At 64.9% G+C, this 115343-nt stretch carries 106 protein-coding genes, 1 other RNA gene and 1 pseudogene (2 of these 108 cut by a window edge); 38 read left to right on the top strand and 70 right to left on the bottom strand.

Going from position 1 to position 115343, the window contains the following annotated elements; all coding sequences use genetic code 11:
* From ACAW63_RS10440 to ACAW63_RS10425, 4 genes and pseudogenes are all read left to right on the top strand, one after another.
* A pseudogene (locus ACAW63_RS10440) lies at positions 1-765 on the top strand (response regulator) (its annotated part extends 216 nt beyond the left edge of the window); the annotation flags it as partial.
* 39 nt (positions 766-804) lie between these two features.
* Positions 805-1716 carry a putative 2-dehydropantoate 2-reductase gene (locus tag ACAW63_RS10435; protein WP_371233474.1) on the top strand — a complete coding sequence of 304 codons (912 nt, stop codon included), beginning with the start codon at positions 805-807 and terminating at the stop codon, positions 1714-1716.
* Between the two features lie 58 nt (positions 1717-1774).
* On the top strand, positions 1775-3826 hold the full coding sequence (locus ACAW63_RS10430) for an ATP-binding protein (RefSeq protein WP_371234639.1): 2052 nt from the start codon (positions 1775-1777) through the stop codon (positions 3824-3826).
* Between the two features lie 3 nt (positions 3827-3829).
* A complete protein-coding gene (locus ACAW63_RS10425; RefSeq protein WP_371233473.1) occupies positions 3830-4402 on the top strand; it encodes a cob(I)yrinic acid a,c-diamide adenosyltransferase in 573 nt (190 codons plus the stop codon).
* A gap of 64 nt (positions 4403-4466) precedes the next feature.
* On the opposite strand, the gene ACAW63_RS10420 is transcribed toward ACAW63_RS10425, so the two are convergent.
* The 4 genes from ACAW63_RS10420 to secA all read right to left on the bottom strand — a co-directional run bounded on the left by ACAW63_RS10420 (position 4467) and on the right by secA (position 10320).
* On the bottom strand, positions 4467-5417 hold the full coding sequence (locus tag ACAW63_RS10420; protein WP_371233471.1) for a Nudix family hydrolase: 951 nt from the start codon (positions 5415-5417) through the stop codon (positions 4467-4469).
* A 61-nt stretch (positions 5418-5478) separates the two neighbouring features.
* The gene (locus ACAW63_RS10415) at positions 5479-6108 is read right to left on the bottom strand and encodes a glutathione S-transferase family protein (RefSeq protein ID WP_371233470.1); all 630 of its coding nucleotides are present in this window, start codon (positions 6106-6108) and stop codon (positions 5479-5481) included.
* A 148-nt stretch (positions 6109-6256) separates the two neighbouring features.
* Entirely contained in the window at positions 6257-7474 is a 1218-nt protein-coding gene (gene argJ, locus ACAW63_RS10410) for a bifunctional glutamate N-acetyltransferase/amino-acid acetyltransferase ArgJ (RefSeq protein WP_371233469.1), read from the bottom strand.
* Positions 7475-7566: 92 nt separating this feature from the next.
* A complete protein-coding gene (gene secA, locus ACAW63_RS10405) occupies positions 7567-10320 on the bottom strand; it encodes a preprotein translocase subunit SecA (protein WP_331318001.1) in 2754 nt (917 codons plus the stop codon).
* 302 nt (positions 10321-10622) lie between these two features.
* Between secA and ACAW63_RS10400 the strand changes: the two genes are divergently transcribed.
* Positions 10623-11078: a DUF721 domain-containing protein gene (locus tag ACAW63_RS10400; RefSeq protein ID WP_371233468.1), complete on the top strand. Its 456-nt coding sequence runs from the start codon at positions 10623-10625 to the stop codon at positions 11076-11078.
* A 69-nt stretch (positions 11079-11147) separates the two neighbouring features.
* Here ACAW63_RS10400 and lpxC read toward each other — a convergent pair whose 3' ends face one another.
* The 18 genes from lpxC to rsmI all read right to left on the bottom strand — a co-directional run bounded on the left by lpxC (position 11148) and on the right by rsmI (position 30459).
* Positions 11148-12059: a UDP-3-O-acyl-N-acetylglucosamine deacetylase gene (lpxC, locus tag ACAW63_RS10395; RefSeq protein ID WP_152220772.1), complete on the bottom strand. Its 912-nt coding sequence runs from the start codon at positions 12057-12059 to the stop codon at positions 11148-11150.
* A gap of 112 nt (positions 12060-12171) precedes the next feature.
* Entirely contained in the window at positions 12172-13356 is a 1185-nt protein-coding gene (ftsZ, locus tag ACAW63_RS10390; protein ID WP_371233467.1) for a cell division protein FtsZ, read from the bottom strand.
* 53 nt (positions 13357-13409) lie between these two features.
* A complete protein-coding gene (gene ftsA / locus ACAW63_RS10385) occupies positions 13410-14657 on the bottom strand; it encodes a cell division protein FtsA (protein ID WP_275610397.1) in 1248 nt (415 codons plus the stop codon).
* A gap of 21 nt (positions 14658-14678) precedes the next feature.
* Positions 14679-15542: a cell division protein FtsQ/DivIB gene (locus tag ACAW63_RS10380; RefSeq protein ID WP_275610396.1), complete on the bottom strand. Its 864-nt coding sequence runs from the start codon at positions 15540-15542 to the stop codon at positions 14679-14681.
* A gap of 3 nt (positions 15543-15545) precedes the next feature.
* On the bottom strand, positions 15546-16493 hold the full coding sequence (locus ACAW63_RS10375) for a D-alanine--D-alanine ligase (RefSeq protein ID WP_371233464.1): 948 nt from the start codon (positions 16491-16493) through the stop codon (positions 15546-15548).
* The gene (gene murC / locus ACAW63_RS10370; RefSeq protein ID WP_371233462.1) at positions 16490-17944 is read right to left on the bottom strand and encodes a UDP-N-acetylmuramate--L-alanine ligase; all 1455 of its coding nucleotides are present in this window, start codon (positions 17942-17944) and stop codon (positions 16490-16492) included. Before murC ends, ACAW63_RS10375 begins: the two co-directional genes overlap by 4 nt.
* Positions 17937-19010 (bottom strand): undecaprenyldiphospho-muramoylpentapeptide beta-N-acetylglucosaminyltransferase, encoded by a 1074-nt coding sequence (gene murG / locus ACAW63_RS10365; protein WP_371233460.1) that lies wholly within the window; start codon positions 19008-19010, stop codon positions 17937-17939. Before murG ends, murC begins: the two co-directional genes overlap by 8 nt.
* A complete protein-coding gene (gene ftsW, locus ACAW63_RS10360) occupies positions 19000-20199 on the bottom strand; it encodes a putative lipid II flippase FtsW (protein ID WP_207883773.1) in 1200 nt (399 codons plus the stop codon). The genes murG and ftsW overlap by 11 nt, the downstream gene beginning before the upstream one ends.
* Positions 20199-21545 carry a UDP-N-acetylmuramoyl-L-alanine--D-glutamate ligase gene (gene murD, locus ACAW63_RS10355; RefSeq protein WP_371233457.1) on the bottom strand — a complete coding sequence of 449 codons (1347 nt, stop codon included), beginning with the start codon at positions 21543-21545 and terminating at the stop codon, positions 20199-20201. The genes ftsW and murD overlap by 1 nt, the downstream gene beginning before the upstream one ends.
* 13 nt (positions 21546-21558) lie before the next feature.
* On the bottom strand, positions 21559-22641 hold the full coding sequence (gene mraY / locus ACAW63_RS10350; protein ID WP_275610391.1) for a phospho-N-acetylmuramoyl-pentapeptide-transferase: 1083 nt from the start codon (positions 22639-22641) through the stop codon (positions 21559-21561).
* Positions 22642-24006: a UDP-N-acetylmuramoyl-tripeptide--D-alanyl-D-alanine ligase gene (gene murF, locus ACAW63_RS10345; RefSeq protein ID WP_371233454.1), complete on the bottom strand. Its 1365-nt coding sequence runs from the start codon at positions 24004-24006 to the stop codon at positions 22642-22644.
* Entirely contained in the window at positions 23999-25462 is a 1464-nt protein-coding gene (locus ACAW63_RS10340) for a UDP-N-acetylmuramoyl-L-alanyl-D-glutamate--2,6-diaminopimelate ligase (protein ID WP_371233452.1), read from the bottom strand. The genes murF and ACAW63_RS10340 overlap by 8 nt, the downstream gene beginning before the upstream one ends.
* Positions 25462-27213, bottom strand: a complete 1752-nt coding sequence (locus ACAW63_RS10335) for a peptidoglycan D,D-transpeptidase FtsI family protein (RefSeq protein WP_371233450.1) — start codon at positions 27211-27213, stop codon at positions 25462-25464. The genes ACAW63_RS10340 and ACAW63_RS10335 overlap by 1 nt, the downstream gene beginning before the upstream one ends.
* Positions 27210-27503 carry a cell division protein FtsL gene (ftsL, locus tag ACAW63_RS10330; RefSeq protein WP_275610387.1) on the bottom strand — a complete coding sequence of 98 codons (294 nt, stop codon included), beginning with the start codon at positions 27501-27503 and terminating at the stop codon, positions 27210-27212. Before ftsL ends, ACAW63_RS10335 begins: the two co-directional genes overlap by 4 nt.
* On the bottom strand, positions 27500-28441 hold the full coding sequence (gene rsmH, locus ACAW63_RS10325; protein WP_371233448.1) for a 16S rRNA (cytosine(1402)-N(4))-methyltransferase RsmH: 942 nt from the start codon (positions 28439-28441) through the stop codon (positions 27500-27502). Before rsmH ends, ftsL begins: the two co-directional genes overlap by 4 nt.
* Positions 28442-28449: 8 nt before the next feature.
* Positions 28450-28905, bottom strand: a complete 456-nt coding sequence (gene mraZ / locus ACAW63_RS10320; protein ID WP_371233446.1) for a division/cell wall cluster transcriptional repressor MraZ — start codon at positions 28903-28905, stop codon at positions 28450-28452.
* Positions 28906-29213: 308 nt separating this feature from the next.
* An RNA gene (gene rnpB / locus ACAW63_RS10315) (RNase P RNA component class A) lies at positions 29214-29570 on the bottom strand.
* Between the two features lie 40 nt (positions 29571-29610).
* Complete coding sequence (gene rsmI, locus ACAW63_RS10310; protein WP_371233445.1) at positions 29611-30459, bottom strand: 16S rRNA (cytidine(1402)-2'-O)-methyltransferase; 849 nt, start codon at positions 30457-30459, stop codon at positions 29611-29613.
* A 126-nt stretch (positions 30460-30585) separates the two neighbouring features.
* Here rsmI and ACAW63_RS10305 point away from each other — a divergent pair, with 126 nt between their 5' ends.
* From ACAW63_RS10305 to ACAW63_RS10290, 4 genes are read left to right on the top strand one after another with little or no spacing between them, the layout of a single operon-like run.
* Positions 30586-32400 carry a penicillin-binding protein activator gene (locus tag ACAW63_RS10305; protein ID WP_371233444.1) on the top strand — a complete coding sequence of 605 codons (1815 nt, stop codon included), beginning with the start codon at positions 30586-30588 and terminating at the stop codon, positions 32398-32400.
* Entirely contained in the window at positions 32397-32774 is a 378-nt protein-coding gene (locus tag ACAW63_RS10300) for a YraN family protein (RefSeq protein ID WP_371233442.1), read from the top strand. Before ACAW63_RS10305 ends, ACAW63_RS10300 begins: the two co-directional genes overlap by 4 nt.
* Before the next feature lie 28 nt (positions 32775-32802).
* Positions 32803-33396, top strand: a complete 594-nt coding sequence (locus ACAW63_RS10295) for a phosphoheptose isomerase (RefSeq protein ID WP_017518113.1) — start codon at positions 32803-32805, stop codon at positions 33394-33396.
* Positions 33393-33971, top strand: a complete 579-nt coding sequence (locus ACAW63_RS10290; protein WP_371233441.1) for a BON domain-containing protein — start codon at positions 33393-33395, stop codon at positions 33969-33971. The genes ACAW63_RS10295 and ACAW63_RS10290 overlap by 4 nt, the downstream gene beginning before the upstream one ends.
* 49 nt (positions 33972-34020) lie before the next feature.
* Here the strand turns inward: ACAW63_RS10290 and ACAW63_RS10285 are convergent, their stop codons facing one another.
* The 7 genes from ACAW63_RS10285 to rplM form a co-directional block, all read right to left on the bottom strand.
* Positions 34021-34425 carry a ClpXP protease specificity-enhancing factor gene (locus ACAW63_RS10285; protein WP_371233439.1) on the bottom strand — a complete coding sequence of 135 codons (405 nt, stop codon included), beginning with the start codon at positions 34423-34425 and terminating at the stop codon, positions 34021-34023.
* Positions 34426-34436: 11 nt separating this feature from the next.
* Complete coding sequence (locus ACAW63_RS10280) at positions 34437-35054, bottom strand: glutathione S-transferase N-terminal domain-containing protein (RefSeq protein ID WP_331318035.1); 618 nt, start codon at positions 35052-35054, stop codon at positions 34437-34439.
* Between the two features lie 78 nt (positions 35055-35132).
* Positions 35133-35912, bottom strand: coding sequence for a cytochrome c1 (locus ACAW63_RS10275; protein ID WP_371233437.1), 780 nt, complete (start codon positions 35910-35912; stop codon positions 35133-35135).
* Positions 35912-37123, bottom strand: coding sequence for a cytochrome bc complex cytochrome b subunit (locus tag ACAW63_RS10270; protein WP_371233436.1), 1212 nt, complete (start codon positions 37121-37123; stop codon positions 35912-35914). Before ACAW63_RS10270 ends, ACAW63_RS10275 begins: the two co-directional genes overlap by 1 nt.
* A complete protein-coding gene (gene petA / locus ACAW63_RS10265; protein WP_371233435.1) occupies positions 37123-37713 on the bottom strand; it encodes a ubiquinol-cytochrome c reductase iron-sulfur subunit in 591 nt (196 codons plus the stop codon). Before petA ends, ACAW63_RS10270 begins: the two co-directional genes overlap by 1 nt.
* Before the next feature lie 248 nt (positions 37714-37961).
* The gene (gene rpsI / locus ACAW63_RS10260) at positions 37962-38354 is read right to left on the bottom strand and encodes a 30S ribosomal protein S9 (RefSeq protein WP_259759389.1); all 393 of its coding nucleotides are present in this window, start codon (positions 38352-38354) and stop codon (positions 37962-37964) included.
* A 14-nt stretch (positions 38355-38368) separates the two neighbouring features.
* Entirely contained in the window at positions 38369-38797 is a 429-nt protein-coding gene (rplM, locus tag ACAW63_RS10255; protein ID WP_015475857.1) for a 50S ribosomal protein L13, read from the bottom strand.
* Between the two features lie 245 nt (positions 38798-39042).
* On the opposite strand from rplM, the gene ACAW63_RS10250 reads away from it, so the two are divergent.
* Positions 39043-40080: an NADP(H)-dependent aldo-keto reductase gene (locus ACAW63_RS10250; protein WP_371233433.1), complete on the top strand. Its 1038-nt coding sequence runs from the start codon at positions 39043-39045 to the stop codon at positions 40078-40080.
* 56 nt (positions 40081-40136) lie between these two features.
* On the opposite strand, the gene ACAW63_RS10245 is transcribed toward ACAW63_RS10250, so the two are convergent.
* Entirely contained in the window at positions 40137-41282 is a 1146-nt protein-coding gene (locus ACAW63_RS10245) for an acyl-CoA dehydrogenase family protein (RefSeq protein WP_371233431.1), read from the bottom strand.
* A gap of 252 nt (positions 41283-41534) precedes the next feature.
* Between ACAW63_RS10245 and ACAW63_RS10240 the strand changes: the two genes are divergently transcribed.
* Both ACAW63_RS10240 and ACAW63_RS10235 read left to right on the top strand, forming a co-directional pair.
* Entirely contained in the window at positions 41535-42434 is a 900-nt protein-coding gene (locus ACAW63_RS10240; RefSeq protein WP_371234637.1) for a GlxA family transcriptional regulator, read from the top strand.
* 91 nt (positions 42435-42525) lie between these two features.
* Positions 42526-43488: a hypothetical protein gene (locus tag ACAW63_RS10235; RefSeq protein ID WP_371233429.1), complete on the top strand. Its 963-nt coding sequence runs from the start codon at positions 42526-42528 to the stop codon at positions 43486-43488.
* 142 nt (positions 43489-43630) lie between these two features.
* Here ACAW63_RS10235 and zapE read toward each other — a convergent pair whose 3' ends face one another.
* The 3 genes from zapE to ACAW63_RS10220 all read right to left on the bottom strand — a co-directional run bounded on the left by zapE (position 43631) and on the right by ACAW63_RS10220 (position 46848).
* Entirely contained in the window at positions 43631-44725 is a 1095-nt protein-coding gene (gene zapE, locus ACAW63_RS10230) for a cell division protein ZapE (RefSeq protein WP_371233428.1), read from the bottom strand.
* Between the two features lie 95 nt (positions 44726-44820).
* Positions 44821-46161 (bottom strand): tryptophan--tRNA ligase, encoded by a 1341-nt coding sequence (locus tag ACAW63_RS10225; protein ID WP_371233426.1) that lies wholly within the window; start codon positions 46159-46161, stop codon positions 44821-44823.
* 60 nt (positions 46162-46221) lie between these two features.
* On the bottom strand, positions 46222-46848 hold the full coding sequence (locus ACAW63_RS10220) for an alpha/beta hydrolase (RefSeq protein ID WP_371233424.1): 627 nt from the start codon (positions 46846-46848) through the stop codon (positions 46222-46224).
* A gap of 139 nt (positions 46849-46987) precedes the next feature.
* Between ACAW63_RS10220 and ACAW63_RS10215 the strand changes: the two genes are divergently transcribed.
* A complete protein-coding gene (locus ACAW63_RS10215) occupies positions 46988-47428 on the top strand; it encodes a YhcB family protein (protein ID WP_207883698.1) in 441 nt (146 codons plus the stop codon).
* Between the two features lie 90 nt (positions 47429-47518).
* Here the strand turns inward: ACAW63_RS10215 and ACAW63_RS10210 are convergent, their stop codons facing one another.
* From ACAW63_RS10210 to cysD, 3 genes are all read right to left on the bottom strand, one after another.
* Positions 47519-47995 (bottom strand): transposase, encoded by a 477-nt coding sequence (locus ACAW63_RS10210; protein ID WP_371233423.1) that lies wholly within the window; start codon positions 47993-47995, stop codon positions 47519-47521.
* 150 nt (positions 47996-48145) lie between these two features.
* Positions 48146-50047 carry a sulfate adenylyltransferase subunit CysN gene (gene cysN, locus ACAW63_RS10205; RefSeq protein ID WP_371233421.1) on the bottom strand — a complete coding sequence of 634 codons (1902 nt, stop codon included), beginning with the start codon at positions 50045-50047 and terminating at the stop codon, positions 48146-48148.
* A 12-nt stretch (positions 50048-50059) separates the two neighbouring features.
* Complete coding sequence (cysD, locus tag ACAW63_RS10200) at positions 50060-50977, bottom strand: sulfate adenylyltransferase subunit CysD (protein ID WP_371233419.1); 918 nt, start codon at positions 50975-50977, stop codon at positions 50060-50062.
* Positions 50978-51371: 394 nt separating this feature from the next.
* Here cysD and mltB point away from each other — a divergent pair, with 394 nt between their 5' ends.
* A complete protein-coding gene (gene mltB, locus ACAW63_RS10195; RefSeq protein WP_371233418.1) occupies positions 51372-52478 on the top strand; it encodes a lytic murein transglycosylase B in 1107 nt (368 codons plus the stop codon).
* A 31-nt stretch (positions 52479-52509) separates the two neighbouring features.
* On the opposite strand, the gene ACAW63_RS10190 is transcribed toward mltB, so the two are convergent.
* Positions 52510-53268: a Nif3-like dinuclear metal center hexameric protein gene (locus ACAW63_RS10190; protein ID WP_371233416.1), complete on the bottom strand. Its 759-nt coding sequence runs from the start codon at positions 53266-53268 to the stop codon at positions 52510-52512.
* Between the two features lie 113 nt (positions 53269-53381).
* Between ACAW63_RS10190 and algW the strand changes: the two genes are divergently transcribed.
* Positions 53382-54530 (top strand): Do family serine endopeptidase AlgW, encoded by a 1149-nt coding sequence (gene algW, locus ACAW63_RS10185; RefSeq protein ID WP_371233415.1) that lies wholly within the window; start codon positions 53382-53384, stop codon positions 54528-54530.
* Positions 54531-54584: 54 nt separating this feature from the next.
* Here algW and hisC read toward each other — a convergent pair whose 3' ends face one another.
* The 10 genes from hisC to ACAW63_RS10135 form a co-directional block, all read right to left on the bottom strand.
* Positions 54585-55640, bottom strand: a complete 1056-nt coding sequence (gene hisC, locus ACAW63_RS10180) for a histidinol-phosphate transaminase (protein ID WP_371233414.1) — start codon at positions 55638-55640, stop codon at positions 54585-54587.
* Between the two features lie 3 nt (positions 55641-55643).
* Positions 55644-56963 carry a histidinol dehydrogenase gene (hisD, locus tag ACAW63_RS10175; RefSeq protein WP_371233413.1) on the bottom strand — a complete coding sequence of 440 codons (1320 nt, stop codon included), beginning with the start codon at positions 56961-56963 and terminating at the stop codon, positions 55644-55646.
* Positions 56964-57086: 123 nt separating this feature from the next.
* Positions 57087-57722: an ATP phosphoribosyltransferase gene (hisG, locus tag ACAW63_RS10170; RefSeq protein ID WP_017518137.1), complete on the bottom strand. Its 636-nt coding sequence runs from the start codon at positions 57720-57722 to the stop codon at positions 57087-57089.
* A 14-nt stretch (positions 57723-57736) separates the two neighbouring features.
* A complete protein-coding gene (murA, locus tag ACAW63_RS10165; protein ID WP_275610363.1) occupies positions 57737-59002 on the bottom strand; it encodes a UDP-N-acetylglucosamine 1-carboxyvinyltransferase in 1266 nt (421 codons plus the stop codon).
* A 20-nt stretch (positions 59003-59022) separates the two neighbouring features.
* Positions 59023-59262, bottom strand: a complete 240-nt coding sequence (locus ACAW63_RS10160; RefSeq protein WP_015475839.1) for a BolA family protein — start codon at positions 59260-59262, stop codon at positions 59023-59025.
* Between the two features lie 111 nt (positions 59263-59373).
* Positions 59374-59682, bottom strand: a complete 309-nt coding sequence (locus ACAW63_RS10155; protein WP_275610361.1) for a lipid asymmetry maintenance protein MlaB — start codon at positions 59680-59682, stop codon at positions 59374-59376.
* On the bottom strand, positions 59679-60329 hold the full coding sequence (locus tag ACAW63_RS10150) for an ABC transporter substrate-binding protein (RefSeq protein WP_371233411.1): 651 nt from the start codon (positions 60327-60329) through the stop codon (positions 59679-59681). The genes ACAW63_RS10155 and ACAW63_RS10150 overlap by 4 nt, the downstream gene beginning before the upstream one ends.
* 11 nt (positions 60330-60340) lie before the next feature.
* A complete protein-coding gene (mlaD, locus tag ACAW63_RS10145; protein ID WP_275610359.1) occupies positions 60341-60814 on the bottom strand; it encodes an outer membrane lipid asymmetry maintenance protein MlaD in 474 nt (157 codons plus the stop codon).
* A complete protein-coding gene (mlaE, locus tag ACAW63_RS10140) occupies positions 60814-61611 on the bottom strand; it encodes a lipid asymmetry maintenance ABC transporter permease subunit MlaE (protein ID WP_371233409.1) in 798 nt (265 codons plus the stop codon). Before mlaE ends, mlaD begins: the two co-directional genes overlap by 1 nt.
* Positions 61611-62420, bottom strand: a complete 810-nt coding sequence (locus tag ACAW63_RS10135; RefSeq protein ID WP_371233407.1) for an ATP-binding cassette domain-containing protein — start codon at positions 62418-62420, stop codon at positions 61611-61613. The genes mlaE and ACAW63_RS10135 overlap by 1 nt, the downstream gene beginning before the upstream one ends.
* Before the next feature lie 240 nt (positions 62421-62660).
* Here ACAW63_RS10135 and ACAW63_RS10130 point away from each other — a divergent pair, with 240 nt between their 5' ends.
* The 10 genes from ACAW63_RS10130 (at position 62661) to ACAW63_RS10085 (ending at position 69755) form a co-directional block, all read left to right on the top strand.
* Complete coding sequence (locus ACAW63_RS10130) at positions 62661-63635, top strand: KpsF/GutQ family sugar-phosphate isomerase (protein ID WP_371233406.1); 975 nt, start codon at positions 62661-62663, stop codon at positions 63633-63635.
* Positions 63636-64160, top strand: coding sequence for an HAD family hydrolase (locus ACAW63_RS10125; protein ID WP_275610355.1), 525 nt, complete (start codon positions 63636-63638; stop codon positions 64158-64160).
* 8 nt (positions 64161-64168) lie between these two features.
* Positions 64169-64741 (top strand): LPS export ABC transporter periplasmic protein LptC, encoded by a 573-nt coding sequence (gene lptC, locus ACAW63_RS10120; protein WP_275610354.1) that lies wholly within the window; start codon positions 64169-64171, stop codon positions 64739-64741.
* Positions 64728-65264 (top strand): lipopolysaccharide transport periplasmic protein LptA, encoded by a 537-nt coding sequence (gene lptA / locus ACAW63_RS10115; protein ID WP_275610353.1) that lies wholly within the window; start codon positions 64728-64730, stop codon positions 65262-65264. The genes lptC and lptA overlap by 14 nt, the downstream gene beginning before the upstream one ends.
* Positions 65264-65989: an LPS export ABC transporter ATP-binding protein gene (lptB, locus tag ACAW63_RS10110; RefSeq protein ID WP_275610352.1), complete on the top strand. Its 726-nt coding sequence runs from the start codon at positions 65264-65266 to the stop codon at positions 65987-65989. Before lptA ends, lptB begins: the two co-directional genes overlap by 1 nt.
* A gap of 240 nt (positions 65990-66229) precedes the next feature.
* A complete protein-coding gene (locus ACAW63_RS10105; RefSeq protein ID WP_371233404.1) occupies positions 66230-67729 on the top strand; it encodes an RNA polymerase factor sigma-54 in 1500 nt (499 codons plus the stop codon).
* Between the two features lie 78 nt (positions 67730-67807).
* A complete protein-coding gene (gene hpf / locus ACAW63_RS10100) occupies positions 67808-68116 on the top strand; it encodes a ribosome hibernation-promoting factor, HPF/YfiA family (protein WP_017518151.1) in 309 nt (102 codons plus the stop codon).
* Positions 68117-68125: 9 nt separating this feature from the next.
* A complete protein-coding gene (ptsN, locus tag ACAW63_RS10095) occupies positions 68126-68590 on the top strand; it encodes a PTS IIA-like nitrogen regulatory protein PtsN (protein ID WP_275610350.1) in 465 nt (154 codons plus the stop codon).
* Between the two features lie 2 nt (positions 68591-68592).
* A complete protein-coding gene (rapZ, locus tag ACAW63_RS10090) occupies positions 68593-69450 on the top strand; it encodes an RNase adapter RapZ (protein WP_371233401.1) in 858 nt (285 codons plus the stop codon).
* A gap of 32 nt (positions 69451-69482) precedes the next feature.
* Positions 69483-69755 carry an HPr family phosphocarrier protein gene (locus ACAW63_RS10085; protein ID WP_275610348.1) on the top strand — a complete coding sequence of 91 codons (273 nt, stop codon included), beginning with the start codon at positions 69483-69485 and terminating at the stop codon, positions 69753-69755.
* 68 nt (positions 69756-69823) lie between these two features.
* Here ACAW63_RS10085 and pmbA read toward each other — a convergent pair whose 3' ends face one another.
* Positions 69824-71173 carry a metalloprotease PmbA gene (gene pmbA / locus ACAW63_RS10080; RefSeq protein WP_371233400.1) on the bottom strand — a complete coding sequence of 450 codons (1350 nt, stop codon included), beginning with the start codon at positions 71171-71173 and terminating at the stop codon, positions 69824-69826.
* A 120-nt stretch (positions 71174-71293) separates the two neighbouring features.
* On the opposite strand from pmbA, the gene yjgA reads away from it, so the two are divergent.
* Entirely contained in the window at positions 71294-71818 is a 525-nt protein-coding gene (gene yjgA, locus ACAW63_RS10075; protein WP_275610346.1) for a ribosome biogenesis factor YjgA, read from the top strand.
* 40 nt (positions 71819-71858) lie between these two features.
* Here yjgA and tldD read toward each other — a convergent pair whose 3' ends face one another.
* The 8 genes from tldD to mreB form a co-directional block, all read right to left on the bottom strand.
* Positions 71859-73301 (bottom strand): metalloprotease TldD, encoded by a 1443-nt coding sequence (tldD, locus tag ACAW63_RS10070; protein WP_371233399.1) that lies wholly within the window; start codon positions 73299-73301, stop codon positions 71859-71861.
* A gap of 2 nt (positions 73302-73303) precedes the next feature.
* Entirely contained in the window at positions 73304-74152 is an 849-nt protein-coding gene (locus ACAW63_RS10065) for a carbon-nitrogen hydrolase family protein (RefSeq protein WP_371233398.1), read from the bottom strand.
* Positions 74153-74219: 67 nt separating this feature from the next.
* Complete coding sequence (locus ACAW63_RS10060; protein WP_371233396.1) at positions 74220-78026, bottom strand: YhdP family protein; 3807 nt, start codon at positions 78024-78026, stop codon at positions 74220-74222.
* Between the two features lie 158 nt (positions 78027-78184).
* A complete protein-coding gene (gene rng / locus ACAW63_RS10055) occupies positions 78185-79642 on the bottom strand; it encodes a ribonuclease G (RefSeq protein ID WP_275610342.1) in 1458 nt (485 codons plus the stop codon).
* 45 nt (positions 79643-79687) lie between these two features.
* Positions 79688-80272, bottom strand: coding sequence for a nucleoside triphosphate pyrophosphatase (locus ACAW63_RS10050; RefSeq protein ID WP_371233394.1), 585 nt, complete (start codon positions 80270-80272; stop codon positions 79688-79690).
* A gap of 67 nt (positions 80273-80339) precedes the next feature.
* Entirely contained in the window at positions 80340-80828 is a 489-nt protein-coding gene (mreD, locus tag ACAW63_RS10045) for a rod shape-determining protein MreD (protein ID WP_207883617.1), read from the bottom strand.
* Positions 80828-81826 carry a rod shape-determining protein MreC gene (gene mreC, locus ACAW63_RS10040; RefSeq protein ID WP_371233392.1) on the bottom strand — a complete coding sequence of 333 codons (999 nt, stop codon included), beginning with the start codon at positions 81824-81826 and terminating at the stop codon, positions 80828-80830. The genes mreD and mreC overlap by 1 nt, the downstream gene beginning before the upstream one ends.
* A gap of 131 nt (positions 81827-81957) precedes the next feature.
* Positions 81958-82995 (bottom strand): rod shape-determining protein MreB, encoded by a 1038-nt coding sequence (mreB, locus tag ACAW63_RS10035; RefSeq protein ID WP_017518164.1) that lies wholly within the window; start codon positions 82993-82995, stop codon positions 81958-81960.
* A 239-nt stretch (positions 82996-83234) separates the two neighbouring features.
* Here mreB and gatC point away from each other — a divergent pair, with 239 nt between their 5' ends.
* The 5 genes from gatC to ACAW63_RS10010 all read left to right on the top strand — a co-directional run bounded on the left by gatC (position 83235) and on the right by ACAW63_RS10010 (position 87394).
* Entirely contained in the window at positions 83235-83522 is a 288-nt protein-coding gene (gatC, locus tag ACAW63_RS10030; RefSeq protein ID WP_331318075.1) for an Asp-tRNA(Asn)/Glu-tRNA(Gln) amidotransferase subunit GatC, read from the top strand.
* 19 nt (positions 83523-83541) lie between these two features.
* Complete coding sequence (gene gatA / locus ACAW63_RS10025) at positions 83542-84996, top strand: Asp-tRNA(Asn)/Glu-tRNA(Gln) amidotransferase subunit GatA (protein WP_371233391.1); 1455 nt, start codon at positions 83542-83544, stop codon at positions 84994-84996.
* A gap of 14 nt (positions 84997-85010) precedes the next feature.
* Positions 85011-86456, top strand: a complete 1446-nt coding sequence (gene gatB / locus ACAW63_RS10020; protein ID WP_371233390.1) for an Asp-tRNA(Asn)/Glu-tRNA(Gln) amidotransferase subunit GatB — start codon at positions 85011-85013, stop codon at positions 86454-86456.
* 144 nt (positions 86457-86600) lie between these two features.
* Positions 86601-87002, top strand: coding sequence for a septal ring lytic transglycosylase RlpA family protein (locus tag ACAW63_RS10015; protein ID WP_371233388.1), 402 nt, complete (start codon positions 86601-86603; stop codon positions 87000-87002).
* A 2-nt stretch (positions 87003-87004) separates the two neighbouring features.
* Positions 87005-87394 carry a carboxymuconolactone decarboxylase family protein gene (locus tag ACAW63_RS10010; RefSeq protein ID WP_371233386.1) on the top strand — a complete coding sequence of 130 codons (390 nt, stop codon included), beginning with the start codon at positions 87005-87007 and terminating at the stop codon, positions 87392-87394.
* Positions 87395-87998: 604 nt separating this feature from the next.
* Here ACAW63_RS10010 and ACAW63_RS10005 read toward each other — a convergent pair.
* The 13 genes from ACAW63_RS10005 to ACAW63_RS09945 form a co-directional block, all read right to left on the bottom strand.
* Positions 87999-88814: a YfaP family protein gene (locus ACAW63_RS10005; protein ID WP_371233384.1), complete on the bottom strand. Its 816-nt coding sequence runs from the start codon at positions 88812-88814 to the stop codon at positions 87999-88001.
* Between the two features lie 5 nt (positions 88815-88819).
* The gene (locus ACAW63_RS10000; protein ID WP_371233383.1) at positions 88820-90454 is read right to left on the bottom strand and encodes a DUF2300 domain-containing protein; all 1635 of its coding nucleotides are present in this window, start codon (positions 90452-90454) and stop codon (positions 88820-88822) included.
* A complete protein-coding gene (locus tag ACAW63_RS09995; RefSeq protein WP_371233382.1) occupies positions 90455-95008 on the bottom strand; it encodes an alpha-2-macroglobulin in 4554 nt (1517 codons plus the stop codon).
* Positions 95005-95670, bottom strand: a complete 666-nt coding sequence (locus ACAW63_RS09990; protein ID WP_371233381.1) for a DUF1175 domain-containing protein — start codon at positions 95668-95670, stop codon at positions 95005-95007. The genes ACAW63_RS09995 and ACAW63_RS09990 overlap by 4 nt, the downstream gene beginning before the upstream one ends.
* Positions 95634-97385, bottom strand: a complete 1752-nt coding sequence (locus tag ACAW63_RS09985) for a DUF2138 domain-containing protein (RefSeq protein WP_371233379.1) — start codon at positions 97383-97385, stop codon at positions 95634-95636. The genes ACAW63_RS09990 and ACAW63_RS09985 overlap by 37 nt, the downstream gene beginning before the upstream one ends.
* 38 nt (positions 97386-97423) lie before the next feature.
* The gene (locus ACAW63_RS09980) at positions 97424-98236 is read right to left on the bottom strand and encodes a DUF2135 domain-containing protein (protein ID WP_371233378.1); all 813 of its coding nucleotides are present in this window, start codon (positions 98234-98236) and stop codon (positions 97424-97426) included.
* 167 nt (positions 98237-98403) lie between these two features.
* Entirely contained in the window at positions 98404-99345 is a 942-nt protein-coding gene (locus tag ACAW63_RS09975) for an AEC family transporter (protein ID WP_371233376.1), read from the bottom strand.
* Positions 99346-99414: 69 nt separating this feature from the next.
* Positions 99415-99849: a polymer-forming cytoskeletal protein gene (locus ACAW63_RS09970; RefSeq protein ID WP_371233375.1), complete on the bottom strand. Its 435-nt coding sequence runs from the start codon at positions 99847-99849 to the stop codon at positions 99415-99417.
* Positions 99850-99866: 17 nt separating this feature from the next.
* Entirely contained in the window at positions 99867-100142 is a 276-nt protein-coding gene (locus tag ACAW63_RS09965) for a hypothetical protein (RefSeq protein WP_371233374.1), read from the bottom strand.
* 73 nt (positions 100143-100215) lie between these two features.
* On the bottom strand, positions 100216-101184 hold the full coding sequence (locus ACAW63_RS09960) for a M23 family metallopeptidase (RefSeq protein WP_371233373.1): 969 nt from the start codon (positions 101182-101184) through the stop codon (positions 100216-100218).
* A 191-nt stretch (positions 101185-101375) separates the two neighbouring features.
* Positions 101376-103109, bottom strand: coding sequence for an ABC transporter ATP-binding protein/permease (locus tag ACAW63_RS09955; protein WP_371233372.1), 1734 nt, complete (start codon positions 103107-103109; stop codon positions 101376-101378).
* A gap of 67 nt (positions 103110-103176) precedes the next feature.
* The gene (locus ACAW63_RS09950; protein ID WP_152220615.1) at positions 103177-103737 is read right to left on the bottom strand and encodes a response regulator transcription factor; all 561 of its coding nucleotides are present in this window, start codon (positions 103735-103737) and stop codon (positions 103177-103179) included.
* A gap of 24 nt (positions 103738-103761) precedes the next feature.
* Complete coding sequence (locus ACAW63_RS09945) at positions 103762-105018, bottom strand: ATP-binding protein (protein WP_371233370.1); 1257 nt, start codon at positions 105016-105018, stop codon at positions 103762-103764.
* 221 nt (positions 105019-105239) lie between these two features.
* Here ACAW63_RS09945 and ACAW63_RS09940 point away from each other — a divergent pair, with 221 nt between their 5' ends.
* The 3 genes from ACAW63_RS09940 to ACAW63_RS09930 all read left to right on the top strand — a co-directional run bounded on the left by ACAW63_RS09940 (position 105240) and on the right by ACAW63_RS09930 (position 109469).
* Positions 105240-105956: an SIMPL domain-containing protein gene (locus ACAW63_RS09940; RefSeq protein WP_371233368.1), complete on the top strand. Its 717-nt coding sequence runs from the start codon at positions 105240-105242 to the stop codon at positions 105954-105956.
* 266 nt (positions 105957-106222) lie between these two features.
* Positions 106223-107824 (top strand): ABC transporter substrate-binding protein, encoded by a 1602-nt coding sequence (locus ACAW63_RS09935; protein ID WP_371233366.1) that lies wholly within the window; start codon positions 106223-106225, stop codon positions 107822-107824.
* 49 nt (positions 107825-107873) lie between these two features.
* The gene (locus ACAW63_RS09930; protein WP_371233365.1) at positions 107874-109469 is read left to right on the top strand and encodes an ABC transporter substrate-binding protein; all 1596 of its coding nucleotides are present in this window, start codon (positions 107874-107876) and stop codon (positions 109467-109469) included.
* An 87-nt stretch (positions 109470-109556) separates the two neighbouring features.
* Here ACAW63_RS09930 and ACAW63_RS09925 read toward each other — a convergent pair whose 3' ends face one another.
* Positions 109557-110774, bottom strand: coding sequence for a M24 family metallopeptidase (locus ACAW63_RS09925; RefSeq protein WP_371233363.1), 1218 nt, complete (start codon positions 110772-110774; stop codon positions 109557-109559).
* Between the two features lie 174 nt (positions 110775-110948).
* On the opposite strand from ACAW63_RS09925, the gene ACAW63_RS09920 reads away from it, so the two are divergent.
* The 4 genes from ACAW63_RS09920 to ACAW63_RS09905 form a co-directional block, all read left to right on the top strand.
* Positions 110949-111512, top strand: a complete 564-nt coding sequence (locus tag ACAW63_RS09920; protein ID WP_371233361.1) for a helix-turn-helix domain-containing protein — start codon at positions 110949-110951, stop codon at positions 111510-111512.
* Between the two features lie 206 nt (positions 111513-111718).
* Positions 111719-113317 (top strand): ABC transporter substrate-binding protein, encoded by a 1599-nt coding sequence (locus tag ACAW63_RS09915; protein WP_371233359.1) that lies wholly within the window; start codon positions 111719-111721, stop codon positions 113315-113317.
* A gap of 140 nt (positions 113318-113457) precedes the next feature.
* Complete coding sequence (locus ACAW63_RS09910) at positions 113458-114879, top strand: OprD family porin (protein WP_371233357.1); 1422 nt, start codon at positions 113458-113460, stop codon at positions 114877-114879.
* Between the two features lie 11 nt (positions 114880-114890).
* Positions 114891-115343 carry the 5' end (the start) of an ABC transporter substrate-binding protein gene (locus ACAW63_RS09905; RefSeq protein WP_371233356.1) on the top strand. Its footprint extends 1137 nt past the window's final position, so 453 of the gene's 1590 nt are visible here — the first part of the coding sequence; its start codon is at positions 114891-114893; the stop codon falls past the right edge of the window.

Raw genomic sequence — 115343 nt, 5'->3', positions numbered from 1 at the left:
CTCACTGCCCGGGTGCGCCAGCTCGACGAAAGCGGCGACCACTACACCTACATCATCCTGCTCACCGGCAAGGAGGGCGACAACGCCCTGGCCGAAGCCTTCGACCGTGGCGTGGATGACTTCGTCAGCAAATCGGCGATGAACGAACAGCTGGTGCCCCGCGTGCTGGCCGCCGACCGCCTGAGCAACACCCTGCTGCGCCTGCTGATGGAAAAACGCCTGCTCACCGAGAACATCACCAGCCTGGAGGAGCGCAACCTGGTGGACAGCGCCACCGGCCTGGGCAACCTGCGCTACCTGCGGCAGAAGCTGGCCGACAGCATCCGCCAGGTGGAGTCGCGCGGCGGCGCGGTGTGCTACATGCTGATCGGCATTCCGGAGCTGGCCGCCCTGGGTCACCAGCACGGCCCGTCTTTCCACAGCGAACTGCTGCATGGCGTCGCCCGGCGCCTGCAACAGCTGGTGCGACCGCTCGACGTGCTGACGCGCCTGGACGACCAGCACTTCGCCCTGATCACCCTGCTCGAAGACCTGCAGGAGTGCTCGCCGAGCAGCTTCCGCCGCCTGCATGACGGCCTCAACCTCAAGGCGTTCAAGACCAGCGAAGGCTTCATCACCCTCAAGGCCGGCATTGGCCTGGTGGGCCTGGACGCCAAGGCACTGCCGGTGGACGCCGAGCAACTGATGCAGCAGGCCCGTACGCTGCTGCCCGATGCCTACGCCAGCGGACGAATCAACGCCAGTCGCCTGACCGGGCTGCGCTAAACTTCGCAGTAAGCCCTCGACGTTCGCGAAGTCTTTTCCATGACCTGGTACATCCTCGGCGCCGGCAGTCTCGGCTGCCTGTGGGCCGCTCGCCTTTCCCGCGCCGGCCTGCCGGTGCGCCTGCTGCTGCGTGACCGCCAACGCCTCAACGCCTACCGCAGCCTGGGTGGCATCACCCTGGTGGAAGACGGGCGGGAAAGCCTCTATCCGATTCCGGCGGAAACCGCCGCCCAGGGCGGACCGATCCAGCGTCTGCTGCTCGCCTGCAAGGCCTACGACGCCGAATCTGCGGCCGCCAGCATCGCGGCCCGGCTGGCCCCCGGCGCCGAACTGATCTTGTTGCAGAACGGCCTGGGCAGCCAGCAGGCGGTCGCCGCCCACCTGCCCCGCGCCCGTTGCCTGTACGCATCCAGCACCGAGGGCGCATTCCGCGAAGCGGATTTCCGCGTGGTGTTCGCAGGCCAGGGGCAGACCTGGCTGGGCGACGAACTCGGCGGCCCCGAGCCGGACTGGCTGGCGGAACTGCATGATGCGCAGATTCCCGCGCAGTGGAGCGGCGATATCCTCGAACGCCTGTGGCGCAAGCTGGCACTGAACTGCGCGATCAACCCGCTCACCGTCCTGCACCAGTGCCGCAACGGCGAGCTGGCGGCCCATCCGGCGGAAGTGGCCGGACTCTGCGACGAGCTGGGGCAGTTGCTGCACGCCACCGGCTTCGAAGCCGCTGGTCGGGAACTGCAAGGCGATGTCGAGCGCGTGATCGCCGCCACCGCTGCCAACTTCTCCTCCATGTACCAGGACGTCGCCAACGGCCGGCGCAGCGAAATCGCCTACCTGCTCGGCTATGCCTGCCGCGAGGGCGACCGCCTGCAACTGGCCCTGCCGCAGCTGCGTGCGTTGCATGAAAGGTTGCGCGAGTATCTGCGCGCGCGCGGATTGCCCGACACCTGATGGCGGGCTACCCTGCCCGCCTCCCTGTTTTCCTGCGGTTCCGCCCATGCCCTCACCCCTGAACCTGCGCAAGCGCCTGGAAGACCTGCCTGTCGGCCAGAAGATCCTCGCCGCCCTGCTGGTTCTGCTCGCCACCGTCATGCTGGTGGCCAACCTGGCCTTCATCAGCGCGGCCTACTGGATTTCCCAGGACAGCGTGGCGCCCCAGGCCCTGCAGACCATCGGTCGGCTGATCGCCAACCCGGCGCTCAGCGAACCGGCACTGAACTCGCCGACCCAGGCCCAGGTATTGCTCCAGCAGCTGGACGACTATCAGCCGCTGCGCGCCGCCGCGCTCTACGACAGCGATGGCCAGCGCATCGCCCAGTCCCCCAGCGACGGCCCGATGGCGCTGCCCGAGCGGCTGGACCACCTGGAGCGCTGGCGGGAGCACGAATACCGCCTCAACGCCCTGTTCGAACTGCCCCAACCCGGGCGCAACAGCGGCTATCTGCTGCTGGTCGCCAGCAGCGAGCTGCCCGGCGCGTTCTATACCGGCACCCTTACCGCCAGCCTGGTGATCCTCGCCGTCTCCGTGCTGCTCTGGCTGCTCATCGCCCAGCAGATCCGTCGCCTGATCACCCGGCCGATCCGCAGCCTGGAAGAGCTCTCGCGCCAGGTCACCCGCGAGGAGAACTACGCCCTGCGCGCCGAGCGCGGCAACGCCGACGAGATCGGTCGCCTGGCCGATGCCTTCAACACCATGCTGACCCGCATCGAAGCCCGCGAGCAGCAGCTCAAGCGTGCCCGCGACGACGCTCAGGAAGCGGTGGAACAGGCGCAATCGCTGGCCGAGGAAACCCGCCGCTCGAATCGCAAGCTGGAGCTGGAAGTCCAGGTCCGCAGCAAGATCGAGAAGAAGCTCACGGGCTTCCAGCACTACCTCAACAGCATCATCGACTCGATGCCCTCGGCGCTCATCGCGGTGGACGAGCAGCTCTACGTCACCCAGTGGAACCAGGAAGCCAGCCGGCTCTCCGGCACCAGCCTGGACGATGCGGTGAACCAGCCGGTGTTCCTCGCCTTCCCCTCGCTCAAGCCATTCCTGCCGCAACTCACCCGCGCCGCCGAGCAGCACAAGGTGGAGCGCGTCGAGCGGGTGACCTGGGCCCTCACCGACGCCCCGCGCCACTACGCGCTGACCTTCTACCCACTGATGGGCGGCACCGGGCGCGGCGCGGTGATCCGCATCGACGACATCACCGACCGCCTGGGCATGGAAGAACTCATGGTGCAGTCGGAGAAGATGCTCTCCGTTGGCGGCCTGGCCGCCGGCATGGCCCACGAGATCAACAACCCGCTGGGGGCCATCCTGCACAACGTGCAGAACATCCGCCGGCGGCTGTCGCCGGACCTGCCGAAGAACCTGGAAGTCGCAGGCGAAGTCGGCATCCACCTGGAAGACCTCAATCACTACCTGGAGGCGCGGGAGATTCCCAAGCTGATGGACGGCATCCAGTACGCCGGCTCGCGCGCCGCGAAGATCGTCAGCCACATGCTCTCCTTCAGCCGCCGCAGCCACCGCCAGATGACCGCCTGCGAACTGCCGGCGCTGCTGGAGCAGGCCGTGGAGATCGCCGGCAACGACTTCGATCTCACCGGCGGCTTCGACTTCAAGTCGCTGCAGATCATCCACGAGTTCGATGCGCGCCTGGGGCCGGTCCCGGTGATCGCCAACGAAGTGGAACAGGTCCTGCTCAACCTGCTGAAGAACGCCGCCCAGGCCATTCACCTGCGCGACGACGAAGAGGAAGGCGAACTCGGCCGCATCATCCTGCGCACCCGGCTGAACCCGCCGTGGGCGGAAATCCAGGTGGAAGACAACGGCTGCGGCATGCCGGAGAAGGTGCGCAAGCGCATCTTCGAGCCGTTCTTCACCACCAAGGAAGTCGGCCAGGGCACCGGCCTGGGCCTGTCGGTGTCGTACTTCATCATCACCAACAACCACAAGGGGCAGATGGAGGTGCAGTCCGAGCTGGGCCTGGGCACCTGCTTCACCCTGCGGCTGCCCCTGGGCGCCGACGTCACTTCCCCTCCGCCCCTGCTGGAGGGCGGCGATAAGGAGCACTGAGTCATGGGCAACCGGCTATCGAAGATCTATACCCGCACCGGCGACCAGGGCGAAACCGGCCTGGCCGATGGCCGCCGGGTACCCAAGCATCACCCACGGGTGGAAGCCATGGGCGCGGTGGACGAGCTGAACAGCCACCTCGGCCTGCTGCTGGCGGGGCTGAACGAAGCGCGCAGCAGCGCGCTGGAAGAAGTGATTGGCGTGCTGGCACCGATCCAGCACCGTCTGTTCGACCTCGGCGGTGAACTGGCGATGCCGGAATACCGTGCGCTGAACGATGCCGAGGTGGAACGCCTGGAGCAGGTCATCGATCGCTGGAACGAAGAACTCGGGCCACTGAAGAACTTCATCCTGCCCGGGGGCTCACGCCTGGTGGCCCTCGCCCACCTGTGCCGTGCCCAGGCGCGCAACGCCGAGCGGCGCTGCCAGCAGCTCAATGCCGAGGAACCGCTGGAAGGTGCCGGCCTGCGTTACCTGAACCGGCTCTCCGACCTGCTGTTCGTCGCCGCGCGCTTCATCGCCCGGCGCCAGGGTGTGGACGAGATTCTCTGGCAGGCGGCGGAAAAGCCCGCCTGACGACCATCCAATTGTAGGAGCGAGCTTGCTCGCTCCTACAAAAAGCCACCCACTCAGCGGTGGGTCAACCCTCGGCTTTCGGCCAGAACGCGCGAATGCCCGCGACGCCTTGTGCCCCGGCCTCCCAAGCGCGCTCGACATCCTGCGGACCGACACCACCGAGCAGGAACACCGGCTGGTTGAAGTCCTTGATCAGTTCGGCGGCCGCCTCCCAGCCCAGCGCCGGCTCACCCGGATGGCTCTCGGTCGGCTGCACCGGCGACAAGGTGACGAAGTCCACACCCATGCGGGTCGCCAGCTCCAGCTCCTCGGCGCTGTGGCAGGAGGCGGCCAGCAAGCGCTCACGGGGGAACGGCCGGCCATTGGGTGCGTATTTGCGCAGTTGCTCGGAGGTCAGGTGCCAGCCGGCCGCCGGGAAGTCACCCAGCCACTCCAGCGGGCCCTTGAGCATCAGCTGCGCCTTGCCGGCGCAGAGGCCCTGGATGTCCACCGCCAGGTCGCGGTACTCCGGGCTGTACATGTTCGGCGCGCGCAGCTGGATCAGGCGGATGCCACCGGCCACCGCGGCGCGCACACCCTGCACCAGCTGCGGAATTTCCAGGCCATCCGGGGTGATCAGGTAGCGATCCGGCAAGCGTGCGGCATGCACGATGGGGTCGTTGGCCGCCGGGAACTCGTAGTCCGGCAGGTCGCGCGGAGCGACCCAGGCCAGCGGCTGGCCTTCGGCGCCATGGGGCGCACCGGAGAATGCGGAGACCTCCCAGACATCCAGCAGCACGTGCTTGTCGCTGTAGTCGTGCTGCACACGGATCAGCGGACGCGCCTGCTCGACCTCGATGCCCAGCTCTTCCTTCAGCTCGCGGGCCAGGGCGACCTGTACCGCTTCGCCCTCCTCCACCTTGCCACCGGGAAACTCCCAGAGACCACCCTGGTGCTTGTCGTCCGGACGGCGGGCGATCAGTACCCGGCCATCGAGTCCGCGAATCACGGCGGCGGCGACATGTACTCGTTTCACAGTGCTACTCCTCAATCCGATTCAGGCAGGGCCCGCGCAGACGAGCATTCTACCGTCAGGATCAGGCGCGTTCGACCATTGCCGCCTCCAGCCACGGCCGGAAGGTCGGCCAGGCATAGATCGCATCGACATAGTTCTGCGCCTCGATCGGCAGGGTGACGCAGTAGCTGCGCAGACGGGTGGCCACTGGGGCGTAGAAGGCATCGGCAATGCTGGCATGGCCGAACAGGAAGGGGCCATCCTGACCGAACTGTTTGCGGCACAGGCCCCAGAGTTCGACGATACGGGCGACATCAGCCTCCACCGCCTCCGGCACTTCCGCCAACGGCTGGTTGCGCTGGATATCCATCGGCATGTGCGAGCGCAGCGCCATGAAGCCACTGTGCATCTCGGCGCAGACCGAGCGTGCCAGGGCGCGGGCGGCTTCGCCTCGGGGCCAGAGATGGGCTTCGGGGAAGCGTTCGGCGAGGTACTCGGCGATCGCCAGGGAGTCCCAGATCACCCCGTGCTCGCACTTGAGCGCCGGCACCTTGCCGCTGGGCGAGTGCTCGCGGATGCGCCGCGCGGTGTCCTGGCCGCCCAGGGGAATCAGGATTTCCTCGAAGTCGACGCCGGTGAGGGCCATGGCCAACCAGCCGCGCAGGGACCAGGAGGAGTAATTCTTGCTGCCGATAACCAGGGAAAGGGACATGGACGCGGTGCTCTTGAGGGTCAGTCAAAAGACCTTAGAGCGCGGGAGCCATGAAAACAAATTCCCGATTTTCATCCTTCGATGAAAATCGGGAATCCGAGTGAAGCGAGGCGCCGGCACGGGGCCGACGCAGGAGCTTACGCAGCGATCAGGTGCGGTATTCCGCGTTGATCTTCACGTACTCGTGGGACAGGTCGGTGGTCCAGATGGTCTCGCTGCAGGTGCCGCGACCGAGATCGATACGGATGGTGATCTCTTCCTGGGCCATGACCTTGGCGCCCTGGTCCTCGGTGTAGCTGGCGGCGCGGCCACCACGGCTGGCGATGCAGACGTCGTCCAGGTACACGTCGATCAGGCTCACGTCCAGCTCCGGCACGCCGGCACGGCCGACGGCGGCGAGAATACGGCCCCAGTTCGGATCGGAGGCGAACAGCGCGGTCTTGATCAGCGGCGAGTGGGAGACGGCGTAGCCGACGTCCAGGCACTCCTGGTGAGTCGCACCGCCGTTCACCTGGACGGTGACGAACTTGGTGGCGCCTTCGCCGTCACGGACGATAGCCTGGGCCAGTTCCATGGAGACCTCCAGCACGGCCTGCTTCAGCGCGGCGAACAGCGCGCCGGACGCGGCGGTGATTTCCGGCAGCGCGGCCTGGCCGGTGGCAACCAGCATGCAGCAGTCGTTGGTGGAGGTGTCGCCGTCGATGGTGATGCGGTTGAAGGACTTGTTCGCCGCATCGCGCAACAGGTCCTGCAGCACGCCCTGGGCAACCTTGGCGTCGGTGGCAATGTAACCGAGCATGGTGGCCATGTTCGGCTTGATCATGCCGGCGCCCTTGCTGATGCCGGTGACGGTGATGGTCACGCCGTCGTGCTGGAACTGGCGGCTGGCGCCCTTGGGCAGGGTGTCGGTGGTCATGATGCCAGCGGCGGCGTCAGCCCAGTTGTCCACGGACAGGTTGGCCAGCGCGGCCGGCAGTGCGGCTTCGATCTTCTCGACCGGCAGCGGCTCGCCGATCACGCCGGTGGAGTACGGCAGCACGGCGTTTTCCGGCACACCGGCCAGCTCGGCCAGTTTGGCGCAGGTGCGGGTGGCATTGACCAGGCCCGCCTCGCCAGTGCCTGCGTTGGCATTGCCGGTGTTGGTCAGCAGGTAGCGCACCGGACCGAGGAAACGTTTGCGCGCCAGGATCACCGGCGCCGCACAGAAGGCGTTGGTGGTGAACACACCCGCCACGGTGGAGCCTTCGGCACATCGCATCACCACGATGTCCTTGCGGCCGGGTCGTTTGATGCCGGCGGACGCGATGCCGAGTTCGAAACCGGGGACCGGGTGCAGGGTGGACATGGGGCCGAGACCAACAGCCATGTGACGCGCTCCTATCTAGTCAGTGGATCAGATGAGAAAAACGCCGCGAGCGGCTGAGCCGGTCGCGGCGTTGGAATCAGGGTCGGGAGAGGTTATTCCACCTGACCGTGGCAGTGCTTGTATTTCTTGCCCGAACCGCAGGGGCACGGCTCGTTGCGGCCGATCTTCGGCTCGTTGCGCACCGGTTCCATCGGCACCACGTTGGTGGCGCCTTCGGGCTGCTCGCCGTCTTCGTCAGTCGCGGTGGCCTGCTCCATGGACGGTGCGGCGGCATGCTGGAACTGCATGCGCTTGGCCATTTCCTCGGCTTCGCGGCGCAGACGGGCTTCTTCTTCGGCCGGGTCTTCGCGGCGGACCTGAACGAAGGAGAGCACGCGGATGGTGTCGCGCTTGACCGAGTCCAGCAGTTCCTGGAACAGGTTGAAGGACTCGCGCTTGTATTCCTGTTTCGGGTTCTTCTGCGCGTAGCCGCGCAGGTGGATGCCGTGGCGCAGGTGATCCATGGTGGACAGGTGGTCCTTCCACAGGTCGTCCAGCACGCGCAGCAGCATCTGCTTCTCGAAGGTGCGCAGGGCTTCGGCGCCGGCGAGGTCTTCCTTCTCGTTGTAGGCAGCCACCAGCTCGGCGAGAATCTTCTCGCGCAGGGTTTCTTCGTAGAGCTTTTCGTCTTCGTCCAGCCACTGCTGTACCGGCAGTTTCAGGGCGAAGTCGCTGTACAGCGCAGCTTCCAGGCCGGCGATGTCCCACTGCTCGGGCAGCGACTGAGGCGGAATGTGCTGGCTGATGGTGTTGGCCAGGGTTTCCTCACGGAACTCGGCAATGGTGTCGCCGATATTGTCGGCCGCCAGCAGGCTGTTGCGCATGTGGTAGATCACCTTGCGCTGCTCGTTGGCGACGTCGTCGAACTCCAGCAGTTGCTTGCGGATGTCGAAGTTGCGGCCTTCGACCTTGCGCTGCGCCTTCTCGATGGCGTTGGTCACCATGCGGTGCTCGATCGCCTCGCCCGGCTGCATGCCCAGGGCCTTCATGAAGTTCTTCACCCGGTCGGAGGCGAAGATGCGCATCAGGTGGTCTTCCAGCGACAGGTAGAAGCGGCTGGAGCCCGGGTCGCCCTGACGGCCGGCACGGCCGCGCAGCTGGTTGTCGATGCGACGGGATTCGTGGCGTTCGGAGGCGATCACGTGCAGGCCGCCGGCTTCGATGACCTGCTGGTGGCGCTTCTGCCAGTCACCCTTGATCTGGGCAATCTGTTCGTCGGTGGGGTTTTCCAGCGCGGCGACTTCCACTTCCCAGTTGCCGCCCAGCAGGATGTCGGTACCACGACCGGCCATGTTGGTGGCGATGGTCACCGAGCCCGGACGACCGGCCTGGGCGATGATCTCGGCTTCCTTCTCGTGGTACTTGGCGTTCAGTACCTTGTGCTCGATGCCGGCTTTCTGCAGCAGCTGCGAGACGTATTCGGAGGTTTCCACCGAAGCGGTACCCACCAGGATCGGACGGCCCAGCGCCTGGCACTGCTGAACGTCGGTGATGATGGCGGCGTACTTCTCGTCCTGGGTCAGGTAGACCAGGTCGTTGAAGTCCTTACGGGCGATCGGACGGTGGGTCGGGATCACCACCACGTCCAGGCCGTAGGTCTGGCGGAATTCGAAGGCCTCGGTGTCGGCGGTGCCGGTCATGCCGGCCAGCTTGGTGTAGAGGCGGAAGTAGTTCTGGAAGGTGGTCGAGGCCAGGGTCTGGCTCTCAGCCTGGATCGGCAGGTTTTCCTTGGCCTCGATGGCCTGGTGCAGGCCCTCGGAGAGGCGGCGGCCCGGCATGGTACGGCCGGTGTGCTCGTCGATCAGCAGGACCTGGTCACCCTGGACGATGTACTCGACGTTGCGGTGGAACAGGGTGTGGGCGCGCAGCGCTGCGTAGACATGGGTCAGCAGGCTGAGGTTGTGCGCCGAATAAAGGCTCTCGCCCTCGGCCAGCAGGCCGTTCTGAGTCAGCAGCTCTTCGACGTAGGCGTGGCCCTGCTCGTTGAGTTCGACCTGGCGGGTCTTCTCGTCGATGCTGTAGTGGCCCTGCTGAGTCACCTGGCCTTCGACTTCCTCGATGTGACGCTTCAGGCGCGGGATCAGCTTGTTGATCTTGATGTACAGCTCGGAGCTGTCTTCGGCCTGGCCGGAGATGATCAGCGGAGTCCGCGCTTCGTCGATGAGGATGGAATCCACTTCGTCGACCACGGCGAAGTTCAGCTCGCGCTGGAACTTGTCTTCCAGGCTGAACGCCATGTTGTCGCGCAGGTAGTCGAAGCCGAATTCGTTGTTGGTGCCGTAGGTGATGTCGGAGGCGTAGGCGGCGCGCTTCTCTTCCGGCGGTTGAAACGGGCTGACGATGCCGACGGTCAGGCCAAGGAATTCATACAGCGGACGCATCCAGTTGGCGTCGCGGCGTGCCAGGTAGTCGTTCACGGTGACAACGTGCACGCCTTTGCCGGCCAGGGCGTTCAGGTAGACGGCCAGGGTACCTACGAGGGTTTTACCTTCACCGGTACGCATCTCGGCGATCTTGCCCTCGTGCAGGGTCATGCCGCCGATCAGCTGGACGTCGAAGTGGCGCATGCCCATCACACGCTTGCCGGCCTCACGGGCGACGGCGAAAGCTTCGGGGAGGATCTGGTCGAGGGTCTCGCCCTTGGCCAGGCGCGCCTTGAACTCTTCGGTCTTGGCCTTGAGTTGCTCATCGGAAAGCGGAACCATCTGGGGCTCGAGTGCGTTGATGGCCTGGACTTGCTTGACCATGCGCTTCACTTCGCGCTCGTTCTTGCTTCCAAAGAGTTTTTTCAACAAAGGCGCAAACATATCGACTGGGTCATCCGAACTGGAGAATTGGAGGGCTGCCCGACTGGCTGGCCGCGGCGCGGAACGGCAACGAAGCGGGCATTCTACCCGGAAACGTGTATGAAAAAAGTGCCGAAGTCATCCTTGGAAGCTTCGCACCCCACGACATTTCGGGCAATGCGTGGACGGACAACATTCAATCCGCAGGGTTGATATGGTGACTCGGCCGCACAACTTCAAGGCTGCGCTGGAGCAAGCATCCTGCAACCGGATGAATCCCCCATCTGCTACCATCGCTGTTTATTCACCCCGGGGTTTCCATCATGGCCTTCCGCCCTCTGCCCGCCCAGGCATCGACCAAGCTGCTGCGCGAAGCCAAGCCCCTGCAATCCCTGTTCGCCGAGGCCCAGCGCCTCTCGCGCCTGCAGGAACTGCTCGACGCTCAACTGCAGCCCGCCGCACGCCCCTTCTGCCGTATCGCCTCCTGGCGCGAAGGCAGCCTGCTGCTGATCGTCACCGATGGTCATTGGGCTACCCGCCTGCGCTACCAGCAGAATCGCCTGCTGCGCCAACTCGTCACCTACCCGGAGTTCGCCGGGCTGGCGCGCATCCTGTTCAAGGTGCAACCGCTCAGCCAGAGCAGTGCACCGGTGCGCAGCGTGACGCTGACGGAATCCGCCGCCGCCACGCTGCATGAAGCCGCCGAAGGTATCGACAACCCGCAACTGAAGGCCGCTCTGGAGCGCTTGGCCAGCCGTAGCCGCAAGTCGACGGAGTAAAACGGCAGGCATAAAAAAAGGCCACCCGAGGGTGGCCTTTGAATGTGTTACTGAAGGAAGGAGGTTCCCTTATACGGCCGCAGCGGGTCGCATATAGGAGATCGGCGCGGTCTTGGCGTCCTCGAAGGTCACCACTTCCCAAGCGTCCTTGTCTGCGATGAGGGTGCGCAGCAGACGGTTGTTCAGGGCGTGACCGGACTTGTAGCCGATGAACTCGCCGATGAGGCTGTTACCCAACAGGTACAGGTCTCCGATGGCGTCCAGGATCTTGTGCTTGACGAACTCGTCCTCATAACGAAGGCCATCTTCGTTGAGCACACGATATTCGTCGACCACGATGGCGTTCTCCACACTGCCACCGAGCGCCAGGTTCTGCGAACGCAGCATCTCGATGTCGCGCATGAACCCGAAGGTACGCGCGCGGCTGACTTCCTTGACGAAGGAAGTGCTGGAGAAGTCCACAACGGCCTTCTGGGTGCGACCACGGAAAACCGGGTGATCGAAGTCGATCTCGAAGCTCACCTTGAAGCCATCGAAGGGAACGAAGGTGGCGCGCTTGTCGCCCTCTTCCACGGTCACTTCGCGCTTGATGCGGATGAACTTCTTCGCCGCTTCCTGCTCTTGCAGGCCGGCGGATTGAATCAGGAATACAAAGGGACCTGCGCTACCGTCCATGATCGGTACTTCCGACGCGGACAGCTCGACATAGGCGTTGTCGATACCCAGGCCAGCCATGGCCGACAGCAGATGCTCCACGGTATCCACCTTGACGTCACCCTTGATGAGGGTGGTCGACATGGTGGTTTCACCCACGTTCGAAGCTCGAGCGGGGATTTCCACTACCGGGTCGAGATCGGTCCGGCAGAACACGATGCCAGTATCGACGGGAGCCGGCTTCAGGGTCAGGTAAACCTTCTCCCCGGAGTGCAGGCCGACACCGGTCGCCCGGATGATGTTCTTCAAGGTGCGTTGTCTGATCATGGCTTTGGCCGCTTTCGCGCAAGTTGCGAACTGTTTTCAACAATGGGCGGCGATGATAGCAGAACCGCCCTTTGCTGAACACCAATCACATTGATACTCCTGATAAATCGACTCAATCAGCCTGACGACGCAGGAAGGCCGGGATGTCCAGGTAGTCCAGATCGTCCTGCGGATTCAGCTTGGCCGCGGTGGCAGCGCCGCCGTGGGACTGGTTGCGCATGACGGTCGGGCGGTCCAGGTCGCGGTAGTTAACCGACTGCTGCTCACGCTGAACCGGAGCCTGGGTGGTGACGGTCTGGGTCTGCACGGTGTTGTCGACGACCTTGACCGGCTTCTCCAGGCGAGCGCCCAGACCGGTGGCGACCACGGTGACGTGCAGCTCGTCGCGCATATCCGGATCGATCACGGTACCCACCTTCACGGTGGCGTGCTCGGAAGCGAACTGCTCGATGATGTTACCCACGTCGGAGTACTCGCCCAGGGACAGGTCCGGACCGGCGGTAATGTTCACCAGGATGCCGCGGGCGCCCTGCAGGTTGACGTCTTCCAGCAGCGGGTTGCGGATCGCGGCTTCGGTGGCCTCGCGGGCGCGGTTCGGACCGCTGGCGCAGCCGGTGCCCATCATGGCCATGCCCATCTCGCTCATGACGGTTTTCACGTCGGCGAAGTCGACGTTGATCATGCCCGGGCGCTTGATGATGTCGGAGATACCGCGAACGGCACCGGCCAGCACATCGTCGGCCTTGGCGAAAGCAGCCAGCAGGCTGGCGTCCTTGCCCAGGATGGTCAGCAGCTTTTCGTTCGGGATGGTGATCAGCGAGTCGACGCTTTCAGCCAGCGAGCGGATGCCTTCGTCGGCGATCTGCATGCGCTTGCGGCCCTCGAACGGGAACGGACGGGTCACCACCGCAACGGTGAGGATGCCCATTTCCTTGGCCACTTCGGCGATGATCGGCGCAGCACCGGTACCGGTACCGCCACCCATGCCGGTGGTGATGAAGACCATGTCGGCGCCTTCCAGGACTTCGGCGATACGCTCGCGGTCCTCGATGGCGGCCTGGCGGCCTACTTCGGGGTTGGCGCCAGCGCCCAGGCCCTTGGTCACACCCGGGCCGAGCTGCAGCACGGTGCGCGCGGCGATGTTCTTCAGCGCCTGCGCATCGGTGTTGGCGCAAATGAATTCGACGCCATCAACGTTGTTCTTGGCCATGTGGTTCACGGCGTTGCCGCCGCCACCACCTACGCCGATGACCTTGATGACTGCTGTAGTTGGGACGTTATCAACCAATTCAAACATTTCCCCTCTCCTTCCTTTCTAGTTGTGTCGCCTACGTTTACCGCGGTGGTAAATCAGAAATTGCCCTGGACCCAGCGTTTGAGCCGTTCCAGTACCGGTGCCTTGGGTTCGTCGCTGAAGCTGCTGCCGCTGGACATGGAGATGCCGTCGGACTGCTTCTGCAGCCCGTACATGAGCAGGCCCACACCCGTGGAGTAGATTGGATTGCGCACGACGTCGGTCAGTCCCTTGACGCTGTGAGGTACGCCCAGGCGCACCGGCATGTGAAAGATCTCTTCGGCCAGCTCGACCGCGCCTTCCATCTTGGAAGTGCCCCCGGTCAGGACGATCCCGGCGGGAATCAGGTCCTCGTAGCCACTGCGGCGCAACTCTGCCTGAACCAGAGTGAACAGCTCGTCGTAACGAGGCTCGACCACTTCGGCAAGCGCTTGGCGCGACAGTTCCCGCGGCGGCCGGTCCCCTACGCTGGGCACCTTGATGGTTTCGCCCGCACCGGCCAGTTTGGCTAGGGCACAAGCATATCGAATCTTGATCTCTTCGGCATATTGTGTCGGGGTGCGCAGCGCCATGGCGATGTCGTTGGTGACCTGATCGCCGGCGATCGGGATCACCGCGGTATGCCGAATGGCGCCTTCGGTGAAGATGGCGATGTCGGTGGTGCCGCCGCCGATGTCCACCAGGCACACGCCCAGTTCCTTCTCGTCCTCGGTGAGCACGGAGTAGGCCGAAGCCAGCTGCTCGAGGATGATGTCGTCCACCTCCAGGCCGCAGCGGCGCACGCACTTCTCGATGTTCTGCGCGGCGTTCACCGCGCAGGTCACCACGTGCACCTTGGCTTCCAGGCGTACGCCGGACATGCCCAGCGGCTCGCGCACGCCTTCCTGGTTGTCGATCACGTAGTCCTGGGCCAGGGTGTGCAGCACACGCTGGTCGGCCGGGATGGCCACGGCCTGGGCCGCGTCCAGCACGCGCTCGATGTCCGCGCCGCTCACTTCGCGGTCGCGGATCGCCACGATGCCGTGGGAATTCAGGCTGCGGATATGGTTGCCGGCGATGCCGACGAAGGCCGAGTGGATACGGCAGCCCGCCATCTGCTGGGCCTCATCGATGGCACGCTGGATCGACTGGACGGTGGACTCGATGTTCACCACCACGCCCTTCTTCAGGCCGCGCGAGGGGTGCGTCCCGATACCGACGATCTCCAGCTTGCCATCGGCCGCTACCTCGCCCACCAGCGCCACCACCTTGGAGGTGCCGATGTCCAGGCCGACGACCATTTTGCCGCTCTGCACGCTTGCCATGTTTATCGAAGTCTCCTCAACTCACTGCACGGCGGTGGTCTGGGCCACCGTCGTTTCCGGCACCGGATCGCGCCACGCCACGGCCAGGCCGTTGGGGTAGCGCATGTCGATGCGCGCAATTTTCGAAATCTGATCTTTCAGCGCCTTGTCGTAGATGGTCACGAACCGGCGAATCTGTTCTACCGCGTGATCGCGGCCCAGCATGATCTCCACGCCCTGCGCGGTACCCAGGGTCCAGGCGCCACGCGAGCTCATGTCCAGGCTGGAAATGGTGAAGCCCAGCGGACGGAGCATCTGGCTGAGAATCTGGTACTGCTGCATCACTTGTTGCTGAGCGCGCTGCGGACCGGACAGGCGCGGCAGGTGCTCGTAGTTGGCCACTTCGCGCGGGGCGAAGGCCTGACCCTGGTTGTTCAGCAGCGCCTCGTTGCCCCAGCGGGCGATCGGCAGTTGCTCGTCCAGGCGGATCACTACCTGGTCAGGCCACACGCGACGTACTTCGGCATGGGCGATCCAGGGCATCTGCTCCAGCTCCTGGCGCATCCCGGCCAGGTCGATGGTGAAGAAGCTCGCCGACACGTAGGAGCTGATCCGCTGCTGCACCGCCTGCTGGCTGATGTAGCTCAGGTCACCTTCCACGCTGACCTTGGCGATCGGGCGATCGGCATAGGGCAGCGCGTACTGCGCGCCGTAATAGGTACCAACGCCGAGCACGCCCAGCACCAGCGGCCACACCAGCACCTTGAGGAAGCCGAAGCTCGGCTTGGGCATGCGCGCGCTCAGCGGCTCCTTGGCCACCAGGCGGCTGGCGCCACGGGCCGTCGGCTTGCGTGCGGGCACACGGCCGATACCGGGTTGCTGGTGGCGAAGCTGCGCGCCGTTCATGACTTACCCCCTTGCCTCGACGCTGTCGGCGAGGATGGCCAGCACCAGTTGCTGGAAATCCAGGCCGGCCGCGCGCGCGGCCATGGGCACCAGGCTGTGGTCGGTCATGCCCGGTGCGGTGTTCACTTCCAGAAGCCAGAAACGCCCCTCGGCGTCCTGCATCACATCGGCCCGGCCCCAGCCCTGGATGCCGAGGGCATCGCAGGCGCGCGCGGTCAGGTCCTTGAGTTCCTCTTCCTTGGCGGCATCGAGACCGCAGGGAATCTGGTACTGGGTATCGCTGGCGAGATACTTGGCGTCGTAGTCGTAGAAGGTGTGCGGAGTGCCCAGACGGATGGGCGGCAGCACCTGGCCACGCAGGACGGCAATGGTGAACTCGGGGCCGCTGATCCACTGTTCGACGAGCACCTGCGAGTCGTACTGGGCGGCGCCCTGCCAGGCAGTGATCAGCTCTTCCACGCTGCCCACCTTGGCCATGCCGATACTGGAACCTTCATGGGCCGGTTTGACGATCAGCGGGAAGCCCAGTTCGGCGGCGGCGGCACGGCAATCGGCCTCGCTGCTGAGCACGGCATAGTTGGGCGTCGGCAGGCCGAGGCTCAGCCACACGCGCTTGGTGCGCAGCTTGTCCATCGCCAGCGCGGAGGCCAGCACGCCGCTGCCGGTGTAGGGAATGCCGGCGACTTCCAGCAGGCCCTGCATGCTGCCGTCTTCACCGCCACGACCGTGGAGGATGATGAAGGCGCGATCGATCTTCTCGCTGATCAGGCGCTGCAGCAGGTCATCGCCCACGTCGATGCCGAAGGCATCCACGCCCGCGGCCTGCAGTGCCTGCAGGACCATGGCGCCGGACTTCAGCGATACCTCGCGCTCGGCACTCTTGCCGCCGTAGAGCACGGCGACGCGACCGAAGGCGCGGGGATCGAGGGCGGATTTGAGGACGTCACTCATGGCTTCTTCCCCTCAGCACCAGCTTCGGTGGCGCCGAACATCGGATTCTTGATCAGTTGCGGAGCCAGCCCGCCGATATCGCCGGCACCCTGGCAGAGCAGGATGTCGCCGGGGCGCAGCAGCGGCTTGAGCAGCGAGGCAAGGTCGCCGCCGCGCTCCAGATAAATCGGGTCCAGCTGGCCGCGCTGGCGGATGCTGTGGCACAGGTGACGGCTGTCGGCGCCGGGGATCGGCTCCTCGCCGGCCGGATAGACCTCCATCAGCATCAGCACGTTGGCCTCGCCCAGCACCTGCACGAAGTCGTCGTACAGGTCGCGGGTACGGGTATAGCGGTGCGGCTGGTAGACCATCACCAGACGGCGCTCCGGCCAACCGCCACGCACGGCCTTGATCACCGCCGCGACTTCCCGCGGGTGGTGGCCGTAGTCGTCGACCAGCATCACGCTGCCGCCTTCCACCTGCAGGTCGCCATAGACCTGGAAGCGCCGGCCCACGCCCTGGAAGCCGGACAGGCCCTGGACGATGGCTTCGTCGGAGATGCCTTCGTCGGTGGCGATGACGATGGTCGCCAGGGAGTTCAGCACGTTGTGCAGGCCGGGCATGTTCACCGAGACGTCCAGCGGCTCGCGCTCGGGGCGCAGCACGGTGAACCAGGTGCGCATGCCTTCCTGGCGGATGTTGATCGCGCGGACGTCGGCGTCCTCGCTCAGGCCGTAGGTCACGGTCGGACGAGCGACCTGCGGCAGGATCTCGCGGACCACCGGGTCGTCGACGCAAAGCACGGCCAGACCATAGAACGGCAGGTTGTGCAGGAAGTCGACGAAGGTGCGCTTGAGCTTGTTGAAGTCGCCGCCGTAGGTGCTCATGTGGTCGGCGTCGATGTTGGTGACCACCGAGACCATCGGCTGCAGGTGCAGGAAGCTGGCGTCGCTCTCGTCGGCTTCGGCCACCAGATAGCGGCTGGTGCCCAGCTGCGCGTTGGTGCCGGCGGCGTTCAGGCGACCGCCGATGACGAAGGTCGGGTCCAGGCCGCCGGCAGCGAATACCGAGGCGATCAGGCTGGTGGTGGTGGTCTTGCCGTGGGTACCGGCAACGGCGATGCCGTGGCGGTAGCGCATCAGCTCGGCAAGCATCTCGGCGCGCGGCACCACCGGCACGCGGCGATCCAGCGCCGCGGCGACTTCCGGGTTGGCCTTGTTCACCGCGCTGGACACCACCAGCACGTCGGCGCCGTCGGCGTTCTCCGCACGGTGGCCGATGAAGATCTCGGCGCCGAACTTCTCCAGGCGCTCGGTCACGGGCGAGGCCTTGAGGTCGGAGCCGGACACTTCGTAGCCGAGGTTCAGCAACACTTCCGCGATACCGCACATGCCCACGCCGCCGATACCGACGAAATGGATGCGACGGATGCGCCGCATGGTGCGGGTGACGCCGGTGGGTTCTTTAACCACGGGCCACCTCCAGGCAGGCATCGACCACCGTACGGGTAGCCTCGGGCTTGGCCAGACTGCGAGCGCGGTCGGCCATGCGGGTCAGGGAATCGGGATGCATCAATACCTCGGACAACTGCGCGGCCAGGTCGGCGGCGCTGGTAGATTTCTGTGGCAGCAGGTGGGCGGCGCCCTCCCGCACCAGGAATTCGGCGTTCTTGGTCTGGTGGTCGTCGATCGCGTGGGGCAGCGGCACCAGGAAGGACGGCAGGCCGGCGGCGGTCAGCTCGCTGACGGTCAGCGCGCCAGCGCGGCAGATCACCAGGTCCGCCCAGGCGTAGGCGGCAGCCATGTCAGCGATGAACGGAGCGACGTCGGCTTCGACACCGGCGGCGCGATAACGCTCCGCAGTGACCTGGTCGTGCTGACGACCGGCCTGATGGCGAATCGCCGGACGAGCGTCGGCGGGAATCTGCGCCAGCGCTTCCGGGATCAGTTTGTTCAACGGCTCGGCGCCCAGGCTGCCGCCCAGCACCAGCAGGTGAACGCGGCGACCCGGCAGCGGCGCGCGGGCGCCCTCTTCCAGGAACAGTTCGGCGCGCACCGGGTTGCCGGTGGTCAGGCGCTTGGCACTGGCGTCGAAGGTGTCCGGGAAGGCTTCGCAGACCCGCTTGGCCAGCGGTGCGAGGCTGCGGTTGGCGGTGCCGGCAACGGCGTTCTGCTCATGGATCACCAGCGGCACGCCGGACAGCTTGGCGGCCAGGCCACCCGGGCCAGTCACGTACCCACCCAAGCCGAGCACGCAGACCGGCTTGAGCTGGCGGACCACGCCGATGGCCTGGAACAGCGACTTGAGCAGGTCGAACGGCGCACGCAGCAGCGACTTCAGGCCCTTGCCGCGCAGACCGCTGACGTTGATCAGATGCAGCGGCAGGCCGGCCTTGGGTACCAGATCGTTCTCGATGCCGCGCGGCGTGCCGAGCCAGTGCACGCTGTAGCCGCGCGCCTGGAACTCACGGGCGCAGGCCAGAGCCGGGAACACGTGTCCGCCGGTGCCACCGGCCATGATCAGGACGTTACCTTTCATCGGCAAAGTCCTCTTCGCTGAATTCATATTCCTCGCTACCCATCACGGTGCGACGTTCCCATTCGATGCGCAGCAGCATGCCCAGCTGGGCGCAGCAGATCACCAGCGAGCTGCCGCCGTAGCTGAGGAACGGCAGGGTCAGGCCCTTGGTCGGCAGCAGGCCGACGTTCACACCCACGTTGATCAGGAACTGGCCGATCCACAGGAAGGCCAGGCCGTAGGCCACGTAGGCGGAGAAGTACTGTTTCGACTGCTCGGCCCAGATGCCGATGTACAGCGCGCGCAGGCTGACGAAGACGAACAGCGCGACGGTGGCCATGGCACCGACGATGCCCAGTTCTTCCGCAAGGACGGCAAACACGAAGTCGGTGTGCGCCTCGGGCAGGTAGAACTGCTTCTGGATGCTGTTGCCCAGGCCCATGCCGGTCCACCCGCCACGACCGAAGGCGATCAGCGCCTGGCTGAGCTGGTAGCCCGCGCCGAACTGGTCGGCCCAGGGATCGGTGAAGTTGGTCAGGCGCGCCATCCGGTAGGGCTGGGTCTGGATCAGCAGCACCACCGCGCCAATGGCCAGGGCCACCATCAGGCCGAAGCGGAAAAGGCCGACACCGCCGAGGAACAGCATGGCGGCAGCGGCGCCCATCATCACCACGGTGGCGCCGAAGTCAGGCTCGCGCAGCAACAGGCCAGCCATCGGCAGCAGCACCACGAAGGGCTTGAAGAAGCCCAGCCAGCTTTCGCGCACTTCTTCCTGGCGGCGTACCAGGTAGCCGGCCATGAAGATCACCACGAAGACCTTGGCGATCTCCGAGGGCTGGATGTTGAACAGACCGAAACCGATCCAGCGCATCGAGCCGTTCACCTCGCGGCCGATGCCGGGGGTGATCACCAGCACCAGCAGCCCGAAGGCGATGGCCAGCAGCTTCCAGCCCAGGCGCTGCCAGGTCTCCATCGGCACCATCATGGTCAGGCCGCAGGCGACGAAGCCGATGGCCAGGTAGATCAGGTGACGGACCGAGAAGTACAGCGGGTTGCCGGACTGCGCCGCCGCCACCTCGGACGACGCCGAGGTGACCATCACCAGCCCCAGGCCGAGCAACGCCAGGCAACCCGCCAGCAGCGGGAAGTCGATATCGATGCCATGGCGGCTGATCAGCGGGGACGGATAGGGGCGCAGGAAGGAGAACATCAGGCGAGCTCCTCCACGGCCTTGGCGAACAGGCGTCCGCGTTCTTCGTAGTTCTTGAACATGTCCAGGCTGGCGCAGGCCGGCGACAGCAGCACCGCATCGCCCGGCAGCGCCAGGTCGGCAGCATGCTCGACGGCTTCGTCCAGGGTATTCACGCGCACCTTAGGCACGGCATTGCCGATGGCCGCACCGACCAGCTCGGCATCGCGCCCCAGCAGCACCACCGCGCGGCAATGCTGCGCCACGGGGCCGCGCAGGTCGTGGAAATCGGCGCCCTTGCCGTCACCACCGGCGATCAGCACCAGCTTGCCGTCGATATCGGCACCCAGGCCTTCGATGGCGGCCAGGGCGGCGCCGACGTTGGTGGCCTTGGAATCGTCGTAGTAGTTCACGCCGTTGCGCTCGCGTACCCACTGACAGCGATGGGCCAGGCCGGCGAACTCGCGCAGGGTCTGCAGCATCGGCTCGAACGGCAGGCCGATGGCATGACCGAGGGCCAGCGCGGCCAGCGCGTTGGCCTGGTTGTGCGCGCCACGGATTTTCAATTCACGGGCCGGCATCAGCTTGTCGAACTGGAAGGCCAGCCACTTCTCGCCGTCTTCTTCGATCAGGCCGAACGCCTTGAAGTCCGGCTTGTTGGTGCCGAAGGTCCAGCACGGCACGTTGTCGGCGATCAGCGGGCGGCTCAGCGCGTCGGCGCGGTTCACCACGACCTGCTTGGCGCCGCGGAAGATACGGTGCTTGGCCAGGTGGTAGTCGGCCATGCCGTCGTAGCGGTCCATGTGGTCTTCGCTGACGTTCAGGCAGGTGGCGACTTCGGCGTTCAGGCGCTCGCAGGTTTCCAGCTGGAAGCTGGACAGCTCCACCACGTACAGCTCGACGTCGTCGGCCAGCAAATCCAGTGCCGGGGTGCCGAGGTTGCCGCCGACGGCAACACGCTTGCCGGCCGCCTTGGCCATGTCGCCCACCAGGGTGGTGACGGTGCTCTTGGCGTTGGAGCCGGTGATGGCGACGATCGGCGCCCTGGCGTGACGCGCGAACAGGTCGACGTCGCCGGACATGCGCACGCCACGGGCGGCGGCTTCCACCAGCGCCGGGACGCGCAGCGACAGACCGGGGCTCACGTAGAGCTCCTGGGCGCGGCAGAGGAAATCGGCGTCGAGGTCGCCGCAGCGCACCTCGACCTGCGGATACTGCTCGCGCAGGGTCGCCAGCTCCGGCGGATTCTCGCGCGTGTCGGCCACGGCAAAAGGCACGCCCTGGCGCGCCAGGTAGCGCACCAGGGACATGCCGCTCTTGCCGAGGCCGACAACGATGCGGAATTGGTCGGAAGCGATCAGGCTCATGCTCGATCAGTCCTCAACGCAGTTTCAACGTGGCCAGGCCGATCAGCACGAGAATCACCGTGATGATCCAGAAGCGCACGATCACGCGCGGCTCCGGCCAGCCCTTGAGTTCGAAGTGATGGTGGATCGGCGCCATGCGGAATACCCGCTTGCCGGTCAGCTTGAAGGAGGCGACCTGGATCACCACCGACAGGGTTTCCATGACGAACACTCCGCCCATGATGAACAGCACGATTTCCTGGCGGACGATCACCGCGATGGTGCCCAGCGCGGCGCCGAGGGCCAGCGCGCCGACGTCGCCCATGAAGACCTGCGCCGGGTAGGTGTTGAACCAGAGGAAGCCCAGCCCCGCGCCGACGATGGCGGCGCAGAAGATGATCAGTTCGCCCGCCCCCGGAACGCTGGGGATCAGCAGGTATTCGGCGAATTTGATGTTGCCCGACAGGTAGCAGAAGATGCCCAGCGCGCCGCCGACCATCACGGTGGGCATGATGGCCAGGCCGTCGAGACCGTCGGTCAGGTTCACCGCGTTGCTGGAGCCGACGATCACGAAGTAGGTCAGCACGACGAAGAAGATGCCCAGCGGGATCTCGACGTTCTTCAGCATCGGCACGATCAGGGTGGTTTCGATCGGGGTCTCGGCGGTCATATAAAGGAAGATCGCAGCGCCCAGGCCGAATACCGACTGCCAGAAATACTTCCAGCGGCTCGGCAGGCCGCGGGAGTTCTTCTCGATCACCTTGCGGTAGTCATCCACCCAGCCGACGGCGCCGAACAGCAGGGTCACGGCGAGCACGACCCACACGTAGCGGTTCGACCAGTCGGCCCACAACAGGGTGCTGATGGCGATGGCGGTAAGGATCAGCGCACCACCCATGGTCGGGGTGCCTTTCTTCGACAGGTGAGATTGCGGACCGTCGTTGCGCACCGCCTGGCCGATCTGGCGGATCTGCAGGGTGCGAATCATCCACGGTCCCAGCCACAGGGACAGGACGAGCGCGGTCAGTACGCTCAGAATGCCGCGCAGGGTCAGGTACTGGAAGACGCCGAAGCCCTTGTAGAACTGTTGCAGGTACTCGGCGAGCAGCAGCAGCATTTAGTGACTCTCCTCGGAGGATGCGCACAACGCCGCGACGACTTTGTCCATCGCCGCGCTGCGGGAACCCTTGATCAAAATGGTGGTTGTCGATGCTTCGTCGGCCAGGGCACTGATCAGGCTGGCCTGATCGGCGAAATGCCGGCCCGCGGAACCGAACGCCTGCACGGCGTGGCTCATCAGCGGTCCGACGGCATAGAGCGCGGTGACTTTGCCCACGGCATAAGTCCCCACTTCACGGTGGGAAGACTCAGCCCAGGCCCCCAGCTCGCCCATGTCCCCAAGGACGAGGACGGTCCGGCCGGAAAAGCCGGCGAGTATATCAATCGCCGCGCAGATTGAAGCCGGGTTGGCGTTGTAGCTGTCGTCGATCACTCGCATGCCGTTCGTCGCCAGTTGGGCTACGGCGCGGCCTTTGACCGGCTGCAGGCTCTGCAGGCCGGAAACGATCCCGACCAGCGGCACGCCGAGGGCGTGAGCGGCAGCGGCGGCGGCCAGGGCATTGGAAACATTGTGCTCACCCAGCAGGTTCAGCTGGATGCGCGCCTCGCCCGCCGGGCCGCGCAGGGTGAAGCCGGGGCAACCGCGGGCATCACGCTGCACGTCGCTGGCGCGGAAGTCCGCACGTTCGTCGTGCAGGCCGAAGCTGGAGACGCGCCGGCCCGCGGCGCGATTCGTCCAGGTGTCGAACGCCGGATCGTCGCGGTTGAGGATGGCCACGCCGTCGCTGGCCAGGCCTTCGAGAATCTCACCCTTGGCCAGGACGATCTTGTCCTGTCCACCGAACTCGCCCACGTGAGCGGTACCGGCGTTGGTGATGATGGCAACGTGCGGGCGGGTCAGGCCGACGGTGTAGGCGATCTCGCCGATCCGCGAGGCGCCCAGCTCGATGACCGCGCTCTTGTGCTCCGGCGCCAGCTGCAACAGGGTCAGCGGTGCGCCCAGATCGTTGTTCAGGTTGCCACGGGTCGCCAGGACCTCGCCCTGGGTGCGCAGGATGCTGGCAAGCATTTCCTTGACGGTGGTCTTGCCGCTGGAGCCGGTGACGGCGGCGACACGGCCGGTGAAGGCATTGCGGTTCAGCGCACCCAGTTGGCCCAGCGCCATGCGGGTGTCGTTCACCACCAGTTGCGGCAGCGGTGCGCCGGCGACCTCGCGCTCCACCAGCGCGGCAACGGCGCCCTTGGCGGCGACGTCGGCCAGATAATCATGACCGTCGAAGCGCGGACCGGTCAGCGCGATGAACAGCTGGCCCGGCACGATGGCGCGGCTGTCGGTGCTCACGGCATCGAAGGCAACGTCCGCGCCAACCACGCGGCCATTGAGTGCGCCGGCGACTTCGTTGAGCGACAGGGGCTTAAGCACGCTTCACCTCCCAGGCAGCCAGCGCCTTGGCGGCTTGATCCAGATCGGAGAACGGATGGCGTACGCCGTCGATCTCCTGGTAATCCTCGTGTCCCTTGCCGGCCAGCAGCACGACGTCATCGACGCCGGCCGAGGCGATCAGGCGAGCAATGGCCTCACCACGGCCGGGAACGAACTCGACCGCATCGGGCTCGGCGAAACCGGCACGGATGTCGGCGATGATCGCGTCGCTCTTCTCGGTGCGCGGGTTGTCGTCGGTGACCAGCACGCGGTCGGCGTACTGCTCGGCAATCTGCGCCATGATCGGGCGCTTGCCGCTGTCGCGGTCGCCGCCGCAGCCGAACAGGCACAGCAGTTGACCGTGCACGTGCGGACGCAGGGCCAGCAGGACTTTTTCCAGGGCATCCGGGGTGTGGGCGTAATCCACCACCACCAGCGGCTTGTCGCCGCCACCCAGACGCTGCATGCGACCGATCGGCCCTTCCAGCTGGGGCAGCACGGCGAGCACTTCGCCCAGCGGATAGTCCAGGCCGAGCAGCGCGCCGACCACAGCCAGCAGGTTGCTCAGGTTGAACTTGCCCAGCAGAGAACTGCGCAGCAGGCCTTCGCCTTGCGGCGTGACGATCTGCGCCTCTACGCCGGCGTCGCTGAACCTGGCTTCGCGGCAATAGAGGTAGGCCGACGGGTCGATCAGGCTATAACCCATCAGGCGCGATTCCTGGGACTCGGCGGCCAGTTGGCGGCCGAAATCGTCATCCAGGTTGATCACCCGGCAGCGCAGGCCCGGCCAGGCGAACAGCTTGGCCTTGGCGTCGCCGTAGGCTTCCATGGAACCGTGGTAGTCCAGATGGTCGCGGGACAGGTTGGTGAACACCGCCACGTCGAAGCCCAGCGCCGCAACACGGCCCTGTTCCAGCCCGTGGGAGGAGACTTCCATGGCTACCGCCTTGGCGCCGGCCTGCTTCAGGCGCGCCAGGGTCGCCTGCACGGCGAGCGGGTCGGGGGTGGTATGGCGACCGCTTTCCAGCGCGCCATAGAAACCGGTGCCAAGGGTGCCGACGATACCGCAACGCTCACCCAGCAGGTCCAGCGCCTGGGCGACCAGTTGGCTGACGCTGGTCTTGCCGTTGGTACCGGTCACACCGACCAGGTCGACGCCACGGCTCGGCTCGCCATAGAAGCGCCCGGCAATGGCAGACAACTGCCTGGCCAGGCCCTTGATGGCGATCATCGGCACATCGCTGGGCGGCAGATCGGAGGCGCCTTCCGCTTCGTAAGCGACGGCGGCGGCACCCTGAGTGAGCGCAGCGGCAATGTGCGCGCGGCCATCCTGGCGCCCCCCCGGCACGGCCAGGAACAGGTCGCCAGGCTTCACGGTGCGGCTATCCAGGGTCAGCTCGCGGATCAGCTCGCCGCTCTCAGCTTGCGGCAGCAGTTGGTTCAGGCTCATCGGCATCAGCCACGCCCTCCTTTGGTAGCGGGCGCAGCATCGGCTTGCTGCTGTGGAGCCGCCGGCGGCAGATTGTCCGGCGGCACGTTCATCAGGCGCAGCGTGCCGGACATCACCTTGCTGAACACCGGCGCGGAGACCAGGCCACCGAAGTAGCCGGCCTTGCTGGGTTCATCGATGACCACTACGGCGACATAGCGCGGATTGCTCATCGGCGCGAAGCCGGCGAACAGGGAGCGGTAGGAGTTCTCGGCGTAACCCTTGGTGCCGACCTGGGCCTTGCGCGCGGTACCGGACTTGCCGGCCACGTGGTAGCCCGGCACCTGGGCGCGATACACGCCGTTGGGCGCCTCGATGACCTGCTGGAGCATGCCCTGCATGGTCTTGGCGACCGGCTCGGGGATGACCTGGGTCGAGTCGGCCGGACGATCGGCGCGGACCATGGTCAGCGGCACGCTGCGGCCATTGTTGGCCAGCGCCCCGTAGGCATGGGCCAGCTGGATGGCGGTAACGGACAGGCCGTAACCGTAGGACAGGGTCGCGGTCTCGGCCTTGCGCCACTCGCGGTAGTTCGGCAGGTTGCCGACACGCTCGCCGGGGAAGCCCAGGCCAGTGTCCTGGCCGAGGCCGACCTTCTGCATCAGGTTGTAAATGGCTTCGCCTCCGATATCGAAGGCGACCTTGCTCATGCCGACGTTACTGGAACGGATCAGGATGCCGGTCAGGTCCAGCACAGGGCCTTCGGTACGAGATACGTCGCGAATGGTATAGCGGCCGATCTGCAGGGTGCCGGGGTAGACCTCGACCTTGTCGGTGGGCTTCCAGCGGCCGGTCTCCAGCGCCGCACTCATGGAGAACGGCTTCATGGTCGAGCCCGGCTCGAACACGTCGATCATCGCGCGGTTGCGCATCATCGCCGGCTGCAGGTTGCGGCGGTTGTTCGGGTTGTAGGTCGGCTGGTTGGCCATGGCCAGCACTTCGCCGGTCTTCACGTCGAGGATCACCAGGCTGCCGGCCTTGGCGCCGTTCTCCACCAACGCGTTGCGCAGCTCGCGGTTGGCGAGGTACTGCAGGCGCAGGTCGATGGAGAGTGCCAGGGTCTTGCCGGCCTTGGCGTTGCGGGTGACCTGCACGTCGCGGATCAGATGGCCTCGGCGATCCTTGAGCACCTGGCGCTTGCCCGGCACACCGGCCAGCCAGCTGTCGAAGGCCAGTTCCACCCCCTCGCGACCGCGATCGTCGACATCGGTAAAGCCCACCACCTGGGCAGCCACTTCACCGGCGGGATAGAAACGACGGAACTCTTCGACCGAGTACACGCCGGGAATACGGTGAGCCTTCACCTGGGCCATCACGGCTTCGCCCTGCTCTGGCGTCAGACCGCGGACCAGGTAGATGAACTCCTTGTCGGCATTCTGATCCAGGCGCTCTGCCAGCGCCGCTTGCGGCTGCCCCAGCGCATCGGCGAGGAAGCCCCACTTGTTACGTTCGAGCACCAGCTCCTTGGGGTTGGCCCAGAGCGTGGCGACCGGCGTACTGACGGCCAGCGGTTCGCCGTTGCGGTCGGTGATCAGGCCACGGTGCGCAGGAATGGAAATATGGCGCACGCTGCGCGCGTCGCCCTGCCCCTTGAGGAAGTCATGATCGATCACGTGCAGGTCGACGATACGCCAGGCGATGGCCGCCACCATCGCCAGCAGCAGGCAGACGACGACGCGGAAGCGCCAGGGGTAGCGAGCTCCGGGCAAGTGCTTCATGGCGCCACCATGATGACTTCGGTCGGATCGGGCACACGCATCTTCAACTGGTCGGTCGCCAGTGCTTCGATGCGGCTATGCGCGGTCCAGGTGCTCTGTTCGAGAATCAGCCGGCCATACTCGGCCTGCGCCTTGTCACGCACGCTGAGTTCGGTGTACAGGGAATTGAGCAACTGGCGGTTCCAGTACGCGCTATAGGACACGGAGATCGCCGACAGCAGCACGCCAATGAACAGCAGCAACATGAAGAAGCTGCCGGTCGGCAGGCGCTTGGCGAAGAGGCGGCTCATCTCAGCTTCTCCGCAATGCGCATGACCGCGCTACGCGAACGCGGGTTGGCCTTGAGCTCGGCCTCGGAGGCGTAGACCGGCTTGCCGATCAGCTTCAGACGCGGCTCGAAAGGCTTCACCTGGATCGGCAGGTTGCGCGGCAGGTTGTCCGCCTCGCCCTTGGCGTGCTTGCGCATGAACTGCTTGACGATACGGTCTTCCAGCGAGTGGAAGCTGATCACCACTAGGCGGCCGCCGACGGCCAGGCCTTCCAGCGCGGCATCGAGGCCACGCTCCAGATCGCCCAGTTCGTTGTTGATGAAGATCCGCAGCCCCTGAAAGGCACGGGTCGCCGGATTCTTGCCCTTTTCCCAGGCCGGATTGGCCTCGGTGATCACGGCCGCCAGGTCGGCAGTACGCTCGAAGGGCTTCTCCGCACGGCGCTGCACGATGGCGCGAGCCATGCGCTTGGCGAAACGTTCTTCGCCGTAGTCCTTGAACACGCGGGCGATCTCGTCCTCGGCGGCGCTGGCGATCCACTGCGCGGCGCTGACGCCCTGGTCCGGATTCATGCGCATGTCCAGCGGGCCATCATTGAGGAAGCTGAAGCCGCGCTCCGGGTCATCCAGCTGCGGCGAAGACACGCCCAGGTCCAGCAGGACACCGTTCACGCTGCCCTGCAGGTCACGCGCGGTGAACTCTTCCGCCATCTCGGCGAAGGACCTTTGCACAATGACGAAGCGGCCGTCTTCGGCCGCCAGTGTTTTTCCCGTCGCGATCGCTTGGGGGTCCTTATCGAACCCGAGCAGTTGACCACCCGGGCCGAGCTTGCCGAGCAAGGCGCGGCTGTGCCCTCCCCTTCCGAAGGTTCCGTCCACATAGCGGCCGCCCTCCACGGGGGCCAGCGCTTCGACGGCCTCCTCGAGTAGAACGGTGATGTGTTGGAAGGTACTGGTCACAGGCAGGCTCACAGAATAAGGTCGCGCAATTCGTCCGGCAGGCCGCCGGGCTCTTTAATGGCTGCGAGGTCGGCCTCGGCAACCGCATTCCACTTGTCTTCGTCCCACAACTGGAACTTGTTCAGCTGGCCGACCAGCATCGCCCGCTTGTCCAGGCCGGCGTATTCGCGCAGGCGCGGAGGAACGAGAAAACGCCCGGCGCCATCCAGCTCCAGGTCCACGGCATTGCCAATCAGCAAACGCTGCAGGCGCCGCGTTTCTTCACGCAGCGATGGCAGTTCGCGCAGCTTGGCTTCGATGAGTTCCCATTCAGGGAGGGGGTATACGGTGAGGCAGGTGTCGACAGCGTCGATGGTGACGATGAGCTGGCCATTGCAACGCGAAACGAGCTCGTCACGATACCGACTCGGCATCGCGAGGCGCCCTTTGGCGTCGAGACTAATGGCGTTAGCTCCGCGAAACACGTCAGCGCTTCCCCTGTGGTTGGCTATCCATGCCTGTTGATCCCACTTTTACCCACTTCGTACCACTTCCGCACACTATAGAAATCCGCGCTCCCCACCGTCAAGGCGAGCCAGAGGGGAAAAATCCTTACAGGACCGAGATTTAGCGTGCTTTTGGAAGGTTTCGGGGGGAAATTTGACGCGCTTAGAAAGAGAAAAGCCCAGTGTTTTCAAAACACTGGGCTTTCATACTTAAAGTGATTTCTCAACTTTGTAACTTCTTCCAATCAGCGACAAATGGTCATCGTGGGAAGAAGTGGGGGAAAAGTGCTGAGAGTCGGTCTGTAAGCCGGGTTCTGTCGAGGACAGCCATTCCTCTGGGACATACATCACTGTATGCCTCAAGCGACCTACCCGAATCCAACGCGGGCCGCGCCAATGGATTCCTATTTGGTCTTGCTCCGAGTGGGGTTTACCTAGCCACGAACTGTTGCCAGCCGTGCGGTGCGCTCTTACCGCACCTTTTCACCCTTACCGGCGCTGTTGCGCTTAGGCGGTTATTTTCTGTGGCACTTTCCGTAGGCTCGCGCCTCCCAGGCGTTACCTGGCACTCTGCCCTGTGGAGCCCGGACTTTCCTCCATTCCGTGATGGAACACCACGAAACAGCGACTGTCCAACCAACTCTCAGTCCGTAAGGTTAGCGGCTGACGACGCGCAGAACAAGCTCAAGCCTTGCCTTGGCGCTCCAGCGCGATCTGATACAGCTGGTTCTTGCGCGCCCCGGTGATCTCCGCCGCCAGCGCCGCCGCACGCTTCACCGGCAATTCGGCCAGCAGAAGATCGAGCACGCGCAACGTCTGCGCATCCACCATCTCATCCCCTTCCGGTGCCGGCTTGCCCGCCACCAGCAGCACACATTCGCCACGCTGCTGGTTGCTGTCTGCGGCAACGAAATCGCGCAACTCGCCCAGCGGGAGCCCCTTCAGGGTCTCGAAGGTCTTGGTCAACTCGCGGGCCAGCAGCGCCGGCCGGTCATTGCCGAAGATCGCCGCCATATCCTCGATGCACTTCAGCACGCGATGCGGCGCCTCGTAGAAGATCAGGGTGCGCGGCTCATCCACCAGCGCCTCCAGCCGACCACGACGGCCGGACACCTTGGCCGGCAGGAAGCCTTCGAAGACGAAGCGATCCGACGGCAGCCCGGCAGCGGACAGCGCGGCGATCAACGCGCAGGCGCCCGGCACCGGTACCACCGGTATCCCCGCAGCGCGCGCCTGGCGCACCAGGTGATAGCCCGGGTCGGAGATCAGCGGAGTGCCCGCATCGGAAATCAGCGCAACGTCCTCACCGGCCTGCAGCTTGGCCAGGAATCGACCGCCCTGCTCGCGCTCGTTGTGCTCGTGGCACGCCGCCAGCGGAGTCTCGATGCCGAAATGCTGCAGCAGGCGCACCGAATGCCGAGTGTCTTCGGCGGCGATCAGCGACACGTCGGCCAGCACCTTGAGCGCCCGGGCGCTGATGTCATCCAGGTTGCCGATGGGGGTAGCCACAACATAAAGAGTGCCAAGTGTCACGCGCCAACCTCGCCGGAAGTATCTGAAAAAGCCGCATTGTATCCCGATTCCGGCAGCTGCCATCGCGTCACCCTCGCCGCTTGGGTACAATCGGCAGTTCTTTGAATGCGTCACGAGAAGCCCGATATGATCGCTCGCCTGCGTCCGCTTTCCGCTCTGTTCCTTGCCGGCATGCTCGCCGCCTGCGCCTCTTCCCCGTCGTCCAACCTCGGCGAACTGCCGCGCACCCCCGACGCCAGCATCGAACAGCTGCTACAGCAGGCCTCCACCGCCAAGCCCGACGAAGCCGCCGTGCTGCGCCTTTCCGCCGCCGACCTCGCGTATAAGCAGAAGGACTTCGGCCGCTCCACGCAGATCCTCGACCAGACCCCGATGGATAGCCTGAAGCCGGCCCAGCAGGTCTTCGCCAGCACCCTGCGCGCCCAGCTAGAACTGGCCCGCAACAAGCCCAAGGCCGCCCTGAAGGCATTCGAGAATCCGAATTTCCAGCGTCTGGGCGAAATGCCGACCGATCTGCAGGCACGTGCCGGCATGGTCAAGTCCCTGGCACTGGCCGCCGACGGTCAGGCCCTGAGCGCCGCTCGCGAGCGCGTGTTTATCGACCCGCTGCTCAATGCCGAAGCCAGCAAGAGCAACCACGAAGCGATCTGGGGCCTGGTCTCCAGCCTGCCGGCCGAGCAACTGCAGCCCAGCGCCAACGAAGGCGACCTGAACGGCTGGCTGGAACTGGCACGCATCACCAAGACCTCGTCGACGCTGAAGGAACAGCAGTCCAACATCGACAAGTGGGTCGCCCAGAACCCGGACCACCCGGCCGCCAAGCAACTGCCCGACGCCCTGACCAAGCTGAAATCCCTGGCCGCCCAGCCGCTGAACACCATCGCCCTGCTGCTGCCACAACAAGGCCAGCTGGCATCGGTATCCCGCGCGCTGCAGGATGGATTCCTGGCTGCTCACTACCAGGCCCAGCAAAGCGGCCAGGCACAGCCGGCCATCAAGCTCTACGACAGTACCCAGGTCCGCTCGCTGGACGAGTTCTACCGCCAGGCCCAGGCCGACGGCGTGCAACTGGTCGTCGGTCCGCTGGAGAAGAACCTGGTCAAGCAACTGAGCAGCCAGCAGCAACTGCCGATCACCACCCTCGCGCTGAATTACAGCGACGGCAACCTGGAAGGCCCGGCCCAGCTGTTCCAGTTCGGCCTGTCCGCCGAGGACGAGGCCCGCGAAGTTGCCAGCCGCGCCTGGAACGACGGCATGCGCCGCGCCGTGGCCCTGGTGCCGCGCGGCGAGTGGGGCGACCGCGTCCTGGCCTCCTTCAGCCGCAACTGGCAGGCCGCCGGCGGCACCCTGATCGCCGCCGAGCATGTCGACCAGCCGGTAGAGCTGGCCCGCCAGATCGCCGACCTGCTGCAACTGCGCCAGAGCGAAGGCCGCGCCAAGCGCCTGCAGGGCGTGCTCGACAGCAGCGTCGACACCCAGCCCTCGCGCCGCCAGGACATCGACTTCATCTTCCTTGCCGCCACCCCGCAGCAGGCTCGCCAGATCAAGCCGACCCTGGCCTTCCAGTACGCGGGCGACCTGCCGGTCTACGCCACGTCCAACCTGTACAGCGGCGTGAACAACCCGGCACAGGACCAGGACCTGAACGGCATCCGCTTCTGCGAAACTCCCTGGCTGCTGGAGCCGAACAACCCGCTGCGCCAGCAGGTCTCGGCCCAATGGCCGCAAGCCAACGGCAGCCTGGGCCGCCTGTACGCCATGGGTGCCGATGCCTACCAGCTGGCCCCGCGCCTGCCGGAGCTCAAGGCCGTACCGAGCATGCAGGTCGACGGCCTGACCGGCACCCTGAGCGTCAATGCCAGCCAGCGCATCGAGCGCCACCTGCCCTGGGCCGAATTCAAGAATGGCCAGGTGCAGCCGCTGGAGAACAGCGGTATTTGATCGGCAACAGCCCCTCCCAGAAGGCCGGGCGCGAGGCGGAAGCCAGCGCCCGCGCCCACCTCGAACAGCATGGACTGTGCCTGCTGGCGCAGAACTGGACGTGCCGCCGCGGCGAGCTCGATCTGGTCATGCTGGACGGCGATACAGTAGTATTCGTCGAAGTTCGCTCCCGCCGGCATGACGCCTGGGGAGGAGCGCTGGAAAGTGTGGACTCGCGCAAGCGTCAGCGCCTGACCGCCGCCGCCGAACACTTCCTGCAACAGAACGCCCGCTGGAGCAGACACCCCTGCCGGTTCGACATCGTCGCCATCGACCATCGAACCCCAGGCTCCGCAGGGCACTTGAACTGGATCCCCAACGCCTTTGACACCTGATCAGACGCCCGACGAAAGGTCATCCCTGATGGACATGCAATCCCGTATCCGCCAGCTCTTCCATGCCAGCATCGAGACCAAGCAACAGGCCACCGAGGTGCTCATCCCGCATATCGAGCAGGCCAGCATGGTGATGGTCAACGCCCTGCTGAACGAGGGCAAGATTCTCTCCTGCGGCAACGGCGGCTCCGCCGGCGACGCCCAGCACTTCTCTTCCGAGCTGCTGAACCGCTTCGAGCGTGAGCGCCCTAGCCTGCCGGCGGTCGCCCTGACCACCGACAGCTCTACCATCACCTCGATCGCCAACGACTACAGCTACAACGAAGTCTTCTCCAAGCAGATCCGCGCCCTGGGCCAACCCGGCGACGTGCTGCTGGCGATTTCCACCAGCGGCAACTCGGCGAACGTCATTCAGGCGATCCAGGCCGCACATGATCGCGAAATGGTTGTCGTAGCACTGACCGGCCGCGACGGCGGCAACATGGCATCGCTGCTGCTGCCCGAAGACGTGGAAATCCGCGTTCCGGCCAAGGTCACCGCACGCATCCAGGAAGTCCACCTGCTGGTCATCCATTGCCTGTGCGACCTTATCGACCGTCAACTGTTCGGGAGTGAAGAATGACCCGTACCCCTCTGATCGCGGCCGCGCTGGCCGTGACCATGGCCCTGGGTGGCTGCACCAGTTTCGTCAGCGCCACCCGTGACAAGCCGATCGACGATGACAAGGGCACCCGCACCCTTGGCAGCAAGATCGACGACTCGCTGATCGAAACCAAGGTGGCAGTGAACATCGCCAAGGCCGATCCGGATCTCGACCGCAATTCCCACATCGTGGTGATCAGCTATAACGGCGTGGTGCTGCTGGCCGGTCAGACGCCGCGCGCCGACCTGAAGAACAAGGCCGAACAGGCCGCCAGGGAGGTGCAGAAGGTCAAGACCGTGCACAACGAGCTGCAGATCCTGCAGCCCTCCTCCCTGGCCGCCCGCAGCAACGACACCTGGCTGACCACCAAGATCAAGAGCCAGATGCTGGCAGATGCGAACGTGCCCTCCACCCGCATCAAGGTCCTGACCGAAAACGGCATCGTCTACATGCTGGGCCTGGTCACCCGCCGCGAAGGCGACCTGGCCACTCAGGTGGTACAGGGCGTGGATGGCGTGCAGAAGATCGTCCGACTGTTCGAGTACATCGACTGATCGCGCCGGTTATTGCATGAAAAAGGCGACCCTCGGGTCGCCTTTTTTATTACTTCACCACCTTGAGGCTTGGCCGGCCAGTGGGGCGCGGCGGCTCGTCGGACGGACCATCGTCCGGCAAGTCCTCATCATCGGTCGGCACCGGCGGCTCCAGGTCGAAGACCATGCCCTGGCCGTTCTCCCGAGCGTAAATGGCCATTACCGCCTGGGACGGGATGTACAGGCTCTGGGCGACACCGCCGAAGCGGCCCTCGAAGCTGACGGCCTCGTTGTCCATCTGCAGATGGCGCACCGCGGTGGGCGATACGTTGAGCACGATCTGGCCGTCGCTGGCATAGCCCGGCGGCACGCGCACCCCCGGATACTCGGAATTGACCAGGATATGCGGGGTGCAGCCGTTGTCGACGATCCACTCATAGAGGGCTCGCACGAGGTAGGGACGACTGGAGTTCATCATCAGGCTCCTTAGCGCATATCACGTTCGATAGAGGACAGGCTCGCACGGAAAGTTTCCCGCGCAAACTGCCGCTCCATGTAATCCAGCAGCGGCTTGGCCGGGCGTGGCAACTCGATGCCCAGGACCGGCAGCCGCCAGAGGATCGGCAACAGGCAGCAGTCCACCAGACTGAGCTCCTCGCTGAGGAAGAAGGGCTTGTCGGCGAACAACGGCGATACCCCCGTCAGGCTCTCACGCAATTCCTTTCTCGCCAAGGCACGCTCGGCGTCCTTCTGCCGCGAGTCGAGAATGCGATCCACCAGAGCGCACCAGTCCCGCTGGATGCGATGCATCAGCAAACGACTGTTGGCGCGGGCCACCGGGTAGACCGGCAGCAACGGCGGGTGTGGATAACGCTCATCGAGGTATTCCATGACCACCGTCGACTCGTAGAGCGAAAGATCGCGATCCACCAGGGTCGGCAGGCTGCCATAGGGGTTCACTTCGGCGAGCTTGGCCGGAATATTGCCGGCCGGCACGTCGATGATGTCGGCAACGACGCTCTTCTCGGCCAGCACCAGGCGCACGCGATGGCTGTAATGGCAGGAAGGGTCGGAGAAACAGGTGAGCTTATTGATTGCGGCCATGCCGCGCGCCTCCTCGGGGTGGGAGGTAGAAAGACGCGCGCGCCCCGTAGGGCGCGCGCTTGTTACAGCTGGCAGTGCTTAGTGCACGTCCTTCCAGTACTCACGCTTGAGCAGGTAGGCGAACACGAAGAAGAAGGCCAGGAACAGCAGGACGTAGGTGCCGATGCGGTGGGATTCCAGCTTGTTCGGGTCAGCCGAGTAAGCCAGGAAGGTCACCAGGTTCTTCACCTTTTCGTCGAACTGGGCTTCGTTCAGCTGACCGGTCTTCGGAACGACGGTCAGTTGATCGCAGGCCTCGTGGGTCAGCGGGGTGCCGGTCAGAGGATCGTACTGCTTCTTGCCATGCTCGACGACCTGGACCTGCTTGCAGCCGATGACCTGACGGCCCTGGACGCTGGCCAGCACGTTCGGCATGCCGACGTTCGGGAAGACCTTGTTGTTCACGCCCCACGGACGCTTGGGATCTTCGTAGAACGAACGCAGGTAGGTGTACAGCCAGTCGGTACCACGCACACGGGCCACCAGGGTCAGGTCCGGCGGAGCAGCACCGAACCATACCTTGGCGTCAGCGGGCTTCATGCCGATGTCCATGTGATCGCCGATCTTCGCACCGGTGAACACCAGGTGGCTCATCATCAGCTCTTCCGGGATACCCAGGTCCTTGCCGACGCGCTCGTAGCGCTGGAACTTGGCGCTGTGGCAGCCCATGCAGTAGTTGGCGAAGGTACGTGCGCCGTCCTGCATGGCGGCCTTGTCGGTCAGGTCGATATCGACATGATCGAGCTCAGGACCCGCTTCGTTGGCGAATGCGAATACCGGCAGGAAAGCCAGAATCAATGCTGCGAATTGCTTTTTCATCAGCCAGTCACCCTTTCCGGAACCGGTTTGGTCTTCTCCATCCGGGTGTAGAACGGCATCAGGATGAAGAACGCGAAATACAGAATGGTGCACAGGCGCGACAGCGTAGTGCCCAGCGGCGACGGAGCCTGGGCGCCGTAGTAGCCGAGGATCACGAAGGACACCGCGAAGATCACCAGCCAGATCTTGCTCAGCCAGCCCTTGTAACGGATCGAGCGAACCGGGCTACGGTCCAGCCACGGCAGCACGAACAGGATCGCGATGGCGGCGCCCATGGCGACCACACCCATCAGCTTGTCCGGAACGGCACGCAGGATGGCGTAGAACGGAGTGAAGTACCAGACCGGCGCAATGTGCGGCGGGGTCTTGAACTGGTTCGCCATCTCGAAGTTGGGCTTCTCGAGGAAGTAACCGCCCATTTCCGGGAAGAAGAAGATCACGGTGCAGAAGATGAACAGGAAGACCACGACACCGACGATGTCCTTGACGGTGTAGTACGGGTGGAAGGCAATGCCGTCCAGCGGTACGCCGTTTTCGTCCTTCTTCTTCTTGATGTCCACGCCGTCCGGGTTGTTCGAGCCGACTTCGTGCAGCGCCAGGATGTGCAGCACGACCAGACCGAGCAGGACGATCGGCAGGGCGATCACGTGCAGGGCGAAGAAGCGGTTCAGGGTGATGCCGGAGATCAGGAAGTCACCACGAATCCACTGGGCCAGGTCGTCACCCACGACCGGAATGGCGCCGAACAGCGAGATGATCACCTGGGCACCCCAGTAGGACATCTGGCCCCAGGGCAGCAGGTAGCCCATGAAGGCCTCGGCCATCAGGGCGAGGTAGATCAGCATGCCGAAGATCCACACCAGCTCGCGCGGCTTCTGGTAGGAGCCGTAGAGCAGGCCGCGGAACATGTGCAGGTAGACCACGATGAAGAACGCCGAAGCGCCGGTGGAGTGCATGTAGCGGATGATCCACCCGTAGTCGACATCTCGCATGATGTACTCGACGGAGGCGAAGGCCTCTTCCGCCGACGGGGTGAAGCTCATGGTCAGCCAGATACCGGTGAGGATCTGATTGACCAGCACCAGCAGCGCCAGAGAACCGAAGAAGTACCAGAAGTTGAAGTTCTTCGGAGCGTAGTACTTGCTCAGATGGTCTTCCCACATCTTGGTCGCGGGGAAGCGGGCATCGACCCAAGCCATGAACTTGTTCATCAGGCTTTCTCCTGGTCCACACCGATGGTCAATTCATCACCATCAAGCGAATAAGGCGGAATCGGCAGGTTCAGCGGAGCGGGTTGCCCCTTGTAAACGCGGCCGGCGAGGTCGTAATGGGAGCCGTGGCAAGGGCAGAAGTAACCACCCTTCCAATCCGGACCGAGGTCCGCGGGAGCGACTTCAGGACGGAAGGTCGGCGAGCAGCCCAGATGGGTGCAGATACCGACGATCACGGCCAGCTCCGGCTTGATCGAACGCACCTTGGGATCGACGTAGGCCGGCTGTTCCGAAGCCTTCGACTCGGGGTCGGCCAGCTGCCCTTCGAGGGTCGGCAGCGCGTCCAGCATTTCCTTGGTGCGATGCACCAGGAACACCGGCTTGCCCCGCCACTCAGCGATAACCTGCTGGCCCGGTTCGATCTTCCCTACGTTGACCTTCACCGGCGCGCCAGCGGCCTTCGCCTTGGCACTGGGGAACCATGACCCCACGAACGGGACCGCAGCTCCGACCGCTCCCGCCGCGCCAACCACCGAGGTGGCCGCGACAAGGAAGCGACGCCGGCCTGCATTCACGCCGTCATTACTCATTCAGTCGTCTCCCATCAGCTTCAAGCCTGTTCAGTTCAGGCTTTTAAGTAAAAATTCGAGCCGCGCAAAAAATTCGCCAAATGGTAAAGAAAAGCCCTTGTGCTGACAAGGTAATAGCCCGATACGAAGTTAGCGAAACCCTTGCCGGACGGGGCTCGCGCGGATGCGACACCTTGCCGCACGAACAAATTGAAGACATAAAAAAACGCCCAGTCCAAAGGATCTGGGCGTTTTTTCGAAGCGTCGTATTAACGCTTGGAGTACTGCGGACGCTTACGCGCTTTACGCAGACCGACTTTCTTACGTTCAACTTCGCGAGCGTCGCGAGTGACGTAGCCGGCCTTACGCAGCGGGCTGCGCAGGGTCTCGTCGTATTCGATCAGAGCGCGGGTGATACCGTGACGGATCGCACCAGCTTGACCGCTTACGCCACCGCCAACAACGGTAACGTAGATATCGAACTTCTCGGTGTTCTCGGTCAGCTCGAGCGGCTGACGGACAACCATGCGAGCGGTCTCACGACCGAAGAACTGCTCGATAGTGCGGTTGTTGATGGAGATCTTGCCAGTGCCCGGACGCAGGAAGACGCGAGCGGTAGCGGTCTTACGACGGCCAGTGCCGTAATTTTGAGTCGCCGACATAATGAGCTATCCCGTTAAATCTTCAGTTCTTGAGGCTGCTGAGCGGTGTGCGGGTGGTTGGCACCCTTGTACACTTTCAGCTTGCGGTACATGTCGCGGCCCAGCGGGTTCTTCGGCAGCATGCCTTTTACGGCAGTCTCGATAACACGCTCAGGAGCCTTGGCGATCAGCTTCTCGAAGTTGATCGACTTGATACCGCCCGGGAAGCCCGAGTGATGGTAGTACATCTTGTCGGTAGCTTTGGCGCCAGTGACACGAACCTGCTCGGCGTTGATGACGACGATGTAGTCGCCGGTGTCAACGTGCGGGGTGTATTCCGGCTTGTGCTTGCCGCGCAGGCGGGTAGCAATCTCGGTAGCCAGACGACCCAGGGTCAGGCCAGCAGCGTCGACGACGAACCAGTCGCGCTTAACAGTTTCTGGTTTCGCGGTATAAGTTTTCATTCGTTATAGCCTCAGGGGCCGCCTGAAAATAAGACGGCGAATCTTACTGGACAGTGGTTGCCTTGACAAGTCAAGGACAGCCGAAGACAGACACGAATTGGGGCTCGGGTCGGTGTGCGTCCGTAACGACTAGATGTATCGATCGGCAGGCTTGGCATCCCCCACCGATGAAAGGCTGCGGAATTATGCAGATTCCGGCAGAATTTTCAACCGTGTCACGCACTTGTTTTCATGAGGAGACCCGCATGGAGTACCGCCCGCTCGGCCGCACCGAATTGAAAGTCAGCGCACTCTGCCTGGGGACCATGACCTGGGGCGAGCAGAATACCGAGAGCGAAGCCTTCGCTCAGATCGAGCGGGCCAAGGCCGCCGGTCTGAATTTCATCGATACCGCCGAGATGTACCCGGTGCCGCCGCGCGCGCAAACCTACACCCGCACCGAGCAGATCATCGGCAACTGGTTCCGCCAGCGCGGCGATCGCGCCGACTGGGTACTGGCCAGCAAGATCGCCGGTCCCGGCAACGCCATCAGCCATATCCGCGACGGCCAGCTCAGGCACGACCGCAAGAATATCGTCGAAGCGCTCGACGGCAGCCTCAAGCGCCTGCAGACCGACTGGATCGATCTCTACCAGTTGCACTGGCCCGAGCGCAGCACCAACTTCTTCGGCCAACTGGGTTACCAGCACAAGGAAGAGGACTTCACCCCACTGGAAGACACCCTGGAAGTGCTCGACGAGCAGGTTCGCGCCGGCAAGATCCGCCACATCGGCCTGTCCAACGAGACACCCTGGGGCACCATGCGCTTCCTGCAGATCGCCCAGGAGCGCGGCTGGCCGCGGGCCGTGTCGATCCAGAACCCCTACAACCTGCTCAACCGCAGCTTCGAGGTGGGACTGGCGGAGATCGCGATTCGCGAACAGTGCGGCCTGCTGGCCTACTCGCCGATGGCCTTCGGCATGCTTTCAGGCAAGTACTTCGGCGGCGCGCGCCCGACCAATGCGCGGATCACCCTGTTCAGCCGCTTCACTCGCTACACCAACCCGCAGAGCGAAGCGGCCAGCGATCGCTATGTGACGCTGGCCCGTGAACATGGCCTGGACCCGGCGCAGATGGCCCTGGCCTTCGTCACCCGCCAGCCGTTCGTCACCAGCAACATCATCGGTGCCACCAATCTCGAACAGTTGGAGGCCAATCTCGGCAGCTTCGAGTTGAAGCTCTCCGACGAGGTGCTGGCCGGCATCGAGGCGATCCACAAGGACCAGCCGAACCCGGCCCCCTGATCCACGGCACAACGAAAGAGCCCGGCCAAATGCCGGGCTCTTTTCATCCACGCCGCCTACAGCGAGCGGGCGATGATCTCCTTCATGATCTCGTTGGTCCCGGCATAGATGCGCTGCACCCGCGCATCCGCCCAGGCGCGGGCGATCGGGTACTCCCACATGAAGCCGTAGCCGCCGTGCAGCTGCACGCACTCGTCGAGCACCTTGCATTGCAGGTCGGTGGTCCAGTACTTGGCCATCGCCGCGGTAGGTACGTCCAGCTTGCCTTCCAGATGCTGCTCCAGGCAGCGGTCGACGAAGACCCGACCGACCTGGATCTCGGTGGCCATCTCCGCCAGCTTGAAACGGGTGTTCTGGAAGTCCGCCACGGACTTGCCGAACGCCTTGCGCTCGCGGGTGTACTCCAGCGTCCACTTCAGCGCCGACTCGGCGGAGGCCAGCGCGCCCAGGGCGACGGTCAGACGCTCCTGCGGCAGCTCCTGCATCAGGTAGATGAAGCCCTGCCCTTCCTTGCCCAGCAGGTTCTCCTTGGGAATGCGGACGTCCTGGAAGAACAGCTCGGAAGTGTCCTGCGCCTTCATGCCGACTTTCTCCAGGCGCTTGCCCTTGGAGAAGCCCGGCGTGCCCGCCTCCACCAGGAACAGGCTGGTGCCCTTGGCGCCAGCCTTGGGGTCGGTCTTGGCGACCACGATGACCAGGTCGGCCAGCCAGCCGTTGGTGATGAAGGTCTTCGAGCCGTTGATCACGTACTCGTCGCCATCCAGCACGGCAGTGGTCTTCACGCCCTGCAGGTCGGAGCCGGCGCCCGGCTCGGTCATGGCGATGGCCGAGACCATCTCGCCGGAGATCAGCCTGGGCAGGTAGCGCTGCTTCAGCTCCTCGCTGCCGTAGTGAAGGATGTAGGGCGCGACGATGTCCGAATGCAGCGAGAAACCGATACCGGTCAGCCCCAGGCGGCCGATCTCCTCGATCACCACGGCGCTGTAGAGGAAGTCTGCCGCCATGCCGCCGTAGGCCTCGGGCAGGTGCGAGCAGAGCATCCCTGCCTCGCCGGCCTTGTTCCACAGCTGGCGATCGACGTGACCATCCTTTTCCCATTGGGCGTGGAAGGGCACCGCCTCCTGTTCGAGGAACTTGCGGACGCTGTCGCGGAACAGCTCGTGGTCGGAACTGAACAGGGTTCTCGGAATCATGCGGTGCACCTGTGGATCGATTGTAGGATTTATTGAAAGGCCGACTGTAGGACAGCGAGAACCGCTCTGCACTGGACACTTTCGCCAAAAAATAAGACGATCCAGCCGCATCATGACCACTTTAGCGTCATGCCAAGACATCCATAAGAAGTACAAGAATCGATGCCCACACCAGCTTCCAGCGTGCTGCGCCGCGTCAGCATTCTCGCCACCCATGGCGTCTTCGGCTCCACCCTCATGCAGGCCAAGGACTTCTTCCACATGGCCAGCCTGCGCCACGGTCGCCAGCAGGGCCTCGGCCTGCACCCGAGCTTCGAGACCCGCATCATCAGTCCGGACGGCAAACCGGTGGTCAGCTTCAGCGGCGACACCCTGCCGGTGCAGGGCCCGCTAGATGAGCCGGAGCTGGTGATCCTGCCCGCCTTCTGGGGCGACTTCGACGAACTCCTCGCCCACTACCCCGAGGTACTGCCTTGGCTGCGCGAGCGCCACGCGGCCGGCAGCGTGCTCTGCGGCGAGGTGTCCGGCGTGTTCTGGCTGGCCGAGGCGGGCCTGCTCGACGGCAAGGAAGCCACCACCTACTGGCGCTTCTTCCGCGAATTCGCCGAGCGCTACCCCAAGGTGCTGCTCAACCAGGAAAAGCACATTGCCGACGCCGACAACATCTACAGTGCCGGCGGCCTGACCTCGGTCCGCGACCTCTACATCTACCTGATCGAGCACTTCTGCGGCGCAGCCGTGGCCCAGGGTGTGGCCCGCGACATCCTCTACGAGGTACAGCGCAGCTACACCCCCGGCCGCCTCGGCTTCGGCGGACAGAAGCTGCACCACGACCCGACTATCCTGCAGATCCAGCACTGGCTGGAAGAGCACTTCTCGGACAAGTTCCGCTTCGAGGACGTGGCCCGGGACCACGGCATGAGCATCCGCAACTTCATGCGGCGCTTCCAGGCCGCCACCGGGGACAAGCCGCTGCACTACCTGCAGCGCCTGCGCATCGAGACCGCGCGCAACCTGCTGTCGACCTCCCGCAAGAGCATCAAGACCATCAGCTACGAAGTCGGCTACGACGACGCCAGCTTCTTCGCCCGCCTGTTTCGCCAGCACACCGGGCTTTCGCCGAATCATTACCGGCGCCAGTACGAACAGAAGGAAGGCTGAAACACGCCATCCCTAGGATGGGTTCGCAGACCCGGGCGCCGCCCTATGATCGGGGCAGCTCCTGACAACAAGAACCCAACGGGATATCGCCATGCGCCGCTTTCTGCTTGCCCTGCTGGCCGCCTTCAGCCTGACCGCTGTGGCGGACGACACCTGGAAACCCTTCCCCTACGACCAGAGCGCCTTCGACTACAGCGGCGACAAGCTGCGCGCCGCCTGGCCGAAGCTGACCCGCGGCTTTGGCAACTACCCCTTCCCCGACGCCGACTGGGTAGTGAGCATGGCGACCCGGCATCCCGAAGCCCTGGAGAAGACCGTGGCTGCCGGCACCGGCTTCACCGGCAAGCCGGAGGAAGCGCAGATCTATGCGGAGAAGCTGCAGAACGTGTGGCGCAAGGTGTTCCGCGGCGACTTCGCCCAGGCCAAGAAGGACGGCCTGGCGCTGGGCGTCGGCGGGCAGGTGCCGGGAATGTTCGCCCAGGTGCTCTACGCCATGTTCCTCGCCCCGGAGCAGAACGAGAAACAGCGCCTGCTGGAAGAAGTGATCAGTTACACCGACCAGGCCGGTCCGCTGCTCAATGCCGACCCCATCGCCCAGTTCGGCCGCGCCTATGCCAAGGCGCGCCTGGCCGAGGACCTGCCCGTACCGGTGGTACTCAAGCGTGGCTACACCGGCGACATCCCCAAGGAGCTGGACGCTCTGCTGGCCCAGCAGCCGAACCAGCCGTTCGCCCTGGCGCTGTACGGCGGCTACGAGGCCGGCGTGATCCGCAAGGTCGGCAAACTGGTGGGCAAGATGACCTACGGGGTCAGCGCGGAGAAGATGGAACAGTATTTCGCCCGCTCCTTCCGCGCCGCCGATGACCTGCCGATCGGCCACTACGAATACGCCAATGCGCTGGGCTACGTGTATGGCGGGGACGAGGAACAGAAGGCGCTGGAGCAACTGGAGAAAGCGGTGGCGATCAGGCCGATCAACGCCATGGAAGCGCTGGAAGTGGCCCATGCCCAGCAATTGCTGAAGAAGGCGCAGCAGGAAATGGCGCAGCGCTGATTCTTGATTTGTAGGAGCGAGCTTGCTCGCGAACCGCCCAGCTTCCGAGCTACCGGTGAAATGTTCGCGAGCAAGCTCGCTCCTATGAAAAGCCCAAACAAAAAAGGCTGCCCTCGGGCAGCCTTTTTCGTTCGCCGAACCGTCAGGGACGGTGCGGACGGCTCAGGTATTCGTGGGACTGCATTTCCAGCAGGCGACTCAGGGTGCGCTGGAATTCGAACTCCAGGCGGCCGCCGGCGTACAGGTCCTTCAGCTCCACTTCGGCGGAGAGGATCAGCTTGACGTTGCGGTCGTAGAACTCGTCCACCAGGTTGATGAAGCGGCGGGCCATGTCGTCCTTGGCCACGTTCATCTGCTCGACGTTGGAAATCAGGATCGCGTGGAAGATCTTCGCCAGCTCGATATAGTCGTTCTGGCTGCGCGGGCCGTCGCACAGTTCGCGGAATTCGAACCAGGCCACGTCATCGCAGGTGATGCGCGCGCGGATTTCGCGGTTCTCGATGGTCAGTACGTCGTCGCGGGTGGCGGCGGCACACTCGGGCGTCAGCGCCTTGAAGTCGCGGGTCATGGCCTGCTCGGCCTGCTCGGACAGCGGCCAGTGGTACAGCTCGGCCTGCTCCAGGGCGCGCAGGCGATAGTCCACGCCGCTGTCGACGTTGACCACTTCGGTGTACTGCTTGACCAGGGCGATGGCCGGCAGGAAGCGGGCGCGCTGCAGGCCATCCTTGTAGAGGCCGTCCGGCACGATGTTGGAGGTCGCCACCAGGCTGACGCCGTTCTTGAACAGCTCTTCCAGCAGGGTCGCGAGGATCATCGCGTCGGTAATGTCGGAGACGAAGAATTCGTCGAAGCAGATCACCCGGGCCTCGTCGGCGAAACGCTTGCCGATGATGGTCAGCGGGTTCTTCTCGCCCTTGAGGGTCTTCATTTCCTCGTGGACGCGCTTCATGAAGCGGTGGAAGTGCGTGCGCATCTTCTGCTTGAAGGGCAGCGCTTCGTAGAAGGTATCCACCAGGTAGGTCTTGCCGCGGCCTACACCGCCCCAGAAATACAGGCCCTTCACCGGCTCCTGGGACTTCTTGCCCAGCAGCCTGCCGAACAGACCGGACTTGCCCTTATCGGCCGCGACCAGGTCGTCATAGAGGCGTTGCAGGTGCTTCACGGCATTGGCTTGCGCCGCGTCGTGGAAGAAATCGGGGCGTTTCAGGTCTTCCTGGTAGCGCTGAAGAGGCGTCATGATCGGTAGCAAGGTAACGAAAACGGGGGCGCACACTGTAGCGGCGCCCCCGTTGCTTGGCAATTGGCCGGTAGTCGGACCGGCCTGCCAACCCCTCACTCCTGGGGAGCGAGGGCCTCGCGCAGACGCTGCATGGCGGCATCGCGCTCCGCGTCGGTGTCGAACTCCGGGCTGTAGGCCACGGCTTCACCATCCAGGCGCACGCTGAAGGCGTTCAGCTCGGCGTGCAGGTCCAGCTCCTCGGACTGCAGGCGCTTGGTCACCTGGCCCGCGGCCTTGCCGTCGGCGAAGGCGATGGAGAGCAACAGTTGCTCGCCGGCAGCGTCCAGCAGGCGGAAGCGGAAGCCGTCGTCCTCGCGGAAGCTGACGAAGCGCGCCGCCTTGGCAGCCTTCTTCTTGCCTTCGGCGGCCACCTGCACCTGCTCGCGGAACGAACGCAGGCCGACCGCCTCGCGCAGTTCGCCGAGGAACGGCGTGGCGATGCGGCGGGCCTTGGCGGCGCCGGCCAGGAGGATATCTTCCAGGTCGGCCGGGCGGGTAATCAGCGCGTGGTAGCGCTCGCGAGCCTCGCCCAGCTCATTGTCCAGCAGCTCGAACAGGCGCTGCTTGGCTTCACCCCAGGCCAGGCCGCCGAGCAGGTCGGCGCGGAACGCGGCCTGTTGCTCATGGGAGGAGAACGCCTGGTAGAGGGTGAACAGGTGGGAGTTGTCCGGGTCCTTCGGCTCGCCCGGCGCGCGCGAGTCGGTGACGATGCGCGCCACGGCGTCCTTGAGCTGCCTGGCGGTGCCGAACAGCGGGATGGTGTTGTCGTAGCTCTTGGACATCTTGCGACCGTCCAGGCCCGGCAGGGTCGCCACGTCTTCCTCGATCACCACTTCCGGCAGGGTGAACAGCTCCTTGCCGTTGCCGAACAAATGGTTGAAGCGCTGGCCGATATCGCGGGCCATTTCCACGTGCTGGATCTGGTCGCGGCCGACCGGCACCTTGTGGGCGTTGAACATCAGGATGTCCGCCGCCATCAGCACCGGATAGCTGTACAGGCCCATGGTGACGCCGGCGTCCGGGTCTTCGCCGGCCTCGACGTTCTTGTCCACCGAGGCCTTGTAGGCGTGGGCGCGGTTGAGCAGGCCCTTGGCGCTGACGCAGGTGAGCAGCCAGGTCAGTTCCGGGATTTCGGGAATGTCGGACTGGCGATAGAAGGTCGCCTTTTCAGCATCCAGGCCGCAGGCCAGCCAGGTGGCGGCGATTTCCAGGCGCGAACGCTGGATGCGCGCCGGGTCATCGCACTTGATCAGCGCGTGGTAGTCGGCCAGAAAGTAGAAGGAATCTGCCTGCGGATCGCGGCTGGCGACGATGGCCGGGCGAATGGCGCCGGCGTAGTTGCCCAGGTGCGGAGTACCGGTGGTGGTGATGCCGGTCAGGATACGGGTCGTCATGGGAATCCAGGAATCAACACAAATGAAATGGCGGGCCGGATGGTAACGCGGCTTGGCGGCCTACGCGAGCCGGGCCTGAATCAGGTCCTTGAGCTCGATCAGCTTGCCGTGGAAGAAATGGCTGCACTCGGGCACGCGGATCAGTTCGTGGGGCTTGGCCAGCTCGGCGCTCCAGGCGTAGACGCGTTCGGGCGTGACCACTTCGTCGGCCTCCGGCTGGATCACCGTCAGCGGGCAGCGCTCGGGCAGGTCGACGTCGAAGCGTTCCACTGGCGGCGCCAGCATGAACAGTTGCGCCAGCGCAGCGCCCTCCTCTTCCAGGCGCTCGGCGGCGTTGCCGGCCACGCAGGAGCCGAAGGAGAAGCCCATCAGGGTCAGCGGCAGTCCCGGATACTGCTCGGCCAGCCAGCGCGCGGCAGCCAGCGCATCGTCGATCTCGCCGCGGCCTTCGGCATAAGCGCCGCCGCTCTGACCCACACCACGAAAATTGAAACGCAAGGTGGCGTATCCTGCATCCCGTGCGGCGCGCTGCAGGGTGGCGACCACCTTGTTCTGCATGGTGCCGGCGAACAGCGGATGCGGATGACAGATCAGCGCGGCGCCCTTGGCGTCGGGTGTGGCGAGGTGCAAGGCTTCCAGTTGGCCGTCGGGGCCGTCGAGGAACAGGGGGATTTCGCGGGTGGTCAAACAACAGCTCCGTGACCCCGTGGCGGGTCGTCTCGTCTAGCACAATACCTGCGCAGGCGGCGAAGCTATCGCCACGGTATACAAGCACAGGTGCAAGCCGCTAACGTAAAGCAAAGCCGTCTATAGAGGAAGGATTCGCGTGGAACAGTCCCTCACCACCTGGTTGCTGCCGCTACTCGCTCTGATCGTCGGGGGCGCTATCGGCTTCCTGATCGCCCGCCTGCTCCCCAACGCCGCGCCGAACAAGCTGCAGCGCCAGGTGGATGACATGCAGGATCGCTTCGATAGTTACCAGCGCGAAGTGGTGACCCACTTCAATACCTCCGCCAGCCTGATGAAGAAGCTCACCCAGAGCTATCAGGATGTCCAGGATCACCTGTCCGAGGGCGCCGAGCGCCTGGCCCTGGACGAACAGACCAAGCAGCGCCTGCTGGCCGCCCTGCACGCCGACGAATACCCCGAGCGCCGCGAGCGCCTGACCCCGCCGGCGAACAACGAAGCGCCGCGCGACTACGCGCCCAAGCCCAGCGAAGGGCCGGGTACGCTGGATGAGACGTATGGGCTGAAAGGCAAATACTGAGTCTTTTCTCCCTTAAAAGGCCCCGCATCTGCGGGGCTTTTTTGTTCGAGCTTCATTGCTCCCGTAGGAGCGGACCTTGTCCGCGAAATCTCACAGCCACACCGCATCCCAGAAGGAATACTCCCTTACCGACCTTACCAATCCCGCGCGCAATGGATTGGCCACTACATACCGCGCCACCGACACCAGCTCCTCTTCCCGCCGCAGTACCCGATCATGGAATGCCGATGCCCAGACAGCGTCCTTCCAGTTGCCCTTGCGGCGGACCTCTCGCGCACTGACAGCCTTCATTCGCCCAATCGACTTGGCTAAATCCTCGCCTTCGCCCAGTTGAAGGAGCCAATGGATATGATCAAGCATGAGAACCCAGGCAAGGAGCCTGTTTCGACCCAACACAGAACGTCGAGTAAAAGCTGATGAGGCAACACAAGCTGCCCTGAAGTCTGCAAATAAGGGAGCGCGTTGCTCCGTGGTCGCGGTAACCAGATAGACGCAGCCAGGGATCGACGAACGCCCTTTGCGAAGCGAGCGGTGGCCTGGAATCTCCGAAAAAGCGGGATGAGACATAACCGGACATCCTTGAGTGGGATGGACGGATTTCGCGGACAAGGTCCGCTCCTACGAAAGCGGGCACATCCGTGTCAGATGTCAGGATGGTCGGGAACCAGAAAAGAAAAAGCCCCGCATCTGCGGGGCTTTTTCATCAGCGCTGGGCGATCAGATCGCGCCGCGCTGGCGGAGCAGGTCGAGGACCGCCTTGACGCCCTCTTCCACCGACTGGGTCTGGGTGTCGATCACCAGATCGGCATCCAGCGGCACGTCATAGGGGAAGGACTCGCCCGGGATGTTGTCCTGGCCGGCGGCGTACAAGCCCTGCGGATCGCGCTCGCGGCAGATCTGCGGAGAAGCCTGGACGTAGACGGTGATGAAGCGCTCGGCACCGATCAGCGACTTGGCCTGCTCACGACCTTCGGCGCTCGGCGCAACGAAGGCGCACAGACTGATGAGACCGGCTTCGTTGAACTGCTTGGCCACATGGGCGGTGCGCAGCCAGTTCTCGTTGCGACCGGCGCGATCCTGCGGCAGGCCCTTGTTCAGGTCGTGGCGCAGGTTCTGGCCGTCCAGCACATAGACCGCACGGCCCATGTCGAACAGCTTGCGCTCGACGGCATAGGCCAGGGTGCTCTTGCCGGCGCCGGAGAGGCCGCTGAACAGCACGGTGGCCGGCTGCTGGCCGAAGCGCGCAGCGCGCTCTTCACGAGCGACATGGGCATTGGCGCCGTGGTGCATGGCGGTGCCGTGACCAGCCTGCGGGGCGGCGATGATCATGCCGGCGCCAACGGTGCCGTTGGTCAGGCGGTCGATGACGATGAAGGCACCGGTGGTGCGGTTCTGGCCATAACCGTCCAGCGCGATGGGCGCATCCAGGCTGACCTTCACGCGGGCGATCTCGTTGAGCTTGAGTTCGCTGGCGGCGGTCTCTTCCAGGGTGTTCACGTCCACCTTGTGGCTGATGCTCGGGATGGAACCCGGCACGTAGCTGGTGGCGCGCTTGATGTCGTATTTCTTGCCCGGCAGCATCGGTTCTTCCGCCATCCACACCAGCATGGCGTCGAAGCCATCGGTCACCTGCGGACGGTTGTCGGCATGCACCAGCATGTCGCCACGGGAGACGTCGATCTCGTCTTCCAGGGTCAGGGTGATGGCCTGGCCCGGGCCCGCCTGTTCCAGTTCGCCCTCGAAGGTGACGATGGACTTGACCTTGCTGCCCTTGCCCGATGGCAGGGCCACGACTTCGTCGCCCTTGCGCACGATGCCGCTGGCCAGGGTGCCGGCGAAGCCACGGAAGTTCAGGTTCGGACGGTTGACATACTGCACCGGGAAGCGCATGTCGTCGAGGTTGCGGTCACCAGCGATCTCGACGGACTCGAGGATCTCCATCAGCGACTGGCCGGTGTACCACGGCGAGCGCTCGGACTTGTTAACCACGTTGTCGCCCTTCAGCGCCGACATCGGCACGAAGTGCAGGGAGTTGGTCTGGAGGTTGATCTTGTCGGCGAACTGCAGGTAGTCGGCCTTGATCTGCTCGAAGACGCCCTGGTCGAAGTCCTTCAGGTCCATCTTGTTGACGGCGACGACGATGTGCTTGATGCCCAGCAGCGAGGCGATGAAGCTGTGCCGGCGGGTCTGGGTCTGCACGCCGTAGCGGGCGTCGATCAGGATGATGGCCAGGTCGCAGGTGGACGCGCCGGTGGCCATGTTGCGGGTGTACTGCTCATGGCCGGGGGTATCGGCGATGATGAACTTGCGCTTGGCGGTGCTGAAGTAGCGGTACGCCACGTCGATGGTGATGCCCTGCTCGCGCTCGGCCTGCAGGCCGTCCACCAACAGCGCCAGGTCGACGTCATCGCCGGTGGTGCCGACTTTCTTCGAGTCACGGGTGATGGCCTCGAGGTGGTCCTCGTAGATCATCTTGGAGTCGTGCAGCAGGCGCCCGATCAGGGTGCTCTTGCCGTCGTCGACGTTGCCGCAGGTGAGGAAGCGCAGCAGTTCCTTGCGCTCGTGCTGGGCCAGGTAGGCGAGGATGTCCTCGCTGATCAGATCGGATTGATGCGACATGGTGCGAGAACCTTAGAAGTAGCCCTGACGTTTCTTTTCTTCCATCGAACCGGCCTGGTCATGGTCGATGACCCGGCCCTGGCGTTCGGAAGTTCGCGTCAGCAGCATTTCCTGGATGATTTCCGGCAGCGTGGTGGCGGTGGACTCCACCGCACCGGTCAGCGGGTAGCAGCCCAGGGTGCGGAAACGCACCATCTTCTTCTGGATGCTGGCCTTCTGCTCGGGGGTGAGGTGCTCGAGGATGCGCTCGTCGTCGATCATGATCAGCGCGCCGTTCATCTCGATGACTTCACGCTCTTCGGCGAAGTACAGCGGGACGATCGGGATCTGCTCCAGATAGATGTATTGCCAGATGTCCAGCTCGGTCCAGTTGGACAGCGGGAAGACGCGGATCGACTCGCCCTTCTTCACCTTGCCGTTGTAGACGTTCCACAGCTCCGGACGCTGGTTCTTCGGGTCCCAGCGGTGCTTGCTGTCACGGAAGGAGTAGACGCGCTCCTTGGCGCGGGACTTCTCCTCGTCACGGCGGGCACCACCGAAGGCGGCGTCGAAGCCGTACTTGTCGAGGGCCTGCTTGAGGCCTTCGGTCTTCATGATGTCGGTGTGCTTGGCACTGCCGTGGGTGAAGGGGTTGATGTCCTGCGCCACGCCATCGGGATTGATGTGGGTGATCAGGTCCAGCCCCAGGTCGGCGACCATCTTGTCGCGGAAACGGTACATCTCCTGGAATTTCCAGCGAGTGTCGACGTGCATCACCGGGAACGGCAGCTTGCCAGGGAAGAAGGCCTTGCGCGCGAGATGCAGCATCACCGCGCTGTCCTTGCCGATCGAGTACAGCATCACCGGGTTATCGAACTCGGCGGCGACCTCGCGGATGATGTGGATGCTCTCCGCTTCCAGCTGTTTCAGATGCGTCAGTTTGTCGACCATGGCTACTCACGGAATTGCTTATGGACGGCCTTCGGGCCGTAGACGAGGGCGCACTCTAACACAGCGCAGGGCTCTAACCCGCGCGCCTGTTATACCGAAAAAATATACACATATAGCCGTCCGCGCTCACTACTGGAGCCCGCGGGATTGCCGGCCGGCAAGGTACCCCGGCGCCGTTCCGGCACGCTCGGGAAGACTACGCCGGCACGGCGATCCGGGACTCGACCGAGGCACCGGTTCACCTCACGATCGAACCCCGGCACGCACCGCTGCCGATCATCCGGAAAATGCTTCCTGCAACAGATTGAGAGCCTGTACCTGGCGACTTGCGCTTGCCTGGGAAGCGCTCTGCGCTAGCATAGCGAGCACTTTTTCCTGTCCCAGAAGATTCCCCATGCGCCGCATCGCTCTCGCTCTGCCTTTGCTTGTCCTGATTTCAGCGTGCAGCAGCAAACCCACATCCGCTCCCCAGTCGGCCGCCAAGCCGCAGGCCCCCACCCTGATCAGCCCCAGTGCCCACCCGGCGTTCGGCTCGGTGCAGCCGATCACCCCGCTGCGCGGCGATTACGCCAACAACGCCAATGCCAATCGCTTCATCGACATGATGGTGAGCAAGCACGGCTTCAACCGGCAGGACCTGCATGGCCTGTTTGCCCAGACACAGGAGCTGGACTGGGTAATCCGCCTGATGGACCGCCAGGCGCCGACCTACACGCCGCCCAGCGGGCCGAACGGCGCCTGGCTGCGCTACCGCAAGAAGTTCATCACCCCGGACAACGTGCAGAACGGCGTGCAGTTCTGGAACCAGTACGAAGGCGACCTGATGCGTGCCTATCGCACTTATGGCGTACCGCCGGAAATCATCGTCGGCATCATTGGCGTGGAAACCCGCTGGGGCCGCGTGATGGGCAAGACGCGGATCATCGACGCACTGGCCACCCTGTCCTTCTCCTACCCGCGCCGCGCCGAGTTCTTCAGCGGCGAGCTGGAGCAGTTCCTCCTGCAGGCGCGCAAGGAAGGCGACGACCCGCTGGCATTGCGCGGTTCCTACGCCGGCGCCATGGGCTACGGGCAGTTCATGCCCTCGTCCTTCACCCAGTACGCGGTGGACTTCGACGGCGACGGCCATATCGACCTATGGAACCCGCGCGACGCCATTGGCAGCGTGGCCAACTACTTCAAGCAGCACGGCTGGATCAGCGGTGACCTGGTGGCGGTGCCCGCCAGCGGCCAGGCGCCGTCGCTGGAGAATGGCTTCCAGACCATGTACCCGGTCGCCACCCTTTCCGCCGTCGGTCTGCGCCCGCAGGGCTCGCTCAGCGGCCACCAGCAGGCCAGCCTGCTGCGCCTGGACATGGGGCGTAACTACCAGTACTGGTATGGCCTGCCGAACTTCTACGTGATCACCCGCTACAACCACAGCACGCATTACGCCATGGCGGTGTGGGAGCTGGGCAAGGCCGTGGGCCAGGCGCGCCAACGCTACGCCACGACCCCTTGAGTGCTCCAGCCGAGGCTGGCTGCTGCCGGCCTCAGGCGGGATTCGGGCAATCGATGAACAGATGCTCGACGGCGAAGCGTCTGGCCAGGTAATCCCCAAGGGCCTGCACCCCGTAGCGCTCGGTGGCGTGGTGGCCGGCGGCGATGAAGCTGATGCCGTTTTCCCGCGCGCTGTGTACGGTCTGCTCGGAGACCTCTCCGGTCAGATAGGCATCGACGCCGGCGACAATGGCCTGGTCGATGTAGCCCTGAGCACCGCCGGTGCACCAGGCGATGCGGCGGATCGCCCGCTCGCCTTCCACCAGCAACGGCTCACGCCCCAGCACGTCACGCACATGGATCGCCAGATCGCTGGGCAGCATGGGTTCGGGCAGCGAACCGACCAGCACGATGGAGCGCGGATTGCCCGGCTCCAGCGGTCCCTCGATCTCGAAGCCGAGCTGGCGGCCGAGCTGCACGTTGTTGCCCACCTCGGGGTGCAGGTCCAGTGGCAAGTGATAGGCCAGCAGGCTGATATCGCGGCTCAGGAGGGTCTTCAGACGCCGCTGCTTCATACCGACCACACAGGGATTCTCGCCCTTCCAGAAATAGCCGTGGTGCACCAGCACCACATCGGCGTCGGCCTCCACGGCGGCGTCCAACAGCGCCTGGCTGGCGGTCACACCGGAAACGATGCGGCGCACCTGCGGGCGGCCCTCGACCTGCAGGCCGTTGGGGCAGTAATCCTGGACCTTCGCGGCGTCCAGGTAGCGGTCGGCTTCCTCGACCAGAGTGCTCAGCGCGATAGCCATAGAAATTCCTCCAAACACGGCTCCGGGCGTCTATTTTCTTGGCGCGCCGCCCGTATAATGGCCGCCACCCTATCGGCCATCCCCCGGCCAAGCAACCCCAAGGATTTTCTTCGATGCTGAAGGCCCTGCGTTTCCTCGGCTGGCCCGTGCTGGTTGGCGTCCTGTTGGCGCTGCTGATCATCCAGCATAACCCTCAGTGGGTCGGCCTACCGCAACAGGAAGTGCACCTGCAGCAAGCGCCTCTGCTCAGCCGTCTCCAGCAGGGCCCGGTCAGCTATGCCGACGCCGTGACCCGCTCTTCGCCCGCCGTGGCCAACCTGTACACCACCAAGATGGTCAGCAAGCCGAGCAACTCGATGCTCGACGACCCGCTGTTCCGCCGTTTCTTCGGCGATAACCTGCCACAGCAGAAGCGCATGGAGTCGAGCCTGGGCTCGGCGGTGATCATGAGCCCGGAAGGCTACCTGCTGACCAACAACCATGTGACCGCTGGCGCCGACCAGATCATCGTGGCCCTACGCGACGGCCGCGAAACCATCGCCCACCTGGTCGGCAGCGACCCCGAGACTGACCTCGCGGTGCTGAAGATCGACCTCAAGGACCTGCCCTCGATCATGCTCGGCCGCTCCGACGGCATCCACACGGGCGACGTCTGCCTGGCCATCGGCAACCCCTTCGGCGTCGGCCAGACCGTCACCATGGGCATCATCAGCGCCACCGGCCGCAACCAGTTGGGCCTGAACACCTACGAAGACTTCATCCAGACCGACGCGGCGATCAACCCGGGCAACTCCGGCGGCGCGCTGGTGGACGCCAACGGCAACCTGATCGGCATCAATACCGCGATCTTCTCCAAGTCCGGCGGCTCCCAGGGCATCGGCTTCGCCATTCCGACCAAGCTGGCCCTGGAAGTCATGCAGTCGATCATCGAGCATGGCCAGGTGATCCGCGGCTGGCTCGGCGTGGAAGTACAGCCGCTGACCCCGGAGCTGGCCGAATCCTTCGACCTCAAGGGAAAGGCCGGTATCGTCGTCGCCGGCGTCTACCGCGACGGCCCCGCCGCCAAGGCCGGCCTGCTGCCGGGCGACATCATCCTGAACATCGATGGCGAGGCTGCCAGCGATGGCCGCCGCTCGATGAACCAGGTGGCGCGCACCAAGCCGGGCGAGAATATCCAGATCCAGGTGCTGCGCAATGGCAAGCCGGTAACGCTGAACGCCGAAGTCGGCCTGCGTCCGCCGCCGACGCCCAACGGCGGCTGATCCTTGAATGCAAAACGGCGCCCGAAGGCGCCGTTTTTCTTTACCGCGAAAGACTTACAGCTTCAGGCGCAGCGCATCCAGCAACGCCTGGTTCTGCTCCTCGGTGCCGATGCTGATGCGCAGGAACTGGTTGATCCGCTGCTGCTTGAAGTGACGCACGATCACGCCCTCCTCGCGCAGGGCCGCGGCCAGTTCGGCGCCATCACGCTGCGGGTGGCGGGCGAAGATGAAGTTCGCCGCCGACGGCAGCACCTCGAAGCCCAGGGTATTGAGCTCTGCGACCAGCCTCTCGCGGCTATGGATGACCGCGTTGCAGGTCTGCTCGAAATAGGCCTGGTCCTCGAACGACGCCACCGCGCCGGCCAGCGCCAAGCGGTCCAGCGGGTAGGAGTTGAAGCTGTTCTTCACCCGCTCCAGCGCCTCGATCAGGTCTTCGTGGCCGACCGCGAAGCCGACCCGCAGGCCGGCCAGGGAGCGAGACTTGGACAGGGTCTGCGCCACCAGCAGGTTCGGATAGCGGTTGACCAGGGAGATCGCGGTCTCGCCACCGAAGTCGACATAGGCCTCATCCACCAGCACGACGCTGTCCGGGCTGGCCTGCAGCAGGCGCTCGATGGCCTCCAGCGGCAGCAGGCAACCGGTGGGCGCGTTGGGGTTGGGGAAGATGATGCCGCCGTTCGGGCGTGCATAATCCTCGATGCGGATCTGGAACTGCTCGTCCAACGGCAGCGCTTCGAAGTCGATGCCGTAGAGGCCGCAGTAGACCGGGTAGAAGCTGTAGGTCACGTCGGGGAACAGCAGCGGCTTGCCGTGCTGGAACAGCGCGTGGAAGGCGTGCGCCAGGACCTCGTCCGAACCGTTGCCGACGAACACCTGGGAAGTCTTCACGCCGTGGTACTGGGCGATGGTCTGCTTGAGGCGGTCGGCGTTGGGGTCCGGATACAGGCGCAGCGTGTCGTTCAGCTCGGCCTGGATCGCGGCGACCACCTTCGGCGACGGGCCGTAGGGGTTCTCGTTGGTGTTCAGCTTGACCAGCTTGGCCAGCTTCGGCTGCTCGCCCGGAACGTAGGGCACCAGCTCCTTGACGAAGGGACTCCAGAATTTGCTCATCGGTTACTCACCCTTGTCCAGAATGCGGAATTCGGCGCTGCGCGCGTGGGCGGTCAGGGACTCGCCACGGGCCAGGATCGACGCGGTCTTGCCCAGCTCGGAAGCACCCGGCGCGGAACAGAAGATGATCGACGAGCGCTTCTGGAAGTCGTACACGCCCAGCGGCGAGGAGAAGCGCGCGGTGCCGGAAGTCGGCAACACGTGGTTCGGGCCGGCGCAGTAGTCGCCCAGCGCCTCGGCGGTGTAGCGGCCCATGAAGATGGCGCCGGCATGGCGGATCTTCGGCAGCCAGCTTTCCGGATCGGCCACCGACAGCTCCAGGTGTTCCGGGGCAATGCGGTTGGCGACCTCACAAGCGCGGTCCTGGTCGGCGACCAGGATCAGTGCGCCACGGTTGCTCAGCGAAGTGCGGATGATCTCGGCGCGCTCCATGGTCGGCAGCAGCTTCTCGATGCTGGCGGCGACCTTGTCGAGGAACTCGGCGTCCGGGCTGACCAGGATGGCCTGGGCATCTTCATCGTGCTCGGCCTGGGAGAACAGGTCCATGGCGATCCAGTCCGGATCGGTGCCGCCGTCACAGACCACGAGGATCTCGGACGGACCGGCGATCATGTCGATGCCGACCTGGCCGAACACGTGGCGCTTGGCGGTGGCGACATAGATGTTGCCCGGGCCGACGATCTTGTCCACCTGCGGCACGCTCTCGGTGCCGTAAGCCAGCGCGGCCACGGCCTGGGCGCCACCAATGGTGAAGACGCGGTCGACACCGGCGATGCAGGCGGCGGCCAGGACGATTTCATTGATCTCGCCACGCGGGGTCGGCACCACCATCACCACTTCGGCGACGCCGGCGACCTTTGCCGGAATGGCGTTCATCAGCACGGAAGACGGGTAGGACGCCTTGCCACCCGGTACGTACAGGCCAGCGCGGTCCAGCGGGGTGACCTGCTGGCCGAGCACGGTGCCGTCGGCCTCGGTGTAGCGCCAGGAGTCCTGCTTCTGCTTCTCGTGGTAGCTGCGCACACGGTTGGCGGCAACTTCCAGGGCTTCGCGCTGGGCCGGGGTGATGCGGGTCAGGGCCAGTTCCAGGCGCTCACGCGGCAGGATCAGGTCGGCCATGGACTTGGCGTCGACGCCGTCGAAACGCTGGGTGAACTCCACCACGGCGGCGTCGCCACGGCTGCGCACGTCGGCGATGATGTCCAGCACGCGCTGGTTCACCGCATCGTCGGACACGCTTTCCCAGGAGAGCAGATGGTCCAGATGACGCGCGAAGTCCGGATCGGCGGCGTTGAGACGACGGATGGCGAAGGGTGCGGTCATAGCTGGCCTCTTTAATTGGCATGATCTCGGGCGCCGCAAGACTATCAAGCCTACCGTGCGGGCACCCGAGAAAATTTGGCTATGACACGGATAGGCGGGCGCGGCAGATAGCCGCGCTAGGAATTACGCCCGGTGTCGAGACTCCACTGCTTCACGCAGTGTGTCGATCAGCGCCTGGATGCGAGCATGCTGCATCTTCATCGAGGCCTTGTTCACCACCAGGCGCGAGCTGATGTGCGCGATCAGTTCCTGGGGCTCCAGGCCGTTCGCACGCAGGGTATTACCGGTGTCGACCACGTCGATGATCTTGTCGGCAAGGCCGACCAGCGGTGCCAGCTCCATGGAGCCGTACAGCTTGATCACGTCGACCTGGCGGCCCTGTTCGGCGTAGTAGCGCTTGGCGACATTGACGAACTTGGTGGCCACGCGCAGGCGCCCCTTGGGCTCCGGCGCACCGACCGCGCCGGCGGTCATCAGCTTGCAGTTGGCGATCTTCAGATCCAGCGGCTCGTAAAGGCCCTGGCCACCGTACTCCATGAGCACGTCCTTGCCTGCGACGCCGAGGTCGGCGGCGCCGTGCTCGACATAGGTCGGCACGTCGGTGGCGCGCACGATCAGCAGGCGCACGTCATCGAGGGTGGTGGGGATGATCAGCTTGCGGCTCTTGTCCGGATTCTCGGTCGGCACGATGCCTGCCGCTGCGAGCAGCGGCAGGGTGTCGTCGAGGATGCGGCCCTTGGACAGGGCAATCGTCAGCATGGTCTGGCTCAGCCCTAGCCCGGCACGCGGCGAATCTTCGCCCCGAGCAGTTGCAGTTTCTCTTCGATGCACTCATAGCCACGGTCGATGTGGTAGATGCGGTCGATCATGGTGTCGCCTTCGGCCACCAGGGCGGCGATGACCAGGCTGGCGGACGCGCGCAGGTCGGTCGCCATGACCGGTGCGCCCTTGAGCTGCGGAACGCCGGTGACGATGGCGGTGTTGCCCTCGACCAGGATCTGCGCACCCATGCGGTTCATTTCATAAACGTGCATGAAGCGGTTCTCGAACACGGTCTCGATGACCGCGCCGGTGCCTTCGGCGATGGCGTTCAGGGAGATGAACTGGGCCTGCATGTCGGTCGGGAATGCCGGGTACGGCGCGGTGCGGATGTTCACCGCCTTCGGCCGGTTGCCCTTCATGTCCAGCTCGATCCAGTTGCTGCCGGTGTTGATGTGCGCGCCGGCTTCAACCAGCTTGGCCAGCACGGCCTCGAGGATGGTCGGATCGGTGTCTTTCAGCTTGACGCGACCACCGGTGGCGGCGGCGGCAACCAGGTAGGTGCCGGTCTCGATGCGGTCGGGCATGACGCTGTACTTGGCGCCGCCCAGGCGCTTCACGCCGTTGATGACGATGGTGTCGGTGCCGGCGCCCTGCACGTCACCGCCCATGGCGTTGATGCAGTTGGCCAGGTCGACGACCTCGGGCTCGCGGGCTGCGTTTTCCAGCACGGAACGGCCATTGGCCAGCGCAGCGGCCATCATGATGTTCTCGGTACCGGTCACGCTGACGGTATCGAAGAAGAAGTGCGCGCCACGCAGACCGCCGGCCGGAGCCTTGGCCTTGATGTAGCCGCCTTCGACGGTGATCTGTGCGCCCATGGCTTCCAGGCCACGGATGTGCAGGTCCACCGGACGCGAGCCAATGGCGCAACCGCCGGGCAGCGCGACTTCGGCCTCGCCGAAGCGGGCGACCATCGGGCCGAGCACCAGGATCGACGCACGCATGGTCTTCACCAGCTCGTAGGGCGCCACCAGCGTCTTGATGGTGCTGGCGTCGACTTCGACGTTGAGTTTCTCGTCGATGATCGGCTGCACGCCCATGCGGCCGAACAGCTCGATCATGGTGGTGATGTCGTGCAGGTGCGGCAGGTTGCAGACGGTCACCGGGGTGTCCGCCAGCAGGGTCGCGGCGAGGATCGGCAGCGCGGAGTTCTTGGCGCCGGAGATGCGGATCTCGCCATCGAGACGAGTGCCGCCGGTAATGATCAGTTTATCCATTGCAATGTTTCCCCGTGGGCTCAGGAACGCTCGGCCCAGGCGGCGCGGCTGAAGAATTTCATGGTGACGGCATGGATGGCGCCGGAGGCGATCCACTCGTTCAGGTGGGCATAGATCTGCTGCTGACGTTTTACCGGGCTCAGGCCGGCCAGTTCGTCACTGATCAGGTTCAACTGGAAGTTGCAGCCTTCACCTTCCACTTCAACCTGGGTACCTGGCAGTTTCGATTCCAGGAAGTTTTTGACTTCTACGGCCTGCATGCTCAACCTCGTTCGGCGCCCTACGCGCGCGGGTCGGCCATGATACAAAAAAGCCCCCCGCCTGCGAACCCCGCCAGGGGAAGTCGCGGACAGAGGGCTTTGCTTCGTACGTCAGTGCTGCAGCGGCAGGATCTCCAGGAGACCGCCAACCTTGGCGATTTCCTGCATGTCGTTAGGCATTCCGACGATCTGCAGCGTCTTGCCGGCCTTGCGCGCATCACGGGTGAAGGACAGCAGCAGCGACAAACCGACGCTGCTGGAACGCTCCACTGCCGAGCAGTCCAGGCGCAGGGCGCCGGCCTTGCTCGCGGCGATCAGGCAACCGCCCTGCTCGCGCAGCGCAGGCCCGGTGCTGTAATCCAGCACACCGGCCAGCGCGAGCTCGCCGTCGGCGCGCTGCGTGATGCTGCCTTGGCTCATTGGGCGCCGCCTTCCGGCTTCTGGCCCTTGGCCGCTTCCTGGGCATTGGCAACCACCTGGCCCCAGCCAGCGATGGTCTTCTCCAAGTCATTGCGGTTCTTCTGCATGGAGTCGGCGAACTGGTCGCGGAACAGCTTGCCGATGTTGATGCCGTTGATGATCACGTTACGCAGGCGCCAGTTGCCGCCCTGGTTGACCATGGTGTACTGCACCGGATAGACGGCACCATTGGTACCAACCACTTCCATGTTCACCGACGCGCGATCCTGGTCCTGCTTGCCGGTGTTCAGCACGCGAATGGTCTGGTTGTCGTATTCCAGCAGGGCGTTGCCGTAGAACTGGAACAGGCTGCCCTTGAAGGTCTCCTCGAAGCGCTTGATCTGCTCCGGAGTGGCGCCGCGCGAATACTTGACGGTCATCACGCCCTTGGCGATGCCCTCGGAGTCCACCACCGGACCGAGAATGCGGTTCAGGGTGTCGTAGAACGCCTGGGGATTGGCCTTGTAGTTGGCCTTGTTGGTTTTCAGATCAGTCAGCAGGCTGTCGACGGTCTGCTGTACCACTTGCTGTGCGGTCTGCTCGGCCTGAGCGAACAGCGGCAGCATGGCGAGCACGACCAGAAGGCCACGACGCAAGGTTTTCAACATGGAATGAGTCCTCATTTCTTCGAGTCGTCTTTGTTGACCGAATTCAGCAGGAATTTGCCGATCAGGTCTTCGAGCACCAGGGCGGACTGGGTGTCCTTGATGGTATCGCCGTCCTTGAGCAGCTCTTCGTCGCCGCCGACGCTGATACCGATGTACTTCTCACCCAGGAGACCTGCGGTGAGGATGGATGCGGTGGAGTCGTCCGGCAGGTTGTTCACCTGGCGGTTGATTTCCATGGTCACGCGACCGCGGTAGGTGTCGTGATCCAGGTCGATCGCGGTGACCTTGCCGATGGTCACGCCAGCCATGGTCACCTTGCCACGCACGGTAACGCCGGAAATGTTGTCGAAATAGGCATACAGCCTGTAGGTGTCGCCCGTGTTGCCGATGGTCAGACCGCTGACCCGCAGGGCCAACAGCAGCAGGGCCAGCAGACCGGCCAGAATGAACAGGCCTACACCGATTTCCAGGGTGCGGGTTTGCATCAGAAGTCTCCAAACATCAAAGCGGTCAGGATGAAGTCCAACCCCAGCACGGCCAGGGAGGCATAGACTACGGTGCGCGTCGTTGCGCGACTGATACCTTCCGAGGTGGGCTCGCAGTCATAGCCCTGGAAGACGGCGATCCATGTCACCACGAAGGCGAACACCACGCTCTTGATCACACCATTGAGGATGTCCTTGGTGAACTGCACGCTGTTCTGCATGTTCGACCAGTAGGAGCCGTCGTAAACGCCCAGCCAGTCCACCGCGACCATCGCTCCACCCCAGATGCCGACGACACTGAAGATCGCCGCCAGCAGAGGCATGGAGATGAAGCCGGCCCACAGGCGCGGCGCGATGATGTACTTGAGCGGATCGACGCCAATCATCTCCAGGCTCGACAGTTGTTCCGTGGACTTCATGTTGCCGATTTCGGCGGTCAGCGCCGAACCGGCACGCCCCGCGAACAACAGACCCGTCACCACCGGCCCCAGTTCACGCAACAGGGTCAACGCCACCATCTGGCCAACCGCCTGTTCGGAACCATAGCTCACCAGGATGTTGTAGCCCTGCAGGGCCAGCACCATGCCGATGAACAGCCCGGACACCACGATGATCGCCAGCGACAGCACCCCCACGGAGTACAGCTGCTTGACCAGCAACTGGAAAGCGCCGCTGTGAACGCCACGACCGAAGATCGCGTGCACCAGGAACAGGGTCGAACGGCCGAGCGCCTCGAGGACATCGAGGCCCGCGCGCCCGAGCAGACGAATTCGCTCGAGCTGTGAAGTCTTGCGCATCAGCGTTCTCCCAGCAGATCGACGCGATAATCGCGGGCAGGATAATGGAACGGCACGGGGCCGTCGGGGATACCCTTCATGAACTGGCGCACGCGCGCATCGTCGAGCTGCTGCAACTGATCCGGCGTACCGTGCCCCAGCACGCGGCCGTCGCCGACGATATAGATGTAGTCGGCGATGCTGGCGGTCTCCGCCAGGTCGTGCGACACGACGATGCTGGTGATACCCAGCGCATCGTTGAGCAGGCGGATCAGGCGCACCAGAACGCCCATGGCGATCGGGTCCTGGCCCACGAAAGGCTCGTCGTACATGAGGATCTGCGGGTCCAGCGCGATCGCCCGCGCCAGCGCCACCCGGCGCTTCATGCCGCCGGACAGCTCGTCCGGCATCAGCTCCACCGCCCCGCGCAGGCCCACGGCCTGCAACTTCATCAGGACGATGTCACGGATCATCTCGTCGGGAAGCTGGGTATGCACCCGCAGCGGGAAGGCGACGTTCTCGAAGACATCCAGGTCGGTGAACAACGCACCGCTCTGGAACAGCACGCCGAACTGCTTGCGCATGTCGAACAGGTCGCTGCGCCCCAGCGTGGGGAGATTCTGGCCGTTGACCCACACTTCACCCTTCGACGGACGCAACTGGGCGGCAATCAGCCGCAACAAGGTGGTCTTGCCGCAACCCGAGGGGCCCATGATCCCGGTGACCTTGCCGCGCGGGATGCGGATGTCCACGTTATCGAAAATCGCACGCTGGCCGCGCCTGAAGGTCAGCCCCTTCAACTCGACAGCGTATTGGTCGTTCGTGCTCATAGAACTCCTTGCATCACGGCACTGTCCCTCTGGCCACCCCCACGACGAGAGCACGGCCCGGCGTGACAGGCCGAACGGCCGCGAACTATAGCACTCCGGCAAGCCACGCCCCAAGGCCTGCACAGGGGGTCGTTAAGGCAATGTTCAGCAAAATACGCTCACATTAAGAATGTGTGTAATGAGCGTTTGGCACTTTCCCGTTATAATCTCGCCCTTCATTTCGCCCCACGCCTTTCGAACATGAGCCAGAAACACGATTTCATCCACTCGGCGCAACGCACCATCCGTCTTGAGCGCGACGCCGTGGACTCACTGCTGGCGCGCATCGGCGCGAACTTCACCCAGGCCTGCGAGCTGCTGCTGGCCTGCACCGGTCGCGTGGTAGTGGTCGGCATGGGCAAGTCCGGGCACGTCGGCAACAAGATCGCCGCCACCCTGGCGAGCACCGGCACGCCGGCATTCTTCGTGCACCCCGCCGAAGCCAGCCATGGCGACATGGGCATGATCACCCGTGACGACGTGGTCATCGCCCTGTCCAACTCCGGCTCGACCGCTGAAATCGTCACCCTGCTGCCCCTGATCAAACGCCTGGGCATCACCCTGATCAGCATGACTGGCAATCCCGAGTCGCCGCTGGCCAAGGCCGCGGTGGTCAACCTGGACGCCAGCGTCGAGCAGGAGGCCTGCCCGCTGAACCTCGCCCCCACCTCGTCGACCACGGTGTCGCTGGTGCTCGGCGACGCCCTGGCCATCGCCCTGCTGGAGGCCCGCGGCTTCACCGCCGAGGACTTCGCCTTCTCGCACCCCGGTGGTGCGCTGGGCCGCCGCCTGCTGCTCAAGGTCGAGAACGTGATGCACGTCGGCGAGGAACTGCCTCAGGTACTGCTGGGCACCTCGCTCAGCGGCGCGCTGCTGGAAATGACCCGCAAGGGCCTGGGCATGACCGTGGTCCTCAACGACGCGGGCACGCTGGCCGGCATTTTCACCGACGGCGACCTGCGCCGCACCCTGGACAAGGGGCTGGACGTGCATCAGGTGAACATCGACCAGGTCATGACCGTCCACGGCAAGACCGCGCGCCCCGACATGCTCGCCGCCGAAGCCCTGAAGATCATGGATGACCACAAGATCAGCGTCCTCGTCGTGGTCGATGACGAGGACCGTCCGGTGGGCGTCCTGCATATCCACGACCTGACCCGCGCGGGAGTGATCTGAATGAGCGCCGACCTGCTGCAGCGCGCCAAGGCCGTTCGCCTGGCGGTCTTCGACGTCGACGGCGTGCTGACCGACGGCAAGCTCTACTTCCTGCCCGACGGCGGCGAGTTCAAGACCTTCAACACCCTGGACGGCCACGGCATCAAGATGCTGATGGCCTCCGGCGTGCGCACCGCGATCATCACCGGCCGCTCGAGCCCGGTGGTCGAGCGCCGGGCGAAGAACCTGGGCATCACCCATCTGTTCCAGGGCCGCGAAGACAAGCTGGTCGCCCTCGACGAACTGCTCGCCGAACTCGGTCTAGGCTATGAGGAAGTCGCCTACCTGGGTGACGACCTGCCCGACCTGCCCGCCATTCGCCGCGCCGGCCTGGGCATGGCAGTGGCCAGCGCCGACCCGTTCGTCCGCCAGCACGCCGACGGTGTCACCCAGGCACGTGGCGGCGAAGGTGCGGCCCGCGAATTCTGCGAGCTGATCCTGCGCGCCCAGGGCAATCTCGAAGCTGCCCAGAACGCGTACCTCTAGAGCCGAACATGCCCAAGACACTCCGCCAGAAGCTGTTGCTCGCCCTGATCGCCGTCCTGCTGATTGCACTCGGCTATTACTGGAACGTCCGCCTGGACTTCAACGAACGCCAGTTCAAGTCGCAGACCAACGACGCCATCGATTTCTACGCGGTCAACGCCCACAGCGTGCAGTACCGCGTCGACGGTACGCTCGCCTACGAGATGACCGCAGACAAATTGGAACACCTGAAAGCGACCGACGTGACCATGGTCACCACGCCGGACCTGTACTTCTACCGCGTACAGGAACCGCAGCCGTGGCATGTCCAGAGCGTTCGCGCCGAAGTCGGCCCCGAGGGCAAGCAGGTCGAGCTGATCGACGACGTGCGCGTGGCGCGTACCGATGCGCAACAGCGCACGCTGCTGCTCAACACGAGCCGGATGACGGTGTTCCCGGACAAGGACTATGCGCAGACTGACCAACCCGTGAAAATCACCGAACCCAACGGTGTGACCACGGCCGTTGGAATGAAAGCGTATCTGAAAGACAGCCGGATGCTCCTGCTGTCCAACGTAAGAGGTCAGCATGAGGCTCGTTAACACCCTCCCCCTTCTCCTCAGCCTCGCCGCCGCCATCGGCAGCTCCGCCGCATGGGCCCTTCCCACCGACCGGGAACAGCCCATCCGCGTCCAGGCCGACAGCGCCGAACTGGACGACAAGCAAGGCGTTGCCGTCTACCGCGGCGACGTGGTGGTGACCCAGGGCAGCATGAAGCTGACCGGCAACACCGTCACGCTCAAGCAGAATAAGAATGGCGATATCGAGGTAGTGACCTCGGTGGGCAAACCCGCCTACTTCGAGCAGAAGCCTTCGCCCGAGAAAGAGATCACCAAGGCCTACGGCCTGACGATCCAGTATTTCGTCACCCAGAACCGTGTCGTGCTGATCGACCAGGCCAAGGTGATCCAGGAAGGCAACACCTTCGAAGGCGAGAAGATCGTCTATGACACCCAGCGCCAGATCGTCAACGCAGGTCGCGCCACCGGCGCCCAGGTGACCACGCCGCGCCCGCGTATCGACATGGTCATCCAGCCCAAGAAAAAGCAGGATCAAGCGCAGTAATGGCTACGCTCACCGCCCAGCACCTCGCCAAGAGCTACAAAAGCCGGCAAGTGGTCCGCGATGTCAGCATGAGCATCGACAGCGGACAGATCGTCGGCCTGCTCGGCCCCAACGGAGCGGGCAAGACCACCTGCTTCTACATGATCGTCGGCCTGGTCCGCGCCGACCAGGGTGTGGTCCGCATCGACAACCAGGACGTGACCCACCTGCCCATGCACGGCCGCGCCCGCGCCGGTATCGGCTACCTGCCGCAGGAAGCCTCGATCTTCCGCAAGCTGTCGGTGGCCGACAACATCAGCGCGATCCTCGAAACCCGCAGCGACCTGGATCGCAGTGGCCGCCAGGAAGCCCTGGAGGGCCTGCTCGAGGAATTCCACATCCACCACATCCGCGACAACCTCGGCATGAGCCTGTCCGGCGGCGAGCGGCGTCGCGTGGAAATCGCCCGCGCCCTGGCCAGCTCGCCGAAGTTCATCCTGCTGGATGAACCCTTCGCCGGCGTCGACCCGATCTCCGTCGGCGACATCAAGCAGATCATCCATCACCTCAAGGCCAAGGGTATCGGCGTGCTGATCACCGACCACAACGTCCGCGAGACGCTGGATATCTGCGAAACCGCCTATATCGTCAACGACGGTCAACTGATCGCCGAAGGCAGCGCCGAGACCATCCTCGCCAACGATCTGGTGAAGGAAGTCTACCTGGGTCACGAGTTCCGCCTCTGACCCAGCGGCCGCCCGCCAGGCGGCGCCTCGCCTCCCCCGCTGACGGCCCGGACTGCATCCGGCGCCGCGCGTCGGGTCGCCTCGAAACTGCCCGATAATCAGGTTGTAACGAAAGGTCGACAGACCCTAGGCAAAGCGTCCAGACTCAGGCATATAATTTGCTTCCTCGCGGCGCCCCGGCGTCCGTAGTCGTGGATATGGCGCTTGCTGCGCCAGCGAACAAGGTGCCTAGTTCCAGCCATGAAACCATCGCTCGTCCTCAAGATGGGCCAGCAGCTGACGATGACTCCGCAGCTGCAACAGGCCATCCGACTGCTCCAGCTCTCCACGCTGGACCTGCAGCAGGAAATCCAGGAAGCCCTGGAGTCCAACCCCATGCTGGAGCGCCAGGAAGACGGCGAGGACTACGACAACAGCGACCCCATGGCCGATGGCGCCGAGTCCGCTCCCACCGCCAGCAGCAACACCCAGGACAGCTATCAGGAAAGCACCACGCCCACTGCCGACAGCCTCGACGAGGATCAGTGGGCCGAGCGCATTCCCAGCGAACTGCCGGTCGATACCGCCTGGGAAGACATCTACCAGACCAGCGCCAGCAGCCTGCCCAGCAGCGATGATGACGAGTGGGACTTCACCGCCCGCACCTCCGCCGGCGAAAGCCTGCAGAGCCATCTGCTCTGGCAGCTCAACCTGGCCCCGATGTCCGACACCGATCGCCTGATCGGCCTGAGCATCATCGACGGCATCAACGACGACGGTTACCTCGAAGAATCCCTCGACGACATCCTCGCCTCCCTCGACCCCGAACTGGGTGTGGAGATGGACGAAGTGGAAGTCGTCCTGCGCCGCGTGCAGCAGATGGAGCCCGCCGGCGTCGGCGCGCGCAACCTGCGCGAATGCCTGCTGCTGCAGCTGCGCCAGATGCCGGCCAACACCTACCTGCTGGCCGAAGCCCAGAAACTGGTCTCCGACCACCTCGACCTGCTCGGCAGCCGCGACTACAGCCAGCTGATGCGGCGCATGAAGCTCAAGGAAGACGAGCTGCGCGAAACCATCGAGCTGATCCAGTCGTTGCACCCGCGTCCCGGCTCGCAGATCGAGTCCGGCGAGGCGGAATACGTGGTGCCGGATGTCATCGTCCGGAAACATAACGAACGCTGGCTGGTGGAACTGAACCAGGAAGCGGTGCCGCGCCTGCGGGTCAACTCGCAGTACGCCGGCCTGGTGCGCCGCGCCGACTCCAGCGCCGACAACACCTTCATGCGCAACCAGCTGCAGGAAGCGCGCTGGTTCATCAAGAGCCTGCAGAGCCGCAACGAGACGCTGATGAAGGTGGCGACCCAGATCGTCGAGCACCAGCGAGGCTTCCTCGAATACGGCGAAGAGGCGATGAAGCCCCTGGTCCTGCACGACATCGCCGAAGCCGTGGGCATGCACGAGTCGACCATCTCGCGCGTCACCACGCAGAAGTTCATGCACACCCCGCGTGGCATCTTCGAGCTGAAGTACTTCTTCTCCAGCCACGTCAGCACCTCGGAGGGCGGCGAATGCTCGTCCACTGCGATCCGCGCGATCATCAAGAAACTGGTCGCGGCGGAAAGTCCGAAAAAGCCATTGAGTGACAGCAAGATCGCTGGTTTACTGGAGGCACAGGGCATTCAAGTGGCACGTCGCACCGTCGCCAAGTACCGGGAGTCCTTAGGGATTGCTCCCTCCAGCGAACGCAAGCGACTGGTATGACGTTGATCCACGCCAAAGTGTTCCGGCGGCAGGCCACCTAACCTGCCACTTACACACGGGCAATAAGGAGAAAGCGGTATGCAAGTCAACATCAGTGGACACCAACTGGATGTGACCGACGCCCTGCGCGACTATGTCGGCGAAAAACTCGGACGACTGGAGCGCCACTTCGACAAGATCACCAATGTTCAGGTCATCATGGAGGTCGAGAAGCTGAAGCAGAAAATCGAAGCCACCCTGCACATCGCAGGTGGCGAAGTAGTGGCCTGTGCCGAACATGAAGACATGTATGCGGCCATCGACCTGCTCACCGACAAGCTCGACCGCCAACTGATCAAGCACAAGGAAAAATACCTCGAACGCCAGCAGGGAGTTGGTGTTCGTTAACCCCTCCCTATGATTCGACTTGAGCAAATCCTGACCCCCGGCCGTTCCCTGGTAAACGTGCCGGGCGGCAGTAAAAAACGCGTCCTTGAACAAATCGCAAACCTGGTAGCTCGCGAGCTGCCAGGTTTCGACGCGCAAGACATCTTTGAAAATCTGGTGGCCCGGGAGCGCCTGGGCTCCACTGGATTCGGCAATGGCATCGCCATTCCGCATTGCCGCCTTCCGGGCTGCAAGTCCCCCATCAGCGCCATCCTGCACCTGGACCATCCGGTTGACTTCGATGCCCTCGACGGCGCGCCGGTCGACCTCGTGTTCGTCCTGCTGGTGCCCGAAGCCGCCACCGAAGAGCACCTGGAACTGCTCCGCCAGATCGCCTCCATGCTCGACCGTTCCGACGTCCGTGACCGCCTGCGCCACGCCGCCAACGGCGAGGAGCTGTACCGGATTGTCGTGGACTTCCAGAACGGCCATTGATCATGCGCCTGATCATCATCAGCGGACGTTCCGGCTCGGGTAAGAGCACCGCGCTCAACGTGCTCGAAGACAACGGTTTCTACTGCATCGACAATCTGCCCGCCAGCCTGCTCCCGGACCTTGCACAGCGCGCGCTGCTGCACACCGAACTGCTGCATCCGCAGGTTGCCGTCTCCATCGACGCACGCAACCTGCCCAGCCAGTTGCAGCGCTTCCCCGAACTGCTGCAGGAGGCCCGCGACAAGCACATCCAGTGCGATGTGCTGTACCTCGACGCCGACGATGAGACCCTGCTCAAGCGTTTCTCCGAGACGCGCCGCCGGCACCCGCTGACCACCGACAGCCGCTCGCTGGCCGAAGCCATCGCCGACGAGACCCATCTGCTGGCGCCCATCGCCGACCTGGCTGACCTCAAGCTCAACACCACGCACCTGAACCTCTATCAGTTGCGCGACGTGCTCAAGCTGCGCCTGCTGAACAAGCCGGAACTGGGCACCGCCTTCCTCGTCGAATCCTTCGGATTCAAGCGCGGCATGCCGGTGGATGCCGACCTGGTGTTCGACGTGCGCTGCCTGCCCAACCCCTACTGGAAGCCCGAACTGCGCGAGCACACCGGGCTTGATGCGGACGTCCAGGAATACCTGGCCGCACAACCCGATGTCGAGGAGATGTATCAGGACATCCTCGGCTACCTGAACAAATGGCTGCCGCGCTTCGCCGCGAGCAACCGGGCCTATGTCACCATCGCCATCGGCTGTACCGGTGGTCAGCACCGCTCGACCTACCTGGCCGAGCGCATTGGCAAGGCCCTCAAGGAAACCCTCACCAACGTGCAGATTCGCCACCGCGACCTGAGCTAGTAGCAACACACAACAAAGGACAGCCCCTCGCGATGCCCGCCCTTGAAATCACCATCATCAACAAGCTTGGTCTGCACGCCCGTGCGGCGGCCAAATTCGTCGGCGTGGCGGGACGATACCCCTGCCAGATTCGCGTGGGGCGCAACCCGGAAAGCACCGTCGACGGCAAGAGCATCATGGCAGTGATGATGCTGGCCGCCGGCAAGGGCACCAACCTGCACATTGCCGCGGAAGGCGAGCAGGAAAACGAGGCGCTGGGTGCATTGGCCGAGTTGATCAACAACTACTTCGACGAAGGCGAGTAAAGGTCGGAAACGGCTGCGCATGAATGAAAAAGCCCGCCATCAGGCGGGCTTTTTCATGGATGGCACTATCAGTTGCCAGCGACCGTCATGCGCTCCACCAGCACCGAACCGGTGTGCAGGTTGCCGCGGAACTCCACGTCATTGCCGATGGCCACGATGTTGCGGAACAGATCGCGCAGGTTCGCCGCAATGGTGACTTCCTGCACCGGGAACTGGATCTCGCCGTTTTCCACCCAATAGCCGCCGGCACCACGGGAGTAGTCGCCGGTCACCAGGTTCACGCCCTGCCCCATCAGTTCCGTCACCAGCAGCCCGCGCCCCATGCGACGGATCAGCGCCGCCTGGTCCTCGTCGCCATGACTGACGAACAGATTGTGCACACCGCCGGCATTGGCGGTGCTGGGCATGCCCAGCTTGCGGCCGGAGTAGGTGCCGAGGATGTAGGAAACCAGATCGCCGCCTTCGACGAAGGGTTTGGCATAAGTGGCCAGGCCGTCGTTATCGAATGATGCACTGCCCAGCGCTCCGGCCAGCAGCGGGCGCTCGTCGAGGGTCAGCCACTCGGGGAACAGGCGCTGCCCCAGGGTGCCTTCGAGGAACGACGACTTGCGGTACAGGCTGCCGCCGGAAATCGCCGACAGGAAGTGACCGAACAACCCCACCGCGACCTCCGGCGCGAACAGCACCGGAACCTCGGCGGTAGCCACCGGCCGCGCCCCCAGGCGACTGGCGGCACGCTCGGCGGCACGACGGCCGATCGACTCGGAACTCGCCAGCAGGTCGCCACGGCGATTGACGTCATACCAATAGTCCCGCTGCATCTGCCCCTGGCCTTCGGCGATCATCACGCAGCTCAGGCTGTGCCGGGTGCTGGCGTAGCCGCCGACGAAGCCGTGGCTGTTGCCGTAGACGCGGCAACCCTGGTGAGTGTTCACCGTGGTGCCATCGGCCTTGGTCACCCGCGCATCCGCGGCGAAGGCCGCCGCCTCGCAGGCCAGCGCGCGTTCCACCGCCTGATCCGGGGTGATCGACCAGGCATGGTACAGGTCCAGGTCCGGCAGGTCCCGGGCCATCAGTGCCGGATCGGCGAGCCCGGCGCAATCGTCCTCGGAGGCGTGCCTGGCGATGGCCAGCGCCGCCGCCACGGTTTCGCGAATGGCGTCAGCGCCGGTGGCCGAGGTGCTGGCCGAACCTTTGCGCTGGCCGACGTACAGGGTGATGCCGAACCCCTGGTCGCGGTTGAACTCGACGGTCTCCACCTCGCCCTGGCGTACCGAAGTGGACAGTCCCTGTTCCACCGAAACCGCCACCTCGCAGGCGCTGGCGCCCTGCCTGGAAGCCTCGGCGATGATCCGCTCGACCTGCTCGCGCAGCTCGGGCAGGACGTCCGGGCTGACCGCCGGGTTGTGTTCGCTCATTACGTGCCTCTCCTGTTCATGTGCCGGCCGCTACGCCCTCTTGGGGTCGGCGACCAGCTCGGGCCGGACAAGCGGCCCTCGACTCGTTATCATGGCGGCGTTTTCAACGAGACCCCCGCCATGGCTGAAATTCACGATGACGACTCGCTCTTCGAAGAGAAGAGCAAGTCGCAAGTCAAACGCGAGCTGCACGCCCTGCAGGACCTCGGCGAGCGCCTGACGACGCTCAAGCCGGACCTGCTGGACCGCATGCCGCTGACCGATCCGCTGCGCCGCGCACTGGACGAAGCACCCAAGCACAAGGCCAACGCCGCCAAGAAGCGCCACCGGCAGTTCATCGGCAAGCTGATGCGCGATCAGGACATCGACGCCATCGTTGCCCTGCTGGAACAGGTAGACAGCTCCACCCGCCAGTACAACGAACGCTTCCACGCCCTGGAGCGCTGGCGCGACCGCCTCATCAGCGGTGGCGACGACGCACTCGCCGCGTTCTTCGGCGAATACCCCGAGAGCGACCGGCAGCACCTGCTGCAGCTGATCCGCCACGCCCAGCATGAGGCCGCTCACAACAAGCCTCCGGCGGCGGCGCGGAAGATCTTCAAGTACATCCGCGAGCTGGACGAGCTCAAACGCGGCCTGCGCTGAGCGGCCGCGTCCTGCGTATCCAGCCTCACCGACAACGGCGTCAGGCGCCCGTGCCGCCGACGGTGATCGCGTCGATCTTCAGGGTCGGCTGACCGACACCGACTGGCACGGACTGGCCGTCCTTGCCGCAGGTGCCCACGCCGCTGTCCAGCGCCAGGTCGTTGCCGACCATGGACACCCGGCTCATCACTTCCGGACCGTTGCCGATCAGGGTCGCGCCCTTCACCGGGCGGGTGATCTTGCCGTTCTCGATCAGGTAGGCCTCGCTGGTGGCGAAGACGAATTTGCCGCTGGTGATGTCCACCTGGCCGCCGCCGAGGTTGGCGCAGTAGATACCGCGCTCGACGCTGGCGATGATCTCTTCCGGTTCGCTCTGCCCGGCCAGCATGTAGGTGTTGGTCATGCGCGGCATCGGCAGGTGTGCATAGGACTCGCGGCGACCGTTGCCGGTGCGCGCCACGCCCATCAGGCGGGCGTTGAGCTTGTCCTGCATGTAGCCCTTGAGGATGCCGTTCTCGATCAGCACGTTGCAGTTCGTCGGCGTGCCTTCGTCGTCCACCGACAGCGAACCGCGACGACCGGCCAGGGTGCCATCGTCGACGATGGTGCACAGGCTGGAAGCGACCTGCTCGCCGATGCGGCCGCTATAGGCCGAGCTGCCCTTGCGGTTGAAGTCACCCTCCAGGCCGTGACCCACCGCTTCGTGCAGCAGCACGCCGGACCAGCCGGCACCCATCACCACCGGCAGGCTGCCGGCCGGTGCGGGAACGGCTTCCAGGTTGACCAGTGCCTGGCGCAGCGCCTCGCGGGCGTAGCTCATGGCGCGGTCTTCCTGCAGGAAATAGCGATAGTCGGTACGGCCGCCGCCACCATGGCCGCCACGCTCGCGGCGGCCGTTCTGCTCGACGATGACGCTGACGTTGAAGCGCACCAACGGACGGATATCCGCCGCCAACGAGCCATCCGTCGCAGCGACCAGTACCTGGTCCCAGACGCCGGCGAGACTCACGGTGACCTGCTGGATGCGCGGATCGAGCGCGCGGGTCGCGGCATCGATCTTCTGCAGCAGCTCCACCTTTTCCGCGCGGCTGAGCACGTCCAATGGATTCTCGCCGGCGTACAGGCGTTGCGGCACCACGGCGTTGAACGCCTGCACCTTGCCATTCTGGCCGGCTCGGGAAATCGAGCGCGCCGCCTGGGCGGCCTGGATCAGCGCCTCGTGGGTGATCGCGTTGCTGTAGGCGAAGCCGGTCTTCTCGCCGGACTGCGCGCGCACGCCGACACCCTGGTCCATGTGGAAGCTGCCTTCCTTGACGATGCCGTCCTCGAGCATCCAGGACTCGGACACCTGGCTCTGGAAGTACAGGTCGGCCGCATCGATGCCCGGGCCGCTGAGTTCATGCAGCACCGGCGACAACCGCTCGATGTCCAGACCACCAGGGACCAGCAGGTGCTGGCTGACGGATGACAACAGTTCGCTCATATCTACTCCGTACGCGCCGGTCGCGGTTCGACCGGCGGGAAAAATCGTCTGTGCCGGGCAATCGGCATACGTTGCCGGACCGCCGCCTGTTCCTCGCTGTCCCGCTCGGCCAGCAGCACGGCCTCGCCCTTGGCCTGTTCAGCCAGGATACGCCCCCAGGGATCGACAATCGCCGATTGCCCCCAGGTTTCCCGACCTTTGGGGTGGATACCGCCCTGCCCGGCCGCCAGCAGGTAGCACTGGGTCTCGATGGCGCGGGCGCGGACGAGGATCTCCCAGTGCGCCGCGCCGGTCACGGCGGTAAAGGCCGAAGGGGCGCTGATCAGTTCCGCGCCGGCTTCGCGCAGCGCGGTATAGAGCTCAGGGAAGCGCAGGTCGTAACAGACCGTCAGCCCGAGGCGTCCGACCGGCGTATCAGCCACCACCACGCGCTGGCCGAAGGCGTAGTCGTCCGACTCGCGATAGCGGCCACGGGCGTCGGCAACGTCCACGTCGAACAGGTGCAGCTTGTCATAGCGCGCCGCCACCTCGCCCCGTTCGTCCACCAGCAGCGAACAGGCGTTGGCCTTGGCGTCCGGCTGGCCCGCGGGCGGCAACGGCAGGGTGCCAGCGACTATCCACAACCTGAGGTCGCGGGCCGTGCTTTTCAACCAGGGCAGGATCGGACCGCTGCCCAGGGCTTCGGCGCGGCCGATGTCCGCCAGGTCGCGGCGGCCCATGGCGGCGAAGTTCTCCGGCAGCACGGCGAGGCGCGCACCACCCTCGGCGGCCTGCTCGAGCAGGCGACGGGCGGCGGCGAGATTGGCCAGGACGTCGTCCTGGCTGACCATCTGAATGACGGCAAGGGACATGCGAAGCTCCGTCGGTGTCTGGGTTTCATGCTAACCGAAGCCCAGGCTTTGTGCTCGATTGAGCGGCTCAATGAGGCTTTTCGAAAGGCTTCTCGAAGGCGATGGTCGGGCTCTGCCACGGCCCCTTCACGCTGTACTGCACACTGGCGAAGCGCGATACCTTGTCGCCCAGCAGCTTGTCCACCACGAACAGCGCGCCGCCCACGGCGGGAGCCCCGACGATCAGGGCCGCCAGCGGCAGGTTGTTGGTCACCGGCAAGGTCACCAGCAGCTTGGCATCGATCTGGTCATGGGCCAGGTCCAGCGTCCCGTTCAGCTCCAGGTTGCTCGACGGACCGTCCAGGCGCAGCGGCTCGCGGGTGAAGTAGACGCCATCGGTGGCCGTGAGCACGCCCTTCACGCGGTCATAGCTCAGGCCCTTGCCCAGCAGGTCGGAGAAGTCCAGGCGCAGGCGGCGGTTGATGGCGTTGAAGTTGAGCAGGCCGAATACCCTCAGGGCGTTGGCACCACCTTCTACCTCGATGAACTGGCCCTTGCGCAGGCTCGCATCGATGCTGCCGCCGAAGCGCCGCAGGTTCAGCGCGGCGGGCGATCCCGGCCAGTTGCCGTTGATGTCGACGCGGAAGCGCTCGCTAGTGACGCTGGGCGCAAAGTCCCAGGCCTTGAGCACATCGGCGAGGTTCTTGCCGTCCAGGCGCCCATTGAAGCTGCTGCGCGACGAACCGGCCACGCCGTCCCATCGCAAGGTGCCCTTGAGCTCCAGACCGCGCAGGTCGAGCGCCACATTGTTGAAGCTGGTGCCGGTGGGCGTCGGCCGCAGGTTGAAGCTCCACGCGCCGACCGGCTTGCCGGCCTTGCTGACCTGGCGGATCGACACATCCATCGCCGGCAACGAGCGCGGGTCGATGTTGGCCATGGGATCGGGCGCTTCCACCGCGCCGGGAGAGTCGATGGCCTCGCCCTTGGGCAGATCGATGCGATCGAGCTGGACCTGGATGGGCCGGCTGCCGCCATCGGGCAGGATGATCTTGCCGGACACCAGCGAGCTGGCCAGACCCAGCTGCCAGCTGCTGTCGACCCGCGCGAGGTCGACGCCAAGATTGTCCAGGCTCTGGCCAAAGCCCTTGAAGTGCCCGATCTGCAGATCGGCGCCGCGCAGCAGGCCGGACGCCCCTTCGACACCGGTATTGGCGTACTTCCTGGCGACGGCCTGCCAGGCATCGGCATCCACTTCATCGATGCGGCCGCGAATCTGCACGCCATTCCAGTTCGGCAACACCGCCGGATCGCCGCCCAGGCGCAATACGCCCCGTCCGGCGAGCGGCTTGTCCGCCGGCGCGGCATAGGCCAGGCTGGCGCGATCGCCATAGCTCGCCCAGTAACGCCGCTCGGCGCCGTCGAGGGTCATGCGCCATTCGCTGTCACGGGTCTCGGTGGCCACCTTGCCCAAAGGCGCCGGCAGATCGATGGTGACGCCCTGCAGGTTGGAGGCGACCTGCAGTTGGCTGTCCTTGCCCGCCAGCAGGAGATTGAGCTGGAACGGCACGCGGCCGGCGATCGGCAACTGCTTCTGCACCTTGCCCCAGTCCAGCAGCGCCTTCATCGGCATCTGCCCCCCCACCAATACCCGGGTACGCGGATCGCCGTTGCGTCCTTCGGCGCGGATACTGCCGGTGATCCGGGCTCCCAGGGCATGGGCCGAGACGTTCTGCGCGCTCAGGCCGCTGTCGGTGTCGTAGCGGAACTTGCCCTTGAGCTGTTCCAGACTAAGCTCGGGCCTGGCGATCTTCAGCCGTGCGGACTCGGTGGCGAAATCGACGATGACCCGCGCTTGCCGGGCCTGTTCCTTGGCCAGCGGGATATCCAGCTTGAGGTGGCCTGCCAGCTTGCCGTCGCCGCTCCACCCCTCGAAGGTGCGCTGGGTGCCGATGGGCGAGTCCTGGAGGATTTTCAGGCCGTCGTCGAGGCTGCTGTCGATGTCGCCGTCGACGTGCAGGTGGGAAATCTCGCCGCTCGGGACATGGGGAATCTCCACCGACACATCGCGCACCTGGCTTTGCAGGATCTGGCCGGAGCGCGCGGTGATGCTCACGCCGCTGTCCTCGACCCGCACCTCGCCTTCGGCCTTGCTCAGCCCCGGCCAGCCCGGCTGGTAGTCGAGCACGCCGTCGTGGACCTTGAAATACAGGCTCATCGCGTGCGCCTCCGGCGCCGCGCCCTTCTGCAACGAGCCCTGCCAGAGGAAGTACCCTTGCTCGATGCGCCCGCTCTTGATCGAACCCTTGAGCCAGGCGGCAAGGTCCTTGCTCATCTGCGGAATGACGGTGGGCAGATATTTGCTGGTGAAACGCGCATCGCCGTTGCTCATGCCGACGCGCAGGTCCATGTAGTCTTCCTGCGCAGGATCGCGCATCAGCCGGATCAGCATGTCACCGGCAAGGTTGCCCTCCTCGCCCTCGACCCGCATCAGGTGGCTGCCGAGGGTGAAGGCTTCATCGTTCAGTTGGAAGAACAACCGCGCGTGGGCGGTGCGGTAGCGCCAGGGCTCAGGGAACAGGGTCGCCAGGTGCAGCATGAAGTCCTGGGCATTGGCATCCAGGGTGCCGCCGCCAAGGTTGCCGCTGAAGGTGCCGTCGACGTTGGCCACGGCGGGGACGTCATGGAAGGCGCTGACGCCAATCTTCTCCAGGTTGGCGGCGTAGGCGACGCGTTCGGCGCCGGCGCGCTGCGGCCAGTAGTCGAAATTGACATTGTGCAGCACGCCGTGCGGTTTCAGGCCCTGCAACCAGGTGATGGCGGCGTCCGGCAATGGCGCCAGGGCGGTGATCACCGGGCCCAGCGGGGTCAGGTCCAGGCGGTCGGCTTGCAGTTGCCAGTGCTCCTCGCCCTTCATCCGCCGCGTCAGCGACAGTTCCACCTCACCCCAGCGGGCATCGCCCAGGTTGGCCGCCAGGTCGGCAACGCGCAGGTCGATGTCATCGCCATTGCGCTGGTAATACAGGCTTACGCCCAGATCGCTCAGGCTGACGGGCTTCTGCTCGCCCAGTGCAGCCTTGACCGACGGCGCGTTGAGGCGCGCGACGCCCGATACCGGCAGGCCTTTTTCGAGGCGCGCCCAGAACTCGCCGCCCGCCTTGAGCTCGGAAAGCCTCCAGGCACCGGTCAGGCGCTCGGGCAACCACTTCGACCAATCCGTCTGCGGCAGGCTCAGGTAGGCCTGCGCCGAGCTCTGCCGCCAATCGTCGCGATTCAGGCGGGCATCCAGCCGGGCCGCTACCGGCTCGCCGCCCGGTAGCGTCATACGCACGTCGAGGTGCTGACGGCTGCCACTGTGCAGCGTCATGCCGACATAACTCAGCGAGAGGGGCTGTGCCCCCTGCGGCAGCAGCGTCAGTTGGCTGTCCATCAGCGACAGGCGGCTCGGGGCCAGCAGGAGGTCGATCAGCTTGCGCGGGTCGCTGTCGCCGTGGCTGGGCAACCCTTCGGCATGCCACTGCCCCTGTTCGTCTTCCCGCAGGGTGAGCTGCAGGCCCTCCAGCTCCAGGCTGTCGATGCGCGGCTGGCGCGCCATCAGGCTGCCGAGCAGGTCCGGCGTCAGGCGCACGCGCTCCAGGCGCAGTGCATCGTTGCCAGCGCCCAGCTGGATGTCGCGGACCTCAATGATCGGGCCGAAGTCCTGCCAGTGACCTTCGAGCCCGCCAATGGTCACCGGCAGGCCGAGCTGGGCACTGGCCTTCTGCACCAGCTCGTCACGGTACTCGGCCACCAGCGGCACCAGCTGGCGCCCCAGGCTAACGTACAGCGCAAGCAGCACCAGCCCCAGGGCCAGCAGCCCCAGGAGCACGCGCAGCGACGCAGCGAACAGGCGCCCCATGTCAGGACGGCGCTCGTGGCAGAAGGTAAACGGTCATCGTGCAGGCTCCCAGCCATGCAGTAGCGAACCCCGTCTGACAGTGTGCGCCAGCGAAAGCTCCGCAACCGCCCGTTCCAGAGCGGCATTCCGTATAAAGCCAGGACATTGGGACCTGCCTCTCAAAGCAGGACAACGTCGTACTGTTCCTGGGAATACATGGCCTCGACCTGGAACTTGATGGTGCGGCCGATGAAGACTTCCAGGTCGGCGACGTTGCCCGACTCCTCATCGAGCAGGCGATCGACCACTTTCTGGTTGGCCAGCACCAGGTAGGAATCGGCCTGGTAGGCGCGGGCTTCGCGGAGAATTTCGCGGAAAATCTCGTAGCAGATGGTCTCGGCGGTCTTCAGCATGCCGCGCCCCTGGCAGCTCGGGCAGGGCTCGCAGAGCACCTGCACCAGGCTTTCGCGGGTGCGTTTGCGGGTCATCTGCACCAGGCCAAGCTCGGTGATGCCGATGATGTTGGTCTTGGCATGGTCGCGTTCGAGCTGCTTCTCCAGGGTCCGCAGGACCTGGCGGCGGTGCTCCTCGTCTTCCATGTCGATGAAGTCGATGATGATGATCCCGCCCAGGTTGCGCAGGCGCAGCTGGCGGGCGATGGCGGTGGCGGCCTCGAGGTTGGTCTTGAAGATGGTTTCTTCGAGATTGCGATGGCCGACGAAGGCGCCGGTGTTCACGTCGATGGTGGTCATCGCCTCGGTCGGGTCGATGATCAGGTAACCGCCGGACTTGAGCAGGACCTTGCGCTCCAGCGCCTTCTGCACCTCGTCCTCGACCCCGTAAAGGTCGAAGATCGGCCGTTCACCAGGATAATGCTCCAGGCGATCGGCGATTTCCGGCATCAGCTCTTCGACGAACTGCGTGATTTTCTGGAAGTTCTCCCGGGAATCGACGCGGATCTTCTCGATGCGCGGATTCACCAGGTCGCGCAGGGTGCGCAGCGCCAGGGACAGGTCCTCGTAAATCAGGGTCGGCGCGCCGACGGTCTGGATCTGTGCGGCGATCTGGTCCCATAGGCGGCGCAGGTAGCGGATATCGGCGAGGATCTCGTCCTCCCCGGCCCCCTCGGCGGCGGTGCGCAGGATGAAGCCGCCCTGCTCGACGATGCCCTCTGCCGCGACGCACTTGGCCACTACCTGCTTGAGGCGCTCGCGCTCGACTTCGTCTTCGATCTTCAGGGAAATGCCGACGTGGCTGGTGCGCGGCATGTAGACCAGGTAGCGCGAGGGAATCGACAGATGGGTGGTCAGGCGCGCGCCCTTGGTACCGATGGGGTCCTTGGTGACCTGCACCACCAGGCTCTGGCCTTCGTGCACCAGGGCGCTGATGCTCTCCACGGCGCTACCTTCGCGGGTGGATATCTCCGCCGCGTGAATGAAGGCCGCGCGCTCCAGGCCGATATCGACGAAGGCCGCCTGCATGCCCGGCAGCACGCGCACGACCTTGCCCTTGTAGATGTTGCCGACGATCCCGCGGCGCAGCGTGCGCTCGACGTGGACCTCCTGCAGGACGCCGTTCTCCACCACCGCCACGCGCGATTCCATCGGCGTGATATTGATCAGGATCTCTTCGCTCATGCGCCCTTCCTTATCGCGCCGGGAATTGGCAGCGCTACTTCGTGATCAAGACTGCCAGCAAGGGATGGAGAAGTCAGCCAGCAATGCAGCAGTTTCACACAGGGGCAGGCCGACCACGGCGCTGTAGCTGCCCTCCACACGACTGACGAACACCGCCGCGAGCCCCTGGATAGCATAGCCACCGGCCTTGTCATGGGGCTCGCCAGTGTCCCAGTAGCGCTCGGCCTCTTCCATCGAAACGCTTCGGAAGGTCACGCGACTGCTGACCACCTTCGCCTCGCAGCGTTCACGGTTGGCCACGGCCAACGCGGTGAGCACCTCGTGCTCGCGGCCGGACAGCGCCTGCAGCATGCCCAGCGCTTCGGCGCGATCGGCCGGCTTGCCGAGAATGCGCCCGTCGAGCACGACGGCGGTATCGGCGCCCAGCACGCAGACATCCGCGCGCTGCGCCAGGAAATGCAGCCCCGCCAGGGCCTTCTCGCGCGCCAGGCGCTCGACATAGGCGACGGCCGGCTCGCCGTCTTGCGGCGTCTCGTCGACGGAGGCGGGCACGATATGGAACGGCAGGCCGATCTGGGTCAGCAGCTCGCGGCGGCGCGGCGAGCTGGAAGCGAGGTACAACTGGGACATCAGAGACTCCCGAAGCCGGTCCGGCGCGACTGGCGCCAGCCCCGACGAAACGCCCCGCAGCGGGGCCTCAGTTGATGTTCAGGCGCAGACGCAGGGCCCGGAGCAACGTATAGACCCACGGCCAGAGCAGGCCACTGACCAGCGCCGGCAGCAGGAACACCAGGGTCGGAGGACGGTTGCCGGTCAGTGCGCTGATCCACAGCTGGACCAGTTGCGCCAGGCCGAACACCACCAGCAACACCAGGCATTGCTGCCAGATGGGGAACATCCGCAAACGCTGGTGCAGCGAAAGCACCAGGAAAATGATCAGGCTGAGGATCAGCGCGTTCTGCCCCAGCAGGGTGCCGTACAGCACGTCTTCGGCGAGCCCCAGCACCCAGGCGCTGAGCATGCCGACCTTGTGCGGCAGGTAGAGCACCCAGTAGGTCAGGAACATCGCCAGCCAGAGCGGACGGCCAATTTCCATGAAGCTGGGCATCGGCGCCACCGAGAGCAACAGCGCCAGGAGCAGGCTGAGCCAGATCGCCCAGCCGTTTCGCGAGCCTTGGGTGGCCATCAGTGGCGACTCCTTGCATCGGGCTGCGCCGGAGCCTGGGCTGCCGGAGCTGCAGGCGCGGCACCATTCGCACCGGCTGGATGCACCGGCTGCGACGCCGGAGTGGCGGGATGAGCGGCGTCCTGTGCCGGAGCGGCTGCTCCAGGCTGGGCCGTGGATTCGGCGGCCTTGCGGTCGGCCTCGGCCTGCGCCTCGGCGGCATCGGTGGCGCGCTGCTCGGGGGTGCGACTGTCGGTGAAGACCAGCAGTACATAGCGGCTGCGGTTCATCTTCGCGGTCGGCACGGCACGGATAGTGGCGAAGGGCCCGCCGGTATCGTGCAGCACCTCCTTGACGGTGGCCACCGGGTAGCCCGCCGGGAAGCGCTGACCCAGGCCGGAGCTGACCAGCAGGTCGCCTTCCTTGATGTCGGCGGTATCGGCCACGTAGCGCAGTTCCAGACGCTCCGGGTTACCGGTGCCCACGGCGATGGCGCGCAGGCCATTGCGGTTCACCTGCACCGGAATGCTGTGGGTGGTGTCGGTCAGCAGCAGCACGCGGGCGGTGTACGGCATCACCTCGACCACCTGGCCCATCAGGCCGCTGGCGTCGAGTACAGGCTGGCCCTGGAACACGCCGTCCTTCTCGCCCTTGTCGATCAGGATGCGCTGGGTGAAGGGGTTCGGGTCGACGCCGATCAGTTCGCCTACCAGCACCTTGTCGTCGACCAGGGCGGAGGAGTTGAGCAACTCACGCAGGCGCACGTTCTGTTCGGTGAGGGTGGCCAGCTTCTGCAGGCGGCGCTGCATCAGCAACTGCTCGGCCTTCAGGCGCTCGTTCTCGGCGAGCAGTTCGCTGCGGCTGGTGAACTGGTCGCGTACGCCTTCCCAGGCGCGCACGGGGAAGTCGGCGATACCATAGAACGGACTCAGCACGAGCCCCATCTGGCTGCGTACCGGTTTCAGATAATCGAAGCGGGCGTCGACCACCATCAAGGCGACCGACAGGACGGCGAGCACCAACAGGCGCGCGCCCAGCGAGGGCCCTTTGGAGAATATCGGTTTGATGACCGGCTCCTAGCTGTGCAAAGTCGGTTGAAGTTTCACCCGCCTGGACGAAACGTCAACCGACCTCTACAGGACTCCCCACCTTATTCGGTGGAAAGCAGGTCCATCGAATGACGGTCCATCATTTCCAGCGCCTTGCCGCCGCCACGAGCCACGCAGGTCAGCGGGTCTTCGGCGACGATCACCGGCAGGCCGGTTTCCTGGGCCAGCAGCTTGTCCAGATCGCGCAGCAGCGCGCCACCACCGGTCAGCACCAGGCCGCGCTCGGCGATGTCGGAAGCCAGTTCCGGCGGAGACTGTTCCAGCGCGCTCTTGACCGCCTGGACGATGGTCGCCAGGGATTCCTGCAGCGCTTCGAGCACTTCGTTGGAGTTCAGGGTGAAGCTGCGCGGTACGCCTTCGGCCAGGTTGCGGCCGCGGACGTCGACTTCGCGGACTTCGCCGCCCGGGAAGGCAGTGCCGATTTCCTGCTTGATGCGCTCGGCGGTGGATTCGCCGATCAGGCTGCCGTAGTTGCGGCGCACGTAGGTGACGATGGCTTCGTCGAAGCGGTCGCCGCCGACGCGGACGGATTCGGCGTAGACCACGCCGTTGAGGGAGATCAGGGCGATCTCGGTGGTGCCGCCGCCGATGTCGACGACCATGGAACCACGGGCCTCTTCCACCGGCAAGCCGGCGCCGATGGCTGCGGCCATCGGTTCTTCGATCAGGTACACCTCACGGGCGCCAGCGCCCAGGGCCGATTCACGGATGGCACGGCGTTCCACCTGGGTGGATTTGCACGGCACGCAGATCAGCACGCGCGGGCTGGGCTGCAGGAAGCTGTTCTCGTGAACCTTGTTGATGAAGTACTGCAGCATCTTCTCGCAGACGCTGAAGTCGGCGATCACGCCGTCCTTCATCGGACGAATGGCGGCAATGTTGCCGGGGGTACGGCCGAGCATGCGCTTGGCTTCGGTACCGACGGCCACCACGCTCTTCTGGCTGCCGTGGCTGCGGATGGCGACCACGGACGGTTCGTTCAGGACGATGCCGCGCTCGCGCACATAAATAAGGGTATTGGCAGTGCCCAGATCGATCGACAGATCACTGGAAAACATGCCACGCAGTTTTTTGAACATTGGAAAGAAACCCGTAGGTGGAGCGTGGGTGAAAAATGCGCGGGTAAAAAAGTGCGGCAAACTCTAACAATGACGGGGGTTTTGGGCAAGGCGGCAATTTATGCTAGATTCCTCGTTTTTCGGGCCCGCAGGCCCGTCCCAGCGGCCTTCGACCGTCCGCCGCGGGTTCTGTTCCCTGCCCCACAAATTCCTTCCGGCCAGGTCCAGTTCGAACCGGGCCGCTCTAGCTGGAGACCCCGATGGCGCTTGAACGCTCCGACGTGGAAAAGATCGCCCACCTCGCCCGCCTGGGCCTGGAGGAAGCCGACATTTCGCGTACCACCGACACCCTGAACAACATCCTCGGCCTGATCGACGCCATGCAGGCCGTCGACACCGACGGCGTGGAGCCCCTGGCCCACCCGCTGGAAGCCACGCAGCGCCTGCGCGCCGACGCCGTCACCGAGGAGAACCGCCGCGACGCCTACCAAGCCATCGCGCCGGCCGTGGAAGACGGGCTCTACCTCGTCCCGAAAGTCATCGAGTAAGCGAGAAGGACACGGACATATGCTGCATCAATTGACCCTCGCCGAAGTCGCCCGCGGACTCGCCGACAAGCAATTCTCCGCCCAGGAACTGGCCACTGCCCTGCTCGCGCGCATCAAGCAGCTCGACCCGCAGTTGAACAGTTTCATCACCGTCACCGAAGAAAACGCCCTGGCCCAGGCCAAGGCGGCCGACGAGCGGCGCGCCAAAGGCGAGACCGGTGCCCTGCTGGGCGCGCCGATCGCCCACAAGGACCTGTTCTGCACCCAGGGCGTGCGTACCAGCTGCGGCTCGAAGATCCTCGACGCCTTCGTCTCGCCCTACGACGCCACCGTCGTCGAGCGCCTGGCGGACGCCGGCACCGTGAGCCTGGGCAAGCTGAACATGGACGAGTTCGCCATGGGCTCGGCCAACGAATCCAGCCACTACGGCCCGGTGAAGAATCCCTGGGACACCTCCCGCGTGCCGGGCGGCTCCTCCGGCGGTTCCGCCGCTGCCGTGGCCGCGCGCCTGATCCCGGCCGCCACCGGCACCGACACCGGCGGCTCGATCCGCCAGCCGGCCGCGCTGACCAACCTCACCGGCATCAAGCCGACCTACGGCCGCGTGTCCCGCTGGGGCATGATCGCCTACGCCTCCAGCCTCGACCAGGGCGGCCCGCTGGCTCGTACCGCCGAGGACTGCGCGCTGATGCTCGGCGCCATGGCCGGCTTCGATCCGAAGGACTCCACCAGCGTCGACCAACCGGTTGACGATTACCTGGCCGCCCTGGCCAAGCCGCTGACCGGCCTGCGCATCGGCCTGCCGAAGGAATACTTCGGCGCCGGCCTCGACAGCCGCATCGCCGACGCGGTAATGAAGGTGGTCGAGCAGCTCAAGCAGCTCGGCGCAGTGGTCAAGGACATCTCCCTGCCGAACATGCAGCACGCGATCCCAGCCTATTATGTGATCGCCCCCGCAGAGGCCAGCTCCAACCTGTCGCGCTTCGACGGCGTTCGCTACGGCTACCGCTGCGAGGATCCGAAGGACCTGCAGGACCTGTACAAGCGTTCCCGCGCCGAAGGCTTCGGCGCCGAAGTGAAGCGCCGCATCATGGTCGGCACCTACGCGCTTTCCGCAGGCTACTACGACGCCTATTACCTGAAGGCTCAGAAAATTCGTCGCCTGATCAAGAACGATTTCGTCAGCGCCTTCGCCGAAGTCGACGTGATCCTCGGCCCAACCACGCCGAACCCGGCCTGGAAACTGGGCGAGAAGAACAACGACCCGGTCGCCCAGTACCTGGAAGACATCTACACCATCACCGCCAACCTCGCCGGCATCCCGGGCCTGTCCATGCCCGCCGGCTTCGTCGACGGCCTGCCGGTGGGTGTCCAGCTGCTCGCGCCATACTTCCAGGAAGGCCGCCTGCTCAATGTCGCGCACCAGTACCAGCAGGTCAGCGACTGGCACAAACAAGCACCGGCCGGGTTCTGAGGAAGGATTACGATATGCAATGGGAAACAGTAATCGGGCTGGAAATCCACGCACAGCTCTCCACCCAATCGAAGATCTTCTCCGGTAGCGCCACCACCTTCGGCGCCGAACCGAACACCCAGGCCAGCCTGATCGACCTGGCCATGCCCGGCACCCTGCCGGTGCTGAACCAGGAGGCCGTGCGCATGGCCTGCCAGTTCGGCCTGGCGATCAACGCCGAAATCGCCGAGCGCAACGTCTTCGCCCGGAAGAACTACTTCTATCCGGACCTGCCCAAGGGCTACCAGACCAGTCAGATGGACCATCCCATCGTCGGCAAGGGTTTCCTCGACATCACCCTGGAAGACGGTACCGTCAAGCGCGTCGGCATCACCCGCGCGCACCTGGAAGAGGACGCCGGCAAGAGCCTGCACGAAGACTTCCACGGCATGAGCGGCATCGACCTGAACCGCGCCGGCACTCCGCTGCTGGAGATCGTCTCCGAGCCGGACATCCGCAGCGCCAAGGAAGCCGTGGCCTACGTCAAGGCGATCCACGCGCTGGTGCGCTACCTGGGCATCTGCGACGGCAACATGGCCGAGGGCTCGCTGCGCTGCGACTGCAACGTGTCGGTGCGCCCGAAGGGCCAGGCCGAGTTCGGCACCCGCGCCGAAATCAAGAACGTGAACTCCTTCCGCTTCATCGAGAAGGCGATCAACCACGAAGTGCAGCGCCAGATCGACCTGATCGAGGATGGCGGCAAGGTGGTGCAGGAAACCCGCCTGTACGACCCGAACAAGGACGAAACGCGCTCCATGCGCAGCAAGGAAGAAGCCAACGACTACCGTTACTTCCCTTGCCCGGACCTGCTGCCGGTAGTGATCGAGCGTGCCTTCCTCGACGAACTGCGCGCCAACCTGCCGGAGCTGCCGGACCAGAAGCGCGAGCGTTTCCAGAGCCAGTACGGCCTGTCCGCCTATGACGCCAGCGTGCTGTCCGCCAGCCGCGAGATGGCCGACTACTTCGAACAGGTACAGGGCATCTGCGGCGACGCGAAGCTCGCGGCCAACTGGGTGATGGGCGAGCTCTCCAGCCTGCTCAACAAGGACGGCCTGGAGATCGAGCAATCGCCGGTTTCCGCCGAGCACCTGGGCGGCATGATCCTGCGCATCAAGGACAACACCATCTCCGGCAAGATCGCCAAGATGGTCTTCGAGGCGATGGCGGCGGGCGAAGGCTCGGCCGATGCGATCATCGAAGCCAAGGGTCTGAAGCAGGTCACCGACACCGGCGCCATCGACAGGATGCTCGACGAAGTGCTGGCGGCCAACGCCGAGCAGGTCGAACAGTACCGCGCCAGCGACGAAGCCAAGCGCGGCAAGATGTTCGGCTTCTTCGTCGGCCAGGCCATGAAGGCCTCCAAAGGCAAGGCCAACCCCGGCCAAGTGAACGAACTGCTGAAGAAAAAGCTCGAAGGTTAAATCGCCCTTCTTTTCCAGAAGAGTGCCAACGCTTGCGTTGGCCCGGCGAACGACCGGCCAGGGATGGCCCCCTCGGTGCTGCGACAAGGATGTCAGCGAGGCCCGCCTCCAGCACCGGGTAATTCGTCCTCTGGAAGCTCCATCATGTGGCGTTCACTCCCAACCTTCTTCTTTCTCGCCGGACTGGCCCTTCTGGCCGGCTGCAGCACCCCATCGTATGAGCGCGACTCGGGCGTCTCCGGCCGCGGCTACCGCGCCGAGGGCACCGCCTCCTATTACGGCAAGGCACACCACGGCAAGCGCACCGCCAGCGGCGAGCGCTTCAACCTCAACGCCCTGACCGCCGCGCACCGCACCCTGCCCTTCGGCACACGGGTGAAAGTCACCAATCTGAACAACGGCCGCAGCGTCGTGGTGCGGATCAACGACCGCGGCCCCTTCGGCCGAGGGCGCATCATCGATCTATCGCGCGCCGCTGCCGAACAACTCAACATGTTGCGCTCCGGCACCGCGCCGGTGCGCCTGGAAAGCCTCGACCAGGAGTAGGGATGAGCACCGACAACCGCAAGGCCGGCGAGCAGGTTCGCCGCGAAGTGATGGGCGACGCCTTCGTCGACCGCGCCCTGGGCAATGCCACCGAGTTCACCCAACCGCTGCAGGAGTTCGTCAACGAACACGCCTGGGGCGGCGTCTGGAACCGCGACGGCCTGCCGCGCAAGACCCGCAGCCTGATCACCCTGGCCGCGCTGACTGCGCTCAAGTGCCCGCAGGAGCTCAAAGGCCACGTGCGCGGCGCGCTGAACAACGGCTGCACGGTGGAGGAGATTCGCGAAGCGCTGCTGCATTGCGCGGTGTATGCCGGCGTCCCGGCGGCCATCGACGCCTTCCGCGCAGCACAGGAAGTGATCGACGCCTGGCAGGCGGACCAGAAGGCCTGACTTTCAGCAGTGCCGATAGGCGCTGTTTTCGGGCATGACCCGCCCCTACAAGGGAATTCGCAGCGCAGCAGTTCGCGAGCAAGCTCGCTCCTACGAAAAGCGCATCGAGCTTCGGCTCAAGCTCTTGGCTCTTGGCTCTTGGCTCTTGGCTCTTGGCTCTTGGCTCTTGGCTCTTGGCTCTTGGCTCTTGGCTCTTGGCTCTTGAAGACTTCCAGAGAAGTATCCCAACGCTCCGGATACCCCTTTCAGGAGGCCTCGTTGAAGCGGAGTTTCAGGGGTTGAGCGGCATGGATGCCGCGAGAGCCGCAATGGACCAGGGATGGCCCTTCGCGGCGGGCCCCTGAAACTGCGCTTCGACGAGGGTATTTTTCGCCTAGGCGAAAAACCGGATGGAGGGGCGAGACCTTTGCCCACTTTGGGTCGCTTGCCAACGTAGGTCGCCCGAGGGGGCGAAACAAGAAGGTCGCGCGCACGCCGAAGCGGCGCAAAAAATCTCACCCGAAGCAGCATGTAGGGCGGATAACCCGAAACAGGCTATCCGCCAGTGCCATGACGGCGGAGCCCATCGCGGACGGAGTCCGCTCCTACGAAAGCGTTCCGGTCGTTAGGGATAACTGAACCGCTTCACCAGCGTCAGCTCACCCGGCTGGCGCATGGGAATCAGGAAGGACTCCTGCTTCTCGTTCACCGTGCCCTCCTCCGTGACGATGGTCACCTGCGCCGTGGTCAGCGGCTTGGCCGCGTTCACGTCACCGGAGCTCTCGTCCTCGCTCCAACCGCCGCCGTAATAGTTCACGTAGACCAGGTACTGGCCCTTGAGCGGGGTCGGGCTGGCGATGATTTCCGGACCATAGCCGGTGGTCACGTCGACGTCCTGGGCGGCGCCATTGGGCAGCGAGCGATTGCCGTACCAGACGTGCCCGCCATCGGGCGTCACCAGGTGCAGGTCGAGGTCGGTGTTGTCCGAGTCCCAGGACAGCATGACCCGCAGCTTGGCCGGCACCTCGCCGCCACCGCCGCCGTGGTAGAACTGTACGCGCTTGCGCTGCTGGCCGTCCGGACTGATGACTTCGACGCTGTTGGAGCCCGAGGGGAAAGCAAAGGGACGATCGAACTTGCCGTCGCTTTCGACCCGCATCGGCATGGCCACGCCATTGACCACCAACCGTGCCGGCTCCTTGCTGTCCTTCGGCAGGGCGCGGATTTCGCCGCGAATGCGCGCGGTGTCGGACTGATCCGAGCGCGAATTCACCGAGGACGCCGGGTAGTTCACCGTCTGCCGGAAGTCGGCCTTGTCGCCGTCACCCGCGCGCCAGCCGCCCAGCGGCGTATCCATGTGGATCGGCGATTCGGCGGCCTGCGCGCCCAGCGGAATCAGGCTGGCGAGCAGGGACAGGCGGAGCGCATGGGCGAGTTTCATGACGATCATTCCAGTATCAGGCGACGGGCCAGGCTTTCCACGTAGCCCTCGTCTTGTCCATTGGGGTGCGCCTGGAAAGCCAGGTGCAGGTATTCATGAGCCAGGTCGAGCCGGTCCTGCTGGGAGTACAGGCCGCGTACGAAGATGCGCTGGCGTTCGCGATCGACGTAGGGCCGGCCGCTGCTCAGGCGGCATACGGCGAAGGAGTGCAATTCTTCATAGCCTGCCTCACCATCCAGGCGCGGGCGCCAGCTGCGTTGCTGCGTCTTGAGCCAACGTTCCGCCTCGGGCAATGGCTGGCAGGCGGCCACCGGGCTGCTCCAGCGGCTGAGGCTGGTGCGTGGGAAGGCACGGGCGAGGATGGCGTCGTAGCGCAACCCCGTGGCGGCCTGTTTCTGGGCGTCGCGCCAGGACAGCTTCGACGGCCCCGCCTCGTCGGAATGATAGGTGACGGTGCCGCCGGCCAGCACCAGATCGGCGGTCCAGGCAGCGATGCCGCGCGCCGCCTCGCTGGCCGGGCGCGGCGCCACGCGCTGGCGCTGGCTGCTGTCATCGATGCTCAGGCAGTCGCCGCGCGGCGCGCCGTTCTGCAACAGGTAAGTACGAATGGTCACCGCCAGCGCCTTGGCCGCTTCCGGCGGGGTGGCGGAAGCTTCGCGGTCGACTACGCGGGCAACGTATTCCTCGCGGGACAGGCGGGCCGTCAGGTGCGGGCCCTGCGCATCGCGCTCAAGGAAAAGGTCGCCGCTGCTGTTCACGTCGAGCCGCACGCCATTGGCGAACAGCACATTCTGTCGCCCCGTCAGCAGTCCTTCGGCGGCGGGCTGGTTACGCGCGTCGTAGACCTCTTTCAGCGGATAGCGGCTGAACAGGCTGACCTCCACGCAACGCCCCGGATCACGGGGCCAGGGCGCCGGTAGCGCGGCGCCGATGGCATTGCCGTAGGTCGCCAGCACGGTCTTGCTGGTGCCCGGCCCACGCGCCCACAGCGGCGTACCATCCACCAACCAGCCGGCGAATCCGCCTTCGCGCCTGCCGTTTTCTTCCCAGCTCCAGGTCTTCACCCGCAAGCGCCCGCCCAGTGCGGCCGGAGCGCGTCCGTCATCGGCGGCCAGGCTGACATCGAGCAGCACCTTCTGCGCCTGCTCCTGGGCCGGCAGGTGCTGAAGCTGGTCGAGCAACTCGGCGACCGGGACTTCGGTCTGCGGCCCCAGATGATCCAGTTGCGTGATCCAGGTCGGCGCATGACGCGCCTGCCAGTACTGCTGCCAGACAGCGTCGTCGATGCCCAGGCGCTGCGGCTGGAAATACAGCCCGCAGGACTTCACCAGCGCGGCGTCGCGCTCGACGCTCTGCCCGGCCCTGCAGCAATAGACCTCTTCCTTGCTCTCGCCACGGCAGTGGTAGGCCGGCTCCTGTTGACCGGTGTCGTTCAGCCAGGCGTAGACGAACAGCTTCCACAGGCTGCCCAGCGGCGCGCGAAGCTCAGCCGTCAATGGCTGGCGATCGAGCACCCGCTGCGGAGCGAGGCGCAGCAGTTCGTCACCCTGCGTGGTGCGCCAGGCCAGCTGCGCCGGCTCCTGCGCTCCAAAGGCGCAGAACGGCAACAGCAGGATCAGCCCGGCGAAGCGCACGCGCATTTACTGGACCTTGATCTTCGCCAGGGCCGGCTGCTGCTCCAGCGCCTGCTCCTGCGGCGCGTAGAGGCGCTGGTAGCGCGCCGGCGGCAGCACGAAGCTGCCCTTCTGCGAGAAGCGGACCAGATGGCGGAAGCGCAGCTCGCCGCCCAGGGTATCCACCGGCACGCCGTAGAACAGGTCGCCCGGCTCGTTGCGCGCGCGCTCCAGGCTGGTGGCCTCGGCGCCGCCCAGACCGCTGATCTGCAGGCCCCAGGTGGTGCGCTCGACGTCCGCGCCCGGCGGCAGCGGCACTTCCAGCATGCCGTAGCGCAGGGCTTGGGCCTGATCGGTGGTGAGAGTCACTTCGTCCAGGTACAGCTCGTCGCTGGACAGCGGCTTGTCGCCCAACTCCTCGGCGTTGAAGGCAAAGGCTTCTTCACCCGGCACCAGGCGCAGCAAGCGGCGTTTGATGGTGACCGGCAACTGGCTGGCCGGCGCTTCGGCGCTGCGGAAGGTGATGGAGGCATTGAGCGGGCGCGACGGTGCGGCGGTCAGGTCGAGCTGCGCCGGAACGCCGCCGCCCTGCCATTTCCAGAACGCATCGCCCGTGGTGCTCTGGCCTTCCTTCCAGCCGGCCACCGGCTTGGGCAGTTCAGCAGCCGGCGCGGCCGCCACGGCACGCTGCATCCAGGCCAGAGCCAGGGCACGCTCGATGGTGGACTGCTGAGGCGCCAGGCTCAGCAGTAGCGAGCGGGCGCGATTGGCGTCCAGCGAGCCACTGTAGAGCTGCACGGCACGGGCGAACGGTTGCTCGCTGGTATTGAGCGTCAGGCGCGCGGCATCCAGCTGCTTGGCGAAGCCTGGCGGCAATGCGAGCTTGCTCTGCTCGGCCAGACTCGCCGTCAGTACACGAGCAACTGCCAACCCCAGTTCGGAGTCCGGCTGGCCCATGACCAGGCTGTCTTCGCTGTCGAAGTCGTTTACCGACTTCGACGTCTCGCCGGTGCCGACGTTCTGCAGGTCGGCAAGCAGGCCGCTGGCCAGGGTCTGCACCGGCAGCTGCATGTCGCGGGCGAAGGCCAGGATCAGCGCTCGCTGCAACAGCGGCGTAGCGCTGGCGCGGGCGGAGTACAGCTCCAGCACGCGCTGCCAGTGATCCGGCGGTAACTGGATTTCCAGGGCGCGGCTGGCGTACCAGTCGGCGTAGTAGGCGTAGGCGGTGAGGAAGGCGTCGTTGTCTTCGCCGCCCCACCAGGTGAAGTAGGCATCCGGGCCGGCCATCTGCACCAGACGCAGGCGGCTGGTCTGCATGATCAGGCGCAGGCGGTCGCGCACGCGCGGCTCGCCATTGGCCAGCATCGGGTAGGCGATGCTCAGCGGCAGCAGCTGGCTGGCGGTCTGCTCGACGCCGCCCCAGGGGTAGTTCAGCAGCGAATCGAGGTTGCCGCGCAGCAGGGCCTGGGCACTGTCGTCCAACCGCAGGGTCACGTCGCGGGCATCCGCCGGCAGTTGCAGCGGGGTGTTCTGCGCGTTCACCTGCAGCGGCTTGGACTGCAGCACCTGCCAGCTGTCGGCCACCAGGCTGAAGTGGACGCCGAGGCTGTCGCGTACCTGGCCGTCCTGGCGCAGTTCCACGCTCCAGTCGCCATCGCTGAGCGGCTGTTGCGGCAGGGCGATGTAGTTGACGCCGCGCTTGAGCGCCAGCGCCTGGGTCTTCTCCTCGCCGTTGGCGCGGATCAGCAGTTCGGCCTTGGTGTCCTGTTCACCCTGGTTGAACACGAACAGCCCCAGGTCCGGCGCGTCGCCGCTGCGGAAGCGCTTCGGCCCGCTCCATTTCAGGTACAGCGGTTTCTCGGAACGGATGAACTGTTTCTTCTGGCCCACCTGGCCTTCGTCATCCATGGCGCGGGCGGTGATGCGCCAGCGGGTCAGGGAGTCGGGCATGCGGAACTTGAACCGGGCCTTGCCGTTGGCATCGGTGACCAGCTCCGGTTCCCAGGCGGCGGTGTCCACTTCCTCGCGGCGCGGGCGTTCCAGCACCTTCACCCCACGCTCGCTGCGGTTGGCGCGGCCGGGGGCGCTGGGCGTGCCGGGCAACGCGACGTCGTAGCTGATGAACGACAGGCTGGCGCTGGTGCGCACGTTGTTGCGGCGCGGGTGGTAGAAGAACTGGTCGATGCCCGGGGCGATCTCCGGTTGCAGCGCGTAGATCATCTCGTCCACCACGCTCACGGTGAGGTGGCTGGAGACCGGTTTGCCGGCGTAGGTGGTATCGAGGTTGACGGTCACCGTCTCGCCCGGCTCGTAGCGTTCCTTGTCGGTGCTGACGGCGATGTCCACCTGCGGCACGGCGACCTTGATGCCGGCGTTCTGGAAGCTGTAGTCGCCGCTGCGGGTGTAGAGCACGGAGAAGGTCAGGTTCGGCGAGAAGTCCGGCTTCACCGGAATGCGCGCGCGGTACTGGGTCGGGTTGAGCTTCTCCAGCTTCAGCCAGTCGCCGCCCTTGGACAGCAGCGCGGTGGCTTCGACCTTGTCGCGCTCCAGCGAGAGCAACGCGTCGTCCACCGGTTCGGGGAAGGTGATCAGCGCCAGGGCTTCCTCACCGGCCTTGTACTCGGCCTTGTCGAGGACGATTTCCACGGTGCCCGGCACGGTCTTCACGCCGTCGCCGCTGACCGAGTGGCCGGTGCCGCCGAGCAGTTGGCCGGCTTTGTCGCGCAGCTCGACGCTGTAGGTGCCGGGCTTGTCGAAGGTGATGGAAAACTTGCCGCCCTGCACCGCGCCGTCGCCGCTGCTGCGGTCTTCCAGGCGCAGCCAGCGGTAGGCGGTCGGCTGGATCTGCGTCTGCTGCTCCGCGGTGTAGCTGAACTCGACCTTGTCGCCGGCGGCGCTGAAGCGCTGCGGCGCGCTCACGCGGTAGCGCGCGGCGCCGCGTTCGATAAGGATTTCCTTGCTGGTCTTCACCCGGTACGCGGCGCCATCGCTGGCGAACACGGTGAGCATGTAGCGGCTGGGCTTCTCCGCCGCCGGCAGCTCCAGCGCGGCGCGGCCCTGGTCGTCGGTGGTGATCTCAGTGCTGGACAGCTCCACGGGGAACTGGCCCAGGTACTGCAGTTCGTTGTCCACCATGGACAGCTGCTGGGCGCGCAGGCTCAGCTCCAGGCGGGCGTTGGCCACCGGCTTGCCGTCCGGGTAGAGCAGGATCAGGTTGCCCTTCACCGGCTCGCCGGTCTTGAAGTCCGGCTTGGCGAGGTCGAGGGAAATCTCGAAGTGCGGCTTGATGTACTCGGCAACGCGGAAGGCACTGCTGTAGGTCTGGTCGCGGTAGTCGAAGCGCAGCTCGTAGCCTCCGGCCACGGCGTTGGCCGGCAGCTGGAAGCGGCCGTTGGTGCCGCTCTTGGCGTCGTACTTGAGGTCCAGGGTCTGCAGTGTGGTGCCGGCGGCGTCGATCACCGACAGGCGCAGCGGCGCGCTCTGCGGCGCCTGCGATTCGCGGGAGTTCTTGAACTCGCGGCCGACGATCTTCAGCGACACCCAGTCGCCCGGACGGTAGAGCGGACGGTCGGTAAAGGCGTAGAGCTTGGTGTCGTAGATTTCGCTGTCGTAATAGAAGTTCTCGGAGACGAAGACACCGCCCTCCTCGTCCTCGCCGATCACGAAGGAACGCTCTGGGCTGACGTGCTGCAGGCGCAGCAGGCCATCGGCATCGCTGCTGCCGCTGCTCATCACGCCCAGGCCGTCGGTCCACAGCACCTTGGCGCCGGCCACCGGCGTGCCTTCATGCTTGCGAGCGGTCCACACCAGCAGCTCGTTGCCCGCAATCTTGCTCACGGCGACGCTGTTGGAGACGAACACCACGGTGGTCGCACGGTATTTGCCGACCAGCGCCTCGACCAGATAAAGGCCGGGTTTCAGCTTGCCCAGCGGCACATAGACGTTACCCGGTGCGACGTTGATGAACTCGCTGGAGGAGCCCATCAGGGTCACGTCCTTCGGCGGCTGGATGGGCTTGGCGTCCCACAGCGGGTAGCGGAACTGGCTGACCATCGGCAGGCCCGGGATCGGCGCGTACTGCGGCTGCGCGTCATAGGGTGTCGGCGCAGCGATGGCGTTGCCCATCTTCAGCTCGGGCACCACGGCGGTGACCTGCTGGCGCGACTCGTAGGAGAAGGTCCGCTGCATCACCCGACGCGACTTGCGGTACCAGTTGTCCCACAGGTAGGCCAGGGTGTTGGACAGGCCCTCGCCCTTGAACTGCCCTTCGGACAGCACACGGTGCAGGTTCTTCTGGCGTTTGAGGAAGTCCAGCGGCTGGTCGATGCGATAGACGCGGATATCCGCGCCCCCGTAGGGCTCCATGCGGTAGCGACGATAATCGCGGCCCGGCGCTTCCAGGCGCACCTTGGCCACTTCGTCGGAGGCGAAGCTCGAGTCGGCGAGCAGGAAGAACGACTCGCCAGCCATGGGCGTGTAGCCGCTGGCCGGGACGTCGTCATCCGCTTGCACCAGTACGGGCGCTGCGGCGAACAGGCCGACGCAGGCCAGGGCAGCGGCCACGCCGCGCAGCGCGTTCATCGGGTCAGGAAGGACAAGCGATAGACGCCGATAAAGTTGGGATTGGATTCGTCGGGTATCCATCGGGTGTCCTTCCATGTCATGAGTTGTTGCAGGCTGACCGAGCGCATGCCGTTGTCGGTCGCCGTACGAGTGCCGGTGTGATAAGCGATGTCGCGGCCCATCCAGATCATCAGATGCTGGTCATCGCCCTGGTCGAAGAACATCAGGTCGCCCGGCCGCGCCTGGTTGAGGTCGCGGCCGACGAACTGGCTGTTGTATTGAATGAGTTTGATCGCATTGACGTAGGGGCCGGTCTTGCCGCCGCCCTGCTGCCAGGTCTGCGCCAGATTGCGCTGCGCGTCGGACAGTTCCAGCTCCGGAGGCAGGTAGCGGTTGGACATGCCGTTGGCGCGCAGCCACTTGGCGTCGTGCACCTTCAGCGCCTCGTTGGCGGCGAAGCGCACGAGGCCCGCGCAGTCCTGCTGGTACCAGCGCGGATTCGGGCCGCGGCGCAGCTGCTCCTCGGCGATGCGCACGAACCAGGCGCGGAACACCTGGGTCTGCTGCGCATCCAGCGCCGGCTCCGCCGCGTGCGCCAGCGTGGCGACCAGCAGACCGGCGAGCAGTGTCAGTGGCTTTCCGATCACAGCGCCTTCCAGTCCAGCGGCAGCCACTGCCATGCGCCACTGGGCCCGCTGCCGGCCGGCAGGGTCAGGGCGTAGGAGCCATTGCCGGCGAGGGTCTTCAGGCGCGGCAGGAGCAGCGTGTCGGCAGCGTTGCGGAACACCGGCTCGATGTCCTGCGGCAGGCTGTCGAGGGTTTCGCGCTGGAGCAGTTCGGACAGCGTCTTGGGCGCGAGGTACGCGGGCACCAGGGCGTCCTTGGGCAATACGTCGGCCAACGGCGGGAAGCGCTTGGCCAGGGTGTTGCGGGCCTTGTCCAGCAGCTTGTCGTCGATGGAGAACAGCAGGGTGTTGCCATCGCGCAGCAGGCTGACGCGGAAGAAGCCGTTGCCGCTGACCTGGTCGGGATTTTCCGCCTCGCTGGCCGGATACTGGCCGAAGCGCGAGCTGACCTGGCGCTGCCAGAGGCGACCGTCACCCTCCGCGCGGCTTTCCACCTCGAAGGCGCCACCCTCCACATTGGCCTCGTAGGCGCCGATCATGCTGCCGAACAGCTTGCCCAGCTGCTCGTCCAGCTCGGGGCTGGCGGGGGCGTCGAGCTTCACCGCGAGCAGCGGCGAGTGCAGGCGCGAATCGGGATACCAGCACAGGCCGGCGGCGCCGGAGAGGTGCTCGGAGAAGGACGCGGCCATCTTCTGCTCGGCGCCCAGCTTCACCAGCAGGTTGTCATACAGGCCCGGCGTCACCGGCAACGCCACGCAGGCGCTGGCGCCCATGGGCATGGCCTGCCACACGGAGGTGAAATCCAGCTCCGGTTGGCGGGCGACTTCACTGAGCGCCAGGTAGCTGTGCCAACCCTCCTTGTCCTGCTCGAAACGCACACCGGCGAAGGTCGGGATGAAGCGCTGGTAGCCCATGGCGAGCACGCTGGCGCCCAGGGTGATGCGCTGCTTCAGCTCGCCGCGCGGCTCCAGGGCGAAGTCCTTGGCGAACAGCGGCTCGCCCTCGAGCAGGGTGCCCAGGTCCTTGGCAATGGCGGCGTCCGGCTCGCCCAAGCCGCTTTCATCGGCGGCGGTGAACAGCATCTTCGGATTCGACAGCACCAGCATCTGGTCGCCACGGGAAACGAACAGCACGCTCTTCTCGGCGCCGTAGCGCAGGCTGTAGACCGGCGTGGCAGCGCCCTTCACCTGGATTTCCGAGACCTTCTTGAGCTGGCTATCGTCGGCGGCGACCTTCGCCAGCGGCTCCAGGAGCTTGGCCAGGCCACCACGGCGCAGGACCACCATGAAGTCGCGTAGGCGGCCGTCGGCACCGCGCCAGAGGGCGACCTGGGCCGGCTGGTCGAGCAGTTCCTCGATCACGCTGTCCTTCAGGGTCAGGTCGTGCTCGTAGACGATGCGCCGCAGGGTGCCGGTCAGGCCCAGGCGATCGGCGTTGTTCTCGTAGTAGAAGACGAAGTCTTCGGTGAGCACGTCGCGCAGCAGCGGCACTTCCAGCACCGCCTTGGGCAACTGGCTGAGCGAGGCGCTCTCGATCAGGGCGTCGGGGCGCATGAGATCGCGGGTAACCTCCGGACTCTCCGGCGCTTCCAGGGTGCCGACCGGCGCGGAGTGGAAAGCCGGAATCAGGCCGAAGGCCAGGGCCAGGCCGCCGGCGACCAGCACGGCAGCGACCACGCCGATGGCGATCAGCGGCCCGCGGCGCGTGGCCTGGGCTGCCGGTGGCGTGGGAGTGCTGTCTTGGCTGCTGGAGGGCGTGTTTTCGCTCATGGATCGCTTGTCCCGTGTCATCCCTGCGAGGGGCGAATTCAGTAGTTGAAGGTCTTCACCAGCACCAGATCACCGATGGTGCGCATGGGCACCACGAAGGTCTCGCGCTTCTCGTTGACGGTATTTTCGTTGAACACCAGGTTGATCTCGGCGGTGATCACGTCCTGCTCGTGGTTGCCTTCCTGGAAGTTGTAACCCTGGCTGGCGTTGTAGTTGCCCCAGTAGTTCACGTAGACCAGGTAGGTGCCGTGCAGCGGCGCGGCCATGGTGAACATTTCCGGGCCGGGGCCGTCGACGCCGTCAGGGTCGAGGCCGCCGCCGTTGCTCAGCCGCGGGTGGGCCCAGAAGGCATGTTGGCCGTCGGGCGTGACGATATGCAGGTCGAGTTCCGCCTTGGGGTCGTTCCAGCCCAGCGCCAGGCGGATGCGCGGCGGAATGCGGCTGTTGTTGGCCTCGTAGTACTGGAGGCGCTTGAGGGATTTGCCCTGGTCGCTGCTCACCGCGACGCTGTTGCTGCCGGCGCCGAAGTTGTAAGGGCGGACGAACTTGCCTTGGGCATCGGTATACAAGGGCAGCGGGTTGCCGTTGACCACCAGGCGCTGAGCGCGGTCGATGCCGGACACTTCACGCAGATGGCCTTCGATCAGGCTGCGGCCGCGCACGCCACCACGGTCGATGGGCGGCGTGGGATAGGCCACGCGGGGCACGCTGGGATCATCGTTCAGGCCGGAATAGCGCCAGCCGGCGGTAGGACTGCTCAGCTCGGCCCCCGGCTCGGCAGCGACCACCGCCGCCAGCAGACAGGCCGGCAGGCAGGAGACGGCACACAGAATCCGGCGTGTGGGGTGCATGAACAATCCTTGATCGTGCAGAAGATCGCCAAATGTAACCGTTCTTGTACAACGAATAAATGAACTTCACTGCGTCTTGGCGGCACAGTGCTGTCTTTCAGCAAAGTCTTACAAGGCTCTTCATATTTGTCGTACTTCGACGATCTGCAAATACGCCTCGTCGGCGATTACATCCAGCCGCCCCACTGCAACAGGAAGATGCCGATATTGGTGGTTACCGCCGCCGCCAAGGTGGTGATCACGATGATCGAGGCGGCCAGCTCGTGGTTACCGTTTGCCGCGCGGGCCATCACGAAACTTGCAGCCGCCGTCGGGCTGGCGAAGTAGAGGAAGAGTACGCCCAGTTCCGCACCGCGAAACCCATAGAACCAGGCGCCGAAGGTGCAGATCAGCGGCAGCCAGACCATCTTCATCAGGCTGGCGCTCAGCGCGATGCCGCCACTTTCCCGCAGTGACGCCAGCGACAGGGTGCCGCCGATGCAGATCAGCGCCAGCGGCAGGGTCATCTGGGCAAAGTAGTCGGCGGAGGTCAGCAACCAGGCCGGCAGCGCGATCTGCAGCCAGGAGAACGGCAGCGCCGCCAGCACGCCGAGTATCAGCGGGTTGCGCAGTACGCTCTTGAAGATGCTCCAGGGGTCGGACTTCATGCTCGGGCTGTAGATCGCCAGCACCACCGACGAGAGCGTGTTGTAGCAGAGGATCACCAGGGCGGCGAGAACGGAACCCAGCGCCAGGCCGTGGTCACCATAGAGATTGGTGGCCAGCGCCAGGCCGATGATGCCGTTGTTGCCGCGAAACGCTCCCTGGGTATAGACGCCACGATCCGCACGGGGCACCCGCCAGATCGACCATCCCCATGCAAACAGGAAGCCCACCAGGGTCGCCACGCAGAAGTACAGCAGCAGCGCCGGACGCGCCGCGCTGTGCAGGTCGGAATGGTAGATGCCGAGAAACAGCATCGCCGGCATGGTGGCGTTGAACACCAGTGCCGAGGCGGTCTGGATGAACTCCGGATTGATCGCCCCCAGACGGCGCAGCAGCACTCCGAGGAACAGCATGGCGAAGACCGGGGCGGTAATGCCGAAGGTCTGGAGCAGAAGAGCGAGCATGGGGCGGAACGTTCAGGACGTTGGGAACGGCAATCATAGCAAGCTAAGTACCGGTCCCGCCGGGGCAAATCAGGCCTCGGCTGCCTCTTCGCGCACCGGTGCTGGCAGCTCCAGCGGCTTGGGCGCTTCGCCGTCGGCCAGGCGGGTCAGCTTGCCGTCCACTGTGGCGCCATTCTCCATGCTCAGCTGGCGGTACTGGATGTTGCCGACGACACGGGCGTTGGAGTGCAACTCCAGCAGGTGCTCGACATGGAGGTCGCCAATGATGGTGCCGTCGATCAGGGCGTCGTAGCTGCTCACGTTGCCCTCGATCCGTCCCTCCGCGCTCAGCGCCAGCAAGCTCGCCGCACCCGGCTTGTGGCTGACATTGCCCCTCACGGTACCGAGGATCTTCAGGCCGTCTTCGAACTGCAGGTCCCCTGCCAGCGAGACATTGCCCGACAGCAGGCTGGAGAACTTGTCCACCGACACCTGCGGCGCCTTCTTTTTGCTGTTGCCGAACATCTGTCCCCCTAGATGGACTACTTGCCAGGTTTCTGCTGGCGGAAGAAGGCCAGCTCAGTCTTCAGTTTCTTGATCTCGGCGGACATCGCGTCGATCCGCCGCATCAGTTGCTCGCGATTGGCCTGGTTCTCTTCGCCTTGCAGGCGCCGCTCTTCCAGCGCCGTGGTCAGGCGGGCGTTCTCGGTTTCCAGCGCCTCGATGCGCTGGCGCACCTGCCCGTCATCGTGCGTGCGCAGCAAATAGGCCCCCGCCAGCGCCGCGGCCAGGGCAACGCAGAGCAGCGGGGCAATCACCCCCACCCGGCCCCGGCGGCGAGGAACGTGGGGCTGATGCTCGGCACGCAGCAGGTCCCGGGTGGAAGGTTTCCTAGTCCGAGGCCAGGCCATCGCTGTCGATCTCCATGCCGCCCAGAGAGAGGAAGTTCTGCGGGTCGACGAACTCGCCGTGGTAGAGCACCTCGAAATGCAGGTGCGGCCCGGTGGAGCGCCCTGTGGAGCCCACCTTGGCGATCTCCTGGCCCGGCAATACCACGTCCCCCACCGTCACCAGCAGCTTCGAGGCGTGGGCGTAGCGGGTCACCAGGCCATTGCCATGGTCGATTTCGACACGGTTGCCATAGGAGGGATTACGGTCGGCGACGACCACGCGGCCACCAGCGGCGGCGTGAATGGGGCTGCCCGTGGGTGCCGAGAAATCCTGGCCGGAATGGAAGGCCAGGCGGCGATTGAAGGGGTCGACGCGGTTGCCGAAGGGCGAGCCCAGGCGCGCGTCCTCCATCGGCCGGCGGGCCGGAATGGCCATGAAATCGGCGCTGCGCCGGGCAACCTGGTCCATCAACTGATCGAAGACGCGCCGCAGGCAGCGGGCGGAACGCTCGTTCTGCTCGATGTCGGTCGAAGGCAACGGCTCGGCGCAGGGACGCGGCGGCAGCAGGATGCCGCCTTCGCCGTTGACCGAGTGCCGCACCTCGGGCGCCTTGGCCTGCGGGACCAACTCGGGGTCGAGCTTCGACAGCTTGCGGGCAATCTCTTCATGGCTGTCGACGGCCTGCAGCAGGTAGGCGGCGTCCTTTTCCAGCACCTGCAGGCGCCCGGACAGCTGGCCGATACGCTCGGCGGCAAAGCGCTCTTCCGGTGCCTCGGCACTGCTTTCGGCCTGAACGGCGGGTGGCACGGTGGGCTCTACATGGGCGCGCCCCACCCAGATGCCGCCGGCAAAAGCCGCAACGGCCACCACCAGCGACACGCACGCCCCCCCCAGCAGGAGCCGGCGCGGATCGACCAGGCGCAGGTCCGAGCGGGTCAGGGCCTGCCGTGACGGGGAAAGGGACTTCATGACGGTACCGTTGAGCTGCCGTGAAGCCGGGCAGAGCCCGGCCGGGGCGGACAGGGTACCTGTTATTGAAAATTTCGCAGCGACTAAACACTGGAAAATGTAAGAAATTAAGAAGAATTCATCCCTTTTGAGATAACTCTCAGACGTTTCTTACTAACCAGATCACACTCTGCCAGGGAATCAAACTGCCATCAGGCCGGCAACACCGCCTCCATTTCCCGCAGCCGGCGATCTTCCAGGCGCAACTGCCGGGGGTGGAAACGCTTGAGGCTGCCGCGGTGGCCGATGCTGATCAGGGTGACGCCCGGCAACTGTTCCAGCAGCACCTGATAGACCGCCGCTTCGTCGGCCTCGTCCAGGGCCGAGGTGGCCTCGTCGAGGAACAGCCAGCGCGGGGAGTAGAGCAAGGCGCGGGCGATGGCCAGGCGTTGCTGCTCGCCGGGGGACAGCACCCGCTGCCAGTGATCGGCTTCGTCCAGGCGCGGGACCAGCGCCTCCAGACGACACAGGCGCAGGGCTTCCTGCAGTCGCTCCACGCTGTGCTGGTCGGGCTGCTCCGGGTAGCTCAGCGCCTGCGCCAGGGTGCCGATCGGCAGGTAGGGCTTCTGCGGCACGAACAGGCAGCGCGCCTCGGGCATCTGCACCACACCACTGCCGTAGCGCCACAGGCCGCTCATCGCGCGCAGCAGGGTACTCTTGCCGCCACCGGAGGGGCCACCGATCAGCACGTGTTCGCCAGGATTCACCACCAGGCTGGCCGGCTCCAGCAGCTCGCGACCGCTGCCAAGGCTCAGGCTGAGGTTCTGCAACTGGAGATTTTCGCCGCTCTTGCGCACGTCGATGTCGGCCGACTCGCTGGCCGTCTCGGCCATTGCGCCACGGAAGCTCAGCAGACGGTCGCAGGTGGCACGCCAGGTGGCGAGGCTGGCGTAGGCATCGATGAACCAGCTCAGGCCGTCCTGCACGTTGCCGAAGGCCGAATTGATCTGCATGAGTTCGCCGAGCTGGATCTGCCCGGAGAAATAACGCGGCGCGGCCACGATGAAGGGGAACACGGTGGCGATCTGCGCGTAGCCGGAACTGAAGAAGGTCAGGCGCTTCTGGACTTTCATCAGTTCCCAGAAATTGCCCCAGACATTGCGGAAGCGCGTCATCAGCCGTTCGTTCTCGTTGGCCTCGCCGTTGTACAGGGCGATGCTCTCGGCGTTCTCGCGCACCCGCACCAGGCCGAAACGCAGGTCCGCCTCGAAGCGCTGCTGGCGGTTGTTCAGGCCGATCAGGCGACGGGCGATCAGGTGGGTCAGCCAGCTGCCGACCGCCGCGTAGAGCAGCGCGGCCCAGAACATGTAGCCGGGGATGGAGATGCCGAACAGCTCGATGCTGCCGGACACCCCCCAGAGGATCACGGAGAAGGACACCAGGCTGACCAGGTTGCGGATCAGGCCCAGGCCAAGGGTCAGGGTGGTGTCGGTGAAGCTGTTGAGGTCTTCGGAGAGACGCTGGTCGGGGTTGTCGGTGTGACCGCGCTGCTCCAGGCGGTAGTAGTTCTTGTCGCCCAGCCAGGCGGCGAAGTGCTTCTCCGTCAGCCAGCGGCGCCAGCGGATGGTGAGCATCTGGGTCAGATACAGGCGATAGACCGCCGTGAGGATGAACACCGCCGCGATGCCGCAGAACATCAGCATCAGGTGGATGAAGCTCTTCAGGTCCTTGTTCTGCAGGGCGTTGTAGAAGTCGCGATACCAGCTGTTGAGCCAGACGCTGAGGCCCACGCCGACCAGCGACAGCGCGATCACCACGATCAGCAGCAGCCAGGCCGTGCCCTTTTCTTCGCTGCGCCAGTAGGGCGCGGTGAGTTGCCAGACCCGGTGGAAGAAATGGCTGCGAACGGCGTCGTTCGCCGCGCGGTATTCGGCGCTGTCGGTCATGGAATCAAGCTCGCACGGCTGAAAATAAAAGGAGCGCTCAGTTGGCGCTCCTCGTGTTATCGATTACTTAACGCCTCACCGGGCGCTTCTGCAGCTTACGCTGCAATGTTCGCCGGTGCATACCCAGGGCACGGGCGGTCGCGGAGATGTTGCCATCGTGTTCGGCCAGCACGCGCTGGATATGCTCCCACTGCAGGCGATCCACCGACATGGGATTTTCCGGCACCAGGGTATCCAGGTTGGCGTGCTCGGACAGCAGCCCGGTCAGCACGTCGTCGGCGTCGGCCGGCTTGCACAGGTAGTTGGTGGCGCCACGCTTGATGGCCTCCACCGCGGTGGCGATGCTGGAGTAGCCGGTGAGGATCACCACCCGCATCTCGGGGTCCAGCTCCAGCAGCTTGGGCAGCAGTACCAGGCCGGAATCGCCGTCCATCTTCAGGTCGAGAACGGCGTAGTCGGGCAGGTCCTCCTTGGCCAGGGCCAGGCCTTCTTCGGCAGAGCTGGCGACCGACACCCGCAGCCCGCGGCGGGTCATGGCGCGGGCCATGACGCGGGTAAAGGTGGCATCGTCGTCCACCAGCAACAGGTGGGGCTGCTCTTCGCCTTCGAACTGGATCTCTTCGCTCATGGGACTTCCTCGCAGACGTGGCCCTCAAGCCACGCCATAGCTTCTTGGCAGACGCAACTCCGTCAGAGTGCCGCCATCTTCATGGTTGTACAACTTCACCGTACCGCCCGCCCGCGTCACGCTGGCCTGGCTGAGGAACAGGCCGAGGCCGAAACCCTTGCCCTTGGTGGTGAAGAAAGGCTTGCCGAGCTGCTCGGCAATGGCCAGGGGAACGCCCGGCCCCTGGTCGCGGATGCTCAGGCAGATTTCCCCGGCATCCCAGTCCAGACGGACATCCAGGTCGTCCGGGCAGGCGTCGGTCGCGTTATTCAGCAGGTTGAGCAGCGCCTGGCTCAGGTCGGTGGGCGGAACCATGCGCGGCGCCTTGCCCTTGCCGAGGGTCTGGTAGCGGTAGCTGGCTTCCGGACGCATCAGGTGCCAGCGGTGCAGGACCGAGTCCACCCATTCGTCGGCGCCCTGCTCGACCACCGCCTGCCGACGATCGGCCTCGGCGGCGCGCACCAGGTGCTGCAGGGTGTCCTTGCAGAGCTTCACCTGCTCCTGCAGCAGGGCGAGATCTTCCTGCAGCAGCGGCTGGTCCGCATTGGTCTGGCGCAATTCCTTGAGCAGCACGCTCATGGTCGCCAGCGGCGTGCCCAGTTCATGGGCGGCGCCAGCGGCCTGGGTGGCCACGGCGAGCAGTTGCTGGTCGCGCATGCCTTCCTCGCGGCGCTGGGCCTGCAATTGCTCCTGCCGGCGCAGCGATTCGGACATGCGCGCTACGAAGAAGGTGATCAGCGCGGCGGCGAGGGCGAAGCTCAGCCACATGCCATAGACCAGCAGGTTGTCACGCTGCCCGGCGGCCATTTCCAGCGGGTGGAACCACACCAGCAGCACGGTGTAGCTGGCCAGCGCCAGGCCTGCGAGAACGATGGTGTAGAGCCAGGGCAAGGTCGCCGCGGCGATGGTCAGCGGCACCAGGTAATAGGAAACGAAGGGGTTGCTGGAACCGCCGGAGAAATACAGCAGCACGCTGTGGATAAGCAGGTCACAGGCCAGCTGGACGGCATATTCCAGCTCGGTCACCGGCCACGGACCGCGCAGGCGCAGCGCAGTGCCCAGGCAGAGCACCAGGGAAACGCCGAGGGTCACGCTCAGGGCCAGCCATGGCAGCTGGATCAGTTGGGCCTTGTACGCGAGCCCGACGGAACCGGCCTGGGCGGCGAGCACGAGGATACGGATAAGCGTCAGATGCAGGAGGTTCTGACGACTGGCGGAAAGCTGGAAAACCGGTGTGCGCATGGTGAATTCCGGAATTTGCGCGAGTATAGCCAAGAGCCCCCTCCAACTTATGCGGCATAGCGCCACAGCATACTCCAGCGCGGGTCCTGGCGGTCGGAAACAATTGGTGACACCCGCTATTAACCCGCTGCGGAACGAATCTCCGTCAAAGGGTCTGACAGTCCTCGCCACAGCCTCTACTACGCTGTGGCCGGGACATTTTCTGGAGCAAGGAGTCATCCATGTCTGTACTGAAGAAACCCTTCACCGCCATCGCCGCCGCCATCGCCCTGTGTGCCACCAGCCTGGGAGCCCTGGCAGACGAACCTCGCTACAACCAGGTTTCGCTGCGCGCCGAGGTCAGCCAGGAAGTCGCCCACGACCTGATGCACGTGACCCTGTTCACCGAAGGGCAGGCCAGCGATCCCGCCAAGCTGGCCGGCGAAACCACCACCACCCTGAACGCCGCCCTGGAGCAGGCGCGCAAGGTCAAGGGCGTGACCGTCAGCCTGGGCAGCCGCAACAGCTACCCGGTGTATGACGACAAGGGCCAGAAGATCACCGCCTGGCGCGAGCGCGCGGAAATCCGCCTGGAGAGCGCCGACTTCGCCACCCTCTCGCAGCTCACCGCCGACCTGCTCGGCAAGCTGAAGATGGGCAGCATGAACTTCAGCATCGCCGATGCAACCCGGGTGAAGAATGAAGACGCGCTGATGAAAGACGCCGTGGGAGCCTTCAAGGCCCGCGCCCAGGTACTCACCGACGCACTCGGCGGCAAGGGCTACAAGCTGGTCAGTCTGAACCTGAACACCTCCGGTACGCCGCGCCCGATGCCGGTGATGCGCATGGCGGCAATGAAAGCCGACAGCTACGGCGGCGCCCCGGCGCAGGAAATCGAAGCCGGCACCAGCCAGGTCGTGGTCAGCGCCGACGGCACGATCGAAGTGCAGATGCCCTGATCTGAATCGTTACCGCTGGGCCGCTTCCGTGGCCCAGCGGTAACGGCAACTCCCTTATCCTGGCATGGCATCGCCGAAGACCAGGACGCCGCGACCTGACCACGCGGTTTCCATTGTCGAAATTGCGACATTCCCTTGCACTCGCGTCACAACTTCTACACTCATCCCCGCCAGCAACTTGCGCACGGCATGTGCCGTGCATAGTTTCACGCAACGCAGCCCACAAGGCTGTTCCTCGATGACAACCAGAATAACCAGAGGTCCGTATGCGTAAGAACGCCGTCATCCGCTCCATGATTGCCGCTGGGTTGATCGCCAGCGCCCCGCTCGCCCACGCCGCCAACAACCTGGTCTATTGCTCCGAAGGCAGTCCGGCGGGCTTCGACCCCGGCCAGTACACCACCGGCACCGACTTCGATGCCTCGGCGGAAACCGTGTTCAACCGCCTGACCCAGTTCGAGCGGGGCGGCACCCAGGTCATCCCCGGCCTGGCCGAGAAGTGGGACGTATCCGAGGACGGCAAGACCTACACCTTCCACCTGCGTTCGGGCGTGAAGTTCCACACCACCGACTACTTCAAGCCGACCCGCGAATTCAACGCCGACGACGTGCTGTTCACCTTCAACCGCATGCTCGACAAGAACCATCCGTTCCGTAAGGCGTACCAGACCGAATTCCCCTACTTCACCGACATGGGCATGGACGCGAACATCGCCAAGGTGGAGAAGGTCGACGACAAGACCGTCAAGTTCACCCTCAACGAAGTCGACGCCGCCTTCATCCAGAACCTGGCCATGAGCTTCGCCTCCATCCAGTCCGCCGAATACGCCGACCAGTTGCTCAAGCAGGGCAAGGCCAGCGACATCAACCAGAAGCCCATCGGCACCGGCCCGTTCGTGTTCAGCCGCTACCAGAAGGACGCGATGATCCGCTTCAAGGCCAACCCGGACTACTGGAACAAGGGTGAGGTGAAGATCGACAACCTGATCTTCGCCATCAACACCGACGCCTCGGTGCGCATGCAGAAGCTCAAGGCCAACGAGTGCCAGATCACCCTCTTCCCGCGTCCGGCCGACCTTGAGGCACTGAAGAAGGATGCGAACCTGAACATGCCGTCGCAGCCGGGCTTCAACCTCGGCTACATCGCCTACAACGTGCTGCACAAGCCGCTGGACAAGCTGGAAGTACGCGAGGCACTGGACATGGCGGTGAACAAGAAGGCGATCATCGACGCCGTTTACCAGGGCGCCGGCCAGCTCGCCGTGAACGGCATGCCGCCGACCCAGTGGTCCTACGACGACAGCATCAAGGATGCCGGCTACAACCCGGAAAAGGCCAAGGAGCTGCTGAAGAAGGCCGGCGTGCCCGAAGGCACCGAGATCACCCTGTGGGCCATGCCGGTGCAGCGCCCGTACAACCCGAACGCCAAGCTGATGGCGGAAATGCTGCAGTCCGACTGGGCCAAGGTCGGCATCAAGGCGAAGATCGTCACCTACGAATGGGGCGAGTACATCAAGCGCGCCAAGGGTGGCGAGCACGACGCCATGCTGATCGGCTGGAGCGGCGACAACGGTGACCCGGACAACTGGCTGGGCACCCTCTACGGTTGCGATGCCGTGGACGGCAACAACTTCTCCAAATGGTGCGACCAGTCCTACGACAAGCTGATCAAGGCTGCCAAGCGCACCCCGGACCAGGCCAAGCGCACCGAGCTGTACAAGCAGGCCCAGCACATCCTCAAGGAGCAGGTGCCGATCACCCCGATCGCCCACTCCACCGTGTACCAGCCGATGCGCAAGACCGTACAGGACTTCAAGATCAGCCCGTTCGCGCTGAACTCGTTCTACGGCGTCAGCGTAGGCAAGTAAGGCCGATGGCCGCCGGGTCCTCCGGCGGCCTTTTCTCCGGCAACCCGCCGTGCGCACTGCGCTTATCCGCCTGACTCTCGTCAGCCTGCTCGGCTGCGCGCCGGCCTTTGGTCAGTCCCTGGTGGTCTGTACCGAGGCCAGCCCCGAAGGCTTCGACATCACCCAGTACACTGCAGCCACCACTGCCGACGCATCGGCGGAAACGGTATTCGAACGCCTGGTCCAGTTCGCCCCCGGCAGCACCCGCCTGGTACCCGCGCTGGCGGAAAGCTGGTCCATCAGCGACGACGGCCTGCAGTACACCTTCGCCCTGCGCCAGGGCGTGAAATTCCACAGCACCGACTACTTCACGCCGACCCGCGAGTTCAACGCCGACGACGTGTTCTGGAGCTTCAAGCGCCAGCTCGACCCGCAACATCCGTGGAACAGGCTCGCCCCGCGCGGCTTCCCCTACGCCGAGGCGATGGGCCTCCCGGGCCTGATCAGCGCTGTGGAAAAGCTCGACGAGCACCATGTGCGCTTCACCCTGAAGCATCCGGAAGCGCCCTTCCTCGCCGACCTGGCGATGGGCTTCGCCTCCATCTATTCCGCCGAATACGGCGACCTGCTGCTCGCGGCACAGAAGGCCGAGCAATTGAACAACCTGCCGGTGGGCACCGGGCCGTTCGTCTTCCAGCGCTACCAGAAGGACGCCCAGGTCCGTTTCAACGCCAACCCGGACTACTGGGGCGGCAAGCCGAAGATCGACCGCCTGCTGCTGGCGATCACCCCCGATCCGAACGTGCGCATCCAGAAGGTCAAGGCCGGCGACTGCCAGATCGCCGTCTACCCCAAGCCCACGGATATCCCGGCGCTGCGCCAGGAACCGAACCTGAAAGTGGAGGAGCTGGACTCCCTGCTGGTGGCCTATGTGGCCCTCAATACCCGGCACAAGCCGCTGGACGACGTGCGCGTGCGCCAGGCGATCAACCTCGCCTTCGACCGCAACGCCTACCTGAAGGCGCAGTTCGGCGAGGGCGCCGCGACCCCGGCCGTCGCACCCTATCCGCCGACGCTTTGGGGCTCCGACCCGCAGCTCAAGGGCTGGCCGCACGATCCGGCACGGGCGAAACGGTTGCTGGAGGAAGCCGGCATCAAGCCCGGCCTGAAGCTGTCGATCTGGACCCGCCCCGGCGGCGGCCCGACCAACCCCAACCCCGGCATCGGCGCGCAGATGCTGCAGGATGACCTGGAGAAGATCGGCATCCACGCCGATATCCGCGTGTTCGAATGGGGCGAACTGATCAAGCGCGCCAAGCAGGGCGAGCACGACCTGATCTTCATGGGCTGGGTCGGCGACAACGGCGATCCGGACAACTTCCTCACACCGAACCTGTCCTGTGCGGCGGCCAGGAGCGGCGAGAACCAGGCCGGCTGGTGCAACGCCGAGTTCGACGAGCTGCTGCGCCAGGCCCGCGCCAGCACCGACCAGGACATCCGCGCCGGCCTGTACCGACAGGCCCTGGCGATCTTCCAGCGCGAGGCGCCGTGGATCGCCCTCGCCTACCCGAAGCAGTTCGCGGTGGTGCGCCCGGAGGTGAAGGGCTTCACCCTCAGCCCCCTGGGCTCGAACAACTTCTCTCGAGTAGAACTGAAGCCCGAGTGATACCTGTAGGGGCGAGCTTGCTTGCGAACATCCCAGCAGCGGAGTTTGTTCGCGAGCAAGCTCGCTCCTACGAAAAGCCCACCTGGATCAGGCGTTCAGACCGAACGGATCGTCCACCGAATGGCTCGGCTGGGTAAACCAGCGCGGACCTTCCGCCGTCATGTAGAAGTGATCCTCCAGACGAATGCCGAACTCGCCCGGCACGCAGATCATCGGCTCGTTGCTGAAGCACATGCCGACGTCCAGCGGCGTACTGTCGCCACGAACCAGATACGGACCTTCGTGGATATCCAGCCCGATGCCATGACCGGTTCGGTGCGGCAGGCCTGGCAGCGCATAATCCGGCCCGAGACCGCCGGCCTCCAGGCAACGCCGCGCGGCGGCATCCACCCGCTCGCACGGCGCGCCGAGCAGCGCGGCGTCGAAGGCCGCCTGCTGTGCAGCCTTCTCCAGGTTCCACAGCTCACGCTGGCGCGCACTGGGCGTGCCGAACACGTAGCTGCGGGTGATATCCGAGTTGTAGCCGTACAGCTGGCAGCCGGTGTCGATCAGCACCATGTCGCCGTCATGCAACGGACGCGGCTGGCGTACGCCGTGGGGGTAGGCGCTGTCCTCGCCGAACAGCACGATGCAGAAGGTCGAGCCCGGCGCCCCCACCTTCCTGTGCGCGGACTCGATGAAGCGCGTCACTTCGGTGGTGGTGATGCCTTCCCGCAGGATGCTGGCGGCAGCCTTGTGCACCTCCAGGGTCATGTCCTTGGCGCGCTGCATCAGCGCCAGTTCGGCCGGCGACTTGCAACGGCGGCATTGCTCGACCAGCGCACCGCCATCCACCAGTTGCATCCCGCCAGCCGCCTGACGCAGGCGCTCGTACATGCCGAACGGCAGGCTGTGGCAAAGCCCGACTCGCGCGCCGTCGCGCACCTCGATCTCCGCCAGCATCCCGACCAGCAGGGTGAACGGGCTTTCATGCTCTGCCCATACGCTGATGCTGCCGGGCAGCACCTGCAGGTCACGTACCGTACCCTCCTCGAAGGCGGGAGCGATGTAATGCACCCCGCCACGCGCCGGCACCAGGGCGCCGACCATCCGCTCGCTGGGGTTCCACTTCAGCCCGGTGAAATAGAACAGCGAGCTGCCGGCATCGACGAACACCGCCGCCAATCCCTGGGCCTGCATGAGCTGCTGCAGGCGCTCGATGCGCAGGCGATACTCCGCCAGCGCGATTGGCTCGGCGCCAGCGGTCATCACCTGCAACCTGGCCAGCGCTTGTTCAGGGCTTGCGCCCCCTACACCCAGTGTCATGCGACTCTCCCTGAGGGAATGAAAATTCGAGAAATTTAAGCAACACTTAAATTTAAGGTCAAAGACTTTTCCGCCGCGGCAGTTTTCAGGCCGATTTTCCATCCCATCATGGCGCGGTGCTTTCAGAGGGCGATGACGCTGGTATGCTGCCCGCGTCCCACAAGAGCCTTGCCAATGTCCGCAGATCGTATCGGAGAACGCCTGCGCCGTTATCGGCGCGCGGCGAAGAAAACCCTGAACCAGGTGGCCGCCGAATCGGGCCTCACCGCCAGCTTCCTGTCCCAGGCCGAGCGCAATCTCACCGGCGTTTCGCTGTCATCCCTGGCAAACATCGCCAAGGCGCTGGACGTGCCCCTCAACGCACTGTTCGACTCGCCGCAGCAGATTCCCCCGGATTCGCACCAGGGCGAGCGCGTGCGCTACACCATCGAAGGCCAGCCGCTGAGCTACGAGCGACTGTCCAGCAGCTTTCCCGGCAATCAGTTGAATGCGGTGAAAGTCACGGTCCCGGTGGGCTACGAATCGGAGCTGATCACCCACGACGGCTCGGAGTTCGCCTACGTCCTCAGCGGACGCATCACCTATGAGATCGACGGACACAGCTATCCACTAGGCCCGGGCGACTCCGTGCATTTCGATTCCGGCAAACGCCACTGCCTGCGCAACGCCGGGGACAGCGTCGCGGAAATGCTGTCGGTCACCACCCTGCCACTGTTCGGCGAACATCCTGCGACCTGATTCACAGACTGGTAAAACTTTCAGTCTTACTGAATTTTAAGTTGAACTTAATTTCAGCCTGACTTAACTTCTGCGACGGTCTGGGCAAGCACGGTCCAGCCAGTTACGGGCGGCCCTATCCGGCCCCGTCCGTCCGAGCCGGTCCCGGACCCTATCGGTTCGCCGGCCCCTCAGAAGAACAAGAATGAGGTCAGGCAATGCGCACGATGCAACGTAATCCCCTGCACGCAATCGCCCTGGGCGGGCTGTTGCTCGCCGGCTCCGCGGCCCATGCGGCCTCCAGCCTGGTTTACTGCTCCGAGGGCAGCCCGGCGGGCTTCGACCCCGGCCAATACACCACCGGCACCGATTACGACGCCACCTCCGAAACCCTGTTCAACCGGCTCGTGCAGTTCCAGCGCGGCGGCACCGAGGCCCAGCCGGCCCTGGCCGAGAGCTGGGAGACCTCCGCCGACGGCAAGACCTGGACCTTCCACCTGCGCCCGGGCGTGAAGTTCCATACCACCGAGTACTTCAAGCCGACCCGCGACTTCAACGCCGACGACGTGCTGTTCACCTTCAACCGCATGCTCGACAAGGACCAGCCGTTCCGCAAGGCGTACCCCACCGAATTCCCCTACTTCACCGACATGGGCCTGGACCGCAACATCGCCAAGGTCAGCAAGGTCGACGATCACACCGTGACCTTCCGCCTCAACGAAGTCGACGCGGCGTTCATCCAGAACCTGGCGATGAACTTCGCCGTCATCCAGTCCGCCGAATACGCCGACCAGTTGCTCAAGCAGGGCAAGCCCGCCGAGATCAACCAGAAACCGATCGGCACCGGTCCCTTCATGTTCAGTCGCTACCAGAAGGACGCGCTGATCCGTTTCAAGGGCAACAAGGATTACTGGAAGCCGGAGGAGGTGAAGGTCGACAACCTGATCTTCGCCATCAACACCGATGCCTCGGTGCGCGTGCAGAAACTCAAGGCCGGCGAGTGCCAGATCACCCTGAACCCGCGCCCGGCCGACCTGGAAGCGCTGAAGCAGGACCCGAACCTGAACATGCCGTCACAGCCGGGCTTCAACCTCGGCTACCTGGCCTACAACGTCACCCATGCCCCACTGGACAAGACCGACGTGCGCCGCGCGCTGGACATGGCGCTGAACAAGCAGGCGATCATCGACGCCATCTACCAGGGCGCCGGCCAGCTGGCGGTGAACGCCATGCCGCCGACCCAGTGGTCCTATGACAGCTCGATCAAGGGCCAGGCCTACGATCCGGAACAGGCCAAGGCGTCGCTGAAGAAGGCCGGCGTGCCCGAAGGCACCGAGATCACCCTGTGGGCCATGCCGGTGCAGCGCCCGTACAACCCCAATGCCAAGCTGATGGCCGAGATGATCCAGGCCGACTGGGCCAAGGTCGGCATCAAGGCGAAGATCGTCACCTACGAATGGGGCGAGTACATCAAGCGCGCCCACGCGGGCGAACACGACGCCATGCTGTTCGGCTGGACCGGCGACAACGGCGACCCGGACAACTGGCTGGGCACGCTCTACGGCTGCGACTCGGTGAGCGGCAACAACGTCTCCAAGTGGTGCGACGCGGACTACGACAAGCTGGTGCGCCAGGCCAAGGCCACCACCGACCACGACCAGCGCGTCGCCCTCTACCAGAAGGCCCAGCAACTGCTGGCGCAGCAACTGCCCATCAGCCCCATCGCCCACTCCACCGTCTACCAGCCCATGCGCAAGTCGGTGCAGGGCTTCCTGATCAGCCCCTTCGGGCGCAACTCCTTCTACGGCGTGGCCAACCAACCCTGACCATCGCCTGAACGCCAGCCCGGCGCAGACCGGGCGGCGTATCCCGCGTTCTCCTCCGCCTGCCGGCTCCCCCATCGTCGCGATGGGCGGAGGAGATGCATTCGTTGCTAGGAAAACCCAACTACAACAAGGAGCAACTCATGCAGCACTACGCACTCACGCAGTCCCTCCTGGCCCTGGCCATTGGCTGTGTCGCAATGAACCCGGCGTGGGCCGCCAAGGCCGGCGAGGACCTGCCTCCCGAGGAAGACAACCACGCGCAGGAAGTGGTGGTGAAGGGCCAGGCCAGCGCCAGCGGCTTCATCGACGGCCAGAGCCTGACCTTCAGCACCCGCAACTTCGCCGCCCGCGAGCAGATGAAGGACAGCTTCCACTTCAACATCAAGAAGGACGGCTACACCGAGCCGACCCACAGCCGCTACACCTGGACCCAGGGCAGCCAGCTCAAGTACAGCTCCGGCTACACCCAGGGCACCGTGGGCGTGGGCCTGGACGCCGCCGCCTTCAACGAGATCGCCCTGGAGCGCGGGCACGGGGCAATCGCCGGGGGCGGCACCCGAACCCTGACCGACAGCGACGGCGACGCCGTAGGGCAATGGTCGAAGATGGGGTTGGCCAACCTGAAACTGCGCGCCTCCAACACCGAACTGCGCGCCGGCCGTCAGCAAGTGGAAACCCCGGTCTTCAATATCAACGACAACCGCGCCCTGCCGTCGTCCTTCGATGGCGTCAGCCTGCTCAGCGAAGAGCTCGAAGGGCTGCAACTGCAGGGCGGCAGCTTCACCCGCGCCAGCCCACGCACCGCGTCAGGCAACGAACGCCTCACCAGTGAATACGGTGCACGGGGCTTCCATGGCGACCGCTTCAGCTATGCGGGCGGCAGCTACCAGGCGCTCAGGAATCTGAAGCTGACAGCCTACGCGGGCAACTTCGAGGACGTCTGGAACCAGTACTACTTCGGTGCCTCCCACGACCTGGGCGACCCGGAAACCCTGGCGCTCAATACCAGCCTGAACTACTACAGCACCCACGACAGCGGCGACCGCAAGGCCGGCTACATCGACAACGACGCCTACAGCCTGGGCTTCACCCTGACCCACGGCGCCCACGCCGTGCTGCTGGGCTGGCAACAGATACGCGGCGACGAATACTTCGACTACGTGCACGAGACCGCCGCCATCTACCTGGCCAACTCGCTGCTGTCGGACTACAACGGCCCCAATGAAAAATCCCTGCAACTGCGCTACAGCACCGACTGGGCCGGCTTCGGCGTGCCGGGCCTGACCACCATGGCGTGGTACGCCAAGGGCTGGGGCATCGACGGCACCCACTACGACGGTGACCGCAACGGCGCTTATGGCAACTACGACGAAGTGCGCAACCAGGACGGTGAGAAGCACCACGAACTGGGTCTATCGGGTGGCTATACGCTTCAGGGCGGCCCACTCAAGCAGAGCAGCTTCCGCCTGACCTACATGAAGCACCTTGCCAGCCAGAACCAGGTCGACGGCAGCGTCAACGAGATCCGCCTGGTCAGCAACTTCCCGTTCAATCTGCTCTGAGGAGAATCGCCATGACGCTCACGCGCGCACTTCCCCTGCTACTCGCCCTGGGCAGCGGCACCACCCTGGCGCAGAACCTTGTGGTCTGCACCGAAGCGAGCCCGGAAGGTTTCGACATCGTCCAGTATACCGGCGCGGTGACCAACGACGCCGCCGGCGAAGCGATATTCAACCGGCTGGTGGACTTCCGCCCGGGCACCACCGAACTGGTACCGTCCCTGGCCGAACGCTGGGAGGTCAGCCCCGACGGGCTGACCTACACCTTCCACCTGCGCCCCGGTGTGAAGTTCCACAGCACCGAGTACTTCACGCCGACCCGCGAGCTGAACGCCGACGACGTGCTCTGGACCTTCCAGCGCGCCCTCGATCCCAAGCATCCCTGGCATGCCTCCGCCGTGCGCGGCTACGCGTACTTCGATGCCATGGGCATGCGCGACCTGATCAAGTCGGTGGACAAGCTCGAC

The organism is Pseudomonas sp. QE6 (assembly GCF_041379005.1).
GTDB lineage: Bacteria > Pseudomonadota > Gammaproteobacteria > Pseudomonadales > Pseudomonadaceae > Pseudomonas.
Note: the sequence above shows the minus strand (reverse complement) of the source record. Positions and strands in the feature narration are given on the sequence as shown.

Coding starts and splice junctions, on each gene's coding strand:
- ACAW63_RS10435 (WP_371233474.1), top strand. CDS start 805: ATGACCTGGTACATCCTCGGCGCCGGCAGTCTCGGCTGCCTGTGGGCC.
- ACAW63_RS10425 (WP_371233473.1), top strand. CDS start 3,830: ATGGGCAACCGGCTATCGAAGATCTATACCCGCACCGGCGACCAGGGC.
- ACAW63_RS10415 (WP_371233470.1), bottom strand. CDS start 6,108: ATGTCCCTTTCCCTGGTTATCGGCAGCAAGAATTACTCCTCCTGGTCC.
- argJ (WP_371233469.1), bottom strand. CDS start 7,474: ATGGCTGTTGGTCTCGGCCCCATGTCCACCCTGCACCCGGTCCCCGGT.
- secA (WP_331318001.1), bottom strand. CDS start 10,320: ATGTTTGCGCCTTTGTTGAAAAAACTCTTTGGAAGCAAGAACGAGCGC.
- ACAW63_RS10400 (WP_371233468.1), top strand. CDS start 10,623: ATGGCCTTCCGCCCTCTGCCCGCCCAGGCATCGACCAAGCTGCTGCGC.
- lpxC (WP_152220772.1), bottom strand. CDS start 12,059: ATGATCAGACAACGCACCTTGAAGAACATCATCCGGGCGACCGGTGTC.
- ftsZ (WP_371233467.1), bottom strand. CDS start 13,356: ATGTTTGAATTGGTTGATAACGTCCCAACTACAGCAGTCATCAAGGTC.
- ftsA (WP_275610397.1), bottom strand. CDS start 14,657: ATGGCAAGCGTGCAGAGCGGCAAAATGGTCGTCGGCCTGGACATCGGC.
- ACAW63_RS10380 (WP_275610396.1), bottom strand. CDS start 15,542: ATGAACGGCGCGCAGCTTCGCCACCAGCAACCCGGTATCGGCCGTGTG.
- ACAW63_RS10375 (WP_371233464.1), bottom strand. CDS start 16,493: ATGAGTGACGTCCTCAAATCCGCCCTCGATCCCCGCGCCTTCGGTCGC.
- murG (WP_371233460.1), bottom strand. CDS start 19,010: ATGAAAGGTAACGTCCTGATCATGGCCGGTGGCACCGGCGGACACGTG.
- ftsW (WP_207883773.1), bottom strand. CDS start 20,199: ATGTTCTCCTTCCTGCGCCCCTATCCGTCCCCGCTGATCAGCCGCCAT.
- murD (WP_371233457.1), bottom strand. CDS start 21,545: ATGAGCCTGATCGCTTCCGACCAATTCCGCATCGTTGTCGGCCTCGGC.
- mraY (WP_275610391.1), bottom strand. CDS start 22,641: ATGCTGCTGCTGCTCGCCGAGTACCTGCAACAGTTCTACAAGGGCTTC.
- ACAW63_RS10340 (WP_371233452.1), bottom strand. CDS start 25,462: ATGCCGATGAGCCTGAACCAACTGCTGCCGCAAGCTGAGAGCGGCGAG.
- ACAW63_RS10335 (WP_371233450.1), bottom strand. CDS start 27,213: ATGAAGCACTTGCCCGGAGCTCGCTACCCCTGGCGCTTCCGCGTCGTC.
- ftsL (WP_275610387.1), bottom strand. CDS start 27,503: ATGAGCCGCCTCTTCGCCAAGCGCCTGCCGACCGGCAGCTTCTTCATG.
- ACAW63_RS10305 (WP_371233444.1), top strand. CDS start 30,586: ATGATCGCTCGCCTGCGTCCGCTTTCCGCTCTGTTCCTTGCCGGCATG.
- ACAW63_RS10295 (WP_017518113.1), top strand. CDS start 32,803: ATGGACATGCAATCCCGTATCCGCCAGCTCTTCCATGCCAGCATCGAG.
- ACAW63_RS10290 (WP_371233441.1), top strand. CDS start 33,393: ATGACCCGTACCCCTCTGATCGCGGCCGCGCTGGCCGTGACCATGGCC.
- ACAW63_RS10285 (WP_371233439.1), bottom strand. CDS start 34,425: ATGAACTCCAGTCGTCCCTACCTCGTGCGAGCCCTCTATGAGTGGATC.
- ACAW63_RS10280 (WP_331318035.1), bottom strand. CDS start 35,054: ATGGCCGCAATCAATAAGCTCACCTGTTTCTCCGACCCTTCCTGCCAT.
- ACAW63_RS10275 (WP_371233437.1), bottom strand. CDS start 35,912: ATGAAAAAGCAATTCGCAGCATTGATTCTGGCTTTCCTGCCGGTATTC.
- ACAW63_RS10270 (WP_371233436.1), bottom strand. CDS start 37,123: ATGAACAAGTTCATGGCTTGGGTCGATGCCCGCTTCCCCGCGACCAAG.
- petA (WP_371233435.1), bottom strand. CDS start 37,713: ATGAGTAATGACGGCGTGAATGCAGGCCGGCGTCGCTTCCTTGTCGCG.
- rpsI (WP_259759389.1), bottom strand. CDS start 38,354: ATGTCGGCGACTCAAAATTACGGCACTGGCCGTCGTAAGACCGCTACC.
- rplM (WP_015475857.1), bottom strand. CDS start 38,797: ATGAAAACTTATACCGCGAAACCAGAAACTGTTAAGCGCGACTGGTTC.
- ACAW63_RS10250 (WP_371233433.1), top strand. CDS start 39,043: ATGGAGTACCGCCCGCTCGGCCGCACCGAATTGAAAGTCAGCGCACTC.
- ACAW63_RS10240 (WP_371234637.1), top strand. CDS start 41,535: ATGGCCAGCCTGCGCCACGGTCGCCAGCAGGGCCTCGGCCTGCACCCG.
- ACAW63_RS10235 (WP_371233429.1), top strand. CDS start 42,526: ATGCGCCGCTTTCTGCTTGCCCTGCTGGCCGCCTTCAGCCTGACCGCT.
- zapE (WP_371233428.1), bottom strand. CDS start 44,725: ATGACGCCTCTTCAGCGCTACCAGGAAGACCTGAAACGCCCCGATTTC.
- ACAW63_RS10225 (WP_371233426.1), bottom strand. CDS start 46,161: ATGACGACCCGTATCCTGACCGGCATCACCACCACCGGTACTCCGCAC.
- ACAW63_RS10210 (WP_371233423.1), bottom strand. CDS start 47,995: ATGTCTCATCCCGCTTTTTCGGAGATTCCAGGCCACCGCTCGCTTCGC.
- cysN (WP_371233421.1), bottom strand. CDS start 50,047: ATGTCGCATCAATCCGATCTGATCAGCGAGGACATCCTCGCCTACCTG.
- cysD (WP_371233419.1), bottom strand. CDS start 50,977: ATGGTCGACAAACTGACGCATCTGAAACAGCTGGAAGCGGAGAGCATC.
- mltB (WP_371233418.1), top strand. CDS start 51,372: ATGCGCCGCATCGCTCTCGCTCTGCCTTTGCTTGTCCTGATTTCAGCG.
- ACAW63_RS10190 (WP_371233416.1), bottom strand. CDS start 53,268: ATGGCTATCGCGCTGAGCACTCTGGTCGAGGAAGCCGACCGCTACCTG.
- algW (WP_371233415.1), top strand. CDS start 53,382: ATGCTGAAGGCCCTGCGTTTCCTCGGCTGGCCCGTGCTGGTTGGCGTC.
- hisC (WP_371233414.1), bottom strand. CDS start 55,640: ATGAGCAAATTCTGGAGTCCCTTCGTCAAGGAGCTGGTGCCCTACGTT.
- hisD (WP_371233413.1), bottom strand. CDS start 56,963: ATGACCGCACCCTTCGCCATCCGTCGTCTCAACGCCGCCGATCCGGAC.
- hisG (WP_017518137.1), bottom strand. CDS start 57,722: ATGCTGACGATTGCCCTGTCCAAGGGCCGCATCCTCGACGACACCCTG.
- murA (WP_275610363.1), bottom strand. CDS start 59,002: ATGGATAAACTGATCATTACCGGCGGCACTCGTCTCGATGGCGAGATC.
- ACAW63_RS10160 (WP_015475839.1), bottom strand. CDS start 59,262: ATGCAGGCCGTAGAAGTCAAAAACTTCCTGGAATCGAAACTGCCAGGT.
- ACAW63_RS10155 (WP_275610361.1), bottom strand. CDS start 59,682: ATGAGCCAAGGCAGCATCACGCAGCGCGCCGACGGCGAGCTCGCGCTG.
- ACAW63_RS10150 (WP_371233411.1), bottom strand. CDS start 60,329: ATGTTGAAAACCTTGCGTCGTGGCCTTCTGGTCGTGCTCGCCATGCTG.
- mlaD (WP_275610359.1), bottom strand. CDS start 60,814: ATGCAAACCCGCACCCTGGAAATCGGTGTAGGCCTGTTCATTCTGGCC.
- mlaE (WP_371233409.1), bottom strand. CDS start 61,611: ATGCGCAAGACTTCACAGCTCGAGCGAATTCGTCTGCTCGGGCGCGCG.
- ACAW63_RS10135 (WP_371233407.1), bottom strand. CDS start 62,420: ATGAGCACGAACGACCAATACGCTGTCGAGTTGAAGGGGCTGACCTTC.
- ACAW63_RS10130 (WP_371233406.1), top strand. CDS start 62,661: ATGAGCCAGAAACACGATTTCATCCACTCGGCGCAACGCACCATCCGT.
- ACAW63_RS10125 (WP_275610355.1), top strand. CDS start 63,636: ATGAGCGCCGACCTGCTGCAGCGCGCCAAGGCCGTTCGCCTGGCGGTC.
- lptC (WP_275610354.1), top strand. CDS start 64,169: ATGCCCAAGACACTCCGCCAGAAGCTGTTGCTCGCCCTGATCGCCGTC.
- lptA (WP_275610353.1), top strand. CDS start 64,728: ATGAGGCTCGTTAACACCCTCCCCCTTCTCCTCAGCCTCGCCGCCGCC.
- lptB (WP_275610352.1), top strand. CDS start 65,264: ATGGCTACGCTCACCGCCCAGCACCTCGCCAAGAGCTACAAAAGCCGG.
- ACAW63_RS10105 (WP_371233404.1), top strand. CDS start 66,230: ATGAAACCATCGCTCGTCCTCAAGATGGGCCAGCAGCTGACGATGACT.
- hpf (WP_017518151.1), top strand. CDS start 67,808: ATGCAAGTCAACATCAGTGGACACCAACTGGATGTGACCGACGCCCTG.
- ptsN (WP_275610350.1), top strand. CDS start 68,126: ATGATTCGACTTGAGCAAATCCTGACCCCCGGCCGTTCCCTGGTAAAC.
- rapZ (WP_371233401.1), top strand. CDS start 68,593: ATGCGCCTGATCATCATCAGCGGACGTTCCGGCTCGGGTAAGAGCACC.
- ACAW63_RS10085 (WP_275610348.1), top strand. CDS start 69,483: ATGCCCGCCCTTGAAATCACCATCATCAACAAGCTTGGTCTGCACGCC.
- pmbA (WP_371233400.1), bottom strand. CDS start 71,173: ATGAGCGAACACAACCCGGCGGTCAGCCCGGACGTCCTGCCCGAGCTG.
- yjgA (WP_275610346.1), top strand. CDS start 71,294: ATGGCTGAAATTCACGATGACGACTCGCTCTTCGAAGAGAAGAGCAAG.
- tldD (WP_371233399.1), bottom strand. CDS start 73,301: ATGAGCGAACTGTTGTCATCCGTCAGCCAGCACCTGCTGGTCCCTGGT.
- ACAW63_RS10065 (WP_371233398.1), bottom strand. CDS start 74,152: ATGTCCCTTGCCGTCATTCAGATGGTCAGCCAGGACGACGTCCTGGCC.
- ACAW63_RS10060 (WP_371233396.1), bottom strand. CDS start 78,026: ATGGGGCGCCTGTTCGCTGCGTCGCTGCGCGTGCTCCTGGGGCTGCTG.
- rng (WP_275610342.1), bottom strand. CDS start 79,642: ATGAGCGAAGAGATCCTGATCAATATCACGCCGATGGAATCGCGCGTG.
- ACAW63_RS10050 (WP_371233394.1), bottom strand. CDS start 80,272: ATGTCCCAGTTGTACCTCGCTTCCAGCTCGCCGCGCCGCCGCGAGCTG.
- mreD (WP_207883617.1), bottom strand. CDS start 80,828: ATGGCCACCCAAGGCTCGCGAAACGGCTGGGCGATCTGGCTCAGCCTG.
- mreB (WP_017518164.1), bottom strand. CDS start 82,995: ATGTTCAAAAAACTGCGTGGCATGTTTTCCAGTGATCTGTCGATCGAT.
- gatC (WP_331318075.1), top strand. CDS start 83,235: ATGGCGCTTGAACGCTCCGACGTGGAAAAGATCGCCCACCTCGCCCGC.
- gatA (WP_371233391.1), top strand. CDS start 83,542: ATGCTGCATCAATTGACCCTCGCCGAAGTCGCCCGCGGACTCGCCGAC.
- gatB (WP_371233390.1), top strand. CDS start 85,011: ATGCAATGGGAAACAGTAATCGGGCTGGAAATCCACGCACAGCTCTCC.
- ACAW63_RS10015 (WP_371233388.1), top strand. CDS start 86,601: ATGTGGCGTTCACTCCCAACCTTCTTCTTTCTCGCCGGACTGGCCCTT.
- ACAW63_RS10010 (WP_371233386.1), top strand. CDS start 87,005: ATGAGCACCGACAACCGCAAGGCCGGCGAGCAGGTTCGCCGCGAAGTG.
- ACAW63_RS10005 (WP_371233384.1), bottom strand. CDS start 88,814: ATGAAACTCGCCCATGCGCTCCGCCTGTCCCTGCTCGCCAGCCTGATT.
- ACAW63_RS10000 (WP_371233383.1), bottom strand. CDS start 90,454: ATGCGCGTGCGCTTCGCCGGGCTGATCCTGCTGTTGCCGTTCTGCGCC.
- ACAW63_RS09995 (WP_371233382.1), bottom strand. CDS start 95,008: ATGAACGCGCTGCGCGGCGTGGCCGCTGCCCTGGCCTGCGTCGGCCTG.
- ACAW63_RS09990 (WP_371233381.1), bottom strand. CDS start 95,670: ATGGCAGTGGCTGCCGCTGGACTGGAAGGCGCTGTGATCGGAAAGCCA.
- ACAW63_RS09985 (WP_371233379.1), bottom strand. CDS start 97,385: ATGAGCGAAAACACGCCCTCCAGCAGCCAAGACAGCACTCCCACGCCA.
- ACAW63_RS09980 (WP_371233378.1), bottom strand. CDS start 98,236: ATGCACCCCACACGCCGGATTCTGTGTGCCGTCTCCTGCCTGCCGGCC.
- ACAW63_RS09975 (WP_371233376.1), bottom strand. CDS start 99,345: ATGCTCGCTCTTCTGCTCCAGACCTTCGGCATTACCGCCCCGGTCTTC.
- ACAW63_RS09970 (WP_371233375.1), bottom strand. CDS start 99,849: ATGTTCGGCAACAGCAAAAAGAAGGCGCCGCAGGTGTCGGTGGACAAG.
- ACAW63_RS09960 (WP_371233373.1), bottom strand. CDS start 101,184: ATGAAGTCCCTTTCCCCGTCACGGCAGGCCCTGACCCGCTCGGACCTG.
- ACAW63_RS09955 (WP_371233372.1), bottom strand. CDS start 103,109: ATGACCGACAGCGCCGAATACCGCGCGGCGAACGACGCCGTTCGCAGC.
- ACAW63_RS09950 (WP_152220615.1), bottom strand. CDS start 103,737: ATGAGCGAAGAGATCCAGTTCGAAGGCGAAGAGCAGCCCCACCTGTTG.
- ACAW63_RS09945 (WP_371233370.1), bottom strand. CDS start 105,018: ATGCGCACACCGGTTTTCCAGCTTTCCGCCAGTCGTCAGAACCTCCTG.
- ACAW63_RS09940 (WP_371233368.1), top strand. CDS start 105,240: ATGTCTGTACTGAAGAAACCCTTCACCGCCATCGCCGCCGCCATCGCC.
- ACAW63_RS09935 (WP_371233366.1), top strand. CDS start 106,223: ATGCGTAAGAACGCCGTCATCCGCTCCATGATTGCCGCTGGGTTGATC.
- ACAW63_RS09925 (WP_371233363.1), bottom strand. CDS start 110,774: ATGACACTGGGTGTAGGGGGCGCAAGCCCTGAACAAGCGCTGGCCAGG.
- ACAW63_RS09920 (WP_371233361.1), top strand. CDS start 110,949: ATGTCCGCAGATCGTATCGGAGAACGCCTGCGCCGTTATCGGCGCGCG.
- ACAW63_RS09915 (WP_371233359.1), top strand. CDS start 111,719: ATGCAACGTAATCCCCTGCACGCAATCGCCCTGGGCGGGCTGTTGCTC.
- ACAW63_RS09910 (WP_371233357.1), top strand. CDS start 113,458: ATGCAGCACTACGCACTCACGCAGTCCCTCCTGGCCCTGGCCATTGGC.